An 83659-nucleotide genomic window follows, 5' to 3' on the forward strand; every position below is an offset into this window, starting at 1 on the left:
TACAAATAAAATTATACCACATGAATTCAAGATTAATATAAATTTGTAAGAAATCAGGGCATTTATATAAATAAAAGATTTGCTTTGAAAAGTATAGGGTAATAGAATTCTTATAATCATTCTTTCCATAAGTAGACTTTATTACACTTGATTAATATAGGAAAAAATTTCATATTAATATAAATAGTTAAATATAAAATTGTTCCTATTACTGTATTTTACAAGTTATATTTAAATAAATGAACTTTAGAGTTTTAACAAAATCAAACTATCCTTATGTTTTTAATAGAATAATACATAGTAGTAAATTAAGTTTTGATATGATATAATATTACATGTATAATTGTGTTTATTTGAGTATTAAAGGGGTGAAAATCATATGTCGCAAAATCCAAAAATGGATTATTTAAAGGGTAATTTCTACGAGAAAATTGGAAAGTCTGACTTAGCAGTTGGAAAGTTTGTTGAAGCTGCTGAAGCAGGGTATGATAGAGCTCAACTAATACTTGGACAGTTGTATGATAATGCAGGTGAACTAGAAAAAGCTGAGAACTGGTACAAATTAGCCTTTAACAGCGGTGTTGATTTTGCAGCATTTAATCTTGGAAATATGTACTACAATAACGAAATCTATGATACTTCTTTGTATTGGTATGAAAAGGCTTCTGAAAAAGGAATCCTATCAGCTAGAAACAACATGGGCGTAATATATTATATATTAGAAGATTACAAAATGGCAGAGAAGGTTTTACTGGAAGCTGCCAACGAAGGTTTTGCAAAATCATACTTTAATCTAGGTTTATTAAACAATGAACTTGCCAATGAAGAAGTTTCAGAGAAAATGTATGAAAAGGGAGTAGAGCTAAACGATGAAGATGCCATTTACAATATGGCTATCTTGGAAATGAATAGAAAAAACTATACTAGATCTATTGAACTATACAAAAAACTCACTAAAAAAAAGCATATAAATGCATGTATTAACCTTGGAATACTATATGAAATATCTGGAAATGATGAAGAAGCTGAAAAGGCATATATTATAGCAGCCGATGAGGGAAACCCACTCGCACAATATAGATTGGCCTACCTACTAGATAAATCAAACAAGGCATCTGATGCTATACACTACTATGAACTTGCAATAGCTCAAAATAATAAGCTAGCTAAATATCGACTTGCAAACCTATACAATAAAAATAACGATACTGATAATGCACGAGTATACTATAAAATGGCAGCAGACGATGGGATTAGAGAAGCTAAAAATAATCTTGCAGGAATTTTATTTGAAGACAAAAATTATAAAGAAGCGGGTTTTTATTTTAAACAAGCTATTGATCAAGGATGTTATAATTCGGCAGAAAATATGGGAGATCTATGTAGAGCTCTCAAAAATTATAACCTTGCAATTGATTACTATAAAATAATGCCTGATGATATAAATTGCCAAATAAAAATTGCCAATTTATACGAAAGAAAAGGCAATATAGATAATATGATCAGTTGGTATAAAAAGGCTGCTGACAACGGGGACATTGGATCTTGTTTTAAGCTAGCCACGGTATATGAGAAGCTTGGCAATGAAAATTCAGCTATTAGATACTATAGAGTTGCTTCTAACAATGGACACGAGCTTTCAAAGCTTTATTTGGGTAGATTATTCTTTAAAAGAACAGACTATGAAGAGGCTCGACAATATTTAGAATCTCCGGCACAATCTGAAAATATATTTGCACTAAACACATTGGGCATACTATATGATAATTTTTTAAATGAACCCAAAAAAGCTATAGAATATTATGAAAAAGCTATAAAAAAGGATTGTACGGAGGCAATGTATAACCTTGCTCAGCTATTATTTAGAAACTATGAATATGATAAAGCAGAAAAATACTTAAAAATGGGTACAGAAAAAGGAAATAAAAGATGCGAATACTTTTTGGCAGCATTTTATTTCAAAAAATCCATGAATATGTTTAATTCTTTGGCAAAACTAAACTATGAAAACTCTGCAGAACTAATTAGAGATGTTAAGAATTTAAACTTTATAGAAGATAATCTGCTAATGGCAGATTTTAATATACATCCTTTGAAGCAAGAAGGATTTAAGGAAAATATAGAACCACTTTATATCTTAGATATAAATGAGGATATAAGCGAATACTTTATTGGTCAGGAAACATGGATGGCAGTTGACCAAGGTGAAGTTGAAAATATAGACGTATAAGCCATTCAAGCAAAGGGGTGATGCTATTGATAAGATACTACAAGTCAATTAACTTAGAACTTGAAAAACTTGATAGTTATGAGACTGGTTGTTGGATGAATCTTACCGAACCGACATCAAATGAATTGGAAGATATAAGCCATATGCTAAACCTCGATTTAGATGTGCTCACAGCTGCACTTGATGATGAGGAAAGTTCCAGAATAGAATCTGATGAGGACTATACTTTGATCTTAATAGATGTACCTTTTGATATGTCTGATTCAAATTCATCAATATATGTGACAGTTCCTCTTGGCATTATTTTAGTTAATGACAGTATAATTACTGTCTGTTCCAAGCAGGTAAGAATCCTAAATGACTTCATCGTGGGACATATAAAAGATTTTTATACTTTTATGCGAACTAGATTTATTCTACAAATACTATATAGAAATGCAACTTATTATCTATTGTATCTTAGAAGAATAAATAAAACTACTAACTCTATCGAAAGGGAAATTTATCAATCGATGCGTAATAAAGAGCTTTTGCAGTTGCTACAGCTGGAGAAATCTTTGGTTTATTTTTCTACATCTTTGACTGGAAATGAAGCTACCTTAGATAGACTGTTAAAGCTGAATGTAATCAAACATTACGAGGAAGATGAGGATCTTTTGGAGGATGTCATAATAGAGAATAAGCAGGCTCAGCAGATGGCAAAAATATATGGTGATATATTAAGCCGTATTATGGATGCATTCAGTGCTATTATCAGTAACAATCAGAATAATGTGATGACATATTTAACTGTTGTTACAATTATAATGGCTGTACCTACTATACTTTCTGGTTTTTGGGGAATGAATGTCCCCGGTATACCATTTGATAAAAGCCCTTTAGGGTTTTGGATGGTAGTGGTAGTCTCCGTAGTCGTATGCACTGTTTCGACTATATATTTAATCAGAAAAAGATTTTTATAATTTATGATTGAGGGTTTTAGTATGAAAGAATCTGTTATTGAAAAAATGCTTCATATAAATACTTCTAAAGCTGAAACTAGGTTGGATAACGTTAGATACTACAGTCGTTATGAACCTACACCATATGATGCATTGGAAACTTTATTTAAGCATTATACTGTTAGTAAAAAGGATCATTTTGTTGACTTTGGTTCTGGCAAAGGTAGATTTTCTTTCTTTGTAAACTTTTTCTTTAATTGCGCTTGTACAAGTGTTGAAATAATAGAAGAGTTTCATAACAAGGCTCTTTTAAATTTTGAAAGCTATAAAAAGAGAAATCCTGGAGCCATTGATAAATTATTCTACGTAAATGAATATGCTGAAAAATATGAAGTTAGTAAATTTGAAAATAAATTTTATTTTTTCAATCCTTTTTCAGTCAATATATTTATAGCTGTAGTCAACCAAATTATTAAATCTGTAGAAAGCTTTGGTAGGGAAGTGGAGATAATACTTTACTATCCATCTGATGACTATATTAATTTCTTGGAAAGACGAACTGCCTTTACACACGTAATGGATATTCCGAGCAAAGACTTTGATAAAGATGTTAGAAATAGATTTTCTATATATAGATTTGGAGAGAGTACAGATAGCTTAGAAGAAGAATTCACATTAAATATAAATATAAAATCAGTTTTATATCAAGAAACTATCTTATGTAAGAAAACAAAAGATAAATAAATATAAATAAAAGCCGAATCATTTGATTCGGCTTTTGTAATTAGTCTATAACCTTGTTTGATATAGATCTATTATATTTTATTCTGTCTTGTTCTTTTAAAACTTTCTTTCTAAGTCTGATAGAATCAGGAGTTACTTCTACAAGTTCATCATCATCTATAAAGTCTAGTGATTCTTCTAGAGTAAACTTCTTTGGAGGAGCAAGCTTGATAGCATCATCTGATCCAGATGCTCTAACGTTACTCATCTTCTTATTCTTAGTAGGGTTAACTACCATATCTTCTCTTCTAGAGTTCATTCCGATAATCATACCTTCATAAACATCAACAGCTGGTTCTACAAATAATATACCTCTTGAAGATAGGGCACTAAGAGCATAACCCATTGTCTTACCAGGGCTTTGTGATATCAAAACACCATTTAATCTTGATGGTATTTGCCCCTTATATTCTTCAAATTTATCAAATGAAGAAAGTAAAGTACCTTCACCTCTTGTTATATTTATAAATTCACTTCTATATCCAAGAAGACCTCTTGTAGGTACTAAGAATTCTATTTTAACGTATCCACCGTCTACAATTTCCATAGACTCCATCATACCTTTTCTAGTGTTTAGTTCACTGATTACTGTACCTGAATAGTTTTCTGGACAGTTTACTATTACTCTTTCTATTGGTTCAACAGTTTTTCCATTTTCATTCTTATGCATAAGAACCTGTGGCTTAGATACACCTAGTTCATATCCTTCACGTCTCATGTTTTCTATAAGTATAGATAAATGAAGTTCTCCACGTCCACTTACCTTATATCCGTCAGTAGTGTCTAGAGCTTCAACTCTAAGACCAACATTTACTTCCAATTCCTTTTCTAGTCTATCTCTTATATGTCTTGTAGTAACAAACTTACCGCTTCTTCCTACAAATGGAGAATCATTTACCATAAAGTTCATAGATAGAGTAGGTTCTTCTATTAAGATTTCACCCATTGGAAGATTCTTGTCTGAATCACAGATAGTTTCACCTATTTCTATATCAGAAATACCAGCAATAACTACTATATCTCCACTTGAAGCTTCTGTAACATTAGTCTGAACTAATCCCTCATAAACTGAAAGCTTTGATATCTTTCCTTTTCTTGGTTCTTCACCTTCAGAGCATATATTAACCTGTTCTGATGAATTAAGTTTTCCTTTGAAAACTCTACCAATTCCTAATCTTCCTATATAATCATCATATGCAAGTGCAGAAATCTGTACCTGTAAAGGTTCATTATCATAATCTGGGTAAGCATCTACGTGATTTACTATTGTTTCAAATAGAGGAGTTAAGTCCTTACTATCATCACTCATTTCTCTTTTAGCGATACCTTCCTTAGCTATACCATATACTATAGGGAAGTCACACTGTTCATCATTTGCATTCAACTCAACAAATAAATCAAATACTTCATTTACTACTTCTTCAGCTCTTTGGTCATTTTTATCTATCTTATTGATAAATAGAATAGGTCTCAATCCCTGTTCCAATGACTTCTGAAGAACAAATCTTGTCTGAGGCATAGGTCCTTCAGTAGCATCTACTAGTAATACAACTGTATCTACTGTCTTAAGAACACGTTCAACTTCAGAAGAGAAGTCACTATGTCCTGGTGTATCAACTATATTTATTTTGTAATCTCCGTGTCTTACAGAACAGTTCTTAGAATATATAGTTATTCCTCTTTCTTGTTCTATATCGTCACTATCCATTACACGCTCTCTTATTACTTCATTTTCTCTAAATACTCCACTTTGATCTAGGAATGCATCTACTAGAGTAGACTTACCTGCATCGACATGGGCAATTACTGCAATATTAATTATATTGTGTTTCATACTCACTTAACTCGCTCCTTTAAAATCTAATATATAAAATGTAATTTACATCTTGTATTTTATTTACAACAACTTTTATATTATAACAAATAAAATTACTATTGTATACACGTTTTTCAATTGAAAGCGTTTTGTATACAATTTTTTTTAGATAGAAAGCTTCAGATTTCGTTGAAAATTGGTAACATACAAAAATTCGTTTACAATAGTAGTTGATTTTTTGTAAAAACGGTGTATAATAGTTAATAGGTGATAGAAATTTTCATAATCTATAAACAATTTATTCTCGATAATATTTTTATTAATAAATATTAATTTGAATAATTTATTGTCTATGGTTTTTAAATTTCATCAAAAATTTTAATAAAATCAATTTAAAAATTATTGAAGTTATAAACTAGCGCTAGGGTATATATATAATGTAGATTAATTTCAATAATAGATTGAGAAAGGATGACACTATGAGCAATAATTCAAAAAATAAAAAATTAGATTTTATGGTTGAAGGGATGACCTGTGCTGCGTGTTCAAAGTCAGCCGAAAGATCTCTTAAAAAAACTGATGGAGTAGTTTCTGCAACTGTAAATATTGCCACTGAAAAGGCAAATGTAGAATACGATCCTGAAATAGCCAGTGTAGATGACTTAAGAAAATCAATAGAAAAGGTCGGATTCCACATGATTTTGGAAGATGAGGAAGCCGAGGCAGATGGCAATGATAACATGCTTAGAAAGTTCATTGTTGCAATGGTATTTGCTATATTAGTATTTTCTGTTTCTATGGGGCCTATGGTGGGGATACCTCTTCCAGAAGTTATTTCTCCAAGTCACAATCCTAAAAACTATGCGCTTATACAATTGATACTAACAGTACCTGTATTAATAGCTGGAAGAAGATTCTATACAAATGGATTTAAGTCACTGTTTAATAAATCGCCTAATATGGATTCTTTGGTTGCAGTATCTACATCAGCTGCGTTTTTATACAGCTTAGTAAATACTTATAGAATGTTCTTCAATGAAGAGTTCCTTAAGATGTTACTAGAAACTCATGCACACCTTCCTCTATATTATGAAAGTGCAACAATGATTATAGCACTTATCATGTTAGGTAAGTATTTGGAGGCTAGAAGCAAAGAAAAAACTTCAGAGGCAATCAAATCACTTATGGAGCTTCAGGCTAAGACTGCTATTATTGAAATCAATGGAGAAGAAAAAGAAGTTCCAATAGAAGAAGTAAAAGTTGGAGATATAATAATAGTAAAGCCAGGTCAAAAGATACCTGTTGATGGTCGAATAGTATTTGGTGCTACTTCTGTAGATGAATCAATGCTTACTGGAGAAAGTATTCCAGTAGAAAAGAGTATAGATGATTCTGTTACAGGATCAAGTATCAATAAAAATGGTTTTATAAAATTCAAGGCGGAAAAAGTTGGCAAGGATACAACACTTTACCAAATAATTAAACTGGTTGAAGATGCACAGAATAAGAAAGCTCCAATAGCTAATCTTGCGGATGTAGTATCTGGAGTGTTTGTACCAATAGTAATGGCAATCGCCCTTGTATCTGCACTATTATGGTACTTTGTAGGCGGATCAGGATTTGAGTTTACTCTTACTATCTTTATATCAGTACTAGTAATAGCTTGTCCTTGTGCTTTGGGACTTGCAACACCTACAGCTATAATGGTTGGTACTGGTAAGGGTGCAGAAAATGGTATACTTATAAAGGGAGGAGATTCCCTAGAATCAGCCCACAAAATTACCACTGTTGCATTTGATAAGACTGGAACTATTACAAACGGAAAGCCAATCGTCACAGATTTACATATAATAGATAATAAATACTCTAGAGAAGAAATAATATCATTTATTTCTTCAGCAGAATCTAGTTCAGAGCATCCACTAGCAGATTCAATAGTAGAGTATGCTAAAGAAAATAAAGTTTCTATACAGAATCCAGATTCTTTCGAAAGTATAACTGGAAAGGGTATAGAAGCACATATTTCAGGTAAAAAAATACTACTTGGAAATAAAAAGTTACTTGAATCCAACTCCATTGATATCGGAAGTACACTTCTCAAAAAATCAGAAGAGTTGGCACATCAAGGAAAAACACCAATGTATATATCTATAGATCAAATTGCTACAGGTATAGTTGCGGTGGCGGATACTATAAAAGATAGTAGTAAGGAAACTATAGAAAAGTTACACAGTATGGGAATAAAGGTCGCTATGATTACTGGAGACAATGAGAAAACTGCAAAGGCAATTGCAAAAGAAGTTGGGATAGATATAGTAAAAGCCGATGTATTACCATCAGAAAAATCACAGGTAATAAAAGATCTACAGTCTTCAAAAGAGTTTGTTGCAATGGTAGGAGATGGAATCAATGATTCACCTGCACTTGCACAGGCTAATGTAGGAATAGCTATAGGTAATGGTACAGATGTTGCTATAGAATCAGCTGATATAGTACTTATGAAAGATGACTTGATGGATGTAGCTAATTCAATCAAATTGAGTAAAGAAACAATCAGAAATATAAAGCAAAATCTATTTTGGGCATTTGGATATAATATTATAGGTATACCTTTTGCCGCAGGATTTTTCTATATGTTTGGAGGACCTCTTCTAAACCCTATGATTGCAGCAGCAGCGATGAGTTTATCTTCAGTCAGTGTGGTAACTAATGCCCTTAGATTGAGAAAATTCAAGCCTTATAAAAAGTAATTTGCCTATAACAAATTAATATACATTTCAAAAAAGGATTAGGTGATATCACCTAATCCTTTTTACTTAGATCAACCTCAGATCAATCTCAAATTTTATACTACTATTTCATTTAAAAATTCAAATAAAAATTAATACTTTTACTGAATATCTATCACAGCTTTATCAACTAGACCCTCTGCCTTAAATTCCTTCAAAAATTCTTGATGGGCAGGGTGTTTTATATAATCATCAAGGATATAATCCTCTCCCAAATCTACAAATAAAATAATATCCATATTGTCAGTATTTTCTAGACAATTAAGCTTGAATTCGTAATTTTTAATAACATTAAACTCATTTTTTAGTTTTTCGTACGTCCCAGTAAGAATTTTTGACAAGTTTTTTTTATTTTCGTTTCTTTTGAATTTAAACAATACTATGTGTTTCATAAAATACCTCCATTAATTTTATATATTTATTTGATTATACACCATAAAATTAAAAAAATACATAGCTTTTTACTTAATAAAGTAAATTCAATATAGGGCTTTATAAAATTGATTCAAATGATTTTCTATGCTATAATATTTCCTATCTGAAGAATGATTATAAAATTTCAACAGAAAAAAGGAGACTAAATTATGAACCGATATAATATTCTCGTCGTTGAAGATGACAAAGATATACAAGAGCTAATGGTCGAGTTTTTGAAAGCAAAAGACTACTATGTAGATGCTGTATCGGACGGAGTAGAAGGTATACAAAAGTTCAAAGAAAAAAAATATGATCTTATTATTTTGGATATTATGATGCCTAATTTAGATGGCTTCACCACTTGTAAAATGATTAGAAATTCTTCAAATATACCTATCATATTCTTGACTGCATTGACAGATGAAGCTGATCAAATGAAAGGTTTTGATCTTGGATGTGATGATTATATCACCAAGCCATTTTCTTTTAACTTACTTGTAAAAAGAGTAGAGGCTATACTGAAAAGAACTACAAAAACGGACAATAAAGATACACTTGTATTTAAAGATATGGTTCTAGGATTAAATACTTATACAGTAGATGTAGAGGGAGAATCTGTAGAACTGACATTAAAAGAATTTAATATTCTTAAGGAATTAATAGAGAAATATCCTCAAGTCATTACTAGAGAGAACTTACTAGATAGTATATGGGGGTATGATTTTTATGGTGACACAAGGATAGTTGATGCACATATAAAAAACATCAGAAAAAAAATAAAGCTACCTTATATTAAGACAGTGAAAGGTATAGGTTATACGCTTGAAAAGAATAATTACACTATGGAATAAGCTAGAACTAAAAAAACGTTTATTTTTAACAACATCTATATTGATTACTTTTCTTACAACAATTATTACTACAATGGTATTTTTAATATTACCAAATCTATATTATTCTGCATGTGGCTATGAACCCATGAATAGAGTTAAATTTTTTGACATCTTACCTATGATTATTATGTTAATTATAGTATTTTCAATTATTTCATCTTTTTTATTTATGAGGTTGATTACAAAGCCTCTTGTAGATATTATAGATAAAGAACACCTGCAGACTGTTAGAAAAAAAGAGTTTATGGCTGCAATATCCCATGACCTTAAGACTCCTATTACTATTATTAGCGGTCAACTTGAGGGCATGATATATAATGTAGGAAAGTACAAAGATAGAAATTTTTATCTCAAAAAATGTTATGAAGACATACAGGAACTCAAGCTTCTTATCAATAGAACTATAGAAATTTCAAAGAGAGATTTACTTACTGATGGTCTTGTCAAAACTGACGTAGACATCAACACCCTGTTGGAAGAAGTTATCTCCAAGCACAAGTTTCTATATAATAGTAAGAACATTTCTATGAAGTTGAAAATAAATAATAATAAGAAAATTTTTGCAAATAAAGAAGATATGCAAACCGTTTTGAACAATTTAGTGAGTAATGCGATTTTATACTCGCCACAAAATGGTGAGATAATCATTACTTTATCTGAAGTCAAAAAAAAGGTTTCTGAAACAGTTATTAGGTTCTCTATTGAGAATACAGGTGTTTCACTAAGCAAGGAGGATCTTGTAAAGATTTTCGATCCACTATATAGAGTGGAGTCCTCTAGAAATAGAAATACTGGTGGTACTGGATTAGGTTTATATTTTGTAAATCAAATCCTGAAAAATCACGGCTTTTTTTATAAGATGTTTAGTAGGGAAAATTCGACAGTATTTATTGTAGATTTTAAACCCTATAAAATATAAAATATTATCAATTTAATTAAACGGAGGTATTAAATGAATTCAAATCAAGAATTAAGTGGTATTCAAAAGGCTTTTCCTCTACTAGCTGAGAAAAATGTAGACATGAAAAAGGAAATTGTTGCCGGTATTACTACGTTCTTAACAATGGCTTACATCATAGCCGTCAACCCAAGTACTCTTGCTGCTGCAGGTATGGATGCAGGTGCTCTAGTAACAGGTACTTGTCTTGCTGCTGCAATAGGATGTTTTATTATGGGGTTTGTAGCAAACCTACCATTTGCACTAGCATCAGGTATGGGATTAAACGCATTCTTTGCGTACACAGTAGTTCTTAAGGGTGGAGTTCCTTGGGAAACTGCTTTAACTGCTGTATTTGTAGAAGGTATTATTTTCTTATTCCTTACTTTATTCAAGGTTCGTGAAGCGGTTGTAAATTCTATTCCACTAAATATGAAACATGCTGTTACAGCAGGTATCGGAATATTTATTGCATTTTTAGGTCTTAAGGGATCTGGTTTAGTAATCGCAAATGAAGCAACACTAGTAAGTATGGGACCACTTTCTCCTACAGTTATTTTTGCATTTATTGGATTATTTATTGTTGGTGTTATGGACAAAAAGGGACGTAAAGGGGCAATACTTGCAGGTATAGCCGTTTCTTCAATAATGGCTTGGATATATGCATATATGAATCCAGAAGCAGCCTCTGCACTTGGAATATATCTACCTGATGGAATATTCAAATATGAATCAATCAAACCAATCGCTGGTAAGGTTGACTTTGCATTTTTAGCACATCCAAAAGATATTGGTAACTTCTTTGTAGTTGTATGTACATTCTTATTTGTTGACTTCTTTGATACAGTAGGAACATTAGTTGGAGTTGCTTCAAGAGCAAATATGCTAGATGAAGAAGGTAACGTTCCTAATGTTGGTAGAGCTCTTCTTTCAGATTCTATAGCTACTATAGCTGGTTCTTTACTAGGAGTTTCAACTGTTACTACTTATGTTGAATCATCTACAGGTGTGCTTGCAGGTGGTAGAACAGGATATACAGCAATTACTGTTGGTGTTTTATTCCTTATTGCAATGTTTTTCTCACCAGTATTTATAGCGATACCAGCTTGTGCTACAGCACCAGCCCTTATATATGTTGGATACCTTATGATCAGTTCAATGCATGAAATTGACATTCACAATGTAACAGAAGGTTTACCAGCGTTTATTACAGTAATAAGTATGGCTCTTACATATAGCATAGGTGATGGTCTTACAATAGGTATACTTTCATATGTTATAATAAATCTTCTTTTCAATTTATTTGCAAAGCCAGAAGAGAAAAAGCATGTTTCTGCTGTAATGATAGTACTTGCAATTTTATTCTTAATAAAATTGTTATTCTTATAAAATGTATACACTAGATACTTTTTAAAGAATTAATTGCGTTTTTAGTAAAAACGCTTGAAAATTGGACTAATTTTGGTTAATATAGAACTAGTAGTAAAATTGGACTATTGAAATTACAATAGTCCTTTTTTAACGCGTAATTGAGATTTGAAATATAACCTAATTATAGAATATGTTTTATTAATTAGTTTAGAAAATATTATGTTTTTATAGAAAGGAATACAATAATGCTACAAGTAACTGATGTAGGTTTAAGATTTGGAGACAAAGAGCTTTACAAGGAAGTAAACCTAAAATTCACAAAAGGAAACTGCTACGGTATAATCGGAGCAAATGGAGCAGGGAAGAGTACTTTCCTGAAGATACTATCGGGAGAAATAGAACCTAACACAGGTAATGTATCTATAACAGAAAAAGAAAGAATGTCTGTCCTTAAGCAGGACCACTTTGAATATGATCAGTGTCCACTAATTGATGTTGTCATCATGGGGCACGAAAGACTATGGGAAATAATGAAAGAAAAAGATGCCATATATATGAAGGAAGATTTCACAGATGAAGATGGAATCAAAGCAGCTGAGCTAGAAGGCGAGTTTGCTGAACTAGATGGTTGGGACGCAGAAACAAGTGCTGAGAAAATCCTTATGGGCTTAGGTATAGAAAAAGAAATGCACTACTCACTTATGAATGAGCTATCTGGTGGAGACAAGGTAAAGGTATTACTTGCTCAGGCCCTATTTGGATCTCCTGAGATACTTCTACTAGATGAGCCTACTAACCATTTAGACTATGCTTCAATTAAATGGCTTAATGAGTTTATAATAAATCTTGATGATACTATAGTAATAGTAGTATCACATGATAGACATTTCCTAAATACAATATGTACTCATATAGTAGATGTTGACTTTGGTAAGGTTCAGCTATATACAGGAAACTATGATTTCTGGTATGAATCTAGCCAGTTAGCACTTCAACTTATGAAGGATCAAAATAAGAAGGCAGAAGAAAAAGTTGCACAATTAAAAGAGTTTATAGCTAGATTTAGCTCTAATGCTTCAAAGGCTAAGCAGGCGACTTCAAGAAAGAAGCAGCTTGAAAAGCTAAATATTGAAGAAATACAGCCTTCTAGAAGAAAGTATCCTTATGTTGCTTTTAAACCAGAAAGAGAAATCGGAAATGAAGTTTTAGAGGTTATCAACCTTTCTAAGACAATAGATGGTACTAAGGTATTTGATAATGTAAGCTTTAGACTTGACAAAGATGACAAGACTGTATTTATGGGTAACGATATGGCTGCAACTGCACTATTTGATATCTTATCTGGAAAAGATGATGATTATGAAGGAGAAGTCAAGTGGGGTGTAACTACTTCTCATGACTATCTACCAAAGAATCATAATGAATACTTTGATGGATATGACCTATCTCTAGTTGATTGGTTGAGACAATATTCAGAAGAAAAGGTAGAAAGTTATATAAGAGGATTCCTAGGAAGAATGCTATTTAGTGGTGATGAAGCCCTAAAAGAAGCTAGTGTACTAAGTGGAGGAGAAAAGGTTAGATGTATGTTATCTAAGCTTATGTTATCTAATGCCAATGTATTAATATTAGATGATCCTACAAATCATTTAGACCTTGAGTCTATTACATCTGTAAATAAGGCTCTTGAAGACTTTGATGGAGTTCTTTTATTTACATCACATGACCATCAATTTATATCTTCTATTGCAAACAGAATCATTTTCATAGGTGATACAGGGGTAGTAGATAGAAAAATGAACTTTGAAGACTTTATCGAAAGCGATGATATTCAAGGACAGCTTAAAAAGATTGTACAATCATAGATATAAATAGTTTTATAATAATATAAACCAGCAAATATAGGCAATCAGAAGTATCTCTGCTTGCCTATATTTATTATGTCTGAATACATATCGATATACTTATATATTTGAGTCTTATTTTTGATACCAAACAATAAAAGCTTAAATATTATTTTGAATATTAAAATCGTAAATTTAAATCTATTTATTCATAAGTTATGATTGTTTTAAATATTACTTTTGTGGTATAATAAATAATATCTATAAATAACACAATTGTTTATATTTCAAATTTAATAGGCAAAACTTTTGAATATAATTTATGAGTATAATTTATGTACATAATATATGACGTGGGAGGTGTTAATTTATGATTTATGGCTATTGCAGAGCTACAACGCCCAAACAAGTTGAGCTTGGCTACCTTGAAGAGCAAGAAAATAAAATCTCAGAAAGATACTTTGATAGTATTATGTTCAAAGAAGAATCTTTAGATATGAATGTCAAGCCAGAGTTTGAGAAGTTGATGCAATCATTATCTTCTGGTGATACTTTTGTAGTTACTAGGCTAGACCGTTTTGCAAAATCAATTGAAGATGCTTATATCATAATAAAAAAATTAAAAGAAAATAATATAGATATTCATATACTTAATATCGGACTTATAGATAATTCTATGTTAGGAAACGTGATATATGATACATTATCTGCAGTGGATGAATTTGATAAGGCACTTTTGGTAGAAAGAATACAGTCAGGGAAAAATAAAGCTAAAAAATCTAATGGCTTTAAAGAAGGAAGACCAAAAAAATATTCTCAGGAACAAATAGATGAAGCCTTAGATATGTTAGATTCTTATTCATACAAAAAAGTGGAAGATTTGACTGGCATTTCTAAAAGTACCCTAATCAGAGCAAAGAAAGACAAGAAAAATTCTAATAAATAAATTTTATAATTTCGAGGGCTAAATTTTTTCGTTTTGGTCCTCTTATTTAATATGTGAGGTGATTGTATGTACGACTTAAATGATCTTTTTAGTGATTATGTCCCCACTCTTATCGGAGCTGACAAAGTTATCTATTCTTCTGTTATAGTTCCTATAATATATAAGAATGATGAAGCTCATCTTATTTTTGAGGTCAGATCAAGAAATCTAAAACATCAGCCAGGAGAGGTGTCTTTTCCAGGTGGAAAAATTGAGCACGGTGAAGATCCAAAAGATGCGGCAGTAAGAGAATTTTGTGAAGAACTAATGTGTAGCGAAGACGATGTAAAAGTTATCTCAGAAATTGATACTTATTTGGCTCCTGCAAGAGCTCTTATACATTGCTTCCTCGCTGAGGTCAATCCAGATATAAATTTGGATATAGAAAATGATGAAGTGGCAGAAATATTTTTAGTTCCTGTCAGTTATTTTCTAAATACCGAGCCAGAAGAATATAGAAACTCTGTTTGTGTAGAGCCTGATGAAAAATTTCCTTTTGAAAAGATGTGTATTTCACAGAGCTATACTTGGGGCAATCCAAGCTATCCAGTATACTTTTATGAGTATGATGGGCATGTAATTTGGGGAATAACAGCCTATATTGCAAGAAATTTTGTAAAAAAACTACATTCTATGTTATAATAGATTTTAGAATAAAAATTAGATATATAGGGGAGCTTTTGCTGAGAGGAAAAACTGTTTCGACCCTTAAACCCATTGGATAATGCCAGTGTAGGAATTTTTTTAAAATGTCTCACACTTGTGAGGCATTTATTTATATCTAGAAAAGGAGATGATCAAATGGTTATAGCTGATATTGCTGTAATGCCACTAAGACCTTATGGAAGCGAGGACGAAATGTACAAAGTAGTCGATGCTTGTATAGAGTTAATTGAAAATAGTGGATTAAAATGTGAAATAGGTGCTAATAGCACTACTGTTGAAGGTGAATTGGATGATGTTTTTGAATTGGGGAAAAAGGTTCACCAACTACCTTTCGAATTGGGATGTGAAAGAGTAATCACAATCTTTAGAGTAGACCAGAAACAGGGCGGAATTACAATAGATGAAAAACTCAAAAATCACAAATAGGGTAAAAGATGCTCTCTATCCTATACTTACTTTTTTAGCGCTCTTAATTATATGGCAAGTATCTGTGACCAAAATGAAGGTTCCTTCATATATACTTCCATCACCGATGGATATTATAAATGAATTTAAGACAGATTGGCCTATTCTTTTGATGCATAGTAAGGTTACTCTTACTGAAACTGTACTAGGGCTTTCCATATCTATCGGAATAGCCCTAGTAATAGGAACTCTAATGGATTTTATACCTATTGTCAAAAGATGTTTATATCCAATAATGTATATTACGCAGATGATACCTACTATTACAATTGCACCGCTACTTGTAATATGGTTTGGCTTTGGAATCAAGTCAAAAGTTCTCTGCGTTATACTTACGTGCTTCTTCCCAATTCTGATTAACTTCACGGATGGTATAGACAGTATAGATAGAGATTATTTAAATCTGTTCAAAATAATGAAGGCAAACAAGGTTAAAACTTTTATACATCTAAAGTTTCCAATGTCTTTGGATAAATTTTTTACAGGCCTAAAAATATCTTCTACATATGCTTTTGTTGCTGCAACTGTTGCAGAATGGCTTGGAGGAACAGCTGGACTTGGAGTATATATGGTTAGGGCAAAGAGTTCTTATGCTCTAGACAAAGTCTTTGCTTGTACAATACTAGTCGTTGCATTTAGCCTTATATTTGTAGGTATAATAGCAGTGCTAAAAAAAGTTTTTCTGAAAAAATATTAATTGTTCGAAGAATATAATACTTAAATAATAAAAAGCAATTATAAAATTTCATCATATATACTTTTACAATATATATGATTGACTTCAAGGAGGATTAAAAATGAAAATAAAAAAGTTATTATCATTAGGATTGGTTGGAGTGCTTAGCCTATCTTTAATCACTGGATGTACTGGTGGTGACAAGAAGGAAGGTGCCAAAAGCCCTGAAAAGCTTCAGAAGGTAACACTTATGCTTGACTATACACCTAATACAAATCATACAGGTATATATGCCGCCAAAGATAAGGGCTACTATAAAGAACAGGGAATTGACCTAGAAATAGTTCAGCCATCAGATGGTAATTCTTCTACACTTGTAGCTACTGGCAAGGCAGATTTTGGTGTAAGTTATCAAGAAGATGTAACTTATGCACTTACAAAGGAAAAGGATCCACTACCTATTACTGCTATAGCTACAATTATACAGCATAATACATCTGGATTTGCTTCTCCAGTGTCAAAGAATATCAAGACACCTAAGGATTTTGAAGGAAAGACATACGGTGGATGGGGCTCTCCATCTGAAGAAGCTATAGTAAAGCTTGCAATGGAGAAAAATGGTGCTGATTTTACTAAGTTAAAAATGGTCGATATTGGGCAAGATGACTTCTTTACAGCAACAAAGAAAAATATAGATGTAGCTTGGGTATTTGAAGGTTGGGACGGTGTAAAGGCGAAGCTAGTAAATGAACCTATCAACTATATTCCAGTAAAAGACATTGATCCAGCACTAGATTACTATACACCTATATTGATAACTAGTGACGAAACAATAAAAAATGATCCTGAATTGGTTAAAAAGTTTATGAGTGCAACAGCAAAGGGATATAAGTTTGCAATAGACAACCCAAAAGAATCTGCTGAGATACTTTCAGCTGCTGTACCTGAATTAGACAAAGAACTTTTAGAAGCGAGTCAAGAGTTCTTATCTACTCAATACAAGGCTGATGCTCCTAGATGGGGAGAAATGAAGGCTTCAGTATGGGAAAACTACGCTAAATTTATGAAAGACAACGGACTAATTAAAAAGGATTTAGATATAAAAGAGGCATTTACAAATGAATTCTTACCAGAAGAAAAGTAAGGTTGATCTAAAAGGTGTATACAAATCTTTTGGTGATACAAAGGTATTAGAAAATATAAATATTGAATTAAAAGAAGGCGAGCTAGTGGCTATTGTAGGTCCAAGTGGCTGTGGAAAGAGTACTATATTTAATATTCTCACAGACCTAATAAAACTAGACCATGGAAAAGCTGAAATAAACGGAGAAATAAGCTATATGTACCAAAAAGACCTTTTGTTACCATATAAAACAATACTAGATAATGTTTCTCTACCTCTTCAAATCAACGGAGTTAATAAGAAAAAAGCTAGAGAAGAGGCTCTTTCCTACTTTGAAATATTTGATCTTCAGGGCTATGAAAACAGTTACCCTCATGAACTATCTGGTGGTATGAAACAAAGGGCAAACTTTCTTAGAACTTTTATCTGCTCTAATGATATTATGCTTTTAGATGAACCATTTGGAGCACTAGACTCTATTACTAAGAGATCTATTCAAGAGTGGTTCTTACATATTAGAAAAAAAGTAAATTCTACTATACTTCTAATTACTCACGATATCGATGAAGCTATAATGCTTTCTGATAGAATATATGTATTGTCTAATAAACCTGCACATATAAAAAAAGAATTTAATCTTCATGAAGATGTTTTTAATAAAGAAGATTTAGAAAAAAGAGCAATTTTAAAAGAAAAGATAATAGAGTTGCTTAGATAAAAGAAATCCAACAATGTCAATTGATGTTGTTGGATTTTTATATTTATCGCTAGTCTATATATTTGCAATGGCTACGATCACTTTAAATATAGTTTATTATATGTAATACAACCTTCTTTATTTTATATACAACCTTATTTGTTTTATATACTATCTATATCTGGAATATAATGATATACTATAATCTAATATATAACAATTAAAATAATTGATATTCTATTTTTTAAAAATAAAGGAGGTAAAAATGAATAAAAAACACATGTTCTTATCGCTAATTATCATCACTTTTTTATCTGTATTTTGTATTTCAGATGTACATGCAGATAACAATATAAATCTTATTAAAGGAAATAATCGAATTGAAACCTCCATAGAATCTTCTCATCTAGTTGATTCTGATACGATTGTAGTTGCAAATGCTTATAACTATGCAGACTCTTTAAGTGCCTATAATATAGCAAGCAAATATAAGGCTCGACTAATATTAGTCTCTAATGAAACTGACCTTAGCAAGGAACTTAATGATAGACCAGCCAAAAAAGCATTTTTAATAGGCGGAAACAAAACTCTTAATGGTAAAGCTGTCAATACTATATATAAAAATGTATCATCTGTCAAAAGAATAGATGGTAAAAATAGATATCAAACAAATGAAAAATCCCTTAAAGAAGCTAAATATCGCAAGGTTGGAGTAGCAGACGGTAGAAACTATCCAGACGCATTGTCTTCATTCGGTTTATTAAAATCTGAGAATCTTGGATTAAAGCTAGTCGATGGATCTATACCGTATACATCTAACAGGCAGGTAGTCTATACTTTTGGAGGGAAACAATCTGTATTACAAGATGGTGGACTAAGAATAGCTGGATCTAATAGATATCAGACAAGTGAGCTTATAAATAATGAACTCTGTAACATAGATAGAGTGGCTATTACTACAGGAGAAAACTATGCAGATGCCTTGTCCTCTATAAATGTTATTAACTCTAAAGATAAATCATCTATCGTGCTTGTTCATAACATCAGCTCTTCACAAGAAAAATATCTAGAAAATATTAATGAAAAATATATTATTGGTGGAATGATACCAGATGCGAGCCTAAAGAAAATATATAAAAGCAATTCGGATCTTACTAGTGAGCTTACAGACAGATCTATAACTCCTTTTGATATTTCAGAAGTTGCAAATCCATTTGGGCTAAGTATAGATTTAGATGATGTGGATGGTTCTATAGACACCCCAAATCCTCTATTCGGTCAAAATGTCTTTGAAACACAAGGTCAATATAATCAATACTTATATAATAGCTTGCGAAATGGATTTAATAGTGAAAAAGAAACTGTAATCGTAAGTAACAATGTAGTTATAAATAATAGTTTTAGCCATATAGCTAATGGAATGGGCTTTTCACTAAAACAAAGCTATCAAACGGCTAGTGGAGGATACAAAAAGATAAATATAGACTTTTCTATAAGACAGAAATTCTATACAAGAGAAGTGTATAACAAAGATGAATACGTAAAAAATATGAATGAAGTTGAAAATTTGATTAAAAAATCTGGTGTTTTAAGTCTAGCTTCAAATCGTGATAAAGCTAAGCAGTTTGCCAAATATCTACAATTTGAATTTCCATACAATAGTGACTTAAACAACCATCTTAAATCTAGAAGTCCATACTCAATTGCAAAATATCATACTGCTGTATGCGAGGGATCTACATATGCATTTAATCAAGCTATGTTTTTATTGAGGATACCTTCTTATAGTGTATCTGGTATGTCAGACAGAACACTGCATATGGAGGCAGAGGTATACTATGATGGAAAATGGAACTCAATCAATCCTACTGGTTTTGAAAAGTCTGGAAAGGAATATTTCAATAGTATATATGAAATGGATGATGAAAATATAGAAACAATGATGACTAGTATTGCTAGTAGCTCTGATACACAAAACTTAATTCAAAGAGAACTAGCTTCATTTTACAAGTTTTAGATTACAAGAGTTGCTTAAATTATAGGTATTACACTTATAGTTATAAGCAACTCTTTTTATTTTTTTCATATTAATTAAGTATAAGAAGTTTTTTAAGATATAAAATTTATACTTAATTAATATATTTGATTTAATGTATATATTTTTTCATAGTATTTAAAATAATATATATCTTTTTTCATTTTATTTTCAAATTATATCTTGATATGAAGATTTCAAAGTGTTAAGCTTAAATAGATAGAAAATTAGCAATAGTTTTAAATAGCACTTCAAATTACAATTCATACTATTAATATATGAAAATATTTTATAAGGGAGATTTATATGAAAATCAAATCTGATATTTCAAAGGTCCTTACTCTTGCTCTGCTTATAAGCAGTATAGCAAGTGTATCTAATGCAGAGGATCTAAATGTAAGAACTATTAAGGGGCAAAACAGAATTCAAACATCTATTGAATCTGCTAAACTAGTAGACTCTAAAACAGTTGTAATTGCAAATGCATACACATACGCCGACTCATTGAGTGCATATAACGTAGCCAGCAAATACAATGCTAAGCTAATCCTAGTCGACAATAAGACAGATCTAAGTAAAGAGCTAAAAGAAATAAAGCCTACAAAAGCCTATCTAATAGGTGGACAAAACACTCTAAATGGAAAGGCAGTAGCAAGTGTATATGAAAATGTCAAGGACGTAAAAAGACTTGACGGAAAAAACAGATATGAAACTAATGACAAAACATTAGCAGAAAGTGGCTATCACAATGTCGGTGTAGCAGATGGTAGAAACTATCCAGATGCTTTATCTGCCTCAGGACTATTAAAGGATAAAAACCTTGGTCTAAAGCTAGTAAACGGAGCAAAAGCATATAATACTGACAAAAATGTAGTCTATACATTTGGTGGAATCAACTCAGTAAAGCAAGATGGTGGAAAACGTTTAGCAGGGCATAACAGATATAACACATCTGAAGTAATCAATAATGAGCTAGGAAAGGTGGACACAGTAGCTATAACTACTGGCGAAAACTATGCTGATGCTCTATCTTCAATAAATGTAGTAAACTCAAGATCAAAAGTATCAGTAATGCTTACAAATAAGATAAGTTCTAATCAAGAAAACTATATAAAAGATATATCAAATAAAATCATAATAGGTGGAATGCTACCGAAAGAAACTATGGATAAAATATACGGTAGAGTAAGTGAGAAACCAAAAGACGATACAGTAACAACTCCTGAAAAACCAAAAGACGATACAGGGACAACACCTACAACACCAGAAAAACCAAAGGATGACACAGGAACAACAAATCCTAGTGATGATAAAAATAGAAGCTATGAATACGTCTATTTTGATGTAGCTCTTGAAGAATATCAACAGCAATTAGACATTCATAGACCTAAAACACTAGATCTTGAATCAATAAAAAGCGGAGTTCCAGCAGGATATAAGTTAGTTTCAACAGATGATGAAATTAGAGATTTCAAAAATGTTCTACCTAATAAATTAATGACAAATTATGTGTATGTAGCAAAAGAAGATAGAAAAGTTGTAAATACACAAGATGAATACAATAAGTATATGATAAGTAAGTTAAAAACTGGCATAGATGATGGCGAAACTATACAAGTAGCTAAAAATGTAAATCCGAGCGAAGCCCTTAGCAGAGTGGCTAGTGGTATGGGATTTGAATTAAACCAAAGTATAAATAGATTAGAAAATTCTCCTGAAAAATATAAAAGCATAACTATAAATATGTTAATTAAGCAAAGATATTGGACAAAAGAGGATTATAATAAAAATGAATACAATAATAATTTAAGTAAAATAGAAAAACTGATAAATGATAGCGGTGTCAATAATTTAAATACAAACAAAGAAAAAGTTGAAAATTTTGCTAAGTATTTAATGGCTAAATTTCCATATAACAAAGATTTAGATAATGAACTAAAAAATAGAAGTCCCTATTCTATAACAAATTATGGAACAGCTGTTTGTGAAGGCTTTACCTTTACATATAATCAAGCAATGTTATTACTTGATATTCCATCTATTTCAATTGAAGGCGATTCACATATGGAAGCTATGCTTTATATTAATAATAGTTGGAAAGTTTATAATGTAACTGGAATAAAAAATTGGAAATCTGGATTAGAAATTAAAGATATTAATAGCTCATTGCTTTCAAGAAGTATATTAAAACCAGAAGATTATCCAAATGAACAATTGAGAAATGAATTAGTAAGTCTATATAAATAAAAATGGATGGCAACCTTAAAATTAACTGTAAAAAGTAGAACTATGTAGTTCTACTTTTTTATTGTTTGAATTTTTTTAAAAAATTCATTTATAAAAATATCAAATATTAATATATAAAATAACAAAAATACAACCATTATAGCAATGTAGTTTAATTGAATATAGATAATAAATATGTTATAATCTAATTAGTCAAAGATATAAAATGTTAGTTTTAAAACTAATAAAAGTCAATTCAATCACAAGTCATAAAAATAATCAATTAATTATCTGATTAAAAATCTTAAAAAAAAAGTGATCAATACGTTTAAATTAAATAAGAAAGGTTGTGAGAATACAATAACACCTTTAATTTCATTAAAAAAAGGTGAAATGAAGGATCAAAAGATTTCTCACATAGATATAAAAGCAAGCTTTCATGCAGAATCAGACATAGCTATCTAATAAATACAAAAATTCAATACTATTATATAATAAAAAGCGATGAATTAATTTTGTCGCTTTTTGTGATATAATATAGTATTGATATAAATTGACGGAGGTAAAGATGAACATAGATAAAGACAAGCTTTCTCCTATGATGAGAAAGTATTTAGAGACAAAAGAAGAATACAATGACTGCATTCTGTTTTATAGACTTGGAGATTTCTATGAGATGTTTTTTGATGACGCACTTTTAGCTTCCAAAGTATTAAATATTGCTTTGACAGGTAAGGCATGTGGTTTGGAAGAAAGAGCACCTATGTGTGGTGTTCCTTTCCATTCTGCATCTTCATATATAACTACATTGATAGAGTCTGGCTACAAGGTTGCTATAGGCGAGCAAGTTGAAGATCCGGCTACAGCCAAGGGATTGGTTAGAAGAGAGGTTGTAAAGGTTGTGACTCCAGGTACACTTTTGGAGGACGATTCTCTAGAAAAGGCTCAAAACAACTATCTGATGAGCGTATATTTTGGAAATGAAGATCAGGTGGCTATTAGCTATGCAGATATTAGTACTGGTGAGCTAAATGTTACCAAACTAGATTCTTCTAAGGTAAAAGATGAGATTGCAAAGATTTCTCCTGCTGAGATTATATCCAATAGTGATGATTTCAGAAAAAACGTCAAGGGACTTTGTGATATGGCTAATATATATTTAAATGATGATTTTAATAATACTTTATTAGATACTAAGATATTGACAGATACTTTTTCCAAGAAATATTTAGAAGATCTAGATATTTATGGCAATGCCTTGTTTGAAAAGTCTATATCTGTTGCCTTGAATTACATAAAAAAGACACAGATGCTGGATTCAACCAATATTAGCAGTATAAATATCTACAATTCAAATGACTATATGACACTAGATCTATTCACTAGAGTAAATCTTGAGCTGACAAAGACTATGAGAGGATCTAAGAAGAAGGGTTCATTGCTACAGGTATTAGACTCTACTTCTACACCTATGGGTGCTAGAATGCTTAGAAAGTTTATAGAGCAGCCTCTGACAAATAGAGATAAGATAGAGTTTCGATTAAATATTACAGAGGCAATAAAGGATGATTTTATACTTAGAGAAGATCTAAAGGACAAGCTATCTAATATATTTGACCTAGAAAGAATATGTGCCAAGATTGCATACGATAGGGTATCACCAAAGGATTTAGTCAATCTAAAAAACAGTGTCGGCATGATACCAGCAGTACTAGATACGATTGGAAAATCCCAGTCCAAGATACTTTTGGACTTTACAGAAACTATAGATCCTTTGATAGATATTTATGATGTGATAGACCAAGCCATCTTGGAAGATCCATCACAAAATCTCAAGGAAGGAAATATTATCAAAAGTGAGTACAGTGATGAGCTATCCCAGTTGAGAGATATTTCTCAAAATGGTGCATTTGTAATCAAGGATATAGAATCTAAAGAAAAAGAAAAGACAGGAGCCAAGTCACTAAAGGTTGGATACAACAAGGTCTTTGGTTACTACATAGAAATTACAAAGGCAGCACTTTTGCAGGCAAAGCTTGATGATAGCTATATAAGAAAGCAGACTTTAGTAAATGCAGAGAGATTTATAACTCCTGAGCTCAAAGAGATAGAAGATAAAATAATAAATGCAGAAGACAAGATTAAAAACATGGAATACGAGATGTTTAAAGATATTAGAAATAAGATATACCATAATATAGAGAGAATACAAAGAGTTGCATCTATTATAGCAGAACTAGATGTATATCTATCAAATGCTTTAGTAGCTAGTAAGTACGACTATGTAAAGCCTTTAATCAACAATACTGGCGAGCTAGATATAAAAGATGGAAGACATCCCGTTATAGAACAAATAATGGGCTACGAAAATTTTATATCAAATGATACATATATAGACAAAGATAACTTTATAAATATTATTACTGGTCCTAATATGTCAGGTAAGTCCACATACATGAGACAAAATGCCTTGATAGCTCTAATTGCACATATAGGTAGTTTTGTACCTGCAAGCTATGCAAATATACCTATATTAGATAGGATATTTACTAGAGTGGGTGCTAGTGATGATTTGTCTCAGGGACAGTCTACATTTATGGTGGAAATGGACGAGGTAAGTCATATACTTCAAAATGCTACTAAGGATAGTTTGATTATTCTAGATGAGGTCGGCAGAGGTACTAGCACATATGATGGAATATCACTTGCTTGGTCTATAGTTGAGTTTATACATGATAGAATTGGTGCAAAAACTTTATTTGCCACACACTATCATGAGCTAACAGACCTAGAAAATAAGTATGATACTATCAAGAATTACTCTATTGCAGTGAAAGAAGATGGAGAGAATATAGTATTTCTAAGAAAGATTGTTCCAACTGCAGCGGATAGAAGCTATGGTATATATGTAGCTAGACTTGCCAAGCTACCAGAAGAGGTTCTAGATAGAGCGGATTCTATTTTATCTGAACTTGAAAAGAATCATTTGGCAAACTCTTCTAGTATTACGAGTTCTTCTCTTGATAAAGTCAATAATCCTTCTTCGTCAGTTGATTCTAATAGCGAGGATGAAACTCTTGATCTAGAGAAAGAGGAATTAAATGATATAAGTGATATAAGTGATGTAAGTATGGATAAGAATATTCAAATAGAATCAATAGAGTCAACAGAATCAAATAAAAAAGATTCTATATCAGAAAATATGCAGATAAGCTTTGAGGATATTTGTGGAGATGATGAGTACAAAGAATTTGTGTCTGAGGTTCTTTCAATAGACATGATGAACTCTACACCTTTAGATATTATGAATGTTATGTATGCTCTTCAAAAGAAGGCGAAGGAACTTTCTGCAAAATAATGATTTAAAAAGTAGATAATTTACTTAATTATATGTAATTAAATGGATTAGGAGGAAATATGCCTAAGATTAATGTTTTAGATGATATAACAATAAATAAAATTGCAGCAGGAGAAGTTATAGAAAGACCATCTTCAATAATAAAAGAATTGGTAGAAAACTCAATTGATGCTGGATCAAAGTTTATTTCTGTAGAAATAGAAAATGGTGGCAAAGATTTAATCAAAATTATAGATGATGGATGCGGTATAGATGCTAGTGACATAGATAAAGCTTTTATGCGCCACGCTACGAGCAAAATAAATAGGGCAGAGGATTTATATTCGCTTAATTCTTTGGGCTTTCGTGGAGAGGCTCTAGCATCTATATGTGCCGTTTCAAAGCTAGAGATGATTAGTAAAACAAAAGATTCCCTAACAGGAACAAAAATACAATTAAACGGTGGAATAATATCTAGTAAGGAAGAAATAGCCGCGAATAAAGGAACACAAATAAGCGTGCTATCTTTATTTTATAATACACCTGCTAGAAGAAAGTTTTTGAGATCAAATCAATCGGAAGCTCTAGCCATTACTAGTCTAATGAACAAGCTGGCAATTGGAAATCCAGATATAAGATTTAAATATACAAACAATAAAAAATTAGTTTTTGAAACTATCGGTGACGGTGTACTTTTCAATACAATTAGAAAAATTTATGGCAAGGATATAAGTGATAATTTAATAGAGCTAGATTATGAATCTAAGTATTTTAATATACAAGGATACACTGCAAATAATAATATATACAGATCAAATAGAAAGCTACAACATATTTTCATAAATGGTAGATATGTAAAAAGCGCTAATATTATGAATGTGATCAATGATTCTTATAAGGCTATTATACCTATTAATAAGTTTCCTGTGTACTTCATAAATATGACTATGGATCCAGGAACGATAGATGTAAATATTCATCCTAGCAAGCTAGAAATAAAGTTCAATAAAGAGGATGAACTTCTATCAGAACTGAGTGACTATATCAGAGGAATGTTACTTAAAAATAGTCTAATTGGTAAATACAGAGGAAGTGTCAACACGAAAAAAGACTTGTTTAGTTATAAGGATGCTTCTAGAAGTTTTGATAGTTTTTCTTACAGCGAAGAGGATCAAATAGAAAACTCAAAATCTAAAACATCAGAAAAAAGCTTACATGAGCCTGTGGAATCTAGCTCAATCGATAATGGTGTCAAAAGTAAAGGTTCAAATACTATTGACAATGAAGCCTCTAGAGTGGAAAATTCAAATGTCAGCAGTACTAATACTCGTACCCATAATGACTCGGATATAAAAAGCAAAGAAATTTCAACAGAAAACAACATTCCAGATACTTATGACACCAAAAAGTCTTTTGAAAGTAATCCTAGTAATTCAAATAAAAAAGCTTTTCTAAATGAAGATGTGACTAAACAAATAGAAAATCTTTCTGAAATAAAAAATATTAATAGCTTTAAAAAACTCAAAGATTATGACACTTATGACACTTATGACACCAGAAAAGAAGAAGTTTTTTTAAAAGATACTTCTGAAAAATCTAAAAAAGAAAAAGATGAAAATCTAGATAAAGAAGAGAAAAAAGAAAATTTTAATGGCTATCAAAATCTTAGTGATAATTCGAAATCTAAGTCAATTCAGGAAAGCAAAAAAAGTTACCTGAATAAAAATATACAAGAAGAAAATCAAATGGATTTTTTAGATGAAAATGATGCTGCTAAGAATCGTGATTTTAAAAATTTAATCTTCTCTGGGATAATATTTGATACCTATGTTATATTTACAAAGGCAGATGAAATGATAATGATGGATCAACACGCTGCTCATGAAAGAATAAGATTTGAAATGTATATGAAAAAGTTCAAAAATAATACCCTTAGTATTCAGATGTTGATAGAGCCAATAATAATGGATTTATCTCCAGTTGATATGGCTCTTACAGTCAAGAATCTAGATATATTTGAAAGGTTCGGATTTATAATTGAAGAGTTTGGCCATAAAAATATTAGTATTAGAGGTGTACCAAATACATTCGGAAGCCCAGAGAGTCAAAGATTTATATATGAAATAATAGATAACTTGGGTAAAATCACAAATGTATATGATACTAAATATGATAATATTGCAGAAATTGCTTGCAAATCTGCTATTAAAGGTAATGAAAAAATTAGTTATCAAGAGGCTATGGAATTAATAAAAGAACTAGAACTTTGTGAAAATCCATATACTTGCCCACATGGAAGACCCATTATGGTAAAAATGACAAAGAATGATATAGAAAAAATGTTTAAAAGAAAAATGTAAAATTAGCTAAAAGCAATTGTAAAAGTTAAAAAATGTAGTAAAATAGTAAAGTGGAATGTATTTAGGAAACGGTGGTGATAATATGAATAAAATTCCTGTTTTAATACTTACAGGTCCAACAGCAGTCGGAAAAACCAATCTTTCTATACAACTCGCAAAATCTCTAAATGGGGAAATTATTTCTTCCGATTCCATGCAGATATACAGACATATGGATGTAGGGAGTGCCAAAATTACTGAAAAAGAAATGGATGGAATAAAACACTATCTTATAGATGTTGTTGACCCTGATGAAGAGTTTTCAGTGTCAGATTTTAGAGAAATGGCTGAAAAGTATATAGAAGATATACATAATAGAGGCAAGCTTCCAATTATAACTGGTGGCACTGGGCTTTATTTAAATTCTCTGATATATGATATGGATTTTGGTCATTCAAATTCAGATGAAAAGCTAAGAAAAGAACTCTACTCATTGTATGATCAACATGGGGCTGAGTATATGCATGATATTCTTTCTTCTTTATCAAAAGAGTCTGCAGACAGAATTCATCCAAACAATGTAAAAAGAGTAATTCGAGCTATTGAAATATATAAATCAGGTGGAAAATTAGGAGACTTCTCAAAAGATCTTCAATACAATGAACATATAGATGCAAAAGTAATCGTTCTTAGTAGAGATAGAAAGTACCTTTATGATAGAATAAATATGAGAGTGGACATTATGTTTGAACAAGGTCTACTAAATGAGGTCAAAGAGCTAAAATCTATGGGATACTCTCAAGATATGGTCTCAATGAAGGGCATTGGATATAAAGAAGTATTAGACTATCTAGATGAAAAAGAAACACTAGAAAGAACTATTGAGATAATAAAGCAAAGTACTAGAAAATATGCCAAAAGACAGATAACTTGGTTTAAAAAGTATAAAGATGCTCTATGGATTGATGTTGGAGAAGTTTCAGGTATAGATGAACAGATTAAACTAATTGAAAATTTTATCGCTAAGTAAAATATAAAACTTATAGATTTATATTGATAGTAGATCTATAAGTTTTAATTGGCGTGCAAACATTATGTACAGATATATTCTATTAAATAGCTTACTTAAATTTAGTTGATTCTAGCTAGAATTTAACTTTTGATAGAATATATTAGTGTTCATAATAAGAAAATAATAAACATATAACACTATAAGGAGATTTGAAATGTTAAAAGAAACAGAAGAATTATTATTAAAAAATTACGGAATTGATAGAAATATATTTGAACTTTCTAAGGAAGTAGATAGAGATATCCAGCCTCAGTTTGACAAAATGAGAGAAATTAGAGAATATAATCAGCTTAAGGTTCTAAATGCTATGCAAGAAGCACATTTAAGCGATAATCACTTTAACTGGACTACTGGTTATGGATACAATGATCTAGGTAGAGAAAAAGTTGAAGAAATATATGCTAGAGTATTTCACACAGAAGATGCCTTGGTAAGACCTCAGATAGTTAATGGTACTCATGCGCTATCTCTAACAATACAGGGAATCGTTAGACCAGGAGATGAGATTCTTTCTATCACTTCTGCACCATATGACACTCTTCAAGGTGTAATTGGTATTAGAGAAGAAATAGGTTGTCTAAAGGAATTTGGAGTTACATATAAGCAAGTAGATTTCTTAGAAAACGGAAATATCGATATAGAAGGTGCAAAAGCTGCAATAAATGAAAATACTAAACTTATTATGATACAAAGATCAAAGGGATATGCTTGGAGAAAGTCACTAAGTGTAGAAGATATAGATGAAGCTATCAAGGCTGTAAAATCAGTTAGAGAAGATTTGATTGTTATGGTTGATAATTGCTATGGAGAATTTCTAGAAACTAAAGAACCTACAGATGTAGGAGCTGACGTAATTGCTGGATCACTTATCAAAAATCCAGGAGGAAGTCTTGCATTAGCTGGTGGTTACATTGTTGGAAAGAAAGACATTATAGAGTTAATTTCTTATAGACTGACTTCACCAGGTATCGGAAAAGAATGTGGTCTAATGTTTGGTACTACTAGAACCATACTTCAAGGTCTTTTCCAGGCTCCATATGTGGTATCACAAGCTGTTATGGGTGCAATATTCTGTGCTAGATTATATGAAAAATTGGGTTACAAAGTAAATCCAGCATATGATGATAAAAGAAGTGATATCATACAGATAGTACAGTTAAATAATGCTGATGAAGTCGTGAAATTCTGTGAAGGTGTACAAGCAGCTGCACCAGTCGATTCATATGTTACACCAGTTCCATGGGCAATGCCAGGATATGATGACGAAGTAATTATGGCAGCAGGAGCTTTTGTTCAAGGATCATCCATAGAATTAAGTGCAGATGCACCTATAAGAGAACCTTACAATGTGTATTTCCAAGGTGGAATAACATATGATCATTCAAAAATGGGATCATTAAAGGCTCTTGAGAAAATGGGAATTATAGATTCTAATAAGTAGGATCTTTTCTAATAAATAAAGCATTAGTATTGGTTTGAATTATAAACATGAGGGTATCTACTTAGTTGTAGATGATATTGTTAATGTAAATAGATAAAAATAAAGGTGTTGATAGATAACCTTTCAACACCTTTTATTATTGTTTCTATAGTTCGACAGGGTTAATTATTACACCCAAGTCCGCTAGATACTTTTTTAAACCATTAAGAGAGATTGTTACCATCTTATGGTTTACATTTGGATGGAAGTTTAAATCTTCTCCATTTATTACATTTTTATCTAGAAAAAAAGTTACTAGCTTTTCTTCATCATTGATAAGAGAGAAGGGATTTACTGATCCCGGCTGAAGGTTTAGAACCTTCATAAGTCTTTCTGGAGAAGCGAATGATAGTCTTGTAGATCCAATTTTATCCTTTACTTCCTTCAAGTTTACTTCTGCATCATCTTGAGCAGTGATTAGGTAATATTTATTACCCTTTGCATTTCTTAGAAATAAATTTTTACAATGAATTCCATGTGTTCTATCTTTGATAGCATCGAGTTCTGCAGCAGTATATACTGGTTCGTGTTCAATTACTGTATATTCTATAGCTAGTTCATCTAGCTTGTCATATACTTTTTGTTCATTTTCTAAAATTTCCATATAGACCTCCTGTTATTGACCTAAATAATTGTTAAATATTATCTATAAGAAATTATAACATATATAAAATTAGTAGACAATATATACAAGATATTTTGTGGAATAAATATTTTGCTTAATATAATTTCGAAAAAACGTTTTTATATTTTAATTTTAATTTTTTTTCATACTTTTGCTAATTATTTTTTTGTTGTAGATACAACATATTTTTCTAAATTTTGATTTTTAATTTGTTTGTCAAAGTATTTTATAGTCAGTGATTTTATATTTTTAGTATGTAAATCACACTTTTTTATAAGGTCTTTTTAATAGTGTTAAAGTATCCTTTTCAAGGAGTAGGGGATTTAAAATTCTGTGTATGTATTTTAAAAAGTTTGATTGTAGTCATTTTAATATAAAAATATAGCAATAATACATTATAATAATCTAATTTGTTGATTGAATTAATGTTTTTACAAAACACCATATATGGTATTGATTACTGTTTTTTCTATTTTTTATAACTACATGTATTAGCATAAATTTTTTAAAAATTTTTTGATCTCTTTTTCTTATTATAATAACTTTTATAGCCCCTTATTTGCTTAATACTATATGTTTTGACAATATTGATACCGTATAGATTAAGATTTTTCAAATTTAGGTCAAAAAATGATACTTGTCTTATCACCAAAAATAACGTATACTAAATAACGAAGACACAACATATTGTATTTGATTAACAAATTACTTCTATATATTGTGTATGGATCATATTACTAGGTATTTGCTGATTTTCAGATATATGGACAGAGTTTTATATAATAAATTCGGTATATTTACCTTTTATTATGAACTATTTATGTGTAAAGAATATGTTCAACAATAATGTTATTACATGTTTTTTACACAATTCATCAATAGTACTATTATTTGAGTATCTTGATGAATATGAACTTATTAAAAATTATTAAAATATATATTAAAACTTAGAAGTTGTTTCAAACTTTAAAATAATTGAATCAATTTCTTACATTAATTATAAGTATTTAAGAAAGCGAGTGAGTATTGATGTATGTAATCAAAAGAGATGGAACTTCAGTTCCTTTTGACAGATCAAAAATAAGAATAGCAGTTGAAAAAGCTATGAAGAATGGAAGTGGACTATATCACCCTGATATAGCTGAGGCTGTGGCTAAGGATTGCGAAAAGTACTTCATAGACTTAAATGAAACTCCTACTATATACAAGATAGAAGGATATGTTTATGATAGATTAATTCTTTATAATCATAGCGAAACTGCTAGAGCCTATGAAGGTTATAGAGCTGTTCAACAATTTAAAAGACAGGTAAATACAACAGATGAATCGATAATGAATCTAATGAAGAAATCTAATGAAGATATCATGACAGAGAATTCAAATAAAAATGCTGTTATTTGCTCTACACAGAGAGACTTGATTGCAGGGGAAGTATCTAAGGATATTGCTAGAAGAAAATTAATACCACCACACATTGTGCAGGCACATGATGAAGGTGCAATACATTGGCATGATATGGATTATACGCTTCAACCAATATTTAACTGTTGTTTAATTAATATACAAGATATGTTAGATAATGGAACTGTAATAAATGAAAAGATGGTAGAAAGTCCAAAATCATTTTCTACAGCTTGTACAGTAACTACACAAATTATGGCTCAGGTAGCAAGTAATCAATATGGTGGACAAAGTATTACTATAAGACATCTTGCTCCTTACCTTAGAAGAACTAAGCAAAAATTCTATAATATATATCTTGAAAAATTCCATGATGAGAATTTAGCAGATGAAATTTCTGAAGATATGATGTTTAAGGATTTGAAAGATGGTGTACAGACAATAAGATACCAACTTTCTACTTTAATGACTACAAATGGACAGGCTCCTTTTGCCACTATATACCTTGAAATAGAAGAAGGTCATGAATACGAAAGAGAAATGGCTCTAATCTGTGAGGAAATGATAAGACAAAGATTAGAAGGAATGAAAAACTATAAGGGACAAAATGTAGGTGAAGCCTTTCCTAAGCTAGTATATCTTCTAGATGAAGATAACTGCCTAGAAGGTGGAAAATACGACTATATAACTAGATTAGCTGCCGAATGTACAGCTAAGAGATTGGTTCCAGACTATCAAAGTGCAAAGATAATGAAAGAAAATTATGTTGGTTGTACTTTCCCTCCTATGGGATGTAGATCTCACTTATCTCCTTGGAAAGATGAAAACGGCGATTACAAGTGGTATGGACGATTTAATCAAGGAGTTGTATCTTTGAATCTTCCACAGATTGCTATACTATCAGATGGTAAGATGGGACAGTTCTGGAATATATTTGATCAAAGGCTAGAGTTATGTAAGGAAGCACTTCTTTGCAGACACAAGATGCTTTTAGGAACTCTATCAGATGTTTCTCCTATTCATTGGCAGCATGGTGCTATAGCAAGACTTGAAAAGGGCGAGAAAATAGATGAGCTTTTAAAGGATGGTTATTCAACTCTTTCATTAGGTTATGTTGGTATATATGAAATGGTATATGCTATGCTTGGTGTTAGCCACACAACTCCAGAAGGCGAAAAATTCACTATGGATGTTATGCAACACATGAAAGATGCTTGTGATAGATGGAGAAATGAAACTGGGCTAGGTTTTAGCTTATATGGAACACCTGCAGAATCACTAGTATACAGATTCTGTAGAATAGACAAGGCAAGATTCGGAGAAATAGAAGGCGTAACAGATAAGCTTTACTATACAAACTCATATCATGTAAATGTATGTGAAGAAATAGATGCCTTTAAGAAACTTAAATTTGAGGCACCTTTCCACGGAATATCAACTGGTGGATGTATCTCATACATAGAAGTTCCAGATATGTCTAAAAATCTAGATGCAGTAGAGCAGATAATAAACTTTATATATCACAATATACAGTACGCAGAAATAAATACAAAACCAGATGTATGCTACAAGTGTGGATACACTGGAGAAATTCAGTTAGATGATGATCTTAATTGGTACTGCCCATCTTGTGGAAATAGAGATCAAGATGAAATGCAGGTAATGAGACGTACTTGTGGCTATATTGGAACAAACTTTTGGAACAAGGGACGTACACAAGAAATTGGAGATAGAGTTCTTCACTTATAATAAATTAAATAAATGAATAAATGGCAATATGATCTCATATTGCCATTTGTTTTGTATAGATATAAATTAGGAGGATTTAGATGAAATATAATAAAATCCGTAGATATGATGTTACAAATGGACCAGGTGTAAGAACAACTATTTTTGTATCTGGCTGCACACACAACTGCGAAGATTGTTTTAATAAAGAACTACAAGATTTTGAATATGGAGATACTTGGGACAAGAAAGCTGAAGATGAGTTTATAGATTATGTCAAAAACCCTATGGTAGTGGGTATTAACGTTTTGGGCGGTGAACCACTACAACAGATTATGGATGATGATCTATTGAATCTACTTACTAGAGTGAAGACAGAATACCCAGAAAAAACAATATGGCTTTGGTCTGGATATTTGCTTGAAGAAGCCTTAGAAAATAAAAAAAGGTCAGCTATTATTAACTTAGTTGATGTTATGATTGATGGACGATTTGAAAAAGATAAGAGAAACATAAAGCTAAAATATAGAGGTTCAGAAAACCAAAGAGTTATTGACATCAAAAAAACTTTAGAAAACGACGAAATCATATTACATGAATTTGAAGAATAATTTTCTCAACATTATGTAAAAAATAACTTCAGAATAAATAATAATGTTTTTATTTAATGATTTAAATAGTAAAAAAAGATATTACTATTAATTACTTTTTATTATTTATTTTTTAGTGATTTTATATCATATTATGATTTTAAAATAATGTTTATATAATACTTAGATTATTTAAATAAGTTATTTTATTTACTTTTAATATTTTAATATCTATGATATAATGTTTTTGTTGATTATAGTAATCACAAATGGATATATACATAATATAGCCAGTAGTAATCTATTACTAACTCGACTATATATCAGAAGAAATAAACTATATTAATTGTAAAGAGAAAGGAATAGATAAAATGAAAGTAGACGTAGCTCAGACAGCATTAGAAGTATTAAGAGAGATAATAGCAGAACAAGGAGAAGAAGTTCCTACTTCAGTAAGAATGTACTTTGCAGGAGCAGCTTGTTCAGGCCCATCATTTGGACTAGCTCTAGACAATAAGAAAGAAAGCGACGCTGCATGCGCAGTAGAAGAATTAGAGTTCGTTATGGACCAGCAAGAATATGAACAATTCGGAGATATGCTTATTCAGGATTTAGGTGGAGGATTTAGAGTAATCCCAGAAAGTCTAAAGGAAATGGAAAGTGGATGCGGAAGTTGTTCAGGTTGCCACTAATAACAATTTGTAAGTAATTTGTAAATAGAGGAGCTGTCGTTGACAGTTCCTTTTTTTGTATGTTATACTTTTTAAATACTAGTAAATGAAGGAGAAATTTATGAGAAGAAGAAAAATAAAAGGCGCTGACGAAAAACTTTTATCATATAAACACTATATAGTAAATGGAATGATAGATCAAAAGCTTCCGGAAGATGAAAGTAATGATTCAAAGAGTCTTTTTGATAATAGAGTTGCTGTAGAAAACGAAATTTATAATACGCTTATTGATAACTATAGGGGTAACTGGAATAATATTTTCAAAAATAATAACCCTATTCATATAGAAGTTGGTACTGGACGTGGACAATTTATCACTACTTTGGCTGAGCAAAATCCAAATATAAATTATATAGCACTTGAAATAAAAGAAGAAGTATTGTTAAGAGCGGTAGAAAAAGCTGATGATTTAAAACTATCTAATATAGCCTTTATATGGGGAAATGTGGAGTTTTTTGATCTGTATTTTTCGGACAAGGAGCTTTCTAGAATATATATTAACTTTTGTGATCCATGGCCTAAGAAAAGATGTGCAAAAAGAAGACTTACATATTCGAGTTTCTTAGAACTTTATAGAAAAAAACTAAATGACAATGGAGATATTAATTTTAAGACAGATAATAAAGACTTATTTGAGTTTAGTTTAAATGAAATTTCTAGTAATGACTGGATGTTAAGAAATATATCCCTTGATCTTGCAAATAGTGATTTTAAAGAAAATATAACTACAGAGTATGAAGATAAATTTATGAATCTAGGACAAGCTATATATAGATTGGAAGCAATTGATATAAGAAGAAAATAATACTACAAACAAGGAGGAAGCATGATAATAGAGATTATTAAAACCTCACTAATATATACCCTTGGTTTTTTACTTGTATTATTCATTTTTGGTGTAATATTTAGCTATATAGAGAAACAAAACTCTTCATCTATATATAGAACATTTGGAATGAATGGTCTTTTAATCACTGGTATTATAGGTACTATTGTCCATGAGTTTAGTCACATGATATTTTGTGTTATCTTTAGGCATGAAATTACAGAGTTCTCTTTGTTTAGACCATTCAAGAGTCGATATGACGGTATAATGGGCTATGTTAATCATCGCTGCGATCTAAATAGTTATTACCAGAGAGTTGGTAATTTTTTTATAGGTATAGCACCTATTATATTTGGAACTGTTTTTTTAATGCTATGTATGTGGCTATTGCTCCCAAGTGAATTTAATAGTATAAGACAAACTTTCAATGAAAATATGGACTATATAAAAAATATACACCATATAAAAGATTCTGTTAATATATATATTACTATAGTAGTATCTACGCTACAAAGTCTTAGCCCATTTGAAAATCATAATATGATTAGATACTTTCTATTTATATATATAATGTACTCAGTAACCACACATATGGATCTAAGTAAAGAAGACTTAAGTAATAGTAAATCTGGTTTTCTTGTATTTTTTATATTGTTATTTCTAATAAGTTTTTTATGCATACTTATGGGAATAAAATATAAAATGATACTTCTAAGAATAATTATTAGTGTATTTTCTTTTTTAACAGTAGGACTATTGTTTGCTGTCATTACTATGGCTATATCTAAAACTTTAGAAATATTTTTTTCATGAAAATAATCGAATAAACATACAAAACTCTAACTTTAAGCTTTAGTTAGGGTTTTTTTATGTCTATTTTAATCCATCTGTTGCCATAAACCTCTATATGGCTTTTTAAGAACTTTTATCATTTTTAGATGTTATGATATGGCAAGTTTCTTTAAACTCGATTTTAGAGCTTCGTTATTTTAAAAATTCTTTGATATTTTTATACGTTTACTTTTTATGAAGTATTTACTTTTATGAATTTTCTATACCTAGCTCTATATAGATAAAGTCCCACAAAATTATATGAAAAATCAGTAGGGTATAGGTGAGTGAATGGTGGAGTATACATACAGTATATAATTTCACTTAATCACTATATGTTTTTATGTAATATAAACTCCCCAAACTATGTCTATAAGTCTTATTTTATACTTCTATACGCTAATGATATCAACACGTACAAGGGTAGAAAGTACTAACTCCCTAAACTATGTCTATAAGTCTTATTTTAGACCTCTACAAGCTTGTGATATCAATATATACAAGGGTAGAAAGTACTAACTCCCCAAACTATGTCTATAAGCTACCCAAAATACGTCTATAAAAGAGTAAATCAAAGTGTTATAAGCCAGTAATACCAACAGGTATATAATTTCTTAAACAATATCTATAATAGTAAATCAAACTACTATAAATCAGTAATATCAACAGGTATATAGATATTGGTCATTAAGTCTTATAAAGTTAAATTTAGTGACATCTATTAAATAATATATGAATAGACATATATTTAGATATTATTATATCGATATCAAGATAAATATCTGTTACATAGAATATATTGATATACAGACTATATATTTTATATTATATTTTTTATATTTTTTAAATTTTTAAAAAAATATAATTGGGCAACACTTATAGATACACAAAAAACATCATTTTTAAACATATATAGCTATAGTAGGGCTTTGAGACTTCAATGTACAACTATGCCTTAAATGTATATTTAGGGAATAGTTGTATCTATATTAATATAGAATGGACCTTTTAAGGCATTTTTAGCGTATTTAGGGATTTTCTCCATTATATGCAATTTTACATGTTTTTATCGAACTCTTTTCTTTTATATCTCCCAACTCTTTCTATACTACAGGAAATCCAATTTTATATTTCTTGTAGCTGATCTTTCAAATATATTATGAAATATATCTTACATAGCTATATAATATGTTATTGTTTAGATTGATGTAAATATTTTTCCTCATTTTAGATATTTTCATATTAATTGTAATTATAATATATACATTTTACACGCCCTTTTTGTTAATTTCCACTTTAGCGGTATTTTGCAATTTATTCGCAATTATTTACTAAATCTATATTCTGCAGCCTATTACCAGTATTTACTAGTTTTTGTTAAAAACTCAAACAAAAATATATTTCCCTAATAAAAACTATATAGAATTATACAGCAAGCTTTTGACTATAACTTTTTAAATAATTATTCTATTTAAATTCTATTAGCTGCTCAGCTTAATAAATTCAAAAAATCAAAATTGAAATTTTAATTATCACTTTATATGGTATTATAATAATTTATAGTTGAAAATAATTATTATTTTTCACTAGACCTTATTTCATTGTCTAATATCAATAATTTTGCCGTTATTGATTTTTATAGCACTACTCTATTTAGCTTTTTTACTAAATATCACAAGCTTTTTTAAAGATATAAAAGTTTTTCATAAATAAATTTCATACTTAATTTATATATTTGATTTAATGTATTTATATGTTTTTAGTATATATTATTTGGACTATTCTGTATATTACTTATTAATATTAATATAGCCAAACTTTTTTTAGATTTATTTTTACATCGTCTTATTATTTTATGGTATAATATTCGTAATAAGTGAAATATGAAAATATGTATCTGTATCTTCCGTATTTTTTCTTATATATATGTGGAGGTGAATAATAATGGGTATAAAATTCGTAGTGGATTCTGCTTCTGATTTTTCATATGAAGAAGCCCAAAATCTAGGTATCACTTTTCTTCCTTTAACGGTTACCATTAACCATAAGGAATACAGAGATGGTATTGATATTACTAACGAAGAGTTTTACAACTTCTTAGAGAGCAATGAGACTCTTCCCAAAACTAGTCAGGTTACTCCTTATCAGTTTGAAGAAGCTTTTAAGAGTATAATAGATGATGGTGATGTTGCAATCGCTATTACAATATCATCAAAGGTATCAGGAACTTATTCTAGCGCTCACGTAGCTGCTCAAAATTTTCCTGGAAAAGCATTTGTCATCGATAGCCTAAGTGGATCAATCGGAGAGAAGATTTTACTACTATATGGCTTAGAACTGATAAAAACAATGGATAAAGTTGAAGATGTTGTAAAAGAATTAAATGATAAGAGAGAAAAAATTGCTGTCTATTATTTACTAGACACTCTTGAATACCTTCAAAAAGGTGGTAGAGTTTCAAAATTAACTTCTCTTGCAGGTGCTCTTTTATCTGTAAAACCTATCTTTACTCTTATAGGTGGCGAAGTTACACTTGCTGGCAAGGCAAGAGGATTTAAAAAGGGACATAACATGCTGAGAGACCTTGTCTCAGAAAGAGGTGATGTTGATACATCTAAACCTTCTATGTTAAGTTATTCAGGCAATAATAAAGATGTTCTTAATAAATACCTTGATAAATATAGAGAAATGTTAAAGGTTAATATAGATGAACTTCCAGTAACTCAGTTGGGAAGTACAATAGGTACTCATCTAGGACCCAATGCAATAGGAATTGCTTTTTTCTTAGAATAACCAACCTATATTTATGATATAATGTTAAAAATTATATTTTTATTGCTTTTGTCTATCTCTATTTTTTTAAAAATAACTATGATAGACAAAGCATTTTAGTGGATTATTAAAAAAAGTACCAGTGTTACACCTTTAGAGGCTAGTTATTGATATCAATGCTAGCCTCTTTTTACTATTCTATATTTTATTTTTTTATAATTTAGTGAATCACATTTAGATATAATCCTATACTATATATGATATAATACTATAGGTGAAAGATAATTATAATAATAAAGAAAGAGGTACTTTTATGAGCAAGAAGAAAAAAAAATCTCCTAAATACTCATTGGCCACCATTATAATTGCATTGGTTATAATAGTCGGATCAAGAGTTACAGGAATAGACCTAACAAAACTTATAGACAGCAATACTAATGAAAATGAGACAAAGTATGAATCAAAAATTGACAAAAACGATAATCAAGGAAATTCTTCTAATGATCAATCTAAAAATACAAATAAATCTAAGCATGTAAATGAAAGTCTGGAATCAGATAAAGCCTATGCTAAAGAGTTTGATTATAACAGAGATGTTCCAACCTACACTAACAAGCCAAGTGTCACTGTTAACAATGGAAGACCCTACTTTGCAAAACCTACGAGTACTGAGGTCTATAAGAACTACTCAGACCTAGATAAAATGAATAGAGTTGGTCCTTGTGAAGTGTTGACTGGACCTGAATATCTACCAAAAGAAAAACGAGGAGATATCAGCAATGTTAAACCTACTGGTTGGAAGCAAAAAAAATATGATTTCGTTGATGGAAAACACCTTTATAATAGATGTCATCTAATAGGCTTTCAAATTGCAGGAGATAATGATGACTGGCGAAATCTAATGACTGGTACTAGATACATGAATGTTGATGGTATGCTACCCTACGAAAATGAAATTGCTCAGTATATTAAAAGCAGCAAGAATCATGTAAAATATAGAGTAAGCCCTATCTTTATAGGCGATGAACAGGTAGCTCGTGGAGTTTTAATGGAGGCATACAGTGTTGAAGATAATAAAATAGAGATCAATGCCTTTTGTTACAATGTACAACCTGGTGTAACAATTGATTATAACACAGGTTCATCCAAGCTAAGCAAATAGAACAAATCAAAAGCGCTTATATATAAATATATACAAAAAGAACAAAAGCAGCTGGTTAGTTAGTCCAGCTGCTTTTATTTATAGCTATTTAAAGGAAATCGTTAGCGAATTTAATTATATCATTTATAACTTCATTAAAAATTAATCTTATTTTTATTATTTCTTATAAATATACTTCTGCTTTCTTATTGCATGAAAATAGTATTATATATACATATAATGAATCGCTTGTTTATTATTTGATAAATACTTTTTACAAACCATCACTTTATTGTTATTTTAAATATCTTCAGTGTCATACTTTATTACTTTAATTAAATATTCGGTAATATATGAAATTTTTGATATTTTTATAATAATGATACCTACATATACAAATCAAAAACTTTGACAAAAAACCTATATGTCGATATATTAGACATATATTTTAAATTTTTGATCAAATTTTTTTTATATATTATAATAAAATTTACATATCCATTTTATAGATTACATTACTAGTCTAGCCTAAATAATAAAATGATAATTTTATTATTTTATAGACAGTTTTCTAGTAAAATTTTAACTACTAATAACTGTTATATCTTGCCCTACTTATTATTATACGAGTTTTTGCTTTCAAATACAACCTTTTTTTAATTTATTTTCTATAATTAAATTATAATAATTAGTTCATATCAATATTTTTTGTCTTTATAGTACTGATTTTGTCTTCAATTATTCATTATTTTTTAAAAGTAATATAAAGTTATTAATAGAACATAAATCCTTTTTTTCTTAATATAATTTAATAATATAAATTTTTGCTCGGATAATTCTGTTTAAAATTCGACATATTTTCGACATTTAATAAATATTAAAGAAAGAGCTACTGGTAATTTCCAATAGCTCTTCGATAAATTATACAATATTCTATTATATTTCACGTATTAATATCATATTTAAAAGTAAATTTCTTCCAAAAATTTATTCAAACTTTATAGACAATATCTCTGGTCTACAGTTAATTCTCACCTTTAAAGCTGATGAACCAAGACCTTTTGTAACAAACATTTTTGAGTTTCCTCTTTCATATTCCCCGAAACTATACTTTGGGAAAAATTTTCTATCCGGAGAAAACAATCCTTTCTTCGCTATCCTAACAATTCCTCCATGTACATGTCCTGAGAATACATAATCAGGTCCCCATTTTGCATATTCGTCAAAAAGAAGTGGATTATGAGCTAACAAGAAATTACATTCGTCTTTGTCCAATTTTCCAAGTTTATGTTCTATATACTCTTTGTTTATTTCCTTAGATTTTCTATTACTAAACATATATCTATAACTATCAAATGGAAGCACAAGACCATAAAGATTTAAATATCTATACTTTTTCTGCTTTTTTTTCTTTGCAAATGATGCTTGATCTATGTCTTTCTCATCTATAGAATCATCCTCTTCTGCTAATTCTCCTGAATCTATCATATTGTTTGAGCTTTTTATACCATAATCTTCAGAAAGAGTTTCTCTTTTAAAAACCTTAAAGTTCGGATCTAAAACCAATTTTTGATTATTAACTCTTTCTATGTCCAAATCTTTTACCTGTCTAAAGTATTCCATATATTCGTCTTTATATTTTTTCTCAAGGGCCTTATGCTCGTGATTGCCAGTTACATAAAACACCTTATATTTTTTCGATAAGTCTTTTAATAAAGCCAAAGCAGCTTGATAATTTTTTCTATCCGCTTCTATCATATCTCCAGTGATAAATACTACATCTGGTCTTTCTTTATCAATTAGTTCAATTAGTCTCTCATTGTTCTTTCCAAATGATTTTCCATGCAAGTCTCCTAACTGTACTATTTTCTTACCCTTAAATTTATTTACTAGCTTATCTGACTTTATAGAAAATCTAGTCACTTCTAGGTAATTTGCCTCTACATAAAAATAGGCTATTATTCCAAGAAATAATAAGAAAAATGAAGCTCCATACATTCTTACATACCTCCTATTGCAGCTTCCAAGGCCTTAACTGCCTCTTCTGTTGTTGCCCAACTACTACAAAATCTAACTGCATTTTTATCTTCATCAATATCAGATTCAATATTAAAACTAATATTTTTTTCTTTTAATTTGTTTTGCTGATCTATAGTCAATATAGGAAATTGTTGGTTTGTATATGATTCAACTAAAAATTCTACATTTTTATCTTCAAAAGCCTTCTTTATTCTCATAGCATATTTATATGCATTTTTACACTTATTTGTATAGTTATTATCAGTAAACAAAGTATCAAATTGTATCCCTAACATTCTACCCTTTGCTAATACTCCACCATTATGTTTTGATATACAATTAAAATCTCTATTGTATTTGTCATTAGTAAAACATACTGCTTCACCAAACATTGCTCCACACTTTGTCCCACCTATATAGAACATATCTGTATAATTTGCCAAGTCCTTTAAGCTTATATCATTTTCATCAGAAGAAAGTGCATATGCCAGTCTTGCCCCATCTAAAAATAACGGTAAATCAAATTTCTCACATACATTCTTTATATTGATTAATTCTTCTCTTGTATAGAGTGCTCCTCTTTCAGTTGGGTGAGAAATATAAACTGCACCAGGTTGTGCCTTGTGCCAATCTCCCTTATTAAAGAAATCACTTAAATATTTATCTAAAGCAAGTGAAGATATTTTGGATTCACTATCTAGCTTTTCATCATCATTAGATATAGTTATTACCTTATGTCCTCTTCCTTCTATAGCTCCCACCTCATGAACATTCACATGCCCCAATATTGGAGATACTACACCTTGATGTGGTCTTAATACTGCATCAAGTACAATCATATTTGCTTGTGTTCCTCCTACTAAGAAATGAACATCTACATCTTTTTTACAGGCCTCTTGAATTTTAGCCGCTGCAGACTCGCAATACTTATCTGCTCTATATCCAGGTGATTGTTCATAATTAGTTCTGACAAGCTCATCTAATATTTCTTTAATGCATCCCTCTGCATAATCATTTTCAAATCTAAACATAACTTCCTCCTAACGATTTAATTTATTTTGTTGCTATCACTATTATACAATAAATTATCATTATTTTGTTTAATTTAAGAAAATAAGAGCGATTAATTATATTTATAAAAAATATCTCTTTAAAAAAATTAATATAATATATTTGACTTATCATTACATTACTCTTTAAATATGATACAATTAATATAGTATAATATATATTATTGGAGGTTTAAAATGGTTGAAAAGTCAAAAAAAAGTAAATTAGCATTAATTGCAATGATATTAGGAATTGGTTATTTAGTTTATATCATTTCATATTTTGCAGGTGGAATAGCAGAAACAGCAGAAACAGCAGAAACCATCGGAAAAGGTATTGCTGTTATGCTAGTATTACCACACCTTATCTGCACAATGATAGCAGTATTATTTAATATAATGGGCTACCTTATGAATAAAAGAGGTTTTGTTCTTACAGCAGGAATACTATACGCAGTTGCAATGGTATTATTTTTAGTATATTTTATGTTCGTAATTATTCCTATGATACTTTGTTTTATTGCATACGGAAAAATGAAAAAGGAAGATTTGAAGATAGACGTTAATTTAGTAAATAATCCAATTAATGTGAATGTAGTAAATAGTGAAAATAAATAGTTTTAATAAATAAGTAAAGGGCTAAGAATTAATTCTTAGCCCTTTACTTATTTATTAAAACTTAGCTTATCTATAGATATTTGTTATAATATAGTATATAGATATATTATAAGGAGGCTAATTATGGTAAGAAAAATTAATAATAAATCGTCTAGACCAGATAATATTGTAATACGTGACAATACGGTTATAGAAGAGTGTGAACATATAGAATCTGAACTACCACATTTTATGAGAGACTATTTCGTTTATCTAAGGGGTTCTGTAGCACCCACTACTAGAAGAGCTTATCTTCATGATATAAAGTTCTTTTGCGACTACCTTATTGGAACTGATCTATTTACCAATGCAGAACATGCAAAAGATATCACTCTAGAAGAATTTAGTGAAATCAAGGCAAGAGATGTCAATTTATTCTTGGGTGATTATTGCAATAGATACTATAAGGAAATAAATGACGAGAGAGTATTATTTGAAAATAATAATAAGGCTCTAGCAAGGAAAAAATCTTCTATATCTACTCTCTTTAAATTTTTATTTAGAAATGAACAAGTCAGTGAAGATATTACAAGTGGATTTAACCCTATAAAATTGCCAAAACCGCAACCAGATGCCATAAAAAGACTTGCAATTGATGAAGTTTCTGTTATGTTAGAAGCTGTTGAAAGCGGGGCTGGTCTTACTGATAAAGAAAAAGAATATTGGATGAAAACTAAGTTAAGAGACAGAGCTATACTAGTACTATTTGTAACTTATGGTCTTAGACTCAATGAACTTAGAGAATTAAATATATCTTCATTCAACTTTTCTAGAGGAGAATTTGTAATATATAGAAAAAGAGGTAAAGAAGTTTTGATGCCTATCAACGATGCATGTGAAAAAGTGGTAAAGGAATATATTGAATTTGAAAGACCAAAAGATGATCAAATACAAGAAGAATATGAAGATGCTTTGTTCTTATCTCTTCAAAAGAAGAGAATGTCTGCAAAGTCTATAAGGGCTCTAGTAAAAAAATACACTTCTATAGGTATGAAAACAGATAGAAATCGAGGTTATAGTCCACATAAACTACGTGCAACCGCTGCTACATCACTTATTCAAACAGGTTTCTCTATATATGACGTTCAAAACCTTTTGGATCATGATAATGTTACTACTACACAGTTATATGCTGCACACAGGAAAAATTTAAAGCGTGATATAGTAGAAAATTTTGACTGGCTAGATGATGATCATGCACTTGGAAAGAAAAGAGAAGATTAAAGCTTTTGTTTTTTATATAAATAAAGTTATTTTATCAATTATATTTATTATTCAGTCCTTGAACATACGTTCACATCGTGATATAATATACTCATTATAATGGAATGAGGGATAAATTATGTATGAGGATTTAAAAGCGAAAGAGATTTTAGTACTTGAGTATATCAAAGAACATAGTGGAGCAAAGGGATACCCACCTTCAGTAAGAGAAATTTGTAAGAAATTAGATATTAAATCAACCTCTACTGTATTTAATATTTTAAATAGGTTAGAAAGATTTGATTATATTAGAAAAGACGCTACAAAGCCAAGAGCCATAGAAATATTGAGCAAAGGAATTACTTCTGAAAATACAGTTGGATATAACTCTGAAACAATCAATATTCCTATAGTAGGTCAAATAGCAGCAGGTGAACCTATCTTCGCTGAAGAAAACATAGAAGAATATATGACTCTTCCATCTTCACATGTAAAAGGTCAAGAGTGCTTCATGCTACGTGTCAAAGGAGATAGTATGATCGATGTTGGTATTATGAATAGAGACTATATCATTGTTGACTCATCACAAATTAACCCAACTGACGGTAAAATTGTAGTTGCACTTGTCAATGAGGATACCTCAACTGTCAAAACTTTTCTAAAAAAAGGCGATAAAATTGTATTAAAGCCTGAAAATGCCCTTTATGAGCCAATGGTATTTGAAGCTGATGAAGTAAGCATAATGGGAACTGTTACAGGTGTATTTAGAGTAATATAATAACTAAAAAGTTAATAGTTTATAACTAAAAAGCTACCATATATATGGTAGCTTTTCTATTGATTTTATTTTATTTTATCACCAAAATTACCTTCTTTATAATGTTTTCTGCAAAGCGCTGTGTATTTATCATTTGCTCCTAACTCTATTTGCTCTCCCTCTCGGATTATGCCCTTTTCGTTATACCTTGCGTTGCAAGTTGCCTTTGATCCACACCAACACACAGTTTTCACTTCATGTATCTCATCAGCTATTGTAATAAGTCTTTCAGAACCTTCAAATAAACAATTCTTAAAATCTGCCCTAAGCCCGTAACACATTACTGGTATAGACAGCATATCTACAATATCTGACAGAAAATCTATTTGTTCTTTAGTCGCAAACTGAATTTCATCAACAATTATACAGTCGTAATTTTTTATTTCTTCTTTTGAATACTTCATAAAATTTGACAATAGCTCACACTCATGCTCAAGTCCTATTCTCGATTTAATTTTATGCCTTCCATCCCTCATATCAAGATCTGCCTTTACCAAAAGAGATTTTTTACCTCTTTCATGGTAGTTATAATGTACCATCAAGGCATTCGCTGTCTTAGAGCTGCCCATTACTCCATAGTAAAAATATAACTTTGCCATTAATCAATCTCTCCTTTTATAAAAACAGTGCCATAGCAAATATTATAACTGTTCCAACTATCCAACAGATAGTCATATGTAAATCCGCACTAGATTTATCCTTTAGGAATCTATCTTTGTACTTATCATCTATATGATTAGAATCTTCTTTCAAGTCTACTATTCTTTTATAGTAATCATAGTTTCCATAAAATCCTGTTCTCAAATAAATTAGAAAGGATAGTACATATATTGAAATCCATAGAGGTGTCTTTAAAAAGTATGCTACTGTTGCTAAACAAGCCTGAATACCTATTATAATAGCTCCCTTGTATGTCATCTTTCTATAAACATACCAAAATGGTGCAAATAATAGCGCTTGTAAATTAAAACTTTTTGTTTTACCTTCCTTTTTAAATATTTCAAATATGGGTTTATAGTACTCATAATTCTTTCCAACTAGGTCTTCTTCAGTTATTTTTCGATCATTCTTAATTATTGTTACTTTTTCTTCTTTTTTATTAAAGAGTTTCATCTTCTGCACCGCCTATATTTTCTTCAGGTGATTCTTCATCTGATGGAAGCACTGGCTTTGGAGTAATTTCATACTTACTATCCAATATATCCATAAATTCTTCACCTGTTATTGTTTCATTTTTCAATAGGTATGCAGATATCTCATGTAGCTTTTCTATATTTTCATTTAATATACTTACAGCCTTTGTATGACACTCATTTACTATCTTGATTACAGAGTTATCTATAATAGTAGAAGTTTCAGGAGAGCAAGCTAAAGAAGCATCCCCACCTAAATATGCATTATTGACCGTTTCAAGTGCCACCATTCCGAATTTTTCATCCATACCGAATCTAGTAATCATCGCTCTCGCAATCTTTGTTGCCATTTCTATATCATTTGAAGCTCCTGAAGTTTTAGTTTTAAATATAACCTCTTCAGCGGCTCTACCACCTGTATACGTAGTAATCTTATCTAATGCTTCATCTTTGGTCATAAGTACCTTTTCTACCTCATCTAGCTGCATAGTATAGCCTAATGCCCCTGATGTTCTAGGTATTATTGTAATCTTATGTACAGGAGCAGAGTGTTTTCCACTTGCAGCTACCAAAGCGTGTCCTACCTCATGGTATGCAATAATCTTCTTTTCGTCTTCATTGATTACTGCACCCTTTCTCTGATATCCTGCGATTACTGTTTCAACTGACTCTTCCAAGTCTTCCTGTATTACTTCTTTTCTTCCCATTCGAACAGCTCTTAGTGCTGCTTCATTTACTATATTAGCAAGTTCTGCACCTGATGCTCCTGAAGTGGCTCTTGCAACTTGATTGTAATCTATATCGTCTGACTTACTTACATTTTTGGCATGTACCTTTAATATAGATTCTCTTCCATTCACATCTGGTAGCTCTACTGGTACTCTTCTATCAAATCTACCTGGTCTTAGTAGGGCTTTATCTAAAGATTCTGGTCTATTAGTAGCTGCTAATATTACAACACCTATTCCATCCTCAAAGCCATCCATCTCACTTAGTAACTGATTTAGTGTTTGTTCTCTTTCATCATTACCACCAAAGTTAGAATCTCTCTTTTTACCTATAGCATCTATCTCATCAATAAATACTATACTCGGTGCTTTTTCTTTTGCCTGTTTGAACAAATCTCTTACTCTTGAAGCTCCCATACCTACGAACATCTCAACGAACTCTGAACCAGATATTGAGAAAAATGGAACTTCAGCTTCTCCAGCAACAGCTTTAGCTAACAAAGTTTTACCTGTACCTGGAGGTCCTACTAATAATGCTCCTGTAGGCATTTTTGCACCAATTGATGTATACTTTTGTGGATCATGAAGGAAATCTACTATTTCGTTTAAGGCTTCCTTAGCTTCATCCTGACCTGCAACATCGTCAAAAGTAATTCCTGTAGACTTTACATATAGCTTAGCATTACTTTTACCAAACGACATCATTCCGCCTGATCCACCCATTTTCTTGCCCATACTTCTTAGTAAGAATCTTCCTATCATCCAGAAGAAGAAGAATGGCAATACCCAAGTTAATATAAAGTAAAAAATTGGGGTATTTTCTGATGGTATTTCCTGTTTATAGTTTGTTCCTGATTTTTCTAGCTCTTTTACCAAATCAGGGTCATTTACTACGCCTGTTATATAAGACTTATTATCGTCTTTCTTATTACTAGTGAATCTAATCTTTTTATCATCTATAGTTACATCCTTTACTTTCTTATCTTCAAGCATTTCTATAAATGTACTATATCCGACCTCTTCAGCCTTCTTTTTTTCCATACCCGGTATAAATATACTATTTAATATCAGTATGAAAATTAATAAAATACCATAAAACCAAATAAAACTGGAATTTGGCTTTTTATCGTTATTGTTGTTATTACTATCATTACTGTTATTATTCATTTTCTCACCCCTTGACTGTTATTACTATAGCTTCTCCAAATATTCAATTGATTCGTGTATTATCCAATCAGGAGTAGATGCCCCCGCAGTAACACCGATTGTTTCGTAATTTGAAAAGTCTACATCATACAAATCTGACCTTGTTTCTATTGATACAGTATTTCCTATCTCTTTACATATATTTACAAGCTTTTGAGTATTTGAACTATGTTTTCCTCCGATTACTACCATTACATCCACCTTAGCAGACAGCTCTCTAGCAGACTGTTGTCTAACTCTTGTAGCAGAGCATATAGTGTTTTTAATATCTAACTCAAGATCAAGTGATTCTAAATAAGCTATTATCTTTTCGAAGTTTTCTTCATTCATAGTTGTTTGAGATACTACCACATATTTTTTATCATAGTCAAATTCATGCTTTAATACATCCTCTAACTCCTTAAATATTAGTGCACTATCCTTGCACCATCCATTAATACCTATTACTTCTGGATGATTTTTGTCTCCTAAAAGAATAATTGTATTTTTATCCTCTTCACTCTTTTTTACTATATCGTGAATTTTTTTGACAAAAGGACAAGTTGTATCTACAATTTCTATTCCTCTAGCTTGAGCCTCATCATATACTTTTTTTGCTACACCATGAGACCTTATTATCATTTCTATATTTTCCTTAATTTCTATCTCTTCTATTTCATCAACAGTAATCAAGCCTCTTTCTTCATATTTTGCTACTGCTTGTCTATTATGAATAAGTGGGCCCAAAGCATATACATCCATATCATTTTTTTCTTCTAACTCATTATATGCTATATTCATTGCTCGCTTTACTCCGAAACAAAAGCCTGCTTTATCAGCAATTATTACTTTTTTCATGCTATCTACTATCCCTTCATTAGCGGTTACAGCCTTTAAAAATTATTTTAATAGTATTTTACCCATTTAGTTACTTTTTAAGCTCAATTTCAGTTATGTAGCCTTTTAAAAGTTTATTAGCTATATGATAACTACTAATTATATTTTTAATAGTTTATTCGAATACTTAAATAAAGTTGTTATATTTATAAAAATAAATATTTATATTATTCCTTTTTATATCAATAAGTACTCTGTTTACAATGAAACTATTTTTTAATACCATTTTTATTTTCTATATAATTTTTTTCCACAACATCCATCATATTTTGAGCTATTCCTTGATATTCTTTCTTATCAACTTTTCTAGTATTATATTCCGTCATATCTATAGCTTCTCCTATCACTACCTTTACTTTAGAGAAAGGTCTATATGTACTGATTATACTCATAGGCAATACATTTGCTTTAGTTTTAATAGCAAATAATGCAACTCCTGGCTTTGCGGGTAAAAATTTTTCAGTTTCACTTCTTGTTCCTTCTGGGAATATGCCCAAAATTCTTCCGCTTTTAATTTGTTTTAATATTCCCTTGATTGTTGATAGCCCTGGATTTTCTCTATCAATAGGTATTACTTCTAATTTCTTTAATATCAACCTTAAAACAGGTACTTTAAATAACTCTTTTTTTGCAACCGGTATTATTCTTCTATTTCTTACTGAAGCCATCATAAATACTGGATCTAGAATACTTTTGTGATTGGCCACTATTATTAGATTCCCTTCATCAGGAATATTCTCTCGACCAGTTACTTCCATTCTAAAAAATACCTTAGAAAAACCTCTCAGTATTCCACATACAAAATTATAAAATTTCATCTTACCACCCTATCTATTTTATCTTATCCGATTCAACTACATCTATAATGTAGTCCACCACCTCATTTATGCTCATAGATGTTGAATCTATTTCTATAGCATCCTCTGCTTTCATAAGTGGTGAGACCTCTCTTGTAGAATCTATTTTATCTCTTCTTTCTATATCTCTTATTATCTCTTCTAAAACTACATTTTCTCCTTTAGCTTTCATTTCTTCAAATCTTCTTCTTCCTCTTTCTTCAGGTGAAGCAGAAAGATAGAATTTATACTTAGCATTTGGAAATATACATGTTCCAACATCTCTTCCATCCAGTATAACATCGTTTTTAGAGCCTATTTCTCTTTGTCTTTTAACCATCAATTCACGAACTCTTTTTACTTTTGCCACATTGGAAACCTTTGATGAAACTTCTTGTTTTCTTACCTCTACATCTACATTTTTGCCATCTAAGTAAATTTGATTATCTCTAAAGTCAACATCTGATGATTCACAAACCTTTATTACTTCCTTTTCATCATCAGTATTTATACCTTCTATTATGCATTTATATGTAACAGCTCTGTACATAGCCCCAGTATCCAAATAACTTATATCCAGTCTCTTAGATACCAATTTAGATATTGTACTCTTACCTGCACCAGCTGGTCCGTCTATCGCTATTATTAGATTTTCCATTTATTTCTCCATTCTTTCTATATTGAATTTAATCTGAAATAAAAGCTTATTTCCATAAAAGCTTATTTCTAATAGTTATATATTATAGTTATATTCTGTAGTTATCCTTAACTATTTTTTAAATTTTCTGCCGCACTAACACCTGCTAGATATCCTGTAGAGAAAGCTATCTGTAAATTGTATCCTCCCGTCAAGGCATCTATATCTATAAGTTCTCCTGCAAAGTATATATTGGGGTCAATATTTGATTCTAAAGTGCTTGAGTTAATATTTTTAACGTCAATTCCACCTGAAGTAATAGTTGCCCTTTCTAAATCAGCTAAAGCTGTTGGAGTTATTTTTGCTCCCTTAAGTGATTCGTATAGTATTTCAAAGTTTTTATTTGAAAGATTTGCAGAATAGTCATTTAAAAAATCAAATTGACCTTCTGACTCATCATTACATTTTTCAAGAATTCTTTTTAAAAAATTGTTTGGAAAAAGTTCTTTTAAGTTACTCGGAATTGTTTTTTTAGGATTGCTTTTTACCATGTCAAGAAGGGCTTCTCTATTTATATATGGTATAAAATCAAGTTCCAAACTTGATCCACTTATATCTCTATTTATATAAGATGATGCTTTCAAAGCAGCGGGTCCCCCAATTCCTTTATGAGTAAAAACAATATCACCAAATAATTCAGCCACTTTTTTATGTTTCACATTTTGACTATTACTTTTGACACCTGATTTATTTTTGACACCTAGTTTTAATACTTTTATTTGTATATTCTGAAGTGAAATACCCGGAATATCCTTTACCCAACTTTCTTTTATATCCATTGGTGCCAATGCTGAGACTGGCTTTATTATATTATACCCTTTATTAGAGAGCAGTTTCATAATAGAGCCATCTGATCCTGTCTGAGGATAGCTACATGCACCTGAAGCTATGATAATAGTATTAGCCTCTATTATTAAATCATCTGAAAATATTTTTCTGCTTTTTAAATCCAACTCTTTTATTTTTGTTTTACCTATAAAGTCTATTCCTGAGTTTCTTAGCTGTAAGTTTAAAACTTCGATCAAGTCCATAGATTTACCACTCTTTAAGTATACTTTATCATCATTGTCATCTTCTACAATATACTCTAATCCGCTAGCTTTTATAAAAGTTTTTAAGTCCTCATTTGAAAATGAATACAAAGCTGAATATAAAAACTTACTATTTCTTACTACATTATCAAAAAACACAGAGATATCTTTATTATTCGTAAAGTTACATCTACCCCCGCCAGTAAGTCTAAGCTTGCTAGCAATATTATTATTAGAATCAACTATACAAATTTTGGCATTTTTATCTATTTTTCTTGCAGAGAGCCCCGCCATTATACCTGCTGGTCCAGCACCCAAAATTGCAATATCATAATTTTTTAACATTTACTATATTCTCCAATTTATTCCAAAGCACTCATTTTTTCATTAGAGCCTTTATTTTTATCCGTTTTTAGATGTCTTGTATCATTCATTTTCATAATTACAGGACCATAGCTTCTATATTCAACTATATTTAAAGCTGTATTATCCTGTTTAATTCTGTATAAGTTTCTAACATGTGATTCAAGAAAATCTAAAAGCATCACCCTTACAGTTACTGAATGAGATACCAATAGTATATGTCTATTATCATATTTATCATTCAGTGTTTTTATAAGCTCCTCAGTTCTGTCCTTTACAACAGATAGAGCCTCTCCCTCAGGTATATGAACTTTATCTGGCTCTTCTCTCCACATTCTAAAAGTATCTGGATATATTTTTTCTATTTTTTTTAGTGGCATGCCTTCCCATATACCAAATCCCATCTCTCTAAGAAGATTTGTTGGTCTAACTTCAATATCTAATTTTTCACCTACTATTTCTGCAGTTTGAACAGCTCTTCCCAAATCACTACAATATATAGTATCTATAGGATAACTCTTTAATGCCTCTGCCAACTCACTTGCTTGTTTTTCTCCTAGTTCTGTGAGTGGAGAGTTTCCATGACCCTGTGTCTGACCCAAAGTATTCCACACAGTTTGTCCGTGTCTCACTAAGTAATATGTATTCATCTTGCCTCCCTATTTTTTCATCATTTTAAAGATATATCGATCTTATTACAATAAATACCATATCAATATATCTCTTTAAAGTAAAGTAACCCAATATGGTATCAACATATTAGGTTACTATAGTATTTACTCATATATTTCAAATTTTTCCCAGATATCTTCTAATTCATTAAAATATGACATTATATCTTCTTTTTCTCTCATAGCTACTCCGATTACCAGAGCATTTGCCACGCTGAATGCTGGAACAAGAGAGTCTACGAATGAAACCATATTATTCTTCACTGTTACTATTACATCTGAAATTTTTGCTGTAGGAGCGTTATAGCTATCTGTAAGTGCTATTACTTTGGCTCCTCTTTCTTTAGCAAACTCTGCTACTTGTAGGGTCTTTTTTGAATATCTTGGAAAACTTATTGCTATTAAAACATCTCCTTCTCCAAGTTTTATCATCTGTTCTACGGGCTCACCCATATCCATTCTCACAATTATTACATCATCTAATATATAATTTAAGTAATAACCCAGATATTTTGCTACATATATAGAACTTCTTAACCCCATTATATATAGCTTCTTTGCAGAAATAATTGTATTTACTGCCTTCTCGTACGATTTTTCTTCCAGTGTATCAAGCGTTTCTTTAATGTTATCAATATCTGCTTTCAATACATTCTCTAGAATCTTAGAATCTGTGGAATAATCCCTATTGGCCATCTCCACTCTTTCTACTGTTGTTAGCTTTGTCTTTATTAATTCCTGCAGAGCATCCTGAAATTTAGGATATCCTGAAAAACCTAAGGCATTAGCAAATCTTACTACTGTAGACTCACTTACTCCAACAGTATCTCCCAATCTTGAAGCTGTCATAAAAGCAACTTTTGGGTAATTTTCCATAGTATAATTTGCGAGCAATTTTTGTCCCTTGCTCATTGTTTTATACTTTTCTTTCATAATAGTCATAAGACTATCACTTTCATTTATATTTACATCATCATTCATATAATAAGACCCCTTATATAAAATACTTAATTATCACTATTAACATTATACAGCAATAATATAATATTTTCAATTGAATAGACAATTCCTTAAGCGATTAATATAAAAAAATTTATTTATTATTTGACCAAATATAATCAATTTTCTTTCTTTTTTTACTTTTGCTATGAATTATTTTCTTTTTTCAATAATAATCAACTTTGGGGGACTATTTTTTTGGTTTAAAAAATTAAATATCGATACATTATATTTTTTTTGATCTAAAGTTTGAACAAAAGATTTAACTGCCAAAAACTCTTCCATCCCACCTTCATGTCCAACATAAGATGCCAAAGCAATCACAGAAGTTTTGGACAAGATATCCATTATGGATTTTATAGCTTCTATTGTTGTATCTGACCTAGTAATTATACTATGGTCCGCCTTTGGTAGATAGCCTAAATTAAAGACCGCAAAATCTATTTTTTTATTTATATATAGTTTTAAATTTTCATGACCATCACAAATAATTTCACTATTATTCTCATAAGCATTTTCTGCCAATAGCCTTCTAGTTTTCTTTACTGCAACTTCTTGAATATCAAAACCATATCCAAATCCATTTTCGCCAACTATTTTCATCAAATATAATATATCATTTCCATTTCCCACTGTTGCATCTAGTACTGTATCACCATTTTTTAATTTACTCTTTGCAATTAGTTTTATTATGCTGTTTACATTATTAAAGTCTTCCATCTATTGTGCACCTCTATTTCTAGAACCATTTCTATTTGGATAATTACTTACGATTTTTCAAGTATTTAAGCTCTGATTCAGTTAGAGATCTATGCTCTCCAGGATTTAAATCATTTAAGTGTATTTCACCCAATGCAATTCTCTTTAGATTCATCACTGGATGATCAATTGCCTCAAACATCCTTCTTACCTGTCTATTATGCCCTTCGTGTATTGTAGCCTTACAAACAGAATAATTCTTCTCTTCGCTTGTCTTTAATATCTTTAGTTCTGCCTTTGCCGTAACATAATCTTCTATTTCTAAGCCATTTTCAAATGATGATATTTCTTTTGCTGTAGGTATTCCTCTTACTGAAGCTATATAAGTCTTATTAAATTCATGACTCGGATGTGTCAATTTATATGTAAGATCTCCATCATTTGTCATAAGTAGTAATCCACTAGTCTCATAGTCTAGCCTTCCCACTGGGTACACTCTTTCCTTCACATTAGGAATTAGATCCATAACACTTTTTCTTCCAAACTGCTCTTTTGCAGTTGTAATATATCCTTCTGGTTTATTTAGTAAAATATATACCTTCTTTTCATTTTCTCTAGATATTGTCTGTCCATCAAATTCTACAGTGTCATTATCTTCATCGACCTGATAAGCTAGTTCTTTCATTATCTTACCATTCACTTTTATTCTTCCAGCTAATATATATTCTTCAGCCTTTCTTCTTGATGCTATTCCTGATCTTGCTATAAACTTATTTATTCTCATTTTAAATCCCCTTAATAAAAAGCTATCTCTAAAAGAAATAGCTTTTCTAATTATAATTAATTTTTCTAATTCACGCCGCCTTGTCCAGTTTGTGGCTGTGTTTGACCCCCACTACTAGTGTTTCCTGTGCCTTGCTGTCCTGTATTTCCATTATTACCCTGATAGTTACCGCTACCAGTGTTTCCTCCTGTATTTCCACCAGTATTAGCCCCACCATTGTTACCTGTGCTAGGTGGAGTATTTGTTCCTGTGGAGTTTCCTCCATAATTATTATTAGATCCTGAATTTCCTGTGTAACCTTTGTCCTCAGATCCTGAATTCTCTGTATAATCCTTTTTTTCCGTTGTTTTTTCAGAGTCATCATCTTCTTCACTGTTATTTTTTGAAGAATATTGTTGTTTATCACTATAAAAATTGGAACTATATATAGAGGCACTTGTGTAATTATTTTTATTTTCCTCTGCTGTTTTCTTTGCATTCTCTTTTCTAGTAATTGTTGCACGTTTCTGATTTTTTAGTGCTTCTTGAGCCTTTGCTAACATCTCTTCTGCTTGACTTCTTACTTTTGCAGATCCCGAATTATCATTTAATAAATCTTGTAATTCCTTTATTTCCTGTTCATAATCTTTACGAGATTCACATTTTTGAGCCTTCTTTAGCTTCATCGCTTGATAATACATTCCTCTTGCTTCTGAATTGGATTCATCTTCATCTAGTACTTTAGAAAGATTAGTCATTGCTTTATCGTATTCACCATTTTCAATAAATTTTCTCGCACCAGTCATTAATTCACTTGACTCTGTAAATCCACATCCTGATAGAGTAAGTGCACATATCAATACCATAATCGAAATAATTTTCTTATTCATTTTAACCTCCTGTAAAGGTATTCGCATCCTAAAATTAACGTGAAAATCCGCTAATTACCTTCTTATTATATCATATGGTGTTTAATCAGGCAAACAATTAAAAAGCTAGAACAAGCTATATAAAACTTTTTTAAAAATAGTTTTTATATTACATAATAATGTTTTTTTAATATTATTTTTTGTTTTTTTCTTTAATAACACACTAGTTATCTGTTTCCTGTCTTATTTTTATTTTTTGTTTTTTATATATTTTTTTATATATTTTTTTAAATAATTTTACATTTTTTATTATTTTTATTTTAATACTACAAACATCTATTGCCTCATATTAAGGATAAATACTATATCTATTAAAATCAATGACTTTCTATACATATGTATTTATGTATGTATATATTACCTTTGATATCTAAGAACATATAAATATGTATGTTTTTGAGCATTGAGTTTACTTAAGAATAATTAATGCTCAAAAAAACAGGGTTACCATTTTGGGAACCCTGTTTTTGTAAACATAACAAAATTTCATTTGTTTAAAATATAAAGTAATAATTTTAGCTAATTACTTTATAAATATTTTTCTCTTAAATATTTATCCATAGCAGCGGCTGCTGATCTACCAGCACCCATAGCAGAGATAACTGTTGCAGCACCTGTTACAGTATCACCACCTGCATAGATACCTTCTAAAGAAGTTAATCCTTCATCATCAGCTACTATACATTTTCTCTTATTTATATCAAGACCTGGTGTAGTAGAAGCAATTAATGGGTTTGGTCTAGTTCCAAGTGACATTATTACCATATCTACATCTAAATCAAACTCAGATCCTGGTATTTCTACCGGTCTTCTTCTTCCAGATGCATCTGGTTCTCCAAGTTCCATTCTAATACAAGTCATTCCACAAACGTTACCGTTTTCATCAACAAGTATTTCCTTTGGATTAGTTAGAAGATTAAAATCAATACCTTCTTCCTTTGCATGATGTACTTCTTCAACTCTTGCTGGAAGTTCTTCTTCACTTCTTCTATATACTATATGAGACTTTGCTCCTAAACGAAGTGCAGTTCTTGCAGCATCCATAGCAACGTTTCCGCCACCAACTGTAGCTACACGCTTACCTACTCTTATTGGAGTATCGTAGTCATCCTTGTAAGCCTTCATTAAATTTACTCTTGTTAAGAATTCATTTGCAGAAAGTACTCCGTTTGCATTTTCACCAGGTATTCCCATAAATGATGGAAGACCTGCTCCAGAGCCTATAAATACTGCCTTGAATCCTTCATCTTCAAACATTTCTTCTATAGTCATAGTTCTACCAACAACTACATTAGTTTCTATCTTAACTCCTAATTTTTCAATAGAGTTTACTTCATAATCAACAACTTCTGACTTTGGAAGTCTAAATTCTGGTATACCATAAGTTAAAACACCACCAGCTTTGTGGAATGCTTCAAATATAGTCACTTCATACCCTAATTTTGCCAAGTCTCCTGCACAAGCTAGTCCTGATGGTCCAGAACCAACTACAGCAACCTTGATTCCATTGCTCTTAATATCGCCACTTAGATCTATCTTATTTTTTCTAGACCAATCAGCAACAAATCTTTCAAGCTTACCAATTGATACTGGTTCACCCTTTATACCTAATATACATCTACCTTCACACTGTGATTCCTGTGGGCACACACGTCCACATACAGCTGGAAGTGAACTACTCTTAGCAATTACCTTAGCAGCTTCTTCAAAGTTTCCTTCTTTTACTTCCTGAATAAATGCAGGTATATCTATACTTACTGGACATCCACCCACACACTTAGGGTTCTTACAATTTAGACATCTCTGTGCTTCTTTCATTGCTTCTTCTTCATTGTATCCATAACAAACTTCTTCAAAGTTAGTTGCTCTAACCTTTGGATCTTGTTCTCTTACTGGAACCTTTGGTGACATAGCCATTAGTGAGCACCCCCTATCTGACAGTCTGGGCTTGAGTGAGTCGCTCCGTCACTCTTTCTTAGAGCCTTCTTGCCTTCTTCACTCTTAAACATTTGTTGTCTCTTCATTGCTTCATCAAAATTAACCTTCCATCCGTCAAACTCTGGACCGTCGACACATGCAAACTTAATTTCATCACCTATTCTTACACGACAAGCACCACACATACCTGTACCGTCTACCATTATAGTATTTAAACTTACAGTAGTAGGTATATTAAGCTTCTTAGTACTCATACATGCAAACTTCATCATTATCATAGGTCCGATTATTATTGCTTCATCGTATTTCTTACCCTGATTGTTTACCAAATCTTCAAGTAACACAGTTACATTACCGTGGAATCCGTAAGTACCATCATCTGTACACATGTAAACGTTCTTTGCAACAGTTCTCATCTTGTCTTCAAAGATTACTATATCCTTGCTTCTAGCACCGATAATTACATCTACATCTATTCCATGTTCATGCATCCATCTAACTTGTGGATATACTGGAGCTGCTCCAACACCACCAGCTATAAATACAATATTTTTCTTCTTCAAGTTCTCAATGTCTTCATGAATAAATTCACTTGGCTGACCTAGTGGACCAACGAAGTCCGAAATACTGTCACCTGCATCAAGCTTGCTTAATTTTGTACTTGAGTCTCCAACTACCTGGAAAACTATACTTACAGTACCTCTTTCTACATCATAGTCAGCTATTGTCAAAGGAATTCTCTCTCCCTTTTCATCAATAATGACTATAACGAACTGGCCAGGATTTGCAGCTTTAGCAACTCTTGGAGCTTCAATATCCATTAAATAAACAACTTCGTTTAGTTGTCTTTTTTCAACTATCTTATAGCTCATCACTATATCCCCCTTGTACTTTTTTACAATAAAATATAATCATACTATTCTTTATGCCTACGCACTAGATTTATATATTATGCTAAAATGCTACAAAAAATAAACCACATACACTATTTTCGAATAAAAACAGTATATATGTATATATTTTTGATGTTTTTATTTTGTTTTATTTCAATGCACAATATAAAAATAATACGATTAAGTCCATTATACACCATATCAAAAGTAATTTATAGTAATTTATTAAATTATTCTCAAAAAAAATCTTCTATTTATACCTTATTTTCTTTATTACCTTATTTATATGTTTTGTATAGAAATAGTTATATAAATAAAAATTATTCAAAAATACTAAAATTTCAACAGTAGTAGCGTTTGCATAATTTTTTTAAAGCTTCTTTAAATATTTTGAACTTTTCAAATTTTTCATTAAAGTACAGCATAAATACTTAATGTTTTCCTGAAATATAAATAAATTTTAGACAAACTTTTATAATTTCCTTACTAATTTCAGTTAAAAAATATCCCCTACTTAATTTTACTTTTTATATAAAAACAGCTCTCTATTACCTGTCATCAACTTTATATCTATTTAAAGTTTTCAAATTATATTTTCTAAAGGAGAAAGCACTTTGTTAAATTATTAAAATTTACTATTATCACTAGTTATTTACTTATTATGGCTAAATCTTTCTTCTATTTATATAGCAAATTATATTATTAAAATTTTCGAATATAATTTGCCATATTAATATCTACTTTTAGTCTTAGTATCTATCCTCGAATTTTTCTCTATGTGACCTTGTCATATCTTCAAATGAAATATCATATTTATCCATTAATATTATTACATTATCTAATACATCAGCTAGTTCTTCCTTGATCAGCCCTAGATTTTCACTGTCAGATCTTTTTGCCTCGTCTGGTCTATCTCTCCCAATCTCATATCTCCTAACCGCCTGTGACAATTCGCCAACTTCTTCCATTAAAAAATTCAAACGCAGTGAAGAGTCCAATTGGTACCAATTTCTTTCCTTAAAAAACTCTATAGCCCATTTTTCATATTCATCAAAATTCATATACTTTCCTCCCTTTATATTCTTTTTATATTTTCAGAAAATTTTATAATCAAATAATTTCCGCTGATTTTATGTGTCTATTCATAATAAAACTTAATTTGACACCCACTTTTATCAAGAAATATTAAAGAGCAGATCTTAAATAAATGAGTATCTATCATAAATATTATAGCATCTACTTTTATCGCTAACAATCTATTGCTCAAAATTAGCTTTCTTCCCTAGAGCAATAATTTTATCCAAGCAATGTCTATTGACTTTTCATATTAATATACTCTTTATTTGGAAATATGATTATAGTTAAACTTCATATAGTTCTAAGTAGTTAGAAATAGCTTCTATTTCACCTTTTTTTTATTATTTTTTTTATTAAACATATATTTTTTCATCAATTTTACCATATAATAGAATTTTATAATACCTAATTTAAACTGTCACCATAATTATATACATCTATGAATTCATATGATATACTTATTAGGATAGGCATATTTTGTAATTATGATTATTAATAGTATTTTATCTTAATGATAAGGAGTGAAGACAATGAAAAGATTAATATCCGTTCCAGAATTATTTGATTTAATGGAATCAGGGAAGAAATACGTTCTTTTGGACTGTAGATTTGATCTTATGAACAAAAACTATGGACCTGACTCTTATAGAGAAGGTCACATTAAAGGCGCTTATTTAGTTGATATAGAAAAAGACTTAGCAGACTCTAAAAGTAAACATGGTGGAAGACATCCTTTTAAAAATCATACCGATTTGAAAAAAACGATGGAAAACTTTGGTGTATCAAATGATGTAACTGTAATTGCCTATGACGATGGTGATATGCAGGGAGCTGCTAGATTAATTTTCCAGTTAAATAACTTAGGCTTTTATAATGCCTATGCTCTAGATGGCGGACTCATATCATATAAACATCATGGTGGACAGATGGAAAGCAATGAAAATATTCCAAATGATAACTCTGCAAAATTAGATATCAAAATTGATAACTCTTTTATGGTAGATATGGAGTATGTGAAATCTAAACTTTATGACAAAGATACAATTCTAATTGATTCTAGAGCTAAAAATAGATACCTAGGATTGGAAGAACCAGTTGATAAAGTTGCAGGTCATATCCCAAGTGCAAAATCATACTTTTTTATGGATGTACTAAATGTTGATGATATGACAAATAGTTCTTTTAAGTCAGTTGACTTTTTAAAGAAACATTTTAAAGATCTTGATCCAAACAAAGAAATAATTGTTTATTGTGGTTCAGGTATATCTCTAATGGTAAATGCTTTGGCGCTTGATATAATAGATATGCCTTATAAGATTTACCCTGGCAGTTTTTCAGACTGGACAAGCTACGATGACAATAAAATTGCCACTGGAGAAGAATAAATAAAATATGGCAATGCAATATAAATGTAGCAATAATCTCTTCCTATTGTGGCAAATTTCTTAAATATTATTGCAATAACCGCCATTTTAATGTAAAATTAAATCATATTTTGTATTGAATTTTACATGTTTTTTGAATTAAAATCAAAAACTTAATATATAGGAGGTTAACATGTCTTTAAAGGAAAAAATTGGAGATGGTTTAACAAAGATTAAATCAAACAAAAAAATACAAATATATTTGGGAATAGTAGTAGTTGCTGTAATTGTTATTGTGGCTGGTGGAATTGTACTAAACAATCAATCTCACAAAGAAACTACTCCTACTATTCAGACCTATACCATCCCAGAAAATGAAAAAATATTTATAAATGGACGTATAGTTCCAAAGCAAAGTAAAGATATATCGGGACCTCCAAATGGAGAAACACCTGATGTTAGAGTAAGCAATGAGCAAAGCGTAAAAAAAGACGATGTTTTGTATATTGTAAAAGATGAAGCAGCTATACAAGAAATAGCTGGAATAAAAACTCAAATAAAAAACTTAATTTCAGAAAAGAAAAGTTTAAAGTCAGATGACCCTTCTCTAACAGCTATTAATTCACAGATAGCTACATTAAATACGAGTCTATCAACTGCAAATGCTAAGGCATATACAAAGGTAAAGGCTCCTTTTGATGGAAAGGTCTATTTAAATAATAACCAAAATCAAGATACACAGACACCAGGAGCTGCACTTATGACTGTACAGACTACTGACTATGTTATGAACGGCCAAATAAGTGAACAAGATTTATCCAAAATTAAACAAGATATGACTGCTGATATAACTATATTATCTACTGGAGATACAGTTAAAGGTAGAGTGAATTATATCTCTGAAAGACCTGTAACTACATCGGCACCACAAGATGCTTCAGGAGAAGGTGCTTCAGCTGCTTCCATGTCATTTTATAGCATAATGCTAACACTTGACACTCAAGATGGAATTATAGATGGATATCATACACAGGCTGTTATCGAAGTAAATACAGATAAGCATAAAGTTCCTTCTGCTTCAATAGTCAATGATGGCAATGAAGTTTATGTACTTGCAGAAATCGACGGATATTTAAGAAAAATAAATGTTGAAATACTTTCTGAGAGTGGAGATTTCTCTGTTGTATCAGGAAACCTGAATGAAGATGACGTTATTATTAAGAACCCTACTAAAAATATGAAGGAAGGGGATCCTGTAACAGAAAAACCTGGCAGTAATGGCAAAGCTAACACAGATAAAAGCAAAACAGATAAATCTGAAAAGGATAGCCCTGCTAGCTCTTCCGAGGAGAGTTCTGAGAATTAGTGGAAAAACACGAGAAGGTGACCAATATGCAGATTGTTTTAGAAAATGTGAATAAGTATTATAAAGTAGGGAAAGAAAAACTTCATGTACTAAAAGACTTAAGTCTAGAAATAGAATCTGGAGAGTTTATAATGATAATGGGTAAATCTGGAAGCGGAAAAACAACATTACTTAATATCTTAGGCTTTTTGGATAAATTAGACGAGGGAAAGTATTATTTTGATGGTACAGATGTCAGTAATCTAAGTGAAAATAAAAGATCTGAATATAGAGCTGGATATGTTGGGTATGTCTTTCAACAGTTTAATTTGATTGATACCCTGACTGTTTCTCAAAATATTGAAATACCACTAATATATTCAGGTGTTAAGGATAAAAGTAAAAGAAAAGAACTTGTTGCTAAAAGATTAAAAGAAGTCGGCTTAGAGGATAAAGCTATTAGCTACCCTAATCACCTATCTGGTGGTCAGCAACAAAGAATTGCTATTGCAAGAGCACTTGTAAATAATCCGAAAATAATATTTGCAGATGAACCTACTGGTGCATTGGATAGTGAAACTGGGGAAGAAATTATGAGATTGCTAACTGAGTTAAATGAATCAGGAACTACAATTATCATGGTAACACATGACCATGATATGACTAGATATGCATCTAGAGTAATTTCTCTAAAAGACGGTAGTTTTGTAGAGGGGGTTTAAGTATGTTTACTTTAATAAAAAATTCCCTTGCAAACTTAAAGGGTCATAAATTAAGATTAATTATAGCCTTTATCTGGATAATTATAGGTATTACTTCAGTTGTATTTGTGAGTGCCGTTGGAAACGGTATGTCTGCTATATTTAAGAGTACCTTTCAAAATATAGCTCCAAGGACAGCCATCTTCTACTTTGAGCCATCAGACAAAGAGTTGGGAACTAATCAAGTACTACTTGATCCTTTCTTAAGTTCAGATGTTCAAACAATTGCTTCTATAGAAGGAGTTGAAAAAGTAGAACCTTCAAAGAAATTTGCTCAGACTATACCAGGCTATGATGAAAATACTCTAGTTGGAAATTTATCTTTCTTTAATAAAACAGGAAGTTCTGAGATTCGTCCTCTTGAAAAGGCAAATTATAAAGTAATAAAAGGAAGAGCTCTTACAGAGGCTGATGATGGTAAAAGAGTTATTGTACTTGAGAGTAATGCAGTAAAAGATTTATTTGGAAAAGATGAAAAAAATCCAATTGGAAAAGGTGTTACGCTAAATGGTCTAACATTTGAAGTTGTTGGAATCTTAGATAGTGATACCACTTACGATCCAGTTGACAAAACTTTTAAAAAACGTGGTATGTTTGATGTAGATATGCCATACTCAGTGATACCAGACACTGCTTATGGAGTTCTTACTGGAACAAATATTAAAACGGGCTCAATTAACTCTATGGTCGTGACAGTCAAAGATGGATTTGAAATGTCAAAAGTTACAAAGTCTATCCAAGAAGATTTGACATCACTTCATCCTGATATCAAGGGTGAGTATAAAATTCAAGACCAAAGTAGTATACAAAAGTCTACAGAAGCCTTTACAAAAGGAATCGATAAATTCGTAAAAATTATCACTGTAGTCGCCATGATCGTAGGCGGAATTGGTATAATGAACATTATGTACGTTTCTGTTATGGAAAGAAACAAGGAAATAGGAATTAGAAGAGCTTTGGGTGCAAAACCAAGATCAATTCTTCTTCAATTCTTAGTTGAATCGGTATTTATTACTTCATTTGGTGGGGTATTAGGTGTAATAGTTGGCTATGCTGTCACTATCTACTCTAAAAATATTATGCCATTTAAACCAATTCCAAGCTTTAACAGTTTCTTGTACGCAGTAATTTCAATTGTACTTACAGGAATAATATTTGGATTAGTTCCAGCATATAAGGCATCCAAAGTAGATCCTATAAAAATTATATATAAATAAAATTCAAGAGATTAATTCATATGAATTAATCTCTTTTTTATGGAAATTTATAGAAAATTGATATATCATAGTAGTAACAGCCAATAGTTTAATTAATACAAATTTTTGAAAGGAGAGGAGTTTAGTCTAAATGCTACTACTCCACTAGAATTTATGAACAAATTAATAATAAAAAATGGACGTGTTATAAATCCAGCTACAGGTCTGGACAGCTATTTAGATATCTTAATTGAAGATGATATTGTTATAAAGATGGACAAAACAATCAATCTTGATGAAAAAGATATGGATATTATAGATGCAAAAAACTGTATTGTTTCACCTGGTTTGATAGATATACATGTGCATTTTAGAGATCCAGGATTCACTTACAAAGAAGATATTTTATCAGGTGCAAAATCTGCCGCTGCTGGAGGATATACAACTGTTTTGTTAATGGCAAATACCAATCCCAAAATAGACAGTGTAGAAAGTCTACAGTATGTTCAAGAAAAAGCAAAAGATGCTGTTATCAATGTATTACAAGAATCAGCTCTTACTCGTGACTTTAAAGATGAACTTGTAGATATGGAAGCACTTCATGATGCCGGAGCTGTAGGCTTTACAAATGATGGCGTTGCTGTGATGAATACTTCTGTACTAAGACAAGCCATGATAAAGGCAAAGGAATTAGATACTATTATTGCACTTCACGAAGAAGATAATAAACTTATAGCTTTACATGGAATAAACGAAGGAGAAATATCAGATTCTCTTGGTTTAAATGGAGCGCCTAGAGTCTCTGAAGATGTTATGGTAGCTAGAGATTGCATGCTTGCTCTTGAAACAGGTGCAACTATTGATATTCAACACATTAGTTCAAAGAATGCTGTTGATATGGTTGAATATGCAAAGTCAAAAGGAGCTAATGTAATCGCCGAAGTAACACCTCATCACTTCACTTTGACAGAAGATGCAGTATTAAAACACGCAAGTCTAGCCAAAATGAACCCTCCTCTAAGAACATACGAGGACAGAGAAAGGTTAATAAAAGGGCTTGAAGATGGTACTATAGATATTATTGCCACTGATCATGCTCCCCATTCATCTGAAGAAAAAACTGTTGAATTTGCTAAAGCCCCTAGTGGTATTATAGGACTTGAGACTGCTCTTTCACTTACTATTACTGAGCTAGTTAGAAAAAATAGGCTCTCACTCTCTCAGGCCTTGTCAAAGTTGACTTCTAACCCTTCTAAGTTTTATAAACTAAACAAGGGTGATATTTCGGAAGGTAAAATTGCAGATATATGCATATTTAACCCCGATGAAAAATACATTGTAGATAAGTTCTACTCTAAATCTTCAAATTCACCATTTATAGGTCAAAAATTATTTGGTAAAGTTAAGTATACTATCTGCTCGGGAAAAATAGTATATTCTGACTAGAAAAAAAGACACAGTGTACACTGTGTCTTTTTTAATCTATTCATTTGCTTATAGTGATTTTTAGATTAATAGAAATTAATTACTATGCTGATTTTTTAGGTCTATTAACTAAGCTTCTTTTTTCTTCATTCTCTTTGAATAGAACTTATCTATGAATACTGCTATTGCATTATCTCCTGATACGTTTGCTGCTGTACCAAAACTATCCTGAGTTAAGTATAATGTAATCATTAGCTGCTGCATTACTTCCGTTGTAATACCAACCATTGGTAAGAATGGAAGAGCTGACATTATCGCACCACCTGGAGCACCTGGAGCTGCAACCATGGCAACACCCAACATAGCAATAAATCCGAATATTGAAGTAAAGCTAAATGGCATTCCATTCATCAACAATACTGCAACACTACAAGATGTAATTGTTATCATACTACCTGCTAAATGTATTGTAGCACATAGAGGTACAACAAAGTTTCTTATATCTTCTGATACACCATTCTTTTCAGCACATTCCAAGTTCACTGGAATAGTAGCTGCAGAAGACTGAGTACCTACTGCTGTTAAGTAACCCTTTACCTGATTCTTTATAAGTCTTGCTGGATTCTTTCCTGCATAAGTACCTGCTACCACGAACATAAGACTTACATATATAAGGTGAAGAGCGATAACTATTAGAAATACCTTCCAGAATATAGATAATACACTAAATACTGATCCAGTATAACTCATATTTGCGAAGTTACCACATATGAATAATGGTAATAAAGGTATAATAACTTTGCTTAGAACATTAGATATAATTGCTTCAAAATCATCAAATATTTCATATAGTACTACTCCACGATTTTTAGATCTCAACCAAGATATACTTAGTCCCATCATAAATGCAAATACAATTGCTGAAGTAACATCAAGCATTGGAGGAAGTCCAATCTTGAAGAAAGGTTCAAGTGCCTTTCTAGCCCCTTGTATTTTGTCAATTAATTCTGGTGTTATAAATGCTGGGAAGAAATTACTTGCAACCACATATGCTATACATCCAGCTATTAAAGTTGAACTATATGCCGTTAATGCTGTTACCCCCAATAATTTTCCTGCACCCTCAGAAAGCTCTGCAATACCCTTAACGACAAAACCAATTATCATAAGAGGTATTATAAAGTTTAAGAACTCACCGAATAGACTTGATAACGTTATCAAGACTCTCAACAACTCTGGTGGTATAAATTTCAAATTACCTACAATAATACCTATTGCGATAGCTATTATCAACTTAGAAACTAAACCTAGTTTAAATTTTTTACCTTGCATTTTTTCCTCCTTTAAAATTTTATATAATATAATTTACAACGGAAACAGAATATTTTAAAAATATCTAACCGTTACCACAAATCATTATAACATAACGTTTGTATTAATTCAATTTAAAAAAGGTTTTCCTTATTTTTTTTGTTTTTTTACTATTTAAAAATAAGGATATATCTAGGCTTCACTTATAAAAGTTGTATAATTCTGAAGTTTATACTTAGTAAATAAATTGACAATAATCAAACATTAATTCTGTCAATTTAACTATTTCTTAGTTAAATAAGCTTTATCTTCTTTTTATTGCAATACTAATTAAGTATATCTTCTATAAATGCATTTTTCAATGCATTTGCAATTTTTTTTATATATAAAAAATTATATTATGCCATATTTTTAATTAAAAAAGATAAAGACCTCCAATACAAGGCCTTTATCTTTTAAAAATTTATTATTTTGTTTTAATTAATTGCTATTTTTCTAATTTATCCATTATTTTTTTTATATTATCAGATTTATTTTTTATTATATCAACATACTCCACTAACCCATCATTTTCAAGTAACAAAATTAATTCTTCACTTCTTTGAACGTCCTTTTGCAACTTCCTGGCGAGTTCTTTTTTGTTAGATTCTGTGTTAAACTCTAAAAATTCGCCCAAAAGCATAGCACTTAGAGAGGCTTGCCCCAAAAGTTCATCATATGATTCTTTAAAAAGTTCCGCATCTTCTTCCTTATTTTCTTTGATTGCTTGCTTAGCCATCGACATAGAAACTGCTGCCAATTCACTAAAAGAATCAAACTGATGTCTCAAATTTTTGATAATATCTAAATTTGAATCATCTATCATTTCATAGTAATCTACTTCCTTAGAAGAAGACTCTTCTTCCATCTCATAAAACACTTCTGAATCATATCCACACACTGGGCACACAGAAGGTGCTTCGTCACCTATATGTACATATCCACATTCTTTACATTTAAATCTCTTCATAACATCTCTCCTCATAAATAACACTACTTATTAGATACCCAATTAAAGATACAATATAACAAATATTTCTATAATCAATAATTTTTGTTAACATAAAATAATTAGTAAATATCCATTTATTCAATAATTGTTTTAAGTATATTGTCCTAGTGTTTTTATATTGTAACCTTTTTCAACTATTGTAGCCATCTCGTAAATTTATAGATCTTTTGATGTGACTATTAATTACAATTTTGATGTTTCATTATTAAAGCTTTTATAGTAGAATAGAAAGTAATAGGAGGTTGGTTATGAATAGTAAAAATAAAGCGAACAGAAGAAATAAAAGAAAGAAAAAATCAGTTTTTACGTTTAAAAAGTTCCTACTTTTGGCAATTGTTGTAGCATGCGTTGCTGGAGGTGTTAAGATAGGCTTTGCTTACAAGAACGAACAAGAAGCTCTACAAGAAGAAAAAGTTAAAAAAGAAGAGTTAGTTAAAGAACTTGAAGAAAAGGAAAAGTCTCAACCAGTTGTAGGTCAAAAGAAAGAATTTAAAGATGTACATGGAGTGGACTCTCAAAAGGTTTGGAACGCTATGAATACATATGATTATGACAATGGTGGTAAAAAGGAAGTATTCCTGACATTTGATGATGGACCTTCTCTTACTAATACACCTAATGTAATCAAAATACTTAATGATAATAATGTAAAAGGTACTTTCTTTGTAATTGGAAAATCATTAAAAATGAATGGTGCACCTGCAATTTTAAAGGATTTATATAATGACGGAATGGCTATAGGTAACCATTCGTTCTCACATGACTATGCACATCTTTATCCAAAAAGAGTTTTAAATTTGGAAAACTTTACTTCCGATTTTAAAGAAAACGAGACTTTAATAAAAGAATCTTTGGGAATGGATAATTTTACTACTAGAGTAATTAGATGTCCAGGTGGTCAGATTTCATGGAAGAGCACAGAACCACTAAATGATTATTTAATCAAAAATAACATGGCATCTATTGACTGGAATGCTCTAAATGGAGATGCTGAAGGTGGCAAGAAAAATGCGGATCAATTATATCAAGAAGCCGTTAATTCAGGTAAAGGTAAGAATCTAGTGGTAATATTGATGCATGATACATATGGAAAAGAAGAAACAGTAAAAGCTTTAGACAAGATAATAAAACACTATAAGAGTGAAGGATATGATTTTAAGACTTTAGTTTAATACCTTATTAAATTCAGGTTTTATTATATAGTAAGATCAATTACGATAAAATTAATTAAAATAGCTACACTAAACAAAGTTATTGGGTTTAGTGTAGCTATTTTTCGTATTTAAAGCTATTTTCGTATTTAAAGCTATGTTTATATAAGCAAGTTTATAATTAAAAATAGCATAAAAATCTAGTTATCCGCATAAAAACTGGACTTATCACACTTTATCAAGGTCAAAACCACTCAATTTACTACTAATTTACTACTTATGAATGAGCTTTGATACGACGATTTATCCTTGAAAAGTGAAGATATAAAGATACTTCCAATAAAATTTGAATATTTAATAGGTAGACACTTCAAAAAATGAGGTGTCTATTTTTTTACCCGATTTTGAAAGGAAGTGAACTTATGAAAACAAAAAATCAAGAATCAAAAGGTCGTTCCCCACTCTTTAAGACCATCAAACATTCATTCAGCCAATAAAAAAGAAAGGATAGGTAAAAATATGGAACTTAAATTTGTGATTCCCAACATGGAAAAAACATTCGGCAATTTAGAATTTGCTGGCGAGGATAAAGTCGTTCAGCGAAGAATCAACGGACGGCTAACTGTCTTATCAAGAAGCTATAATCTCTATTCTGATGTTCAAAGAGCAGATGATATTGTGGTGGTGCTTCCTGCTGAAGCTGGCGAAAAACATTTCGGCTTTGAGGAACGTGTGAAGTTAGTCAATCCACGTATTACCGCAGAGGGCTACAAAATCGGCACTCGTGGTTTTACAAATTACCTTTTACATGCTGACGACATGATAAAAGAATAAAGAAAGAGAGGAAAAATGATGAGATTAGCAAATGGCATTGTATTAGATAAAGACACGACTTTTGGAGAATTGAAATTCTCTGCTCTACGTCGTGAAGTGAGAATCCAAAATGAAGACGGGTCGGTTTCAGATGAAATCAAGGAACGTACCTATGACTTAAAATCCAAAGGACAAGGACGCATGATTCAAGTAAGTATTCCTGCCAGCGTGCCTTTGAAAGAGTTTGATTATAACGCACGGGTGGAACTTATCAATCCCATTGCGGACACCGTTGCTACTGCCACCTATCAAGGAGCAGATGTTGACTGGTATATCAAGGCAGACGATATTGTGCTGACAAAGGATTCTAGTTCATTCAAAGCTCAACCACAAGCAAAGAAAGAACCGACACAAGACAAATAGTCGCTAGGTAGAAAGGAGACTTTTTCGCATGAAACAGCGTGGTAAAAGGATTCGCCCATCTGGTAAAGATTTAGTCTTTCATTTTACGATAGCGTCACTCCTGCCTGTTTTCCTGCTGGTTGTCGGACTGTTTCATGTGAAGACAATCCAGCAGATCAACTGGCAGGATTTTAACCTATCACAAGCAGATAAGATTGACATTCCCTATTTAATTATCAGTTTCAGTGTCGCAATTCTTATCTGCTTGCTGGTAGCGTTTGTATTCAAACGGGTTCGCTATGATACGGTTAAACAACTTTACCACCGTCAAAAACTGGCAAAGATGATACTTGAAAACAAGTGGTATGAATCTGAACAGGTCAAAACAGAGGGTTTCTTTAAAGATAGTGCTGGTCGTACAAAGGAAAAGATAACCTACTTCCCTAAAATGTATTATCGACTTAAAAATGGCTTGATACAGATACGGGTGGAAATCACGCTGGGAAAATATCAAGACCAACTCTTACACTTGGAAAAGAAATTAGAGAGTGGCTTGTACTGTGAGCTGACGGATAAAGAGTTAAAGGATTCCTATGTGGAATATACTTTGCTCTATGACACCATAGCCAGTCGTATTTCTATTGATGAAGTAGAAGCTAAAGATGGTAAACTTCGCTTAATGAAAAACGTATGGTGGGAATATGATAAGCTCCCTCATATGTTGATTGCTGGTGGTACAGGTGGCGGTAAAACTTACTTTATACTGACACTGATTGAAGCCTTGCTTCATACAGATTCAAAACTGTATATTCTTGACCCGAAAAATGCTGACCTTGCGGACTTAGGTTCTGTGATGGCAAATGTCTACTATAGAAAAGAAGACTTGCTTTCTTGCATTGAAACATTCTATGAAGAAATGATGAAACGTAGTGAGGAAATGAAGCAGATGAAGAACTATAAGACTGGCAAAAATTATGCTTACTTAGGTCTCCCGGCACACTTCTTAATCTTTGATGAATACGTCGCTTTCATGGAAATGCTGGGAACAAAAGAAAACACCGCAGTTATGAATAAGCTGAAACAGATTGTCATGTTAGGTCGTCAAGCTGGCTTCTTTCTAATACTGGCTTGTCAACGTCCAGACGCAAAATATTTAGGCGACGGAATCCGTGATCAGTTTAATTTCAGAGTGGCTTTAGGTCGTATGTCTGAAATGGGCTATGGCATGATGTTTGGCAGTGACGTACAAAAGGATTTCTTCTTAAAGCGAATCAAAGGTCGTGGCTATGTTGATGTAGGAACAAGTGTCATATCAGAGTTTTATACTCCCCTTGTACCAAAAGGATATGATTTCTTGGAGGAAATTAAAAAGTTATCCAACAGCAGACAGTCCACGCAGGCGACGTGCGAAGCGGAAGTCGCAGGTGTGGACTGATCTTGCTGGCTGGTGTGGCAATAGCCACGCCAGCACTTAACCCCCCGTATCTAACAGGGGGGTACAAATCGACAGGAAACAGTCAAAAAAACATTAGAAAATCCTTTGGTTACAAGGGATTTACAAAATTTCAGCGTATGTCAAATGGGCTTTAAAAGTTGACATACGCCTTTTTGATTGGAGGGATTTTTACTGAATGAACAAACTTGGTTACAGCATTTAAAAGAAAAACGCTTGGCTTATGGACTATCTCAAAACCGTTTAGCTGTTGCGACTGGTATTACAAGGCAGTATCTAAGCGATATTGAAACAGGAAAAGTCAAGCCATCAGAGGATTTACAGCAGTCCCTTTGGGAAGCTCTGGAACGCTTCAATCCCGACGCTCCCCTTGAAATGCTGTTTGATTATGTAAGGATTCGCTTTCCGACAACAGACGTACAGCAGGTGGTCGAAAACATCTTACAACTGAAACTGTCCTATTTTCTTCATGAGGACTATGGTTTCTATTCTTATTCAGAGCATTATGCTTTAGGCGACATATTCGTCCTTTGCTCCCATGAACTGGACAAAGGAGTTCTGGTGGAATTGAAAGGTCGTGGGTGCAGACAATTTGAAAGCTATCTTCTGGCACAACAAAGAAGCTGGTATGAGTTCTTTATGGACGTTTTGGTGGCTGGCGGTGTGATGAAACGCCTTGACCTTGCCATTAACGATAAGACAGGGATTTTGAATATCCCTGTACTCACTGAAAAGTGCCAACAGGAAGAATGTATCTCCGTCTTCCGCAGTTTTAAAAGCTATCGCAGTGGCGAACTGGTACGCAAAGAGGAAAAGGAATGTATGGGAAACACCCTCTATATCGGTTCATTACAAAGTGAAGTTTATTTCTGTATCTATGAAAAGGACTACGAGCAGTACAAGAAAAATGATATTCCCATTGAAGACGCAGAAGTAAAAAACCGTTTTGAGATTCGATTGAAAAATGAGCGTGCCTATTATGCAGTCCGTGATTTACTCGTCTATGACAATCCAGAGCATACCGCCTTTAAAATTATCAATCGGTATATCCGTTTTGTAGATAAAGACGATTCCAAACCTCGTTCTGATTGGAAACTGAATGAAGAATGGGCTTGGTTTATTGGGAACAATCGTGAACGATTAAAACTAACCACAAAACCAGAGCCTTACTCCTTCCAAAGGACGCTGAACTGGCTATCTCATCAAGTTGCCCCGACCTTAAAGGTTGCGATTAAACTTGATGAAATCAACCAGACGCAGGTTGTAAAAGACATTCTCGACCATGCGAAACTGACAGACCGACACAAGCAGATTTTGAAGCAACAGTCAGTAAAAGAACAGGACGTGATAACAACAAAAAAATAACTCAAATACAAATTCATTGAATATAGAGAGGAGAACATTTTTATGAATTTTGGACAAAACCTTTATAACTGGTTTCTATCAAACGCTCAATCACTGGTGCTTTTAGCAATCGTTGTGATTGGCTTGTATCTTGGCTTCAAGCGTGAGTTTAGCAAACTGATTGGCTTTTTAATTATTGCGATTATTGCGGTTGGCTTAGTCTTCAACGCTGCTGGAGTAAAAGACATTTTACTAGAGCTATTCAATCGCATTATTGGTGCTTAAATAAAACCGTTCTTTTGTGGAATATAAGTGGTTTTCTTATGTTCCGCAAAGGAATGGTACACCAAACGAAGTGCGGTAGGGATTTTTGAATCTCTACAAAGAAAGGACGTGAATATATGGACGATATGCAAGTCTATATTGCGAATTTAGGCAAATACAATGAGGGCGAATTGGTCGGTGCGTGGTTTACCTTTCCCATTGACTTTGAGGAAGTCAAAGAGAAAATCGGCTTGAATGATGAATATGAGGAATACGCCATTCATGACTACGAGTTACCCTTTACGGTTGACGAATACACTTCCATTGGCGAACTCAATCGACTATGGGAAATGGTATCGGAATTACCCGAAGAATTACAATCGGAGCTATCTGCTCTGCTCACTCATTTTTCAAGCATTGAAGAACTAAGCGAACATCAAGAGGATATTATCATTCATTCCGATTGTGATGATATGTATGACGTGGCACGCTACTACATTGAAGAAACGGGTGCTTTAGGCGAAGTACCAGCTAGTCTTCAAAACTATATTGATTATCAAGCCTATGGTCGGGATTTAGACCTTTCAGGAACGTTTATCTCAACCAATCATGGGATTTTTGAAATCGTCTATTAAATCTGTCGGTACATTACTACTGGCAGATTTTCTATTTTACGGGGTGGCTCAATCAGCTACCCCTATTTTTTATGAAAGGATTGATTACATGAAGAAAATACGAAGCTATACCAGTATCTGGTCTGTGGAAAAGGTACTGTATTCTATCAATGATTTTAGACTTCCGTTTCCCATAACCTTTACGCAAATGACATGGTTTGTCGTGTCACTCTTTGCAGTGATGATACTTGGCAACTTGCCCCCTCTTTCCATGATAGAGGGAGCATTTCTCAAATACTTTGGGATTCCTGTGGCTTTCACATGGTTTATGTCTACAAAAACTTTTGATGGTAAAAAGCCTTATGGATTTTTGAAGTCTGTCATTGCTTATGCACTGCGACCAAAGCTGACCTATGCAGGAAAAAAAGTAACGCTTGGCAGAAACCAGCCACAAGAAGCCATTACAGCAGTTAGGAGTGAATTTTATGGCATATCCAATTAAATACATTGAAAACAATCTCGTCTGGAATAAAGACGGGGAATGTTATGCTTACTATGAGCTTGTTCCTTACAATTACTCATTTCTAAGTCCAGAACAGAAAATACAAGTGCATGATTCTTTCAGACAGCTTATCGCACAAAATCGTGATGGCAAAATTCATGCTTTACAAATCAGTACAGAATCCAGCATACGTTCTGCACAAGAGCGTTCCAAAAATGAAGTCACTGGCAAGCTCAAAGCGGTTGCCTATGACAAAATCGACCAACAGACAGACGCTTTAATATCCATGATTGGCGAAAATCAAGTGAACTACCGTTTCTTTATCGGCTTTAAGTTGCTTCTCAACGATCAGGAGTTTTCTATGAAAAGTCTTACCGTTGAAGCAAAAAATGCTTTGTCTGATTTTGTCTATGATGTGAACCATAAGCTGATGGGCGATTTTGTTAGTATGAGTAATGATGAAATCCTGCGTTTTCAGAAGATGGAAAAGCTCTTAGAAAATAAAATCTCTCGTCGTTTCAAAATCCGCAGGTTAGATAAGGACGACTTCGGCTATCTGATTGAACACCTTTACGGACAGACAGGCACTGCCTATGAAGAGTATGAGTACCATCTATCAAAGAAAAAGCTGGATAATGAAACGCTGATTAAATACTATGACTTGATTAAGCCTACTCGCTGTTTGGTGGAAGAAAAACAGCGATATTTGAAAATCCAGCAGGAAGATGAAACCGTCTATGTAGCTTACTTTACCATTAACAGCATTGTCGGAGAACTGGACTTCCCGTCCTCTGAAATCTTCTACTACCAGCAACAGCAATTTACATTCCCGATTGATACGTCAATGAATGTGGAAATTGTAGCGAATCGTAAAGCCCTATCTACTGTCCGCAATAAAAAGAAAGAACTGAAAGACTTGGATAACCACGCTTGGCAAAGTGATAATGAAACCAGCTCCAATGTGGCGGAAGCTCTGGAAAGTGTGAATGAGCTGGAAACCAATTTAGACCAAAGCAAGGAATCTATGTACAAGCTGTCTTATGTGGTAAGGGTATCAGCAAATGATCTTGACGAACTCAAACGTCGTTGTAATGAAGTGAAAGATTTTTATGACGATTTAAGCGTAAAACTGGTACGACCATTTGGGGATATGCTCGGCTTACATGAAGAATTTTTACCTGCCAGCAAGCGTTATATGAATGATTATATTCAATACGTGACCTCTGATTTCCTCGCTGGTTTAGGTTTTGGTGCTACTCAAATGCTGGGGGAAAATGAGGGGATTTATGTTGGCTACAGCTTAGATACTGGACGCAATGTCTATCTGAAACCTGCTCTTGCCAGTCAAGGGGTTAAGGGTTCAGTAACCAATGCGTTAGCGTCGGCTTTTGTTGGTTCGCTGGGTGGTGGTAAATCCTTTGCGAATAACCTTATCGTCTATTATGCGGTGCTTTATGGGGCACAAGCAGTGATTGTAGACCCAAAAGCAGAACGTGGCAGATGGAAAGAAACCTTGCCAGAGATTTCCCATGAAATCAATATCGTCACTCTGACTTCTGATGAGAAAAACAAAGGCTTACTTGACCCTTATGTGATTATGAAAAATCCCAAAGATTCTGAATCACTGGCTATTGATATTCTGACATTCCTTACGGGGATTTCCTCTCGTGATGGGGAACGCTTCCCAATCCTTAGAAAAGCCATTCGTGCAGTAACCAATAGTGAAGTACGAGGGTTGATGAAAGTGATTGAGGAATTACGGGTTGAGAATACGCCACTAAGTACCAGTATAGCCGACCATATCGAAAGTTTTACAGACTATGACTTTGCACATTTATTATTCAGTAATGGTTATGTGGAGCAGTCTATCAGCTTAGAAAAACAACTGAACATTATACAGGTTGCGGACTTGGTACTTCCCGACAAGGAAACTTCCTTTGAGGAATATACCACTATGGAGCTTTTATCCGTTGCTATGCTGATTGTCATTAGTACCTTTGCTTTAGACTTTATCCATACAGACCGAAGCATTTTCAAGATTGTAGATTTAGACGAAGCATGGAGCTTTTTACAGGTAGCACAAGGAAAAACACTATCTATGAAGCTGGTTCGGGCTGGTCGTGCTATGAACGCTGGGGTATATTTCGTGACCCAAAATACAGACGACCTCTTAGATGAAAAACTGAAAAATAACCTCGGCTTAAAATTTGCATTTCGTTCCACTGACCTTAACGAGATTAAAAAGACCTTAGCCTTTTTTGGTGTAGACCCAGAGGACGAAAACAATCAGAAGCGATTGCGTGATTTGGAAAACGGGCAATGCCTTATCAGTGATTTATATGGTCGTGTCGGTGTGATACAGTTCCACCCTGTATTTGAAGAACTGCTCCATGCCTTTGATACCAGACCACCTGTGCGAAAAGAGGTGTAAATGTGAAACCATCAATAGTAAACAGAATAAAATCAAACTGGACGCTGAAACGTCTAGGTAAAGTGGCAATGACAGTGGCTTTCACACTTGTGATTGCCATTTTTCTTTTAGCCATGCTGGGAACGGTGGTTCAAGCTGCGGGCTTGGTAGATGATACGGTCAATGTGGCAAATGAATACAGCCGATACCCACTTGAAAACTATCAACTGGATTTTTATGTGGATAATAGCTGGGGCTGGCTTCCGTGGAACTGGTCGGACGGGATTGGAAAACAGGTCATGTATGGACTATATGCCATTACCAATTTTATTTGGACAATCAGTTTGTATGTTTCCAATGCGACAGGTTACTTAGTACAGGAAGCCTATTCCTTAGACTTCATTTCCGCTACAGCAGATTCCATTGGTAAGAATATGCAGACCTTAGCTGGTGTGAGTGCAAACGGATTTTCAACAGAGGGTTTCTATGTTGGATTCCTCTTACTCTTGATTTTGGTTCTTGGGGTTTATGTTGCCTATACGGGACTGATAAAGAGAGAAACCACAAAGGCAATTCATGCCATTATGAATTTTGTGCTGGTGTTTATCCTATCGGCTTCCTTTATTGCCTACGCTCCCGACTACATTAAAAAAATCAATGACTTTTCATCAGACATCAGTAATGCCAGTTTATCACTTGGCACGAAGATTGTCATGCCCCATTCCGATAGTCAAGGCAAGGACAGCGTGGACTTAATCAGAGATAGCCTGTTTTCCATACAGGTTCAGCAACCGTGGCTACTGCTTCAATACAACAGTTCAGACATTGAAAGTATCGGTATTGACCGTGTGGAAAGCCTGCTCTCCACCAGCCCAGATTCCAACAATGGCGAAGACAGAGAAAAAATTGTTGCGGAAGAAATTGAAGACAGAAGCAATACCAATCTAACCATTACAAAGACCATTAACCGTTTAGGTACAGTCTTCTTCCTATTTGTCTTCAATATTGGGATTTCCATATTTGTATTCCTATTAACAGGAATCATGATTTTCTCGCAGGTACTTTTTATCATCTATGCTATGTTTCTGCCTGTGAGCTTTATTTTAAGCATGATTCCATCATTTGATGGTATGTCAAAACGAGCCATAACAAAGCTCTTTAATACCATTTTGACACGAGCTGGAATCACATTGATTATTACGACAGCATTTAGTATTTCAACCATGCTCTATACCTTATCGGCTGGTTATCCGTTCTTTTTGATTGCTTTTCTACAGATTGTGACCTTTGCAGGAATCTACTTCAAGCTGGGCGATTTAATGAGTATGTTTTCTCTACAGAGTAACGATTCTCAAAGTGTGGGAAGTCGTGTGATGAGAAAACCTCGTATGCTTATGCACGCTCACATGCACCGTCTACAGCGGAAACTTGGACGTTCCATGACTACTCTAGGGGCTGGGTCTGCCATTGTTACAGGTAAAAAAGGACAGTCGGGTTCGGGGAGTTCTGCAAGGACACAAGCAGATCACTCCCGACCAGACGGAAAGGAAAAATCAACACTTGGAAAACGTATCGGTCAAACCATCGGTACAGTAGCTGATACCAAAGACAGAATGGTAGACACTGCTAGTGGTTTGAAAGAACAGGTTAAAGATTTGCCGACCAATGCAAGATATGCAGTATATCAAGGAAAATCCAAAGTAAAAGAGAATGTCCGTGATTTAACCAGTAGTATTTCTCAAACCAAAGCGGACAGAGCCAGTGGACGCAAGGAACAGCAGGAACAAAGGCGAAAAACCATTGCGAAGCGTCGCTCTGAAATGGAACAGGTCAAACAGAAAAAACAGCCTGCTTCTTCTGTTCATGAAAGACCGACTACAAGACAAGAACAATATCATGATGAACAGACCTCAAAACAGTCTAATATTCAGACTTCATATAAGGAATCTCAACAAGCCAAACAAGAGCGTCCAGCAGTTAAGTCCGATTTTTCAAGTCCAAAAGTGGAACGCCAAGGCAATACCGTTCAAGAAAAAACCGTTCAAAAGCCAGCAACTTCAACCACTACAGCAGATAGAACTTCACAACGTCCAATCACAAAAGAACGTCCGTCTACTGTTCAAAGAGTACCACTACAAAATACAAGAAGTAGACCACCAATCAAAACCGCCACCATTAAGAAAGTCGGTAAGAAACCATGAAGTTGAAAACTTTAGTGATTGGTGGTTCTGGATTATTCTTGATGGTCTTCTCACTGCTTCTGTTTGTTGCCATTTTATTTTCAGATGAACAGGACAGCGGAATTTCCAATATTCATTATGGAGGTGTGAATGTTTCCGCAGAAGTGCTGGCTCATAAGCCTATGGTAGAAAAATATGCCAAAGAATATGGCGTTGAAGAATATGTCAACATACTTCTTGCGATTATACAGGTGGAATCGGGCGGTACTGCGGAAGATGTTATGCAGTCCTCGGAATCCCTCGGTCTTCCACCTAATTCATTGAGTACAGAAGAATCCATTAAGCAAGGTGTGAAGTATTTCAGTGAATTATTAGCCAGTAGCGAAAGGCTCAGTGTAGATTTAGAATCGGTTATCCAGTCCTACAATTATGGTGGTGGTTTCTTAGGGTATGTGGCTAATCGTGGAAATAAATATACCTTTGAACTGGCTCAAAGTTTCTCAAAAGAGTATTCAGGTGGCGAAAAAGTGTCTTACCCCAATCCCATAGCCATACCTATCAATGGGGGCTGGCGATACAACTATGGCAATATGTTTTATGTGCAACTGGTAACGCAGTATCTTGTCACAACAGAGTTTGATGATGATACGGTACAAGCCATCATGGACGAAGCACTGAAATATGAGGGCTGGCGATACGTTTACGGTGGAGCTTCCCCGACTACTTCTTTTGATTGTAGCGGACTGACACAATGGACGTATGGAAAAGCTGGAATTAACTTACCACGAACCGCACAACAGCAATATGATGTGACCCAGCATATCCCACTATCGGAAGCACAAGCTGGCGATTTGGTTTTCTTTCATTCTACCTATAACGCTGGCTCTTATATTACTCATGTTGGGATATACCTTGGCAATAACCGTATGTTTCATGCAGGCGACCCAATCGGTTATGCCGACTTAACAAGCCCCTACTGGCAACAGCATTTAGTGGGAGCAGGACGAATCAAACAATGAGAAAGGAAGATTTAATGATGAAATTTAGAAAAAATCAGAATAAAGAAAAACAGATACCAAAGGAAAAGAAACCTCGTGTCTATAAGGTCAATCCTCATAAAAAGGTTGTGATTGCCTTGTGGGTACTTTTAGGGCTTAGTTTCAGCTTTGCGATATTCAAGCACTTTACAGCTATAGATACTCATACTATTCACGAAACAACTATCATAGAAAAGGAATACGTTGATACTCATCATGTAGAAAATTTTGTAGAGAACTTTGCGAAAGTCTACTATTCATGGGAGCAATCCGATAAGTCCATTGATAATCGAATGGAAAGTCTAAAAGGCTATCTGACAGATGAACTTCAAGCTCTCAATGTTGATACAGTACGCAAAGATATTCCTGTATCGTCTTCTGTAAGAGGATTTCAGATATGGACGGTAGAGCCAACTGGCGACAATGAGTTTAATGTAACCTACAGTGTAGACCAGCTCATTACAGAGGGAGAAAATACAAAGACCGTCCACTCTGCTTATATAGTGAGTGTCTATGTAGATGGTTCTGGAAATATGGTACTGGTTAAGAATCCGACCATTACCAACATACCTAAGAAATCAAGTTATAAACCAAAAGCCATTGAAAGTGAGGGGACGGTTGATTCCATTACAACCAATGAAATCAATGAGTTTTTAACGACGTTCTTCAAGCTCTATCCTACAGC

Annotated in this window: 69 protein-coding genes; 47 read left to right on the plus strand and 22 right to left on the minus strand. The window is 32.0% G+C overall.

What is annotated here, in order from left to right:
• The first annotated feature begins 379 nt into the window (after window positions 1-379).
• Genes RR561_RS04025 through RR561_RS04035 form a run of 3 tightly spaced genes read left to right on the plus strand, consistent with a single transcriptional unit; the run spans window position 380 to window position 3915 of the window.
• Window positions 380-2230, plus strand: a complete 1851-nt coding sequence (locus RR561_RS04025; RefSeq protein WP_332506162.1) for a tetratricopeptide repeat protein — start codon at window positions 380-382, stop codon at window positions 2228-2230.
• A 26-nt stretch (window positions 2231-2256) separates the two neighbouring features.
• Window positions 2257-3192 carry a magnesium transporter CorA family protein gene (locus RR561_RS04030; protein WP_332506164.1) on the plus strand — a complete coding sequence of 312 codons (936 nt, stop codon included), beginning with the start codon at window positions 2257-2259 and terminating at the stop codon, window positions 3190-3192.
• 21 nt (window positions 3193-3213) lie between these two features.
• Window positions 3214-3915 carry a hypothetical protein gene (locus RR561_RS04035; RefSeq protein WP_332506166.1) on the plus strand — a complete coding sequence of 234 codons (702 nt, stop codon included), beginning with the start codon at window positions 3214-3216 and terminating at the stop codon, window positions 3913-3915.
• A gap of 40 nt (window positions 3916-3955) precedes the next feature.
• On the opposite strand, the gene typA is transcribed toward RR561_RS04035, so the two are convergent.
• A complete protein-coding gene (gene typA / locus RR561_RS04040) occupies window positions 3956-5794 on the minus strand; it encodes a translational GTPase TypA (protein ID WP_334309581.1) in 1839 nt (612 codons plus the stop codon).
• Between the two features lie 455 nt (window positions 5795-6249).
• Here typA and RR561_RS04045 point away from each other — a divergent pair, with 455 nt between their 5' ends.
• On the plus strand, window positions 6250-8520 hold the full coding sequence (locus RR561_RS04045) for a heavy metal translocating P-type ATPase (protein WP_332506168.1): 2271 nt from the start codon (window positions 6250-6252) through the stop codon (window positions 8518-8520).
• 140 nt (window positions 8521-8660) lie between these two features.
• On the opposite strand, the gene RR561_RS04050 is transcribed toward RR561_RS04045, so the two are convergent.
• Entirely contained in the window at window positions 8661-8951 is a 291-nt protein-coding gene (locus RR561_RS04050) for a Dabb family protein (protein ID WP_332506170.1), read from the minus strand.
• Between the two features lie 192 nt (window positions 8952-9143).
• On the opposite strand from RR561_RS04050, the gene RR561_RS04055 reads away from it, so the two are divergent.
• The 16 genes from RR561_RS04055 to RR561_RS04130 all read left to right on the plus strand — a co-directional run bounded on the left by RR561_RS04055 (window position 9144) and on the right by RR561_RS04130 (window position 31083).
• A complete protein-coding gene (locus tag RR561_RS04055) occupies window positions 9144-9827 on the plus strand; it encodes a response regulator transcription factor (protein WP_332506172.1) in 684 nt (227 codons plus the stop codon).
• The gene (locus RR561_RS04060) at window positions 9799-10788 is read left to right on the plus strand and encodes a sensor histidine kinase (protein WP_332506174.1); all 990 of its coding nucleotides are present in this window, start codon (window positions 9799-9801) and stop codon (window positions 10786-10788) included. The genes RR561_RS04055 and RR561_RS04060 overlap by 29 nt, the downstream gene beginning before the upstream one ends.
• A gap of 33 nt (window positions 10789-10821) precedes the next feature.
• The gene (locus tag RR561_RS04065) at window positions 10822-12195 is read left to right on the plus strand and encodes an NCS2 family permease (protein ID WP_332506175.1); all 1374 of its coding nucleotides are present in this window, start codon (window positions 10822-10824) and stop codon (window positions 12193-12195) included.
• A gap of 227 nt (window positions 12196-12422) precedes the next feature.
• A complete protein-coding gene (locus RR561_RS04070) occupies window positions 12423-14042 on the plus strand; it encodes an ABC-F family ATP-binding cassette domain-containing protein (protein WP_332506177.1) in 1620 nt (539 codons plus the stop codon).
• 349 nt (window positions 14043-14391) lie between these two features.
• On the plus strand, window positions 14392-14967 hold the full coding sequence (locus tag RR561_RS04075) for a recombinase family protein (protein WP_332506179.1): 576 nt from the start codon (window positions 14392-14394) through the stop codon (window positions 14965-14967).
• A 66-nt stretch (window positions 14968-15033) separates the two neighbouring features.
• Window positions 15034-15648 carry an NUDIX hydrolase gene (locus RR561_RS04080; protein ID WP_332506180.1) on the plus strand — a complete coding sequence of 205 codons (615 nt, stop codon included), beginning with the start codon at window positions 15034-15036 and terminating at the stop codon, window positions 15646-15648.
• A gap of 159 nt (window positions 15649-15807) precedes the next feature.
• Window positions 15808-16098 carry an MTH1187 family thiamine-binding protein gene (locus RR561_RS04085; protein ID WP_332506182.1) on the plus strand — a complete coding sequence of 97 codons (291 nt, stop codon included), beginning with the start codon at window positions 15808-15810 and terminating at the stop codon, window positions 16096-16098.
• Entirely contained in the window at window positions 16073-16834 is a 762-nt protein-coding gene (locus RR561_RS04090) for an ABC transporter permease (protein WP_332506183.1), read from the plus strand. The genes RR561_RS04085 and RR561_RS04090 overlap by 26 nt, the downstream gene beginning before the upstream one ends.
• A 100-nt stretch (window positions 16835-16934) precedes the next feature.
• Window positions 16935-17957 carry an ABC transporter substrate-binding protein gene (locus tag RR561_RS04095; protein WP_332506185.1) on the plus strand — a complete coding sequence of 341 codons (1023 nt, stop codon included), beginning with the start codon at window positions 16935-16937 and terminating at the stop codon, window positions 17955-17957.
• Window positions 17932-18654 (plus strand): ABC transporter ATP-binding protein, encoded by a 723-nt coding sequence (locus RR561_RS04100; RefSeq protein ID WP_332506187.1) that lies wholly within the window; start codon window positions 17932-17934, stop codon window positions 18652-18654. Before RR561_RS04095 ends, RR561_RS04100 begins: the two co-directional genes overlap by 26 nt.
• Before the next feature lie 244 nt (window positions 18655-18898).
• Window positions 18899-20650 (plus strand): cell wall-binding repeat-containing protein, encoded by a 1752-nt coding sequence (locus RR561_RS04105; RefSeq protein ID WP_332506189.1) that lies wholly within the window; start codon window positions 18899-18901, stop codon window positions 20648-20650.
• Window positions 20651-20974: 324 nt separating this feature from the next.
• Window positions 20975-22915 carry a cell wall-binding repeat-containing protein gene (locus RR561_RS04110; protein ID WP_332506191.1) on the plus strand — a complete coding sequence of 647 codons (1941 nt, stop codon included), beginning with the start codon at window positions 20975-20977 and terminating at the stop codon, window positions 22913-22915.
• A gap of 547 nt (window positions 22916-23462) precedes the next feature.
• Window positions 23463-26252, plus strand: a complete 2790-nt coding sequence (mutS, locus tag RR561_RS04115) for a DNA mismatch repair protein MutS (protein ID WP_332506192.1) — start codon at window positions 23463-23465, stop codon at window positions 26250-26252.
• A 59-nt stretch (window positions 26253-26311) separates the two neighbouring features.
• Complete coding sequence (gene mutL, locus RR561_RS04120; protein ID WP_332506193.1) at window positions 26312-28591, plus strand: DNA mismatch repair endonuclease MutL; 2280 nt, start codon at window positions 26312-26314, stop codon at window positions 28589-28591.
• 82 nt (window positions 28592-28673) lie between these two features.
• Window positions 28674-29600 carry a tRNA (adenosine(37)-N6)-dimethylallyltransferase MiaA gene (miaA, locus tag RR561_RS04125; protein WP_332506195.1) on the plus strand — a complete coding sequence of 309 codons (927 nt, stop codon included), beginning with the start codon at window positions 28674-28676 and terminating at the stop codon, window positions 29598-29600.
• Window positions 29601-29796: 196 nt separating this feature from the next.
• Window positions 29797-31083 carry a methionine gamma-lyase family protein gene (locus RR561_RS04130; RefSeq protein WP_332506197.1) on the plus strand — a complete coding sequence of 429 codons (1287 nt, stop codon included), beginning with the start codon at window positions 29797-29799 and terminating at the stop codon, window positions 31081-31083.
• Window positions 31084-31228: 145 nt separating this feature from the next.
• Here RR561_RS04130 and RR561_RS04135 read toward each other — a convergent pair whose 3' ends face one another.
• Window positions 31229-31726: a prolyl-tRNA synthetase associated domain-containing protein gene (locus tag RR561_RS04135; protein WP_332506198.1), complete on the minus strand. Its 498-nt coding sequence runs from the start codon at window positions 31724-31726 to the stop codon at window positions 31229-31231.
• A 1050-nt stretch (window positions 31727-32776) separates the two neighbouring features.
• Here RR561_RS04135 and nrdD point away from each other — a divergent pair.
• The 7 genes from nrdD (at window position 32777) to RR561_RS04170 (ending at window position 41788) form a co-directional block, all read left to right on the plus strand.
• Window positions 32777-34897 carry an anaerobic ribonucleoside-triphosphate reductase gene (gene nrdD / locus RR561_RS04140; protein ID WP_332506200.1) on the plus strand — a complete coding sequence of 707 codons (2121 nt, stop codon included), beginning with the start codon at window positions 32777-32779 and terminating at the stop codon, window positions 34895-34897.
• A gap of 80 nt (window positions 34898-34977) precedes the next feature.
• Entirely contained in the window at window positions 34978-35487 is a 510-nt protein-coding gene (nrdG, locus tag RR561_RS04145) for an anaerobic ribonucleoside-triphosphate reductase activating protein (RefSeq protein ID WP_332506201.1), read from the plus strand.
• 350 nt (window positions 35488-35837) lie between these two features.
• Window positions 35838-36158: a hypothetical protein gene (locus tag RR561_RS04150; protein WP_332506202.1), complete on the plus strand. Its 321-nt coding sequence runs from the start codon at window positions 35838-35840 to the stop codon at window positions 36156-36158.
• A gap of 100 nt (window positions 36159-36258) precedes the next feature.
• Window positions 36259-37002: a tRNA (guanosine(46)-N7)-methyltransferase TrmB gene (gene trmB / locus RR561_RS04155; protein WP_332506204.1), complete on the plus strand. Its 744-nt coding sequence runs from the start codon at window positions 36259-36261 to the stop codon at window positions 37000-37002.
• 21 nt (window positions 37003-37023) lie between these two features.
• On the plus strand, window positions 37024-37836 hold the full coding sequence (locus tag RR561_RS04160; RefSeq protein WP_332506206.1) for a hypothetical protein: 813 nt from the start codon (window positions 37024-37026) through the stop codon (window positions 37834-37836).
• Between the two features lie 1962 nt (window positions 37837-39798).
• Window positions 39799-40647 carry a DegV family protein gene (locus RR561_RS04165; protein WP_332506207.1) on the plus strand — a complete coding sequence of 283 codons (849 nt, stop codon included), beginning with the start codon at window positions 39799-39801 and terminating at the stop codon, window positions 40645-40647.
• 292 nt (window positions 40648-40939) lie between these two features.
• On the plus strand, window positions 40940-41788 hold the full coding sequence (locus tag RR561_RS04170; protein WP_332506209.1) for a DNA/RNA non-specific endonuclease: 849 nt from the start codon (window positions 40940-40942) through the stop codon (window positions 41786-41788).
• Window positions 41789-42754: 966 nt separating this feature from the next.
• On the opposite strand, the gene RR561_RS04175 is transcribed toward RR561_RS04170, so the two are convergent.
• Both RR561_RS04175 and RR561_RS04180 read right to left on the minus strand, forming a co-directional pair.
• Complete coding sequence (locus RR561_RS04175; RefSeq protein WP_332506211.1) at window positions 42755-43765, minus strand: metallophosphoesterase; 1011 nt, start codon at window positions 43763-43765, stop codon at window positions 42755-42757.
• Between the two features lie 2 nt (window positions 43766-43767).
• Window positions 43768-44817, minus strand: coding sequence for a threonine aldolase family protein (locus tag RR561_RS04180; protein WP_332506213.1), 1050 nt, complete (start codon window positions 44815-44817; stop codon window positions 43768-43770).
• 216 nt (window positions 44818-45033) lie between these two features.
• On the opposite strand from RR561_RS04180, the gene RR561_RS04185 reads away from it, so the two are divergent.
• The 3 genes from RR561_RS04185 to lexA all read left to right on the plus strand — a co-directional run bounded on the left by RR561_RS04185 (window position 45034) and on the right by lexA (window position 47473).
• Entirely contained in the window at window positions 45034-45453 is a 420-nt protein-coding gene (locus tag RR561_RS04185; protein ID WP_332506215.1) for a hypothetical protein, read from the plus strand.
• A 123-nt stretch (window positions 45454-45576) separates the two neighbouring features.
• Entirely contained in the window at window positions 45577-46716 is a 1140-nt protein-coding gene (locus tag RR561_RS04190; RefSeq protein ID WP_332506216.1) for a tyrosine-type recombinase/integrase, read from the plus strand.
• 118 nt (window positions 46717-46834) lie between these two features.
• Window positions 46835-47473: a transcriptional repressor LexA gene (gene lexA / locus RR561_RS04195; protein WP_332506218.1), complete on the plus strand. Its 639-nt coding sequence runs from the start codon at window positions 46835-46837 to the stop codon at window positions 47471-47473.
• 65 nt (window positions 47474-47538) lie between these two features.
• Here lexA and RR561_RS04200 read toward each other — a convergent pair whose 3' ends face one another.
• The 15 genes from RR561_RS04200 to RR561_RS04270 all read right to left on the minus strand — a co-directional run bounded on the left by RR561_RS04200 (window position 47539) and on the right by RR561_RS04270 (window position 62335).
• On the minus strand, window positions 47539-48111 hold the full coding sequence (locus tag RR561_RS04200; RefSeq protein ID WP_332506219.1) for a thymidine kinase: 573 nt from the start codon (window positions 48109-48111) through the stop codon (window positions 47539-47541).
• A gap of 16 nt (window positions 48112-48127) precedes the next feature.
• Window positions 48128-48625, minus strand: coding sequence for a DUF2628 domain-containing protein (locus RR561_RS04205; protein ID WP_332506221.1), 498 nt, complete (start codon window positions 48623-48625; stop codon window positions 48128-48130).
• Window positions 48612-50540, minus strand: coding sequence for an ATP-dependent zinc metalloprotease FtsH (gene ftsH, locus RR561_RS04210; protein ID WP_332506223.1), 1929 nt, complete (start codon window positions 50538-50540; stop codon window positions 48612-48614). Before ftsH ends, RR561_RS04205 begins: the two co-directional genes overlap by 14 nt.
• 24 nt (window positions 50541-50564) lie before the next feature.
• A complete protein-coding gene (gene ispH, locus RR561_RS04215) occupies window positions 50565-51416 on the minus strand; it encodes a 4-hydroxy-3-methylbut-2-enyl diphosphate reductase (RefSeq protein WP_332506224.1) in 852 nt (283 codons plus the stop codon).
• A 248-nt stretch (window positions 51417-51664) separates the two neighbouring features.
• A complete protein-coding gene (locus RR561_RS04220) occupies window positions 51665-52273 on the minus strand; it encodes a lysophospholipid acyltransferase family protein (RefSeq protein ID WP_332506226.1) in 609 nt (202 codons plus the stop codon).
• Between the two features lie 13 nt (window positions 52274-52286).
• Window positions 52287-52949 carry a (d)CMP kinase gene (cmk, locus tag RR561_RS04225; RefSeq protein ID WP_332506227.1) on the minus strand — a complete coding sequence of 221 codons (663 nt, stop codon included), beginning with the start codon at window positions 52947-52949 and terminating at the stop codon, window positions 52287-52289.
• 107 nt (window positions 52950-53056) lie between these two features.
• Window positions 53057-54364 (minus strand): NAD(P)/FAD-dependent oxidoreductase, encoded by a 1308-nt coding sequence (locus tag RR561_RS04230; protein ID WP_332506228.1) that lies wholly within the window; start codon window positions 54362-54364, stop codon window positions 53057-53059.
• Between the two features lie 17 nt (window positions 54365-54381).
• Entirely contained in the window at window positions 54382-55032 is a 651-nt protein-coding gene (locus RR561_RS04235) for a histidine phosphatase family protein (RefSeq protein ID WP_332506229.1), read from the minus strand.
• Between the two features lie 126 nt (window positions 55033-55158).
• Complete coding sequence (locus RR561_RS04240; protein ID WP_332506231.1) at window positions 55159-56034, minus strand: MurR/RpiR family transcriptional regulator; 876 nt, start codon at window positions 56032-56034, stop codon at window positions 55159-55161.
• Window positions 56035-56205: 171 nt separating this feature from the next.
• Window positions 56206-56772, minus strand: coding sequence for a class I SAM-dependent methyltransferase (locus RR561_RS04245; protein WP_332506233.1), 567 nt, complete (start codon window positions 56770-56772; stop codon window positions 56206-56208).
• A gap of 43 nt (window positions 56773-56815) precedes the next feature.
• Complete coding sequence (locus RR561_RS04250; protein WP_332506234.1) at window positions 56816-57535, minus strand: pseudouridine synthase; 720 nt, start codon at window positions 57533-57535, stop codon at window positions 56816-56818.
• A 65-nt stretch (window positions 57536-57600) separates the two neighbouring features.
• The gene (locus RR561_RS04255; RefSeq protein ID WP_332506236.1) at window positions 57601-58404 is read right to left on the minus strand and encodes a tetratricopeptide repeat protein; all 804 of its coding nucleotides are present in this window, start codon (window positions 58402-58404) and stop codon (window positions 57601-57603) included.
• A gap of 567 nt (window positions 58405-58971) precedes the next feature.
• Entirely contained in the window at window positions 58972-60360 is a 1389-nt protein-coding gene (gene gltA, locus RR561_RS04260; protein WP_332506238.1) for an NADPH-dependent glutamate synthase, read from the minus strand.
• Window positions 60360-61253 (minus strand): sulfide/dihydroorotate dehydrogenase-like FAD/NAD-binding protein, encoded by an 894-nt coding sequence (locus RR561_RS04265; protein ID WP_332506240.1) that lies wholly within the window; start codon window positions 61251-61253, stop codon window positions 60360-60362. The genes gltA and RR561_RS04265 overlap by 1 nt, the downstream gene beginning before the upstream one ends.
• Window positions 61254-62023: 770 nt before the next feature.
• Window positions 62024-62335: a MazG-like family protein gene (locus RR561_RS04270; protein WP_332506242.1), complete on the minus strand. Its 312-nt coding sequence runs from the start codon at window positions 62333-62335 to the stop codon at window positions 62024-62026.
• A 546-nt stretch (window positions 62336-62881) separates the two neighbouring features.
• Between RR561_RS04270 and RR561_RS04275 the strand changes: the two genes are divergently transcribed.
• From RR561_RS04275 to RR561_RS04295, 5 genes are all read left to right on the plus strand, one after another.
• Entirely contained in the window at window positions 62882-63736 is an 855-nt protein-coding gene (locus RR561_RS04275) for a sulfurtransferase (protein ID WP_332506243.1), read from the plus strand.
• 172 nt (window positions 63737-63908) lie between these two features.
• Complete coding sequence (locus tag RR561_RS04280) at window positions 63909-65081, plus strand: efflux RND transporter periplasmic adaptor subunit (protein WP_332506244.1); 1173 nt, start codon at window positions 63909-63911, stop codon at window positions 65079-65081.
• 26 nt (window positions 65082-65107) lie between these two features.
• A complete protein-coding gene (locus tag RR561_RS04285; protein ID WP_332506245.1) occupies window positions 65108-65782 on the plus strand; it encodes an ABC transporter ATP-binding protein in 675 nt (224 codons plus the stop codon).
• Window positions 65783-65784: 2 nt separating this feature from the next.
• Window positions 65785-67038, plus strand: a complete 1254-nt coding sequence (locus RR561_RS04290) for an ABC transporter permease (RefSeq protein WP_332506246.1) — start codon at window positions 65785-65787, stop codon at window positions 67036-67038.
• A 153-nt stretch (window positions 67039-67191) separates the two neighbouring features.
• On the plus strand, window positions 67192-68463 hold the full coding sequence (locus RR561_RS04295) for a dihydroorotase (protein WP_332506248.1): 1272 nt from the start codon (window positions 67192-67194) through the stop codon (window positions 68461-68463).
• 108 nt (window positions 68464-68571) lie between these two features.
• Here RR561_RS04295 and RR561_RS04300 read toward each other — a convergent pair whose 3' ends face one another.
• Window positions 68572-69774, minus strand: a complete 1203-nt coding sequence (locus tag RR561_RS04300; protein WP_332506250.1) for a dicarboxylate/amino acid:cation symporter — start codon at window positions 69772-69774, stop codon at window positions 68572-68574.
• 466 nt (window positions 69775-70240) lie between these two features.
• A complete protein-coding gene (locus tag RR561_RS04305; RefSeq protein ID WP_332506252.1) occupies window positions 70241-70762 on the minus strand; it encodes a rubredoxin-like domain-containing protein in 522 nt (173 codons plus the stop codon).
• A 290-nt stretch (window positions 70763-71052) separates the two neighbouring features.
• Between RR561_RS04305 and RR561_RS04310 the strand changes: the two genes are divergently transcribed.
• The 12 genes from RR561_RS04310 to RR561_RS04370 all read left to right on the plus strand — a co-directional run.
• Entirely contained in the window at window positions 71053-71976 is a 924-nt protein-coding gene (locus RR561_RS04310) for a polysaccharide deacetylase family protein (RefSeq protein WP_332506253.1), read from the plus strand.
• A 498-nt stretch (window positions 71977-72474) separates the two neighbouring features.
• Window positions 72475-72789 (plus strand): YdcP family protein, encoded by a 315-nt coding sequence (locus RR561_RS04315; RefSeq protein WP_000420682.1) that lies wholly within the window; start codon window positions 72475-72477, stop codon window positions 72787-72789.
• Window positions 72790-72804: 15 nt separating this feature from the next.
• Window positions 72805-73191 (plus strand): YdcP family protein, encoded by a 387-nt coding sequence (locus tag RR561_RS04320; protein WP_000985015.1) that lies wholly within the window; start codon window positions 72805-72807, stop codon window positions 73189-73191.
• A gap of 28 nt (window positions 73192-73219) precedes the next feature.
• The gene (locus RR561_RS04325) at window positions 73220-74605 is read left to right on the plus strand and encodes an FtsK/SpoIIIE domain-containing protein (RefSeq protein ID WP_000813488.1); all 1386 of its coding nucleotides are present in this window, start codon (window positions 73220-73222) and stop codon (window positions 74603-74605) included.
• 192 nt (window positions 74606-74797) lie between these two features.
• On the plus strand, window positions 74798-75988 hold the full coding sequence (gene mobT / locus RR561_RS04335) for a MobT family relaxase (protein ID WP_191619837.1): 1191 nt from the start codon (window positions 74798-74800) through the stop codon (window positions 75986-75988).
• 42 nt (window positions 75989-76030) lie between these two features.
• A complete protein-coding gene (locus tag RR561_RS04340; protein WP_001009056.1) occupies window positions 76031-76252 on the plus strand; it encodes a hypothetical protein in 222 nt (73 codons plus the stop codon).
• Between the two features lie 116 nt (window positions 76253-76368).
• A complete protein-coding gene (locus tag RR561_RS04345; protein ID WP_000342539.1) occupies window positions 76369-76866 on the plus strand; it encodes an antirestriction protein ArdA in 498 nt (165 codons plus the stop codon).
• Window positions 76867-76954: 88 nt separating this feature from the next.
• Complete coding sequence (locus RR561_RS04350) at window positions 76955-77347, plus strand: conjugal transfer protein (protein ID WP_000723888.1); 393 nt, start codon at window positions 76955-76957, stop codon at window positions 77345-77347.
• Window positions 77331-79778, plus strand: coding sequence for an ATP-binding protein (locus RR561_RS04355; protein ID WP_000331160.1), 2448 nt, complete (start codon window positions 77331-77333; stop codon window positions 79776-79778). The genes RR561_RS04350 and RR561_RS04355 overlap by 17 nt, the downstream gene beginning before the upstream one ends.
• A gap of 14 nt (window positions 79779-79792) precedes the next feature.
• Complete coding sequence (locus RR561_RS04360; protein WP_430516984.1) at window positions 79793-81958, plus strand: CD3337/EF1877 family mobilome membrane protein; 2166 nt, start codon at window positions 79793-79795, stop codon at window positions 81956-81958.
• Window positions 81955-82956 (plus strand): bifunctional lytic transglycosylase/C40 family peptidase, encoded by a 1002-nt coding sequence (locus RR561_RS04365; RefSeq protein WP_000769868.1) that lies wholly within the window; start codon window positions 81955-81957, stop codon window positions 82954-82956. The genes RR561_RS04360 and RR561_RS04365 overlap by 4 nt, the downstream gene beginning before the upstream one ends.
• The coding region (locus RR561_RS04370; protein WP_332506270.1) for a conjugal transfer protein at window positions 82953-83659 on the plus strand (707 nt) is incomplete at its 3' end. The genes RR561_RS04365 and RR561_RS04370, both read left to right, overlap by 4 nt.

It is taken from the genome of Peptostreptococcus sp. (assembly GCF_036639115.1).
Taxonomy (GTDB): Bacteria; Bacillota; Clostridia; order Peptostreptococcales; family Peptostreptococcaceae; genus Peptostreptococcus.

What these genes read in the sequence shown, in the direction of transcription:
- RR561_RS04025 (WP_332506162.1), top strand. Translation starts at nt 380, where the DNA reads ATGTCGCAAAATCCAAAAATGGATTATTTAAAGGGTAATTTCTACGAG.
- RR561_RS04035 (WP_332506166.1), top strand. Translation starts at nt 3,214, where the DNA reads ATGAAAGAATCTGTTATTGAAAAAATGCTTCATATAAATACTTCTAAA.
- RR561_RS04045 (WP_332506168.1), top strand. Translation starts at nt 6,250, where the DNA reads ATGAGCAATAATTCAAAAAATAAAAAATTAGATTTTATGGTTGAAGGG.
- RR561_RS04050 (WP_332506170.1), bottom strand. Translation starts at nt 8,951, where the DNA reads ATGAAACACATAGTATTGTTTAAATTCAAAAGAAACGAAAATAAAAAA.
- RR561_RS04055 (WP_332506172.1), top strand. Translation starts at nt 9,144, where the DNA reads ATGAACCGATATAATATTCTCGTCGTTGAAGATGACAAAGATATACAA.
- RR561_RS04065 (WP_332506175.1), top strand. Translation starts at nt 10,822, where the DNA reads ATGAATTCAAATCAAGAATTAAGTGGTATTCAAAAGGCTTTTCCTCTA.
- RR561_RS04070 (WP_332506177.1), top strand. Translation starts at nt 12,423, where the DNA reads ATGCTACAAGTAACTGATGTAGGTTTAAGATTTGGAGACAAAGAGCTT.
- RR561_RS04075 (WP_332506179.1), top strand. Translation starts at nt 14,392, where the DNA reads ATGATTTATGGCTATTGCAGAGCTACAACGCCCAAACAAGTTGAGCTT.
- RR561_RS04080 (WP_332506180.1), top strand. Translation starts at nt 15,034, where the DNA reads ATGTACGACTTAAATGATCTTTTTAGTGATTATGTCCCCACTCTTATC.
- RR561_RS04085 (WP_332506182.1), top strand. Translation starts at nt 15,808, where the DNA reads ATGGTTATAGCTGATATTGCTGTAATGCCACTAAGACCTTATGGAAGC.
- RR561_RS04090 (WP_332506183.1), top strand. Translation starts at nt 16,073, where the DNA reads ATGAAAAACTCAAAAATCACAAATAGGGTAAAAGATGCTCTCTATCCT.
- RR561_RS04095 (WP_332506185.1), top strand. Translation starts at nt 16,935, where the DNA reads ATGAAAATAAAAAAGTTATTATCATTAGGATTGGTTGGAGTGCTTAGC.
- RR561_RS04100 (WP_332506187.1), top strand. Translation starts at nt 17,932, where the DNA reads ATGAATTCTTACCAGAAGAAAAGTAAGGTTGATCTAAAAGGTGTATAC.
- RR561_RS04105 (WP_332506189.1), top strand. Translation starts at nt 18,899, where the DNA reads ATGAATAAAAAACACATGTTCTTATCGCTAATTATCATCACTTTTTTA.
- RR561_RS04110 (WP_332506191.1), top strand. Translation starts at nt 20,975, where the DNA reads ATGAAAATCAAATCTGATATTTCAAAGGTCCTTACTCTTGCTCTGCTT.
- mutS (WP_332506192.1), top strand. Translation starts at nt 23,463, where the DNA reads ATGAACATAGATAAAGACAAGCTTTCTCCTATGATGAGAAAGTATTTA.
- mutL (WP_332506193.1), top strand. Translation starts at nt 26,312, where the DNA reads ATGCCTAAGATTAATGTTTTAGATGATATAACAATAAATAAAATTGCA.
- miaA (WP_332506195.1), top strand. Translation starts at nt 28,674, where the DNA reads ATGAATAAAATTCCTGTTTTAATACTTACAGGTCCAACAGCAGTCGGA.
- RR561_RS04130 (WP_332506197.1), top strand. Translation starts at nt 29,797, where the DNA reads ATGTTAAAAGAAACAGAAGAATTATTATTAAAAAATTACGGAATTGAT.
- RR561_RS04135 (WP_332506198.1), bottom strand. Translation starts at nt 31,726, where the DNA reads ATGGAAATTTTAGAAAATGAACAAAAAGTATATGACAAGCTAGATGAA.
- nrdD (WP_332506200.1), top strand. Translation starts at nt 32,777, where the DNA reads ATGTATGTAATCAAAAGAGATGGAACTTCAGTTCCTTTTGACAGATCA.
- nrdG (WP_332506201.1), top strand. Translation starts at nt 34,978, where the DNA reads ATGAAATATAATAAAATCCGTAGATATGATGTTACAAATGGACCAGGT.
- RR561_RS04150 (WP_332506202.1), top strand. Translation starts at nt 35,838, where the DNA reads ATGAAAGTAGACGTAGCTCAGACAGCATTAGAAGTATTAAGAGAGATA.
- trmB (WP_332506204.1), top strand. Translation starts at nt 36,259, where the DNA reads ATGAGAAGAAGAAAAATAAAAGGCGCTGACGAAAAACTTTTATCATAT.
- RR561_RS04160 (WP_332506206.1), top strand. Translation starts at nt 37,024, where the DNA reads ATGATAATAGAGATTATTAAAACCTCACTAATATATACCCTTGGTTTT.
- RR561_RS04165 (WP_332506207.1), top strand. Translation starts at nt 39,799, where the DNA reads ATGGGTATAAAATTCGTAGTGGATTCTGCTTCTGATTTTTCATATGAA.
- RR561_RS04170 (WP_332506209.1), top strand. Translation starts at nt 40,940, where the DNA reads ATGAGCAAGAAGAAAAAAAAATCTCCTAAATACTCATTGGCCACCATT.
- RR561_RS04175 (WP_332506211.1), bottom strand. Translation starts at nt 43,765, where the DNA reads ATGTATGGAGCTTCATTTTTCTTATTATTTCTTGGAATAATAGCCTAT.
- RR561_RS04180 (WP_332506213.1), bottom strand. Translation starts at nt 44,817, where the DNA reads ATGTTTAGATTTGAAAATGATTATGCAGAGGGATGCATTAAAGAAATA.
- RR561_RS04185 (WP_332506215.1), top strand. Translation starts at nt 45,034, where the DNA reads ATGGTTGAAAAGTCAAAAAAAAGTAAATTAGCATTAATTGCAATGATA.
- RR561_RS04190 (WP_332506216.1), top strand. Translation starts at nt 45,577, where the DNA reads ATGGTAAGAAAAATTAATAATAAATCGTCTAGACCAGATAATATTGTA.
- lexA (WP_332506218.1), top strand. Translation starts at nt 46,835, where the DNA reads ATGTATGAGGATTTAAAAGCGAAAGAGATTTTAGTACTTGAGTATATC.
- RR561_RS04200 (WP_332506219.1), bottom strand. Translation starts at nt 48,111, where the DNA reads ATGGCAAAGTTATATTTTTACTATGGAGTAATGGGCAGCTCTAAGACA.
- RR561_RS04205 (WP_332506221.1), bottom strand. Translation starts at nt 48,625, where the DNA reads ATGAAACTCTTTAATAAAAAAGAAGAAAAAGTAACAATAATTAAGAAT.
- ftsH (WP_332506223.1), bottom strand. Translation starts at nt 50,540, where the DNA reads ATGAATAATAACAGTAATGATAGTAATAACAACAATAACGATAAAAAG.
- ispH (WP_332506224.1), bottom strand. Translation starts at nt 51,416, where the DNA reads ATGAAAAAAGTAATAATTGCTGATAAAGCAGGCTTTTGTTTCGGAGTA.
- RR561_RS04220 (WP_332506226.1), bottom strand. Translation starts at nt 52,273, where the DNA reads ATGAAATTTTATAATTTTGTATGTGGAATACTGAGAGGTTTTTCTAAG.
- cmk (WP_332506227.1), bottom strand. Translation starts at nt 52,949, where the DNA reads ATGGAAAATCTAATAATAGCGATAGACGGACCAGCTGGTGCAGGTAAG.
- RR561_RS04230 (WP_332506228.1), bottom strand. Translation starts at nt 54,364, where the DNA reads ATGTTAAAAAATTATGATATTGCAATTTTGGGTGCTGGACCAGCAGGT.
- RR561_RS04235 (WP_332506229.1), bottom strand. Translation starts at nt 55,032, where the DNA reads ATGAATACATATTACTTAGTGAGACACGGACAAACTGTGTGGAATACT.
- RR561_RS04240 (WP_332506231.1), bottom strand. Translation starts at nt 56,034, where the DNA reads ATGAATGATGATGTAAATATAAATGAAAGTGATAGTCTTATGACTATT.
- RR561_RS04245 (WP_332506233.1), bottom strand. Translation starts at nt 56,772, where the DNA reads ATGGAAGACTTTAATAATGTAAACAGCATAATAAAACTAATTGCAAAG.
- RR561_RS04250 (WP_332506234.1), bottom strand. Translation starts at nt 57,535, where the DNA reads ATGAGAATAAATAAGTTTATAGCAAGATCAGGAATAGCATCAAGAAGA.
- RR561_RS04255 (WP_332506236.1), bottom strand. Translation starts at nt 58,404, where the DNA reads ATGAATAAGAAAATTATTTCGATTATGGTATTGATATGTGCACTTACT.
- gltA (WP_332506238.1), bottom strand. Translation starts at nt 60,360, where the DNA reads ATGGCTATGTCACCAAAGGTTCCAGTAAGAGAACAAGATCCAAAGGTT.
- RR561_RS04265 (WP_332506240.1), bottom strand. Translation starts at nt 61,253, where the DNA reads ATGAGCTATAAGATAGTTGAAAAAAGACAACTAAACGAAGTTGTTTAT.
- RR561_RS04270 (WP_332506242.1), bottom strand. Translation starts at nt 62,335, where the DNA reads ATGAATTTTGATGAATATGAAAAATGGGCTATAGAGTTTTTTAAGGAA.
- RR561_RS04275 (WP_332506243.1), top strand. Translation starts at nt 62,882, where the DNA reads ATGAAAAGATTAATATCCGTTCCAGAATTATTTGATTTAATGGAATCA.
- RR561_RS04280 (WP_332506244.1), top strand. Translation starts at nt 63,909, where the DNA reads ATGTCTTTAAAGGAAAAAATTGGAGATGGTTTAACAAAGATTAAATCA.
- RR561_RS04285 (WP_332506245.1), top strand. Translation starts at nt 65,108, where the DNA reads ATGCAGATTGTTTTAGAAAATGTGAATAAGTATTATAAAGTAGGGAAA.
- RR561_RS04290 (WP_332506246.1), top strand. Translation starts at nt 65,785, where the DNA reads ATGTTTACTTTAATAAAAAATTCCCTTGCAAACTTAAAGGGTCATAAA.
- RR561_RS04295 (WP_332506248.1), top strand. Translation starts at nt 67,192, where the DNA reads ATGAACAAATTAATAATAAAAAATGGACGTGTTATAAATCCAGCTACA.
- RR561_RS04300 (WP_332506250.1), bottom strand. Translation starts at nt 69,774, where the DNA reads ATGCAAGGTAAAAAATTTAAACTAGGTTTAGTTTCTAAGTTGATAATA.
- RR561_RS04305 (WP_332506252.1), bottom strand. Translation starts at nt 70,762, where the DNA reads ATGAAGAGATTTAAATGTAAAGAATGTGGATATGTACATATAGGTGAC.
- RR561_RS04310 (WP_332506253.1), top strand. Translation starts at nt 71,053, where the DNA reads ATGAATAGTAAAAATAAAGCGAACAGAAGAAATAAAAGAAAGAAAAAA.
- RR561_RS04315 (WP_000420682.1), top strand. Translation starts at nt 72,475, where the DNA reads ATGGAACTTAAATTTGTGATTCCCAACATGGAAAAAACATTCGGCAAT.
- RR561_RS04320 (WP_000985015.1), top strand. Translation starts at nt 72,805, where the DNA reads ATGATGAGATTAGCAAATGGCATTGTATTAGATAAAGACACGACTTTT.
- RR561_RS04325 (WP_000813488.1), top strand. Translation starts at nt 73,220, where the DNA reads ATGAAACAGCGTGGTAAAAGGATTCGCCCATCTGGTAAAGATTTAGTC.
- RR561_RS04340 (WP_001009056.1), top strand. Translation starts at nt 76,031, where the DNA reads ATGAATTTTGGACAAAACCTTTATAACTGGTTTCTATCAAACGCTCAA.
- RR561_RS04345 (WP_000342539.1), top strand. Translation starts at nt 76,369, where the DNA reads ATGGACGATATGCAAGTCTATATTGCGAATTTAGGCAAATACAATGAG.
- RR561_RS04350 (WP_000723888.1), top strand. Translation starts at nt 76,955, where the DNA reads ATGAAGAAAATACGAAGCTATACCAGTATCTGGTCTGTGGAAAAGGTA.
- RR561_RS04355 (WP_000331160.1), top strand. Translation starts at nt 77,331, where the DNA reads ATGGCATATCCAATTAAATACATTGAAAACAATCTCGTCTGGAATAAA.
- RR561_RS04365 (WP_000769868.1), top strand. Translation starts at nt 81,955, where the DNA reads ATGAAGTTGAAAACTTTAGTGATTGGTGGTTCTGGATTATTCTTGATG.